The organism is Streptomyces xylophagus (genome assembly GCF_000716435.1).
Classification (GTDB): domain Bacteria; phylum Actinomycetota; class Actinomycetes; order Streptomycetales; family Streptomycetaceae; genus Streptomyces; species Streptomyces xylophagus.
This window is the reverse complement of the sequence record NZ_JNWO01000011.1, coordinates 112060-226792: the sequence shown is the minus strand read 5'-3', so window position 1 is coordinate 226792 and position 114733 is coordinate 112060. Positions and strand designations below refer to the sequence as shown.

Annotated in this window: 105 protein-coding genes and 3 tRNA genes (2 of these 108 running past the window's edge); 61 read left to right on the top strand and 47 right to left on the bottom strand. The window is 68.4% G+C overall.

Annotated elements, in window-relative coordinates:
- The 4 genes from cydD to hisC form a co-directional block, all read right to left on the bottom strand.
- On the bottom strand, nt 1-742 hold the beginning of the coding sequence (gene cydD / locus OO70_RS25840) for a thiol reductant ABC exporter subunit CydD (RefSeq protein WP_043676158.1). 2762 nt of this gene lie to the left of the window's left edge; only the first 742 of its 3504 coding nucleotides appear in the window; the start codon lies at nt 740-742; the stop codon falls past the left edge of the window.
- Nucleotides 743-824: 82 nt separating this feature from the next.
- The gene (gene cydB, locus OO70_RS25835) at nt 825-1829 is read right to left on the bottom strand and encodes a cytochrome d ubiquinol oxidase subunit II (protein WP_043676156.1); all 1005 of its coding nucleotides are present in this window, start codon (nt 1827-1829) and stop codon (nt 825-827) included.
- Nucleotides 1830-1849: 20 nt separating this feature from the next.
- Complete coding sequence (locus tag OO70_RS25830; protein WP_043676153.1) at nt 1850-3358, bottom strand: cytochrome ubiquinol oxidase subunit I; 1509 nt, start codon at nt 3356-3358, stop codon at nt 1850-1852.
- Between the two features lie 258 nt (nt 3359-3616).
- Nucleotides 3617-4696: a histidinol-phosphate transaminase gene (gene hisC, locus OO70_RS25825; protein WP_043676150.1), complete on the bottom strand. Its 1080-nt coding sequence runs from the start codon at nt 4694-4696 to the stop codon at nt 3617-3619.
- 431 nt (nt 4697-5127) lie between these two features.
- Here hisC and OO70_RS25820 point away from each other — a divergent pair, with 431 nt between their 5' ends.
- From OO70_RS25820 to OO70_RS25810, 3 genes are all read left to right on the top strand, one after another.
- Entirely contained in the window at nt 5128-6240 is a 1113-nt protein-coding gene (locus tag OO70_RS25820) for a LacI family DNA-binding transcriptional regulator (RefSeq protein WP_078651551.1), read from the top strand.
- Between the two features lie 578 nt (nt 6241-6818).
- Complete coding sequence (locus tag OO70_RS25815; protein ID WP_106971763.1) at nt 6819-7934, top strand: metallophosphoesterase; 1116 nt, start codon at nt 6819-6821, stop codon at nt 7932-7934.
- A gap of 192 nt (nt 7935-8126) precedes the next feature.
- Entirely contained in the window at nt 8127-8987 is an 861-nt protein-coding gene (locus tag OO70_RS25810; protein WP_043676141.1) for a membrane protein, read from the top strand.
- A gap of 48 nt (nt 8988-9035) precedes the next feature.
- Here OO70_RS25810 and OO70_RS25805 read toward each other — a convergent pair whose 3' ends face one another.
- Nucleotides 9036-9440: a winged helix-turn-helix transcriptional regulator gene (locus tag OO70_RS25805; RefSeq protein ID WP_043676138.1), complete on the bottom strand. Its 405-nt coding sequence runs from the start codon at nt 9438-9440 to the stop codon at nt 9036-9038.
- A 100-nt stretch (nt 9441-9540) separates the two neighbouring features.
- Between OO70_RS25805 and OO70_RS25800 the strand changes: the two genes are divergently transcribed.
- Both OO70_RS25800 and OO70_RS25795 read left to right on the top strand, forming a co-directional pair.
- Nucleotides 9541-10479 carry an NADP-dependent oxidoreductase gene (locus OO70_RS25800; protein WP_043676130.1) on the top strand — a complete coding sequence of 313 codons (939 nt, stop codon included), beginning with the start codon at nt 9541-9543 and terminating at the stop codon, nt 10477-10479.
- A gap of 171 nt (nt 10480-10650) precedes the next feature.
- Nucleotides 10651-11886 carry a serine hydrolase domain-containing protein gene (locus tag OO70_RS25795; protein WP_043676128.1) on the top strand — a complete coding sequence of 412 codons (1236 nt, stop codon included), beginning with the start codon at nt 10651-10653 and terminating at the stop codon, nt 11884-11886.
- Between the two features lie 23 nt (nt 11887-11909).
- On the opposite strand, the gene thiC is transcribed toward OO70_RS25795, so the two are convergent.
- Nucleotides 11910-13748: a phosphomethylpyrimidine synthase ThiC gene (gene thiC / locus OO70_RS25790; RefSeq protein ID WP_043676126.1), complete on the bottom strand. Its 1839-nt coding sequence runs from the start codon at nt 13746-13748 to the stop codon at nt 11910-11912.
- 253 nt (nt 13749-14001) lie between these two features.
- Between thiC and OO70_RS25785 the strand changes: the two genes are divergently transcribed.
- Nucleotides 14002-15486 carry a YibE/F family protein gene (locus OO70_RS25785; protein WP_043676124.1) on the top strand — a complete coding sequence of 495 codons (1485 nt, stop codon included), beginning with the start codon at nt 14002-14004 and terminating at the stop codon, nt 15484-15486.
- A 77-nt stretch (nt 15487-15563) separates the two neighbouring features.
- Here the strand turns inward: OO70_RS25785 and OO70_RS25780 are convergent, their stop codons facing one another.
- The 4 genes from OO70_RS25780 to OO70_RS25765 form a co-directional block, all read right to left on the bottom strand.
- Nucleotides 15564-16001 (bottom strand): SsgA family sporulation/cell division regulator, encoded by a 438-nt coding sequence (locus OO70_RS25780; RefSeq protein WP_043676122.1) that lies wholly within the window; start codon nt 15999-16001, stop codon nt 15564-15566.
- 99 nt (nt 16002-16100) lie between these two features.
- Entirely contained in the window at nt 16101-17006 is a 906-nt protein-coding gene (locus OO70_RS25775) for an IclR family transcriptional regulator (protein ID WP_199827398.1), read from the bottom strand.
- A 198-nt stretch (nt 17007-17204) separates the two neighbouring features.
- Nucleotides 17205-17417: a DUF5326 family protein gene (locus tag OO70_RS25770; RefSeq protein WP_043676116.1), complete on the bottom strand. Its 213-nt coding sequence runs from the start codon at nt 17415-17417 to the stop codon at nt 17205-17207.
- A 213-nt stretch (nt 17418-17630) separates the two neighbouring features.
- Nucleotides 17631-17948, bottom strand: coding sequence for a cupin domain-containing protein (locus OO70_RS25765; RefSeq protein WP_019073397.1), 318 nt, complete (start codon nt 17946-17948; stop codon nt 17631-17633).
- A gap of 48 nt (nt 17949-17996) precedes the next feature.
- On the opposite strand from OO70_RS25765, the gene OO70_RS25760 reads away from it, so the two are divergent.
- The 5 genes from OO70_RS25760 to OO70_RS25740 all read left to right on the top strand — a co-directional run bounded on the left by OO70_RS25760 (nt 17997) and on the right by OO70_RS25740 (nt 21743).
- Nucleotides 17997-18374: a phage holin family protein gene (locus tag OO70_RS25760; RefSeq protein ID WP_043676112.1), complete on the top strand. Its 378-nt coding sequence runs from the start codon at nt 17997-17999 to the stop codon at nt 18372-18374.
- Between the two features lie 7 nt (nt 18375-18381).
- The gene (locus OO70_RS25755) at nt 18382-18873 is read left to right on the top strand and encodes a low molecular weight protein-tyrosine-phosphatase (RefSeq protein ID WP_043676110.1); all 492 of its coding nucleotides are present in this window, start codon (nt 18382-18384) and stop codon (nt 18871-18873) included.
- A complete protein-coding gene (locus OO70_RS25750; RefSeq protein WP_043676107.1) occupies nt 18870-20015 on the top strand; it encodes a cystathionine gamma-lyase in 1146 nt (381 codons plus the stop codon). Before OO70_RS25755 ends, OO70_RS25750 begins: the two co-directional genes overlap by 4 nt.
- Nucleotides 20016-20243: 228 nt before the next feature.
- Nucleotides 20244-21149, top strand: a complete 906-nt coding sequence (locus OO70_RS25745; protein ID WP_043676104.1) for a LysR family transcriptional regulator — start codon at nt 20244-20246, stop codon at nt 21147-21149.
- A gap of 111 nt (nt 21150-21260) precedes the next feature.
- Complete coding sequence (locus OO70_RS25740) at nt 21261-21743, top strand: NUDIX domain-containing protein (RefSeq protein WP_043676101.1); 483 nt, start codon at nt 21261-21263, stop codon at nt 21741-21743.
- Between the two features lie 16 nt (nt 21744-21759).
- On the opposite strand, the gene OO70_RS25735 is transcribed toward OO70_RS25740, so the two are convergent.
- Nucleotides 21760-23373, bottom strand: a complete 1614-nt coding sequence (locus OO70_RS25735) for a globin domain-containing protein (RefSeq protein ID WP_078651550.1) — start codon at nt 23371-23373, stop codon at nt 21760-21762.
- Nucleotides 23374-23657: 284 nt separating this feature from the next.
- Nucleotides 23658-24293: an HAD family hydrolase gene (locus tag OO70_RS25730; protein WP_043676098.1), complete on the bottom strand. Its 636-nt coding sequence runs from the start codon at nt 24291-24293 to the stop codon at nt 23658-23660.
- A 195-nt stretch (nt 24294-24488) separates the two neighbouring features.
- Here OO70_RS25730 and OO70_RS25725 point away from each other — a divergent pair, with 195 nt between their 5' ends.
- A complete protein-coding gene (locus OO70_RS25725; protein ID WP_043676095.1) occupies nt 24489-25355 on the top strand; it encodes a GNAT family N-acetyltransferase in 867 nt (288 codons plus the stop codon).
- A gap of 70 nt (nt 25356-25425) precedes the next feature.
- Here the strand turns inward: OO70_RS25725 and OO70_RS25720 are convergent, their stop codons facing one another.
- Nucleotides 25426-25848, bottom strand: coding sequence for a GlcG/HbpS family heme-binding protein (locus tag OO70_RS25720; RefSeq protein WP_043676092.1), 423 nt, complete (start codon nt 25846-25848; stop codon nt 25426-25428).
- 118 nt (nt 25849-25966) lie between these two features.
- Nucleotides 25967-27175, bottom strand: coding sequence for an MFS transporter (locus OO70_RS25715; RefSeq protein WP_043676091.1), 1209 nt, complete (start codon nt 27173-27175; stop codon nt 25967-25969).
- A gap of 141 nt (nt 27176-27316) precedes the next feature.
- Here OO70_RS25715 and OO70_RS25710 point away from each other — a divergent pair, with 141 nt between their 5' ends.
- On the top strand, nt 27317-27775 hold the full coding sequence (locus OO70_RS25710) for a MarR family winged helix-turn-helix transcriptional regulator (RefSeq protein WP_043676089.1): 459 nt from the start codon (nt 27317-27319) through the stop codon (nt 27773-27775).
- Between the two features lie 40 nt (nt 27776-27815).
- Nucleotides 27816-28268, top strand: a complete 453-nt coding sequence (locus OO70_RS25705; protein ID WP_043676085.1) for a GNAT family N-acetyltransferase — start codon at nt 27816-27818, stop codon at nt 28266-28268.
- A 94-nt stretch (nt 28269-28362) separates the two neighbouring features.
- Here OO70_RS25705 and OO70_RS25700 read toward each other — a convergent pair whose 3' ends face one another.
- The gene (locus OO70_RS25700; RefSeq protein ID WP_043676082.1) at nt 28363-29748 is read right to left on the bottom strand and encodes a serine hydrolase domain-containing protein; all 1386 of its coding nucleotides are present in this window, start codon (nt 29746-29748) and stop codon (nt 28363-28365) included.
- A gap of 85 nt (nt 29749-29833) precedes the next feature.
- Nucleotides 29834-31312, bottom strand: coding sequence for a replicative DNA helicase (gene dnaB, locus OO70_RS25695; RefSeq protein ID WP_043676076.1), 1479 nt, complete (start codon nt 31310-31312; stop codon nt 29834-29836).
- A gap of 460 nt (nt 31313-31772) precedes the next feature.
- Here dnaB and OO70_RS25690 point away from each other — a divergent pair, with 460 nt between their 5' ends.
- Complete coding sequence (locus OO70_RS25690) at nt 31773-33110, top strand: MATE family efflux transporter (protein WP_043676300.1); 1338 nt, start codon at nt 31773-31775, stop codon at nt 33108-33110.
- Nucleotides 33111-33276: 166 nt separating this feature from the next.
- Here OO70_RS25690 and rplI read toward each other — a convergent pair whose 3' ends face one another.
- The 4 genes from rplI to rpsF all read right to left on the bottom strand — a co-directional run bounded on the left by rplI (nt 33277) and on the right by rpsF (nt 35012).
- Nucleotides 33277-33723 (bottom strand): 50S ribosomal protein L9, encoded by a 447-nt coding sequence (gene rplI / locus OO70_RS25685; protein ID WP_043676073.1) that lies wholly within the window; start codon nt 33721-33723, stop codon nt 33277-33279.
- A gap of 18 nt (nt 33724-33741) precedes the next feature.
- On the bottom strand, nt 33742-33978 hold the full coding sequence (gene rpsR, locus OO70_RS25680) for a 30S ribosomal protein S18 (RefSeq protein WP_006381652.1): 237 nt from the start codon (nt 33976-33978) through the stop codon (nt 33742-33744).
- Between the two features lie 57 nt (nt 33979-34035).
- Nucleotides 34036-34644: a single-stranded DNA-binding protein gene (locus OO70_RS25675; protein ID WP_043676071.1), complete on the bottom strand. Its 609-nt coding sequence runs from the start codon at nt 34642-34644 to the stop codon at nt 34036-34038.
- Between the two features lie 77 nt (nt 34645-34721).
- On the bottom strand, nt 34722-35012 hold the full coding sequence (gene rpsF / locus OO70_RS25670; RefSeq protein WP_006604399.1) for a 30S ribosomal protein S6: 291 nt from the start codon (nt 35010-35012) through the stop codon (nt 34722-34724).
- 276 nt (nt 35013-35288) lie between these two features.
- On the opposite strand from rpsF, the gene OO70_RS25665 reads away from it, so the two are divergent.
- The 3 genes from OO70_RS25665 (at nt 35289) to OO70_RS25655 (ending at nt 38019) form a co-directional block, all read left to right on the top strand.
- Nucleotides 35289-35603 (top strand): hypothetical protein, encoded by a 315-nt coding sequence (locus OO70_RS25665; RefSeq protein WP_019055130.1) that lies wholly within the window; start codon nt 35289-35291, stop codon nt 35601-35603.
- Nucleotides 35604-35782: 179 nt separating this feature from the next.
- Entirely contained in the window at nt 35783-36904 is a 1122-nt protein-coding gene (locus OO70_RS25660; protein WP_043676066.1) for a lipid II:glycine glycyltransferase FemX, read from the top strand.
- An 83-nt stretch (nt 36905-36987) separates the two neighbouring features.
- Nucleotides 36988-38019 (top strand): alanine racemase, encoded by a 1032-nt coding sequence (locus tag OO70_RS25655; protein ID WP_043676063.1) that lies wholly within the window; start codon nt 36988-36990, stop codon nt 38017-38019.
- Nucleotides 38020-38100: 81 nt separating this feature from the next.
- On the opposite strand, the gene OO70_RS25650 is transcribed toward OO70_RS25655, so the two are convergent.
- From OO70_RS25650 to OO70_RS25640, 3 genes are all read right to left on the bottom strand, one after another.
- Nucleotides 38101-39600, bottom strand: coding sequence for a glycosyltransferase family 87 protein (locus tag OO70_RS25650; protein WP_043676060.1), 1500 nt, complete (start codon nt 39598-39600; stop codon nt 38101-38103).
- Between the two features lie 350 nt (nt 39601-39950).
- A complete protein-coding gene (locus OO70_RS25645; RefSeq protein WP_158711514.1) occupies nt 39951-40385 on the bottom strand; it encodes a hypothetical protein in 435 nt (144 codons plus the stop codon).
- A gap of 384 nt (nt 40386-40769) precedes the next feature.
- Nucleotides 40770-43016: a transglycosylase domain-containing protein gene (locus OO70_RS25640; protein ID WP_043676058.1), complete on the bottom strand. Its 2247-nt coding sequence runs from the start codon at nt 43014-43016 to the stop codon at nt 40770-40772.
- Between the two features lie 744 nt (nt 43017-43760).
- On the opposite strand from OO70_RS25640, the gene OO70_RS25635 reads away from it, so the two are divergent.
- From OO70_RS25635 to OO70_RS25620, 4 genes are all read left to right on the top strand, one after another.
- Nucleotides 43761-44447 (top strand): PadR family transcriptional regulator, encoded by a 687-nt coding sequence (locus tag OO70_RS25635; protein WP_033285749.1) that lies wholly within the window; start codon nt 43761-43763, stop codon nt 44445-44447.
- A gap of 44 nt (nt 44448-44491) precedes the next feature.
- Entirely contained in the window at nt 44492-45574 is a 1083-nt protein-coding gene (locus tag OO70_RS25630; RefSeq protein ID WP_019055136.1) for an inositol-3-phosphate synthase, read from the top strand.
- 78 nt (nt 45575-45652) lie between these two features.
- Nucleotides 45653-46930, top strand: a complete 1278-nt coding sequence (locus OO70_RS25625) for an MFS transporter (RefSeq protein ID WP_043676054.1) — start codon at nt 45653-45655, stop codon at nt 46928-46930.
- 119 nt (nt 46931-47049) lie between these two features.
- On the top strand, nt 47050-47625 hold the full coding sequence (locus OO70_RS25620) for an LppU/SCO3897 family protein (protein WP_043676051.1): 576 nt from the start codon (nt 47050-47052) through the stop codon (nt 47623-47625).
- Between the two features lie 96 nt (nt 47626-47721).
- On the opposite strand, the gene OO70_RS25615 is transcribed toward OO70_RS25620, so the two are convergent.
- Nucleotides 47722-49164, bottom strand: a complete 1443-nt coding sequence (locus OO70_RS25615) for a CCA tRNA nucleotidyltransferase (protein ID WP_043676048.1) — start codon at nt 49162-49164, stop codon at nt 47722-47724.
- Nucleotides 49165-49421: 257 nt separating this feature from the next.
- Between OO70_RS25615 and OO70_RS25610 the strand changes: the two genes are divergently transcribed.
- The 7 genes from OO70_RS25610 to trxA all read left to right on the top strand — a co-directional run bounded on the left by OO70_RS25610 (nt 49422) and on the right by trxA (nt 59178).
- The gene (locus tag OO70_RS25610; RefSeq protein ID WP_043676044.1) at nt 49422-51824 is read left to right on the top strand and encodes a DUF6049 family protein; all 2403 of its coding nucleotides are present in this window, start codon (nt 49422-49424) and stop codon (nt 51822-51824) included.
- Nucleotides 51825-51870: 46 nt separating this feature from the next.
- Nucleotides 51871-54129: a murein biosynthesis integral membrane protein MurJ gene (murJ, locus tag OO70_RS25605; protein ID WP_043676041.1), complete on the top strand. Its 2259-nt coding sequence runs from the start codon at nt 51871-51873 to the stop codon at nt 54127-54129.
- A gap of 118 nt (nt 54130-54247) precedes the next feature.
- The gene (locus tag OO70_RS25600; RefSeq protein ID WP_043676038.1) at nt 54248-55963 is read left to right on the top strand and encodes a protein kinase family protein; all 1716 of its coding nucleotides are present in this window, start codon (nt 54248-54250) and stop codon (nt 55961-55963) included.
- A 27-nt stretch (nt 55964-55990) separates the two neighbouring features.
- Nucleotides 55991-56716 (top strand): RNA polymerase sigma factor SigM, encoded by a 726-nt coding sequence (gene sigM / locus OO70_RS25595; protein ID WP_043676036.1) that lies wholly within the window; start codon nt 55991-55993, stop codon nt 56714-56716.
- Nucleotides 56713-57663 carry an anti-sigma factor family protein gene (locus tag OO70_RS25590; protein WP_043676034.1) on the top strand — a complete coding sequence of 317 codons (951 nt, stop codon included), beginning with the start codon at nt 56713-56715 and terminating at the stop codon, nt 57661-57663. The genes sigM and OO70_RS25590 overlap by 4 nt, the downstream gene beginning before the upstream one ends.
- Before the next feature lie 171 nt (nt 57664-57834).
- Entirely contained in the window at nt 57835-58803 is a 969-nt protein-coding gene (gene trxB / locus OO70_RS25585) for a thioredoxin-disulfide reductase (RefSeq protein ID WP_043676033.1), read from the top strand.
- A 42-nt stretch (nt 58804-58845) separates the two neighbouring features.
- Nucleotides 58846-59178 carry a thioredoxin gene (gene trxA, locus OO70_RS25580; RefSeq protein ID WP_043676030.1) on the top strand — a complete coding sequence of 111 codons (333 nt, stop codon included), beginning with the start codon at nt 58846-58848 and terminating at the stop codon, nt 59176-59178.
- A gap of 64 nt (nt 59179-59242) precedes the next feature.
- Here trxA and OO70_RS25575 read toward each other — a convergent pair whose 3' ends face one another.
- The 9 genes from OO70_RS25575 to rpmH all read right to left on the bottom strand — a co-directional run bounded on the left by OO70_RS25575 (nt 59243) and on the right by rpmH (nt 66264).
- A complete protein-coding gene (locus tag OO70_RS25575) occupies nt 59243-59860 on the bottom strand; it encodes a GNAT family N-acetyltransferase (protein ID WP_043676028.1) in 618 nt (205 codons plus the stop codon).
- Nucleotides 59861-60186: 326 nt separating this feature from the next.
- On the bottom strand, nt 60187-61290 hold the full coding sequence (locus OO70_RS25570) for a ParB/RepB/Spo0J family partition protein (RefSeq protein ID WP_043676025.1): 1104 nt from the start codon (nt 61288-61290) through the stop codon (nt 60187-60189).
- On the bottom strand, nt 61287-62360 hold the full coding sequence (locus tag OO70_RS25565) for a ParA family protein (RefSeq protein ID WP_078651555.1): 1074 nt from the start codon (nt 62358-62360) through the stop codon (nt 61287-61289). The genes OO70_RS25570 and OO70_RS25565 overlap by 4 nt, the downstream gene beginning before the upstream one ends.
- Before the next feature lie 342 nt (nt 62361-62702).
- Nucleotides 62703-63419: a 16S rRNA (guanine(527)-N(7))-methyltransferase RsmG gene (gene rsmG / locus OO70_RS25560; protein ID WP_043676022.1), complete on the bottom strand. Its 717-nt coding sequence runs from the start codon at nt 63417-63419 to the stop codon at nt 62703-62705.
- A 136-nt stretch (nt 63420-63555) separates the two neighbouring features.
- A complete protein-coding gene (locus OO70_RS25555; RefSeq protein ID WP_019055151.1) occupies nt 63556-64068 on the bottom strand; it encodes a Jag family protein in 513 nt (170 codons plus the stop codon).
- Nucleotides 64069-64084: 16 nt separating this feature from the next.
- Nucleotides 64085-65380 carry a membrane protein insertase YidC gene (gene yidC, locus OO70_RS25550; RefSeq protein WP_043676021.1) on the bottom strand — a complete coding sequence of 432 codons (1296 nt, stop codon included), beginning with the start codon at nt 65378-65380 and terminating at the stop codon, nt 64085-64087.
- 3 nt (nt 65381-65383) lie between these two features.
- Nucleotides 65384-65737 (bottom strand): membrane protein insertion efficiency factor YidD, encoded by a 354-nt coding sequence (yidD, locus tag OO70_RS25545; protein ID WP_043676018.1) that lies wholly within the window; start codon nt 65735-65737, stop codon nt 65384-65386.
- Complete coding sequence (gene rnpA, locus OO70_RS52685) at nt 65734-66105, bottom strand: ribonuclease P protein component (RefSeq protein WP_078532680.1); 372 nt, start codon at nt 66103-66105, stop codon at nt 65734-65736. The genes yidD and rnpA overlap by 4 nt, the downstream gene beginning before the upstream one ends.
- Nucleotides 66106-66126: 21 nt before the next feature.
- Entirely contained in the window at nt 66127-66264 is a 138-nt protein-coding gene (gene rpmH, locus OO70_RS25535; RefSeq protein WP_006381191.1) for a 50S ribosomal protein L34, read from the bottom strand.
- A gap of 399 nt (nt 66265-66663) precedes the next feature.
- Here rpmH and dnaA point away from each other — a divergent pair, with 399 nt between their 5' ends.
- From dnaA to OO70_RS25485, 10 genes are all read left to right on the top strand, one after another.
- A complete protein-coding gene (gene dnaA, locus OO70_RS25530) occupies nt 66664-68616 on the top strand; it encodes a chromosomal replication initiator protein DnaA (RefSeq protein ID WP_078651549.1) in 1953 nt (650 codons plus the stop codon).
- Nucleotides 68617-69702: 1086 nt separating this feature from the next.
- Nucleotides 69703-70833, top strand: a complete 1131-nt coding sequence (gene dnaN / locus OO70_RS25525) for a DNA polymerase III subunit beta (RefSeq protein ID WP_043676006.1) — start codon at nt 69703-69705, stop codon at nt 70831-70833.
- A gap of 149 nt (nt 70834-70982) precedes the next feature.
- Nucleotides 70983-71858, top strand: coding sequence for a phosphogluconate dehydrogenase (NAD(+)-dependent, decarboxylating) (gnd, locus tag OO70_RS25520; protein WP_043676004.1), 876 nt, complete (start codon nt 70983-70985; stop codon nt 71856-71858).
- A gap of 79 nt (nt 71859-71937) precedes the next feature.
- Nucleotides 71938-73059, top strand: coding sequence for a DNA replication/repair protein RecF (gene recF, locus OO70_RS25515; protein ID WP_043676002.1), 1122 nt, complete (start codon nt 71938-71940; stop codon nt 73057-73059).
- On the top strand, nt 73056-73592 hold the full coding sequence (locus tag OO70_RS25510) for a DUF721 domain-containing protein (RefSeq protein WP_043675999.1): 537 nt from the start codon (nt 73056-73058) through the stop codon (nt 73590-73592). The genes recF and OO70_RS25510 overlap by 4 nt, the downstream gene beginning before the upstream one ends.
- A gap of 353 nt (nt 73593-73945) precedes the next feature.
- The gene (gene gyrB / locus OO70_RS25505) at nt 73946-76006 is read left to right on the top strand and encodes a DNA topoisomerase (ATP-hydrolyzing) subunit B (protein ID WP_199827397.1); all 2061 of its coding nucleotides are present in this window, start codon (nt 73946-73948) and stop codon (nt 76004-76006) included.
- 42 nt (nt 76007-76048) lie between these two features.
- Entirely contained in the window at nt 76049-78640 is a 2592-nt protein-coding gene (gene gyrA, locus OO70_RS25500) for a DNA gyrase subunit A (protein ID WP_043675992.1), read from the top strand.
- Between the two features lie 18 nt (nt 78641-78658).
- Nucleotides 78659-79453: a DUF3566 domain-containing protein gene (locus OO70_RS25495; RefSeq protein WP_043675988.1), complete on the top strand. Its 795-nt coding sequence runs from the start codon at nt 78659-78661 to the stop codon at nt 79451-79453.
- A 123-nt stretch (nt 79454-79576) separates the two neighbouring features.
- Nucleotides 79577-79653 (top strand) — tRNA-Ile (locus tag OO70_RS25490).
- Between the two features lie 61 nt (nt 79654-79714).
- The gene (locus OO70_RS25485; protein ID WP_043675985.1) at nt 79715-80125 is read left to right on the top strand and encodes a hypothetical protein; all 411 of its coding nucleotides are present in this window, start codon (nt 79715-79717) and stop codon (nt 80123-80125) included.
- A 131-nt stretch (nt 80126-80256) separates the two neighbouring features.
- On the opposite strand, the gene OO70_RS25480 is transcribed toward OO70_RS25485, so the two are convergent.
- Nucleotides 80257-80595 (bottom strand): DUF6344 domain-containing protein, encoded by a 339-nt coding sequence (locus tag OO70_RS25480; protein ID WP_043675982.1) that lies wholly within the window; start codon nt 80593-80595, stop codon nt 80257-80259.
- 337 nt (nt 80596-80932) lie between these two features.
- On the opposite strand from OO70_RS25480, the gene OO70_RS56140 reads away from it, so the two are divergent.
- Nucleotides 80933-81061 carry a DLW-39 family protein gene (locus OO70_RS56140; RefSeq protein ID WP_003999697.1) on the top strand — a complete coding sequence of 43 codons (129 nt, stop codon included), beginning with the start codon at nt 80933-80935 and terminating at the stop codon, nt 81059-81061.
- 151 nt (nt 81062-81212) lie between these two features.
- Nucleotides 81213-82580 (top strand): hypothetical protein, encoded by a 1368-nt coding sequence (locus tag OO70_RS25475; protein WP_051741595.1) that lies wholly within the window; start codon nt 81213-81215, stop codon nt 82578-82580.
- A gap of 19 nt (nt 82581-82599) precedes the next feature.
- On the opposite strand, the gene OO70_RS25470 is transcribed toward OO70_RS25475, so the two are convergent.
- Complete coding sequence (locus tag OO70_RS25470; protein WP_043675980.1) at nt 82600-83940, bottom strand: serine/threonine-protein kinase; 1341 nt, start codon at nt 83938-83940, stop codon at nt 82600-82602.
- A 191-nt stretch (nt 83941-84131) separates the two neighbouring features.
- Nucleotides 84132-84680, bottom strand: a complete 549-nt coding sequence (locus tag OO70_RS25465) for a helix-turn-helix domain-containing protein (RefSeq protein ID WP_019073558.1) — start codon at nt 84678-84680, stop codon at nt 84132-84134.
- Nucleotides 84681-84860: 180 nt separating this feature from the next.
- On the opposite strand from OO70_RS25465, the gene OO70_RS25460 reads away from it, so the two are divergent.
- A tRNA-Ala gene (locus OO70_RS25460) sits at nt 84861-84933 on the top strand.
- A 399-nt stretch (nt 84934-85332) separates the two neighbouring features.
- On the opposite strand, the gene OO70_RS25455 is transcribed toward OO70_RS25460, so the two are convergent.
- Nucleotides 85333-86052 (bottom strand): DUF5324 family protein, encoded by a 720-nt coding sequence (locus tag OO70_RS25455; RefSeq protein ID WP_043675976.1) that lies wholly within the window; start codon nt 86050-86052, stop codon nt 85333-85335.
- Nucleotides 86053-86369: 317 nt separating this feature from the next.
- On the opposite strand from OO70_RS25455, the gene OO70_RS25450 reads away from it, so the two are divergent.
- Nucleotides 86370-86897 carry a peptidylprolyl isomerase gene (locus OO70_RS25450; protein ID WP_043675973.1) on the top strand — a complete coding sequence of 176 codons (528 nt, stop codon included), beginning with the start codon at nt 86370-86372 and terminating at the stop codon, nt 86895-86897.
- Between the two features lie 97 nt (nt 86898-86994).
- Complete coding sequence (locus OO70_RS25445) at nt 86995-87906, top strand: rhomboid family intramembrane serine protease (protein ID WP_043675970.1); 912 nt, start codon at nt 86995-86997, stop codon at nt 87904-87906.
- A gap of 270 nt (nt 87907-88176) precedes the next feature.
- Here OO70_RS25445 and crgA read toward each other — a convergent pair whose 3' ends face one another.
- Nucleotides 88177-88431, bottom strand: coding sequence for a cell division protein CrgA (crgA, locus tag OO70_RS25440; protein WP_043675969.1), 255 nt, complete (start codon nt 88429-88431; stop codon nt 88177-88179).
- Between the two features lie 142 nt (nt 88432-88573).
- Between crgA and OO70_RS25435 the strand changes: the two genes are divergently transcribed.
- From OO70_RS25435 to OO70_RS25405, 7 genes are all read left to right on the top strand, one after another.
- Nucleotides 88574-89353, top strand: a complete 780-nt coding sequence (locus OO70_RS25435) for a DUF881 domain-containing protein (protein WP_078651547.1) — start codon at nt 88574-88576, stop codon at nt 89351-89353.
- A 21-nt stretch (nt 89354-89374) separates the two neighbouring features.
- A complete protein-coding gene (locus OO70_RS25430) occupies nt 89375-90058 on the top strand; it encodes a class E sortase (protein ID WP_043675963.1) in 684 nt (227 codons plus the stop codon).
- Between the two features lie 16 nt (nt 90059-90074).
- Nucleotides 90075-90272, top strand: coding sequence for a hypothetical protein (locus OO70_RS25425; protein ID WP_199827405.1), 198 nt, complete (start codon nt 90075-90077; stop codon nt 90270-90272).
- Nucleotides 90269-90907: an aminodeoxychorismate/anthranilate synthase component II gene (locus tag OO70_RS25420; RefSeq protein ID WP_043675957.1), complete on the top strand. Its 639-nt coding sequence runs from the start codon at nt 90269-90271 to the stop codon at nt 90905-90907. Before OO70_RS25425 ends, OO70_RS25420 begins: the two co-directional genes overlap by 4 nt.
- Nucleotides 90904-91977: a class E sortase gene (locus OO70_RS25415; protein ID WP_043675954.1), complete on the top strand. Its 1074-nt coding sequence runs from the start codon at nt 90904-90906 to the stop codon at nt 91975-91977. Before OO70_RS25420 ends, OO70_RS25415 begins: the two co-directional genes overlap by 4 nt.
- A 6-nt stretch (nt 91978-91983) precedes the next feature.
- Nucleotides 91984-92745 carry a class E sortase gene (locus OO70_RS25410; protein WP_199827396.1) on the top strand — a complete coding sequence of 254 codons (762 nt, stop codon included), beginning with the start codon at nt 91984-91986 and terminating at the stop codon, nt 92743-92745.
- Nucleotides 92746-93048: 303 nt separating this feature from the next.
- Nucleotides 93049-93357: a hypothetical protein gene (locus OO70_RS25405; protein ID WP_043675951.1), complete on the top strand. Its 309-nt coding sequence runs from the start codon at nt 93049-93051 to the stop codon at nt 93355-93357.
- A 180-nt stretch (nt 93358-93537) separates the two neighbouring features.
- Here the strand turns inward: OO70_RS25405 and pknB are convergent, their stop codons facing one another.
- The 6 genes from pknB to OO70_RS25375 all read right to left on the bottom strand — a co-directional run bounded on the left by pknB (nt 93538) and on the right by OO70_RS25375 (nt 101678).
- Complete coding sequence (gene pknB, locus OO70_RS25400) at nt 93538-95535, bottom strand: Stk1 family PASTA domain-containing Ser/Thr kinase (RefSeq protein ID WP_043675948.1); 1998 nt, start codon at nt 95533-95535, stop codon at nt 93538-93540.
- Between the two features lie 170 nt (nt 95536-95705).
- Complete coding sequence (locus tag OO70_RS25395; RefSeq protein ID WP_043675945.1) at nt 95706-97184, bottom strand: peptidoglycan D,D-transpeptidase FtsI family protein; 1479 nt, start codon at nt 97182-97184, stop codon at nt 95706-95708.
- Nucleotides 97181-98605 (bottom strand): FtsW/RodA/SpoVE family cell cycle protein, encoded by a 1425-nt coding sequence (locus OO70_RS25390; RefSeq protein WP_043675941.1) that lies wholly within the window; start codon nt 98603-98605, stop codon nt 97181-97183. Before OO70_RS25390 ends, OO70_RS25395 begins: the two co-directional genes overlap by 4 nt.
- Before the next feature lie 30 nt (nt 98606-98635).
- Nucleotides 98636-100198, bottom strand: a complete 1563-nt coding sequence (locus OO70_RS25385) for a Stp1/IreP family PP2C-type Ser/Thr phosphatase (RefSeq protein WP_199827402.1) — start codon at nt 100196-100198, stop codon at nt 98636-98638.
- A gap of 99 nt (nt 100199-100297) precedes the next feature.
- Nucleotides 100298-100819, bottom strand: a complete 522-nt coding sequence (locus OO70_RS25380) for an FHA domain-containing protein FhaB/FipA (protein ID WP_043675935.1) — start codon at nt 100817-100819, stop codon at nt 100298-100300.
- Nucleotides 100820-100829: 10 nt separating this feature from the next.
- Nucleotides 100830-101678 carry an FhaA domain-containing protein gene (locus OO70_RS25375; protein ID WP_043675932.1) on the bottom strand — a complete coding sequence of 283 codons (849 nt, stop codon included), beginning with the start codon at nt 101676-101678 and terminating at the stop codon, nt 100830-100832.
- A 446-nt stretch (nt 101679-102124) separates the two neighbouring features.
- Here OO70_RS25375 and OO70_RS25370 point away from each other — a divergent pair.
- Nucleotides 102125-102208, top strand: a tRNA-Leu gene (locus OO70_RS25370).
- 90 nt (nt 102209-102298) lie between these two features.
- Here OO70_RS25370 and OO70_RS25365 read toward each other — a convergent pair.
- Nucleotides 102299-102952: an FMN-dependent NADH-azoreductase gene (locus tag OO70_RS25365; protein WP_043675929.1), complete on the bottom strand. Its 654-nt coding sequence runs from the start codon at nt 102950-102952 to the stop codon at nt 102299-102301.
- Between the two features lie 149 nt (nt 102953-103101).
- On the opposite strand from OO70_RS25365, the gene OO70_RS25360 reads away from it, so the two are divergent.
- The 4 genes from OO70_RS25360 to OO70_RS25345 all read left to right on the top strand — a co-directional run bounded on the left by OO70_RS25360 (nt 103102) and on the right by OO70_RS25345 (nt 106663).
- Nucleotides 103102-103464, top strand: coding sequence for a winged helix-turn-helix transcriptional regulator (locus OO70_RS25360; RefSeq protein ID WP_043675926.1), 363 nt, complete (start codon nt 103102-103104; stop codon nt 103462-103464).
- Between the two features lie 163 nt (nt 103465-103627).
- Nucleotides 103628-105037, top strand: a complete 1410-nt coding sequence (locus OO70_RS25355; protein WP_043675924.1) for a DUF2252 domain-containing protein — start codon at nt 103628-103630, stop codon at nt 105035-105037.
- 328 nt (nt 105038-105365) lie between these two features.
- The gene (locus OO70_RS25350) at nt 105366-106319 is read left to right on the top strand and encodes a J domain-containing protein (protein ID WP_043675921.1); all 954 of its coding nucleotides are present in this window, start codon (nt 105366-105368) and stop codon (nt 106317-106319) included.
- A gap of 14 nt (nt 106320-106333) precedes the next feature.
- Complete coding sequence (locus OO70_RS25345) at nt 106334-106663, top strand: rhodanese-like domain-containing protein (RefSeq protein WP_043675918.1); 330 nt, start codon at nt 106334-106336, stop codon at nt 106661-106663.
- A gap of 28 nt (nt 106664-106691) precedes the next feature.
- Here OO70_RS25345 and OO70_RS25340 read toward each other — a convergent pair whose 3' ends face one another.
- A complete protein-coding gene (locus OO70_RS25340; protein ID WP_043676289.1) occupies nt 106692-107825 on the bottom strand; it encodes an acyl-CoA dehydrogenase family protein in 1134 nt (377 codons plus the stop codon).
- 303 nt (nt 107826-108128) lie between these two features.
- On the opposite strand from OO70_RS25340, the gene OO70_RS25335 reads away from it, so the two are divergent.
- The 3 genes from OO70_RS25335 to OO70_RS25325 are packed head-to-tail and all read left to right on the top strand — an operon-like array spanning nt 108129 to nt 110889.
- Nucleotides 108129-108920 (top strand): DUF5819 family protein, encoded by a 792-nt coding sequence (locus OO70_RS25335; RefSeq protein ID WP_043675915.1) that lies wholly within the window; start codon nt 108129-108131, stop codon nt 108918-108920.
- Complete coding sequence (locus OO70_RS25330) at nt 108917-110140, top strand: HTTM domain-containing protein (protein WP_043675912.1); 1224 nt, start codon at nt 108917-108919, stop codon at nt 110138-110140. Before OO70_RS25335 ends, OO70_RS25330 begins: the two co-directional genes overlap by 4 nt.
- Nucleotides 110137-110889 (top strand): TrmH family RNA methyltransferase, encoded by a 753-nt coding sequence (locus tag OO70_RS25325; RefSeq protein WP_043675909.1) that lies wholly within the window; start codon nt 110137-110139, stop codon nt 110887-110889. Before OO70_RS25330 ends, OO70_RS25325 begins: the two co-directional genes overlap by 4 nt.
- A 70-nt stretch (nt 110890-110959) precedes the next feature.
- Here OO70_RS25325 and paaN read toward each other — a convergent pair whose 3' ends face one another.
- Complete coding sequence (paaN, locus tag OO70_RS25320; protein WP_043675906.1) at nt 110960-112651, bottom strand: phenylacetic acid degradation protein PaaN; 1692 nt, start codon at nt 112649-112651, stop codon at nt 110960-110962.
- 172 nt (nt 112652-112823) lie between these two features.
- Here paaN and OO70_RS25315 point away from each other — a divergent pair, with 172 nt between their 5' ends.
- Complete coding sequence (locus OO70_RS25315; protein WP_043675903.1) at nt 112824-114338, top strand: 3-hydroxyacyl-CoA dehydrogenase; 1515 nt, start codon at nt 112824-112826, stop codon at nt 114336-114338.
- Nucleotides 114335-114733, top strand: partial view of a TetR/AcrR family transcriptional regulator gene (locus OO70_RS25310; protein WP_043675900.1) — the 5' portion only. Its footprint extends 195 nt past the window's final position; the window shows 399 of its 594 coding nt (coding positions 1-399); it begins with the start codon at nt 114335-114337; its stop codon lies off the right edge, out of view. The genes OO70_RS25315 and OO70_RS25310 overlap by 4 nt, the downstream gene beginning before the upstream one ends.

Sequence of the window (114733 nt, the reverse complement as noted above, 5' to 3'; positions counted from 1 at the left end):
AGGAGACGAAGGCGATCCGCAGCGTCCGCATGGTCGCCTGCCGGTACTCGCCGGTGATGCGCCGGATCGAGTCGGCCTGCGCCTTGGCCCGCCCGAACACCTTCAGGGTGGGCAGCCCCGCAACCACGTCCAGGAAGTGCCCCGAGAGTCGGGAGAGGAGCTGCCACTGTCGGTCCATCCGGGACTGCGTGGCCCAGCCGATCATCACCATGAAGAGCGGGATGAGCGGCAGCGTGCCGACGATGATCGCCGCCGAGACCCAGTCCTCGGTGACGATCCGCGCCAGCACCGCGACCGGGACGACGATCGCGAGCCCCAACTGCGGGAGATAGCGCGAGAAGTAGTCGTCGAGGGCGTCGACGCCACGCGTGGCGAGGGCGACCAGCGAACCGGTCCGCTGCCCGCTCAGCCAGCCGGGGCCCAGCTCCACGGAACGCTCCAGCAGCCGTCGCCGTAGCTCCGACTTCACGGCGGCGCTGGCGCGATGGGCGGCGAGTTCGGTGAGCCAGTTGACCAGAGCGCGGCCTACGGCGACTGACACCAACAGCAGCAGGGGAGTGCGGAGTTCGGTGACCGACATGTGGTGCTGGAAGGCGCCGACCACCACTTCGGCGATGAGCATCGCCTGCGCGATGACCAGCCCCGCACCGACGACGCCGAGTCCGACGACGGCCACGAGGAAGAGGCGGGTGGCCCGTGCGTACCGGAGGAGACGTGGGTCGATTGGTTTCACGTGAAACATGCCCTTCGGTCCGGGGAGGGTGTTTCACGTGAAACATCACCGCGCGAGATGCGGGACACGTGAGACACCCTCCCCTTCGGACTCAGTGCGCGGCTTCGGCGATGTGCTGCGTACCGATCCGCTTGCGGAACACCCAGTACGTCCAGCTCTGGTAGAGCAGAACGATCGGCGTGGCGATCCCCGCACACCAGGTCATGATCTTCAGGGTGTACGGGCTCGACGAGGCGTTGGTGACCGTCAGGCTCCAGTCCGGGTTGAGTGAGGACGGCATGACGTTCGGGAAGAGCGCCAGGAAGAGCATCGCGACGGCCGCCACGATGGTGACGCCGGAGAACGCGAACGACCAGCCCTCACGGCCGACTTGAATCGCCACCAGCGCCGCGACGAGCGCGACGACGGCCACGATCATCGCGACCAGACTCTTGCCGTCACCGCTGTCGACCTGGGTCCAGATCAGGAAAGCGAGCGCCAACAGGGCGGTGAGGACACCGACTTGAAGGGCCAGCTTCCGTGCCCGCACTCGGATGTCCCCGACGGTCTTGAGTGCCGTGAACACCGCGCCGTGGAAGGTGAAGAGGGTCAGCGTGACCAGGCCGCCGAGGATCGCGTACGGGTTGAGGAGGTCCCAGAAGGTGCCGGCGTACTCGAAGTTCTTGTCGATCTTCACGCCCCGGACGATGTTGCCGAAGGCCACGCCCCACAGGAATGCGGGGAGCAGCGAGGTCCAGAAGATCGCCGTCTCCCAGTTGCGCTGCCAGTTCTCCTCGGGCCGCTTCGCCCGGTACTCGAAGGCGACGCCCCGGACGATCAGGCAGACCAGGATGATCAGCAGGGCGAGGTAGAAGCCGGAGAAGAGGGTGGCGTACCACTCGGGGAAGGCGGCGAAGGTCGCGCCGCCGGCCGAGAGGAGCCAGACTTCGTTGCCGTCCCAGACCGGGCCGATCGTGTTGATCAGGACCCGCTTCTCGGTGCGGTCGCGGGCAAGCAGTTTGGTGAGGATGCCGACCCCGAAGTCGAAGCCCTCCAGGAAGAAGTAGCCGGTCCACAGGACGGCGATGAGGACGAACCAGACGTCGTGCAGTTCCATGACTGTGCAGCTCCCTCGGCCTAGTAGGAAAAGGCCATCGGCTTGTCGGCGTCCTGGGAGTCGCCGCCGATCTTCGTGGGCGGGTTGAGGTCGGCCTCGGTGAGTTCGGGCGGACCGGCCTTGACGTACTTCGCGAGCAGCTTGACCTCGATGACGGCCAGGACGGCGTAGAGCGAGGTGAAGACGATCATCGAGGTGAGGACCTCGCCCTGGGAGACGCTGGGGGAGACCGCGTCGCGGGTCTGGAAGAGGCCGTAGACGACCCAGGGCTGGCGGCCCATCTCGGTGAAGATCCAGCCCCAGGAGTTGGCGATGAGGGGGAAGCCGAGGGTCCAGATCGACACGAGCCAGTAGAGCTTGGTGAGTTTCGGGCCGAGGGTCTTGTTCTTGAAGAGGACCACGTTCGGCACTTCGTCGTCACCGACCCGCAGATGCGGGGCGAGCATGAACTTCTTACGGGTCAGCCAGAGTCCGGCCAGGCCGATCGCGAAGGACGCCATGCCGAAGCCGATCATCCAGCGGAACGCCCAGAAGGTGACGGGGATGATGGGCCGGTAGTCGCCGGGACCGTACTTCTCCTGCTCGGCCTTGTTGGTGTCGTTGATGCCGGGGACGTAGGAGCTGAAGTCGTCGTCGGCGAGGAACGACAGTATCCCGGGGATGGACAGCTCGACGCTGTTGTGGCCCTTGCTGACGTCGCCGTAGGCGAAGATCGAGAAGGGCGCGGAGTTCTGGCCGTCCCACAGAGCCTCGGCGGCTGCCATCTTCATCGGCTGCTGCTTGAACATGACCTTGCCGAGGGTGTCACCGCTGACGGCGGTGAGCAGACCGGCGATGGCGACGGTGACCAGGCCCAGCCGCAGCGAGCTCTTCATCACCGCGATGTGCTTCTTGCGGAACAGGTGGAAGGCCGCGATGCCGACCATGAACGCGCCGCCGGTCAGGAAGGACGCGGAGAGCGTGTGGAAGGCCTGCGCGAGCGCGGTGTTCTGGGTCAGCACGTGCCAGAAGTCGGTGAGTTCGGCACGCCCCTTGGCCTTGTTGATCCGGTAGCCGACGGGGTGCTGCATCCAGGAGTTGGCCGCGAGGATGAAGTACGCCGACAGGATCGTGCCGATCGAGACCATCCAGATGCAGGCCAGGTGGATCCGCTTGGGCAGCTTGTCCCAGCCGAAGATCCACAGCCCGATGAAGGTGGACTCGAAGAAGAACGCGATCAGCGCCTCGAAGGCGAGCGGGGCACCGAAGATGTCACCGACGAACCGTGAGTAGGCGGACCAGTTCATGCCGAACTGGAACTCCTGCACGATGCCCGTGACGACGCCCATGGCGATGTTGATCAGGAAGAGCTTGCCCCAGAACTTGGTGGCCCTGAGGTACTTCTCCTTCTCCGTGCGCACCCACGCGGTCTGCAGCCCGGCCGTGAGGGCGGCGAGCGAGATCGTCAGGGGGACGAAGAGGAAGTGGTAGACGGTAGTGATACCGAACTGCCATCGCGCCAGTGTCTCCGGCGCCAGAGCCATTTGCACGTCGTCAGTCTCCTTATGTCGCCGTGGTCACAGCGGCAGTTTGCCCCTTATGCCCCATGCATTACGGGACGAACAGGGACACGCTTGTGAACGCGTTCACATTCACAAGCTATTATGACGTACCGATTTTCGACATCCGAAGGGGGGTCCCATTACGAAGGGGGGCCACCATATGGCAACCCCCCTGACGTCACTCGTTACGAACGACCTCGACCGACCTCGACCGACGACCCCGGCGGGCAACCCCGCCGGCGACCGCTACAGCTCCTTGCGGAACCCCTCCGCCACCTTCAGGAAGATGTCGTTGGCCTCGGTCTCCCCGACCGTGATCCGCACACCCTCGCCCGCGAACGGCCGTACCACCACACCGTGCTGCTCGCACACCGCCGCGAAGTCGACCGTACGCTCCCCCAGCCGCAGCCACACGAAGTTGGCCTGGGTCTCCGGGACCGTCCAGCCCTGGGCGCGCAGCGTGTCGACCACGCGGGTGCGCTCGCTCACCAACGAGCCGACCCGGCCCAGCAGTTCGTCCTCGGCGCGCAGCGAGGCGATCGCCGCGTCCTGCGCGAGCTGGCTCACCCCGAACGGCACGGCGGTCTTGCGCAGCGCCGCCGCCACCGGCTCATGGGCGATCGCGAAACCGACCCGCAGCCCAGCGAGGCCGTATGCCTTGGAGAAGGTCCGCAGGACGCAGACGTTCGGCCGGTCGCGGTAGAGCTGGACGCCGTCCGGCACCTCCATGTCCCGGATGAACTCCCGGTACGCCTCGTCCAGTACGACCAGCACATCGCCCGGCACCCGGTCCAGGAAGCGCTCCAGCTCGGCCCGCCGTACGACCGTGCCGGTCGGGTTGTTGGGGTTGCAGACGAAGATCAGCCGGGTCCGGTCGGTGATGGCGTCCGCCATCGCGTCCAGGTCGTGCACATCGCCCGGGGTCAGCGGCACCTGCACCGGAGTGGCACCGCTGATCCGCGTGATGATCGGGTAAGCCTCGAAGGACCGCCAGGCGTAGATGACCTCGTCGCCGGGACCGCTGGTCGCCTGGATCAGCTGCTGGGCGACGCCGACCGAGCCGGTGCCGGTGGCCAGGTGGGAGAGCGAGACGCCGAACCGTTCCGCCAGCTCGTTCATCAGACCGGTGCACGCCATGTCCGGGTACCGGTTGAAGGACGCGGCGGCCGCGGTCACGCTCTCCAGCACGCCGGGCAGCGGCGGGTACGGGTTCTCGTTGGAGGACAGCTTGTAGGCCACCGGACCGTCCGCCGAGGCAGGCTTGCCCGGCTTGTAGGTGGGGATACCCTCCAGCTCGGCGCGCAGCTTCGGGCTCGTCTCGCTCACCGCAGTCCTCCTTGTGACCACCACCGGCTTTCAATACTGCTCACCTTATGAGGATTCGGCGCCGGCGCGCACAGGTCCCGTCCGCGTGAGCAATCGCCGGCGCCGGCTGGAACGAACCCCATCTGCCACATCCGCATCAGGGGCAACACCGTACGAAGGCGCACGAACCGGGGGCGCGCTGTACATATATCTATGCGCCGGTAGCTCACGCCGTGGCGCGCATCCCTCGTGCAGGTGAGTTGAGACCTCTTCGAAACATGGGGGACTTGGCAGGCCCATGCGCGCCGACAAGTCACGTAATGCCATTGCATCGTTTAACTGACTTTGTTTCTAAGGTAGTTGACCCCTTATGACCATGCAGAAACGTGCCTGTCAACGCGTGCATATGCGTCCGCACTACCCCACCGCATGAGCCCTACTATCGGCTCGCCATGACAGCAGCAGGGAAGCACCAGGTGAGCCGCGCGGAAACCTCTCGTCGAGGAAGCCGGCCGGGCCGGGCGGGAATCAGAGACGTGGCCGCCGCGGCCGGAGTCTCCATCACGACCGTCTCCGACGCCCTCAACGGCAAGGGCCGGCTCCCGGACGCCACCCGACGCCATGTCCGAGAAGTGGCCGACCGGCTGGGCTACCGGCCCTCCGCGGCGGCCCGAACCCTCCGTACCGGCAAGTCGGGCCTCATCGGCCTGACCGTGACGACGTACGGGGATGAACCTTTCACCTTCACCGAGTTCGCGTACTTCGCCGAGATGGCGCGCGCCGCCACCTCGGCCGCGCTCGCCCGCGGCTACGCCCTCGTGATCCTCCCGGCGACCTCGCGCCACGACGTGTGGTCGAACGTCGCCCTGGACGGGACCGTCGTCATCGACCCGTCCGACCACGACCCGGTGGTCAGCGAGCTCGTCCGGCAGGGTTTACCAGTCGTCTCCGACGGCCGCCCGGCCGGCTCGCTGCCGGTGACCGCCTGGGTCGACAACGACCACGAGGCCGCCGTCCTCGGCATCCTCGACCACCTGGCCGACGCCGGCGCCCGCCGGATCGGCCTTCTCACGGGCACCACGACCGACACCTACACACACCTGTCGACCACCGCATACCTGCGTTGGTGCGAGCGGGTGGGCCAGGATCCGGTGTACGAGGCCTATCCGGCGCACGATCCGTGCGCGGGCGCCGTCGCCGCGGACCGACTGCTCGCCCGCCCCGACCGGCCCGACGCGGTCTACGGCCTGTTCGACCCCAACGGCACGGATCTGCTGGCCGCCGCGCGCCGTTACGGGCTGCGCGTGCCGGAGGACCTGCTGCTCGTGTGCTGCAGCGAGTCCACGGTGTACGCCAACACCGAGCCGCCCATCACCACGCTCTCCCTGAAACCGCGCCGCATCGGCACGGCGGTGGTCCAGCTCCTCATCGACGCCATCGAGGGCGTCGATTCGGACCAGCCGATCGAGCAGGTGATACCGACGGAACTGATCGTGCGGACGTCGTCCCAGCGGCGTCCGCCACGGACCACGGTCAGTCCGCCTCGGTCGCCCGAGGGGAAGTAGGGGGTCGGGCCGGGGGACTTCGGGGGCGTGCCTGTCTCCGGGGACCGTCGGGGGCCTGTCTGTCTCCGAGGCCTGTCGGGGTGTGCGTTGCAGTCGGCGGTCGGCACCTGGGTCGGTCCGGACCCGGTGCCGGGCAGGGCGGTCCCCGAGGCGCCCGCGGCGAGCCGACCGGTGCCGGGACTCCCACCCGGCACCGGGTCCGGCACGCGGTGGGTGCCGGTCGCGCGGTGGGTACCGGCGCCGAGTGGGCGACCGGCACCGGCAGACGCCCCGGAGACAGGCAGGCCACCCGCACGGGTGCCGGCCGGGCAACCCGCACCCGTGCCCGGATCCGCACCGACCAAGCAACTCCCACCGGCGAAATCCAGCCGCGTACACGGCGGGAACCGACCGCCGTCAAGCGGAGGGCGACCGGTCGAAGCCCGGCCCAATCGGGGCGAAAGCCGCGGTGAAGCGGGGTCCCGCCCTGATTCACCACCCCTGGGTCATCACATGGCGCGATCCGCATTCCTATGATGGGCCCACGACACCGCGGGCCGCTGCGACCAGGCAGTCCGACGCGGTGCAGCTGCGGCGCGATGGTGGAGGGGTCGATGACTCAGGGGGCCGGTCAGGGACCCGAGGCGGAGCGGACGGCGACGTTGCGCGACTTCCGGGTACCGGCGTATGTCCACGAGACCGGTCCGTACGCCGACAGCGCGCAGCTCGCAGAGGGCGTACGACCTGATGAGGAGGCCTTTGACGAGGCCTTCGACGAGGTCTATCCGGAGGGCTACACACCCACGCAGCGCGATCTGCCGGTCATCAATCGGGGTGACACGGTTCAGGTCGCGGTGGACCCGGCGTCGGTGGCCGCCCTGCAGCAGACGGAGGGCCCCGGTCCGCTGTTCGTCGTAGGAGACGTGCACGGCTACCTCGACGAACTGGTGGCCGCACTGCGGGAGAAGGGCCTGATCGACGCCGCGGGCAGCTGGTGCGCGGGCACCGCCCGGCTCTGGTTCCTCGGCGACTTCACGGACCGCGGACCCGACGGCATCGGCGTCATCGACCTGGTGATGCGCCTGTCCGCCGAGGCCGCCGCGGCCGGCGGCTACTGCAAGGCCCTCATGGGCAACCACGAACTGCTCCTGCTCGGCGCCAAGCGGTTCGGCGACACCCCCGTCAACTCCGGCGCGGGCACGGCCACTTTCCAGGCGGCCTGGCTGCTCAACGGCGGCCAGAAGACCGACATGGACCGACTCCAGGACGTCCACCTGCAGTGGATGGCCCGGCTGGACGCCATGGAGCAGGTCGACGGCCACCTCCTCGTGCACTCCGACACCACCGCCTACCTCGACTACGGCGACTCGATCGAGGCCGTCAACGACAACGTCCGCGAGACCCTCACCCGCAACGACGCGGACGAGGTGTGGGACGTGTTCCGCAAGTTCACCAAGCGCTTCTCCTTCCGCGACGAGGGCGGCGCCGAACATGTCCGCTCATTGCTCGACATGTACGGCGGCACCCGGATCGTGCACGGCCACAGCCCGATTCCCTATCTCCTGGGCGACGTCGGCTCCGAGGACGGCGAGGACACCGCCACTCCCGTGGTCGAGGGACCGCACGTCTACGCCGAAGGACTGGCCATCGCGATGGACGGCGGAGTGACCATGGCCGGAAAACTGCTGGTCCAGCAACTGCCGCTGGATATCTGAGCGTTATTCGGGCAGACGTCCCCCTCGGAGGACCGGCGGACGACAGCGCTGGCCAGGGGCCAATTTCTGGAAACCCCCTGTCACCGTGTGCCGTCGCCGCTCTACCATCGGCTTATCCGTAGCAGGCTCCCCTCCGTTTCTGCCCGACGGCTCGTTGGCATGCGAGCCCCAAGCCCTACGGAGCATCGGGGGATGCACATGAACAGCGTTCCGCAGCACCTGCACAGCGAGGACCGCCAGGAGTACGAGCGGATCCTCGATGAGGCGCTGCGCTCCGCCCCTACCCGCCCGGAACTGGCCGCTGTCGGTAAGCGGCTCAACCCCGAACAGCTGCGCACCATGGCGCTGAACGCCACCGCACTCATCACGGCGGCCGCGGCGACCGAGTACCAGCACTACGTGAAGGTCCGCGAGGAACTGCGCCGTCCGGCGTCGTCCACCCCGTCGTCCGTCAGCGACACCGGCTCCACGGAGCCGGACGCCGTGGGCGCGATGGGGCTCGCCACCACCCTGGGGGAGGCTGCCGAGGGTGCGGGTGCCGTCGCCGTCGCCGCCGTCCTCACCCCCGTCCTCGCCGGCACGGCCGCGGCGATCTTCCTGCTCGTGGGCTACATCCTCAAGATGCTCACCCCCGAACCGGCGTTCGCCCAGACCATGCTCACCGCCGGCTGGGTGTTCGGCGCCATGACCGCCGCGGCGATCCTCGTCGCCATCGTCGGGCTGCTGCTCACCGCCCTGCGCAACAGGCCCTCGCTCGACACCGGCCCCTACGGCGAGTCGGGCGGCGAAGTGGCCCGCGCCAGGGAGGCCTGGCACGACGCCCTCCTGGAACGCGGCATCCTGCCGTTCCTCCAGGAGGCGCTCGCGACTCCTGGAGCGGCACCAATGCGCCGTACGACACCCCCGGGCCCGAGTCGCATGCCGCACCTCGGCTACGACCGCCCCGGCTTCTCCAGCCCGGACGACGGCCCGGAGCCGGGTCACCGCCCGAGCTTCTCCAGCCCGGACTTCTCCAGCCCGGACTTCGGAGGGCCCGAGCACGCGCCGGAATAGCCCCTCGGCTTGCGCCCCCACCCAGGGGAGCGCAAGCCGAACACCCGGTCACAGGGGCCGCCGAGCGCTGCGCTCGTCGAACTCCTCCCGTGCTGCCTGAACGGCGGTGACACTCGCCTGCGCCCAGGCGGTGATGCCCCGCACCAACCCGCCCACTTCCTGGCCCAGTTCGGTCAGCAGGTACTCCACGCAGGGCGGCACGGTCGGATACACCGTGCGCATCACCAGCCCCTCGCGCTCCAGCGCTCGCAGGGTCTGCGTCAGCACCTTCGCCGTCACACCGTCCAGCCTTCGCCGCAGCTCGGCGAAGCGCATGGGCCTGCCGTCCTCCAGAGCCACCAGCACCAGCATGGTCCACTTGCCGGCGATCAGCTCCAGCACGGCACGGGTGGGGCAGTCGCGCAGGAAGACGTCCACGCCACCGTGTTTCCTCAGGTCGAAGCCGGTATCCATGAGGAACCTCGATATCGGACAAGTGCCTTCTTCCGCAGGGTTGTCGACCGGCCGACCATGGAACGCACCACGCACCACGCCCTGTTGACGAGGAGTCCGGATGTCCGCCCGCATGCATGCCATCGTCCAGTCCGTGTTCGGCGGCCCCGAGGTGCTCACCTACGTCGAGACCGATGTGCCCGAACCCGGCCCCGGAGAGGTGCTCCTGCGCGTCGTCGGCGCCGGGGTCAACCCGGGCGACACGGTGCTCCGGTCCGGCCGGGTGCCGGAGCTGGTCGCCCTGCCGTGGACGCCGGGCAACGACGTGTCCGGCGTCGTCGAGCGGATCGGCGAGGGCGTGACACGGTTCGTGCCGGGGGACGAGGTGTACGGCATGCTTCCCGTCGGCCGGCGCGGCGCGTACGCCGAGTTCACCGTCGCACCGGCCGACGCGCTGACGCCCGCGCCCAAGAACCTCGACCTCGTGCACGCCGGGGCCGTACCCCTGGTCGCCGTCACCGCCTGGCAGGCGCTGGCTGTACTCGCGCGGGTCCGGCCCGGCGACCGCGTGCTGATCCACGCGGCGGCGGGCGGCGTCGGCCACGTCGCCGTCCAACTCGCCAAGGAACTCGGGGCGTACGTCATCGGCACCGCCCGCACGGCCCACCACGCCTTCCTGCGCGGGCTGGGCGCCGACGAGCTGGTCGACCACACCACCACCGACTTCCGGACCGCCGTGGCCCCGGTGGACGCGGTCCTGGACCTGGTCGGCGGCTCCTACGGCCCGCGGTCCCTCGATGTGCTCCGGCCGGACGGCCTGCTCATCGGCGCCTCGATCGACCCGGGCACAGACGAGCAACAGGCCGCCGCCCGTGGCCTTCGGTACACCTGGGTCACGGCCGAGCCCTCCGGCGCGCTGCTGAAGCAGATCACCGAACGCATCGAGGCAGGTCGGCTACGGGTCTCCGTCCAGCACACCTACCCACTGTCCGAAGCGGCCGAGGCCCACCGCACCATCGAGGCCAGGCGCACCACCGGCAAGATCGTCCTCGTGCCGTGACCGACTCGGCCCGCTCGTTCCCCACCGGGGCCCGACGGGGACGAACCCGAAGTTCGCAGGGGGGATACGTCCACCCCTCACTCGGTGGACAGCCCCATCCTCTCCCGCGCTCCGATCCTGTTGGCTGGTGATCGTCACCGATCGGGACCAGGAGCAACGGGGGATTCGGACATGCAGATGCCGTCGACGAGGAAGACCGGCGCCGCCGTACTGGCAGCGGCGTTGCTGGCACTGGCCTCACCCATGGCCGCGACCGCCACGACCGGACACCCGGCACCGAACCACCCCTCCCACGTGTACGACGAGGCCATGCTCCAGCGCGACCTGGCAGCCGTACGGAAGGCCGGAGGCGGCGAGGTGAACGTGCTGGCCAGGGTCGACGGCCCGAACGGCGCTCCCCTCATGGCCCGCATCGGCACCCGGACCGCCGACTCCTCGGACCCGATCCCCTGGAACGCGCACTTCCGCGTGGCCAGCACGACGAAGACGTTCGTGGCGACCGTCGTCATCCAACTCGTGGCGGAGCAGCGGCTCTCGCTCGACGACACCGTCGAGCACTGGCTGCCGGGAGTCGTGGCGGGCCACGGCAACGACGGCAGCCGCATCACCGTCCGCGACCTCCTCCGCCAGACCAGCGGCCTGTACGACTACATCGACGACCCGGAGATCCAGGATCTCCTGATCAACCACTTCGACGAGAACCGCTACGCCACCACCCCGACCGCCGACCTGGTCGCGGTGGCGATGAAGCACCGGCCGCTGTTCGTGCCACAGCCGGGCGGAGCCACCCGGTGGGCGTACTCCAACACCAACTACCTGCTGGCCGGAATGATCGCCGAGAAGGCCGGCGGCGCGAGCTGGCAGGACCTGGTCGCGCACCGGGTGATCGCGAAACTGGGACTGCGGAACACCTCCATCCCCGGGCTCGACCCGTATCTGCCCGACCCGCACGTGAACGCGTATCTGACGACCCCCGACGGCAAGCGTCTCGACGTCACCGAGCACAGCCTGCAACACACCGCCGACTCCGGCGTGGTGAGCACCACCGCCGACCTGAACACCTTCTTCCGTGCCCTGGCCGACGGCCGGCTGCTCCCCGCCGCGCAGTGGCGCGAGATGCGGCAGACCGTGGAACGGACCGACGACCCGGAGGACGTGACCGAGATGCCCGAGGGCACCTACGGCCTCGGCCTGCGCAGGATCCCGCTCTCCTGCGGCGGTTTCTACTACACCCACGAGGGCGACGGAGTGGGCGTCAACACCCGCCCAGCGGTGAGCGCGGACGGCAGGCGCGCGGTGACCGTGTCCATCACGACCACCACCGCGCCCCCGGACCTGGCCGCCCTCAACCGTGCGACGGGCACCCTCGTCGACCACGCCCTGTGCGAGAAACCCGCCAAGAACTGACCGAAGGGCCGGGCCGGTCGCCGTCAGTCGGCGATCGGCAGGTACACCCGGTTGCCCGCCGCGGCGAACTCCTTCGACTTCTGCGCCATGCCCTCCTCGACCTCCGCCTTGGTGCCGCCGTGCTCACGGCGGATGTCGTGGGAGATCTTCATCGAGCAGAACTTCGGCCCGCACATGGAGCAGAAATGCGCCGTCTTGGCCGGCTCCGCCGGAAGCGTCTCGTCGTGGAACTCCCGTGCCGTGTCCGGGTCGAGGGCCAGGTTGAACTGGTCCTCCCAGCGGAATTCGAAACGGGCGTCGGACAGCGCGTCGTCCCACTCCTGTGCACCTGGGTGCCCCTTGGCGAGGTCGGCTGCATGGGCGGCGATCTTGTAGGTGATGACGCCGGTCTTGACGTCGTCACGATTGGGCAGGCCCAAGTGCTCCTTGGGCGTGACGTAGCAGAGCATGGCCGTGCCCCACCAGGCGATCATCGCGGCACCGATGCCGGAAGTGATGTGGTCGTACGCAGGCGCGACGTCCGTCGTCAGCGGGCCGAGCGTATAGAACGGAGCTTCATCACAGATCTCCTGCTGAAGGTCGATGTTCTCCTTGATCTTGTGCATCGGGACATGTCCCGGGCCCTCGATCATGGTCTGTACGTTGAAACGCTTCGCGATCGTGTTGAGTTCCCCGAGCGTCCTCAACTCGGCGAACTGCGCCTCGTCGTTGGCGTCCGCGATCGACCCGGGGCGCAGACCGTCGCCCAGCGAGTACGTAACGTCGTAGGCGGCGAGGATTTCGCAGAGTTCCTCGAAGTTCTCGTAGAGGAACGATTCCTTGTGGTGTGCCAGGCACCAGGCCGCCATGATCGAGCCGCCGCGCGAGACGATGCCGGTCTTGCGGTTCGCCGTCAGCGGTACGAACGGCAGCCGCACGCCCGCGTGGACGGTCATGTAGTCCACGCCCTGTTCGGCCTGTTCGACGACCGTGTCCTTGTAGATCTCCCAGGTCAGCTCCTCGGCGCGGCCGTCGACCTTTTCGAGCGCCTGGTAGAGCGGCACCGTGCCGATGGGGACGGGGGAGTTGCGCAGCACCCACTCGCGGGTGGTGTGGATGTTGCGGCCGGTGGACAGGTCCATGACCGTGTCGGCGCCCCAGCGGGTCGCCCAGGTCATCTTCTCGACCTCCTCCTCGATGGAGGAAGTGACCGCCGAATTGCCGATGTTGGCGTTGACCTTCACCAGGAACCGCTTGCCGATGATCATCGGCTCGATCTCGGGGTGATTGACGTTGGCCGGCAGCACCGCGCGCCCGGCCGCGATCTCCTTGCGGACCACCTCGGGCGAAACGTTCTCCCGTACGGCCACGAACTCCATCTCGGGCGTGACCTCGCCCCGTCGCGCGTAGGCGAGTTGCGTGACCGGCACGCCGTCGCGTCCGCGCCGCGGCTGACGCGGCCGTCCGGGGAAGACCGCGTCGAGGTTGCGCAGTCCACCGCGCGGTGAGGTGTGCTTGATCCCGTCGTCCTCGGGGCGGACGGGCCGGCCCGCGTACTCCTCGGTGTCGCCGCGGGCGATGATCCAGTTCTCCCGGAGCGGAGCCAACCCCCTGCGGACGTCGGTGTCGACGAGCGGATCGGTGTACGGACCGGAGGTGTCGTACAGGGTCACCGACTCCCCGTTGGTGAGGTGCACCTGACGGACCGGCACCCGCAGATCGGGGCGCGAGCCCTCGACGTACCCCTTGTGCCAGCCGATGGACCGCTCGGCCTCCGTCGGCTTTCCGGCCGCCGAGGACTGCTCGGCCCGCGCGAACTCTTCGCCCGGAATGGGCTGTTCGTCCTGGCTGAAGGCAGACGTGTGTGCGTCCTTGTTGGTCATGAGACCTACTCCCTACGCCGGCATTACCCGGTAACAGGTTCGGCGGTCGACGCAGCGGCTTCCGTCAGCCGATGTTTCATGTGAAACATCACTCGATTCAGGTGACGTTTCCCGTGAAACATCGCAGAGACGAAGGTCAGCGCCCTCTCAGCCCGGTGCTCCGAGCTCCCGCGTGTGCAAAGGTGCCTCCACGCTAGCGTCATATGTGGCGCGGTGAACAGTGGGCCTCCGGCGTTCTTGCGATGATCGGGCGGTGACCACGACGCAGCAGCCCCCGTACCCACCGACCGGGCCGCCCCATGGCCACGACCACGGCCACGGTTCCGGGGACGACCATGGTTCCGGATCGGGTTCCGGGGACGACCACGGCTCCAGCGGGGACGGCGGGCACGGTTCCGGTGCGGGCGGTGGACACGGTCACTCGCACAGTCACGGCCCGGCCGCCCCCGTCTCCCGTCACCTCCGGAAGGTCATCGCGGCGATCCTGATCCCGTTCACCGTGGCGGTCGTCGTCGGCATGGTGGTGCTGTGGCCCGGCGGCGCCCCGTCGCACAAGCGCACCGGAGTCGGCTTCGACCGGCAGACGCAGCAGGCGACGGTCACCAAGGTCGTCAGCGTGAGCTGCGCGTCGGTGAACGCCTCGGGCGAGAGCGCGACCGGGGACACCTCCACCGCCGAGGGCTCCTCCGCACAGCAGGAGGCGGGCGGCACCTGCAAGAAGGCCACGGTCACGGTCGGCACCGGCAAGGACAAGGGCCGTACGTTCACGGAGATCGTGCAGCCCGACCAGTCACGGCAGTTGCATCAGGGCGAGAAGGTCGTGGTCGCGTACGAACCCTCCGCGCCCAGGGATCTGCAGTACTCGGTCACCGATGTGAACCGCAAGTTCCCGATGGCGCTGCTCGCCGGCATCTTCGCGCTGGCCGTCGTGGTGGTGGGCCGGCTGCGCGGCGTCATGGCACTGATCGCTCTCGCCATCAGCTTCATGATCCTGAACTTCTTCATCCTGCCGGCGATCCTGCACGGCTCGAACCCGCTGATCGTGGCGGTGGTCGGATCGAGCGCCATCATGCTGATCGCCCTCTACATGTGCCACGGACTGTCGGCCCGTACGTCCGTGGCGGTCCTCGGCACGCTGATGTCGCTGGTGCTGATCGGCGTCCTGGGTTCGGTGTTCATCGGCTGGGCCGCGCTCACCGGCAACACGGACGACAACACGGGCCTGATCCACGGGCTGTACCCGTCGATCGACATGAGCGGTCTGCTGCTCGCCGGCGTCATCATCGGTTCGCTGGGCGTGCTCGACGATGTGACGGTCACGCAGACATCGGCGGTCTGGGAGCTGCACGAGGCGAACCCGTCGATGGGCTGGCGCGGGCTGTACCGCGCCGGCATCCGTATCGGCCGCGACCACATCGCGTCCGTCGTCAACACGCTCGTCCTCGCCTACGCGGGCGCCGCCCTGCCGCTGCTGCTGCTTTTCTCCATCGCGCAGAGCAGCGTCGGGGCGGTCGCCAACAGCGAGTTGGTCGCCGAGGAGATCGTGCGCACGCTGGTGGGCTCGATCGGCCTGGTCGCGTCGGTACCGGTCACCACGGCCCTCGCCGCCCTGGTCGTCTCGGCGGACCGGCCGGGACGCGAGAAGGCTCCGGCGGGAGCCCCGGCGGCGGCTACGGCGGCGCCGGGTGCCAAGTCCGCCCCGGCACGCGGCGGGAAGGGCCGGCGCCGCAAGCACTGAGAACGGCAAGAACCGCCCCACAGAGCCGAGCAGAAGCGTTACGCCAGCTATCCCGCCCACACCACCGTGACAGCGCGTCAGCCGGCGCTCTGCTCCTCCGCGAGGATGCGGTCCAACGCCTCGTCGAGGTGGGCGTCGAAGTCTGCGAGAGCACGCTCCTGACCGAGCGGAACCAGCCGGTCGGTGCGGTCGAGGAACGCCACGAGCGGTGCCGCGCCGGTGCGGAACAGTGCGTGGTCGCCGCCCACCTGAAGCCGGATCAGCACCTCACCCAGCGTCTCGGGATCGGCGGGCGCGATGTGCACATCACCTTCCCCGCACGGCCTGCCCACCCCGTCGATCAGCAGCTCCCGGCCGAAGGTCCAGGTCACCGGGGCATCGCCCGGCAGATGGAAGGTCAGCCGCACGGCGTACGGATCGCATGTCGCGTAGCCCAGTTCGACCGGGATACGGAAGGAGAGCTCCTCGGAGACGAGGAAGCTCATCATGACCTCTGCCTGTACGGACTCGCGCATCGCCTATCCCGTCAATTGCCGCCGACTGGCTGGGAATGATCCCCGTGACACTGAAGGAATATTGCTGAACGTACACGTTAGATCACAAGGAGTAAGTTTTCAGATACTGATAGAGAGCGCGAGCGACCCCAGAAGCCTGCCGACCTCGGTCTGCAGCTGCCGGGCCGCGGCCGGCAGCCGATCGGCCTGATGCGCGGGCAGGGAGATGGCCATCGTGGCGGCCGTGGTGCCGAGCGTGATCGGAATCGCCGCGCAGACCGTCCCCAGCGCGTACTCCTGACGCTCCACCACCAGCTCCATCCGCCGCATCCCGTCCAGGCGCCGCAGCAGGGAGTGGCCGTCCCGCACGGTGTACGGGGTGAGGGACCGCACCGGATACCGGTCGAGGTGGTCGCGCCGGGTCTCCTCGTCCAGCTGAGCCAGCAGACACTGGCCGATCGCGTGCGCGTGCCCCGTCTCACGGAAGTCGGCCCACTCCTCGACCGCCGGATTGCCGGGGGTGTCGGAGACGCACATGACCTCGATCTCGCCGTCGCGGTACATCGCGTAGTAGACCGGTACGCCGATGGAATCGCGCCAGGCCGCCAGTGCGTCGGCGATCGTGCTGCGACGTTTCTCCTGCGCTCCGCTGCTGCTCAGCCGCTCGGCCGCTTCACCGAGGAAGAACAGCCCTTTGTCGCGGCGCAGATAGCCCTCGTGCACGAGGGTGCGCAGCAGGTGGTACGCCGTGGGGAGCGCGAGGCCGGTCTCGCGGGCCAGTTGTTTGGCGGGGGCTCCGTACTCGTGCCCGGCGACGGACTCCAGCAGTCGCATCGCCCGCTGGACGGAGCCGATGAGCGTGGCGGACTGGTGTTGGTGAGGGGCTGTCGCGGAACGCTGTTGCGGCGGGGCCGCCGCCGGGCGCGGCTGCGGTGCCGTGGCCTTCAGGGGGCGTGGCTGAGGGGGCGGGACGGGCTGAGCAGGGGGTGCGTGTGGTTCTACGGGTGCGGTGTCAACCGTGGCCAAGGGTCACTTCCGGAGCGCGAGGGGGCAGCCCGTGCGGGGAACACGGGGAGGGGGTGCGCCGCCCGCGGGGTTCGTCCCCGCGTCGAATTCCGGACTTTAACCGCCCGCCACCGCTCGCAGACGGCCTGTCCGGAAAACTTCCCCCGCCCGAGGGAACCGGTGATTCCTGTTACCGATCACCGGTTGCCCAGCAGGACCTCACCAGTCGCCGCGTGAGGAGGAACTCGACGTGAACTTCCGTACGACGTAGATCAGTCCGCCGACCAGCGCCACGAAGACCAGCAGCTTGAAGAGCAGTCCGATGACAATGCCCACGACGGTCGCTATCAGCCCGCCGAACACGACCAGGGCGATGACCGGCACCGCGACCCACTTCACCCACCACGGCAGTCCACCGAAGATCTCTCGCATTGCCCTCGTCCTTTGCCTCTCCGCCCGTCGCTCGTACCGGGTCCTGTCGGTGTCCGGCACTCGTGTGCCGGATCTCTGATGTTCTGCACTCGATGCTAGGGCGGGCGAAGGCCGAACGGGGGCCTCGCATCCCTTGTCCTCCCCTGACCGTTCCCCTAGGGAACCCTGAGACGCGGGTCAGGCTTCGGGTGGAGAGCCGGGCTTCCGGCAGGATCAGGCCTCCGGCGGCGAGAACACCACCAGCACCCGCAGGTCCTCGCTGATGTGATGGAACTTGTGGGCCACCCCGGCCGGCACGTAGACCACGCTGCCGCGCGCCACCTGGGTGGTCTCCATGCCGACGGTGATCGCGGCGCGTCCGCTCACGACGAAGTACACCTCGTCCTGGTTGTGCGGCTGCTGCCGGTCGTGGTCGCCCGCGTCGAGCGCGTACAGACCGACCGACATGTTCTTCTCGCGCAGGAACTGCAGGTATGCGCCGTCGTTGGCGGCACGCTCCGCCTCCAGTTCATCCAACCGGAATGCCTTCATCGCCCTCGTCCACGCTCGGAGTCGATCTCTTCTGTCACGATCAGACACATGAAGAATTTCCTAGTCAAGACGATCGCCAACGCGGGTGCCCTGGCGGTCGCCGTATGGCTCATCGACAAGATCACCCTGACCGGCGACAGCACCTTCAAGAAGGTCTGGACCCTGCTCCTCGTCGCCGTGGTCTTCGGCCTGGTGAACTTCCTCGTGAAGCCGATCGTCAAGGTGCTGACCTTCCCGCTGTTCATCCTGACGCTCGGTCTGATCACCCTGGTGGTCAACGCGCTGATGCTGATGCTCACCTCGTGGCTGGCCGACAGGTTCGACCTGAGTTTCCACGTCGACGGCTTCTGGACGGCCGTCCTGGGCGGCCTGATCATCTCGGTCGTCTCCTGGGCGCTCAACGTCGTCCTGCCCGACGGGGACTGAGCACGCCATGACCTACCGCGTCAGCTTCGTCTGCACCGGCAACATCTGCCGCTCCCCGATGGCCGAATCGGTCTTCCGCGCGCGGGTGGAGGAGGCCGGCCTCGACGGCCTGGTCGAGGTCGACAGCGCGGGCACGGGCGGCTGGCACGAGGGCGACGGCGCCGACCCGCGCGCCGTCGCCGTCCTGGCGGAGCACGGATACGGCGGCGACCATGTCGCCCGCCAGTTCCAGGCCTCCTGGTTCCCCCGCCTGGACCTCGTCATCGCCCTCGACTCCGGCCACCGCAGCGCACTGCGCCGCCTCGCCCCGACCGAGCAGGACGCCCGGAAGGTCCACCTGCTCCGCTCCTACGACCCCGCCGCCGACGGCGACCTCGATGTACCGGACCCGTACTACGGGGGCCTGGACGGCTTCGAGGAGTGCCTTGAGATGGTGGAGGCGGCGAGCACGGGCCTGCTCGCCGCGGTGCGTGAGGAAGTGGAGGGACGAGCGGTATGAGTGATTCCGCTGCAGACAAGGGTGTGGGAGACGGCACACGCGCGGTGCGGGCCGGGTTGCCCGAGCCGGTCAAGCACGAACCGACCCTGCCCGGGCCGGTGTTCGCCGCGCACTTCCACCTCCCGGGCGAGGTGACGGGCCCGTACGCCTACGGCCGTGACGAGAACCCGACCTGGACCCATCTGGAGCGCGCCATCGGCGAGTTGGAGGCGCCCGGACAGGCTGGCGTCGAAACGCTCGTGTTCGCCTCCGGCATGGCCGCCATCTCCTCGGTGCTCTTCTCCCAGCTGCGCGCCGGCGACGCGGTCGTCCTGCCCGACGACGGCTACCAGGTACTGCCGCTGGTGCGCGCGCAGTTGGAGGCGTACGGCATCGAAGTGCGCACCGCGCCGACCGCCGGGGACGCCCAGCTCGACCTCCTCGACGGCGCGAAGCTGCTGTGGATCGAGACCCCGTCGAACCCCGGGCTCGACGTGTGTGACGTACGACGGCTCGCCGAGGCGGCACACGCGCGTGGCGCCCTCGTGGCCGTCGACAACACCCTCGCCACGCCCCTGGGACAGCGCCCGCTGGAACTCGGCGCCGACTTCTCCGTGGCGAGCGGTACCAAGCAGCTCACCGGGCACGGGGACGTCCTCCTCGGCTACGTCGCCGGAACCGACGCCACCGCCATGGCCGCCGTACGCCGGTGGCGCAAGATCGTCGGCGCGATTCCCGGGCCCATGGAGGCCTGGCTCGCGCACCGCTCGATCGCCACGCTCCAGCTGCGTGTCGACCGGCAGAACGCCACCGCGCGGACCCTCGCCGAGGCCCTGCGCGGCCGGGCCGAGGTGACCGGGCTGCGTTATCCGGGGCTGCCCGACGACCCGTCGCACAAGATCGCGTCGCAGCAGATGCGGCGCTACGGGTGTGTGGTTTCGTTCACGCTGCCCACGCGCACGCGTGCCGAGCGTTTTCTCGACGCCCTGCGGCTCGTGGACGACGCGACGAGTTTCGGCGGGGTGCGGTCCACCGCCGAACGGCGTGGGCGCTGGGGAGGTGACGCGGTGCCGGAGGGCTTCGTTCGCTTCTCGGTCGGTGCCGAGGATCCGGAGGACCTGGTGGCCGATGTGCTGCGTGCGCTGGACGAGTCGGCTCGGTGACCGGTTTACGTACCGCCGGTCGGTGTCCTGGTACGCACAACGGACGGTCCGAGCCTCCCCCCTCGTGGCTCGGACCGTCCCCGGTTCTGCGCGCGAAGAACCGCACGAACGAGGCTAGTTGACTCTGTGTCAGTGTCCAATCACAGTAGCGACAGCGACCTATCGACTTATTTATAGTTGGGCCCTGCCCGGGGCCGGAGGACGGGTGGGGAAAGGAGAGTGCGTGCCATGGATCTGGCCTTGCTGCGCACCTTCGTGACCGTGCACCGGGCCGGCTCCTTCACCCGCGCCGCAGCCCTGCTCGGTCTCTCCCAGCCGGCGGTGACGTCCCAGATCCGCACCCTGGAACGGCAGTTGGGCCGCCCTCTGTTCCTGCGCCAGGCCCGTGGAGTCACCCCCACCACCATGGGCGACGAACTCGCGCACAAGGCCGCACCGCATCTCGACGCCCTCGTGGAGATAGCCGAGACGGGTCCCGACAACGACTCCTCGCTGCGCACCCTGCATCTTGCCGGGCCCCCCGAGTTCACCGCCGAGCGGGCGCTGCCCGCGCTCACGGAGCTGACCGGCGAGGACGGCCAGGGCTTCGCGCTGCGCGCGTCCTTCGGGAACGCCGAGGAGACCCTGGAGGGGCTGGCGGCCGGACATCATGATCTGGCCATCAGCACGGCCCGTCCGCGAGGCGCTCTGCTCACCGCGACAACGCTCTGCGACGAGGAGCACGTCCTTGTCGCCGCCCCGCACTGGGCCGCGCAGATCGGCTCCGCGAAGCTCGGCCCCAAGGACGCGCCCGCCCTGGACGACCTCCCCGTGGTCGAGGTCCACGAGTCGCTGCCCTTCGTCTCCCGGTACTGGGCCTCGGTCTTCGATGCCCGTCCGGCCACCCCGGGCACCGTCATCGTGCCGGACCTGCGTGCAGTCCTCGCCTGCGCGGTCGCGGGCGCAGGGCTCGCGGTACTGCCCCGCTATCTGTGCGCCCTCGCGCTGGAACGCGGCGAGGTCGTCCCGCTCCACGAACCCGCGGTACCGCCGCTGCGGACGTATTTCCTGGTGGTGCGGACCGGCACTCTTGCAATGCCGCACATCGCCCGGGCCCACGAGTGGCTCCAACGGGCGGCCACCGACTGGAGCTGACCAGGCACTTTGCGGCCGTTCTGCGGCAAGCCCGCCGAACGTCACGCTCTGAACCGTCAAGGTCACGTTTCGCGATGTTTCACGTGGAACCAGCCGGGCCACATTTCTCCCATGACCGTCCGACCCGTGGTCAAGCGCACCGCACGCGCCATTCTCCTCGACGGCGACGCCCTGATCCTCATCAAGCGCACCAAGCCCGGTGTGGATCCCTACTGGGTCACGCCCGGTGGCGGGGTCGAACCCGGGGACACAACCGTCGTCGACGCCCTGCACCGGGAGGTGTACGAGGAACTCGGCGCCAAGATCACCGACGTGGTGCCCTGCTTCGTGGACACCGTCGAGCACATCGGCGCGAACGCGGCCACGACCGGTGTGAAGGTGCAGCACTTCTTCGTCTGCCACCTGGAGTCCATGGACCCGGCGCTACGCCACGGCCCCGAGGTGGACGAGCCCCTCGGCGAGTACGAGATCGTACGAGTGCCCTTCACCCGAGTCGGCATCGCGTCCGTCCATCTCGTGCCCCTGTCCCTACGGCACTACCTGGACGGCAACATCGAAGGGGTCCGCGCGATGCACGCTCCCGACCTCGGCTGACGCCTCCGGCACCGGGTCAGTCCCCGGCGGCCACCAACTCCTCGACCGAGTCGTGCCGTATGCGCGCCGGCGGGATGCCGACGTCCCTCAGGGCATGGACACCGCTGCGGATCATTCCGGGCGGGCCCGAGACATAGGCGTCGTACCCGCTCCACGGCCCGTACGTCCTTATGGCGTCCGGGAGTTGGAGACGCGCCCGCTCGTCGACGATCGGCCGGACCTCGAGCCACGGGTGCGACTGCTGGAGCCGGAGCATCGTGTCGATGTCATAGAGGTCGTGGTCGGTGCGGGCGCCGTAGAACACCTCCACCGGTCGCCGTTCGCCGTGCTCGGCGACATCCTCGACGAGCGCCTTGATCGGCGCTATGCCGGTGCCTCCGCCGAGGCAGAGCAAGCCGCTGTCGGTGGTGTGGTCCACGGTCATCGAGCCGGCCGGCGGGCCGAGCCGGATGACGTCGCCGGGTCGGGCGCGGTGCACCAGGGCGTTCGAGACCCAGCCCGCCGGGACGGCCTTCACGTGGAAGGTCAGCAGTCCGTCCGAGCGGGGCGCGGAGGCCAGGGAGTAGTGCCGCCAGATCCGCGGCCACCAGGGCGTCTCCAGGCTCGTGTACTGCCCTGCGAGGAAGGGGTAGGGCTGGTCCGGGCGGACGGTGACGACGGCGACGTCCCGGGTTCGGAGATCGTGGGTGACGACCTCCGCGTGCCACCAGGCCGGAGCACGCAGTTCGTCCGCGGCAGCCGCGTCGATCATGACCTGCGAGATCGTCGTGTACGCCCGGACCCAGGCCGCCTCCGTCTCCACGTCCCAGACGGCGGTGGCGTACTTGTTCAGGGCGCCGATGAGGCACTCGCCGACGGCCGGATAGTGCTCGGCCCGGGTGCCGTACTTGCGGTGCCCACGGCCGAGGTTCCGCAGATACGCGACGAGGACCTCGGTGTTGTCGATGTGTTCGGCCGCGGTGAGCAGCGCCTTGAGCAACCGGTCCCGCTGGGTGTCCATCGCCGCCGGGAACAGCGACCGCAGCTCGGGGTGGCGCACGAAGAGCAGCGCGTAGAAGTACGAGGTGACCTTGTCGGCCACGGGCGCTACTTCGGCCATGGTCCGGCGGACGAGTACGGCATCCGGGGAGGCCTTCTCGGTGGCGGGACTTGAAGTTCGCTGGGCGGGCACGCGCACAGTGGCCGGGGTGGCCTCGGCGGCGGGCCGTGGGGGCGCGGTCGGCACGGGGGCGGTCGGTGCGAGGGCGGGAGACAGGGCCTGGGCAGGGGTGAAGGGCTGCGGGGCGGTGAAGGGCTGTGAGGCGGTCTCGGCCGACGGTATTCGCTCCTGGTCGGCCGCTACGCCCTGCCGAGCAGCGGACCCGGCCGGTTCCGGCCCGGCACCGTCACCGCTCGGAGCCGACTGTGCCGAACTCTCCACGGGCGGACGCTCCTTGCTCCCCGCCGCACCCCTGCGCATCGGACGCAGCACGGCCGGCCGCCGTCCCCCTGTCGTCTCACGCTCTTCGCCCGGAGGCACTTCCGGCTGCTTGCGCGGAGTGAACCAGCCGCTTCCGCCGCCGCCCCCGGACGTGCCGTTGTCGGCCGACGGGGTGGTCGGAGCGTCCATGGTGTGCCTCGCCTCGAACATCTTTCGGTCGGTCGGCGTGCTTCCTCAGCCGGAAGCTGCCTGCTTTCCGCGTGGACGGCTTGCTTCTCCCCGTTCGGTCAAGCGGCCAATACAGCCATATCCAACCCACATTCCCACTGCGTACGGACAAGTAAGGCGAGAGTGTGACATTGCCCGCAGTACTCCCACGCGGCGTCCCGCTCCGGACAGGAACCGGAGTCGACCATACCGGCCCGCGCTCCGGGCACAAGTCCCGCCTTGCTCCCCCGCGAACAAGGGGAGGGGCGAACCCTCAGTTCCCTCAACTACCGGGCGCCGCGCACCAATTCGTAGGCGTCCCACAGATCCCGCCCCGCATAGGAGTGGGTCGCAAGGCCGGACAGATGCTGATCGGCATTGACCGCGACGGAGACAGGCACGGCACCGAACAGATCCTTGTCCGACATCGAGTCCCCATAGGCGACGCAGTCGGCCCTCGTCACCCCGAACTCCTCGCACAATCGATCCGCGATCACCACCTTGGCCGCGGCACTGAGGACTCCGGTCAGGTCCATGGAAGGCTCGGTGAAAGGCACGGCGGGAAAAAGCGATCCATGTGCCGCGTGCGCGCCCCAGCCCGTGAGCCGTTCCACAAAGAAAGAGGGCGAGAGCGATACGACGGCGCAGTATTCGCCGGCACTTCTGATCTCGGCCCAGACCTCACGGATGCGCGCCAGCCAAGGGGCCCCTTCGAAGGCCGCCGTCACATGCGCCTCGGTGAGATCCGCCCACAGCGTGTAGACACGGGTCGCATACTCCGGCGGTCCGATCAGCCCGGCCGAGATCTCCTGCTCGAGCTCCACCGTCTCGGTCTCCAGACCGAGTTGACGTGAGATCTCCAGGGGCGCGCTGGTTCCGTGCAGCAAAGTGCCGTCGAGGTCGAAGAGATGAAGTCTCGCCATGAGCAACGAGGTTAGTGGGACACCCTGTGGCACCTTCCGCGAGCCTGCCGGATGATCGCCGTTCGCCGGTGTTTCACGTGAAACATCCGGCTTCTGTGGGTGTGTTGTGCAGCCGACCATGACATGGCCAAAAGCACGTACGTCTCACCGGAAACAGGTGGACGCCGACAACGCCCGTCCGACAGCCTGACCTGCGTGCCGACTCCTTCCCTCGCCGCTCTGCCCATCCGCCGGCTGACGCTCCGCGATCGCATCGCCTGTGCCGACTTGTCCGAGGACCGGGGGTGGCCACGCGAGGAACACAAGTGGGGCTTCCTCCTCAGCGCGGGAAAGGGCTACGGTATCGACGACCCCGAGGGCGGCCTTGTCGCGGCATGCGTCATCACGGAGTACGGCCCCCAGGACCGCCCTGATCTGGTAGCCATCGGCATGGTCCTGGTCGCCGAGCGGCATGCCCGCCAGGGCGCGGGACGGCGGCTGATGCGCCACCTGGTCTCGGCGATGGGCACCACACCGCTGACCCTGCACGCGACCCCGAACGGCCGTCCCCTCTACGAAGAACTCGGCTTCAAGGTCATCGGTCGGGCCGAGACCCTGCGCGGCCACTTCACACCTGCCGGACCTGACTCCCGGATCGCTACCCGTGCGGCCACAGCCGAGGACCTCACCGGCATCCTGCGCCTCGACGAGGCGGTGTTCGGCACCGATCGCACACCTCTCATCGCACGACTGCCCGCCTTCGCCGACCAGTTGAGGGTGGCGGAGGAGAACGGCCGGATCATCGGCTACGCGGCCGCCTGGCCCAACATGGACACCCAGGTCGTGGGCCCACTGATCGCACAGGACTCGGAGACGGCGAAGGCTCTCCTCGCCTCACTCGCTGCCCGCACCGACCGTCGGCTGCGCACCGACATCGACGTACGCCACGAAGACCTACTGTCCTGGGCGAAGGAACGCGGACTCGTTTCCTCCTCCTCCAACGCCGTGATGACGTACGGCATCGCGGAGTTGCCCGGCGACTGGACGCGGCGGTTCGCCCCACTGACGGTCGCGGCAGGCTGACAGCTCCCAGATACGGCGAACGCCGGCTCCCGACTTCCTCGGGAACCGGCGTTTCCATCATCGCCAAGCGTCAGACGAGTGCCTCTACGGCGGCCTGCGCGAAGCCGTGGTCCTGCGTCGGTGCGCCGCCACCGACACCAATCGCTCCGATCAGGCGGCCGTCACGGTGCACGGGGATGCCGCCGGCGATGAACAGCAGCGGCCGGTCGAGCGCCGTGGGCAGGGTGTGGAAGAGGCCTCCGGGCTGGACGGCCTCGACGAGGTCGGCGGTGGCCGCGTTCAGCTGAAGCGCGGTGTACGCCTTGCGGGTGCTGGTCTCCCCGGAGATCAGCACGGCCTGGTCGTCCCGCCGGAAGGCGAGCAGATGACCGCCCGCGTCCAGCACGGTGATGCTGACCGTGACCCCGGCGGCCTCCGCGGCACGGCGGGCATGGGTGACGAGCGCTTCGGCGTCCTGGATGGTCAGCGGGGCTACGGCAGTGGTGGTGCTCATCAGGGTTTCTCCTTGCGGGTGTTGCTGTTTCTGATGTCGGTCGGTCGGATGGCCGGGGGGTGCGGGAAGGTACGGGGACGGCCCTGGCCCCGCGTCTCCCCGCCGTGGCCCGGCGGGATCAGTGGTGGACGGCGGTCCGCTGCCGGCTCGGCGTGCCGCCCGCCACGACCGCGCCGTGGGCGCTGCTGCGGCGTTCCAGGGCTGCCGAGAGGATCGCGAGGACCAGAGCGGCCGCGGCGAGGACGGCGCCGACCCAGTTGGGGGCGGTGTAGCCGAAGCCGGCCGCGATGACGATGCCGCCGAGCCAGGCGGACAGCGCGTTACCGAGGTTGAAGGCGCCGATGTTCACGGCCGAGGCCAGCGTCGGGGCGCCGTGCGCCTGGTCGAGGACCCGCTTCTGCAGCGGCGGCACGGTGGCGAAGCCCAGGGCGCCGATGAGGGCGATGGTGACGGCCGCCGCGATCTTGTTGTGCGCGGTGACCGTGAAGAGGGCGAGCACGACGGCCAGGCCGCCCAGCGAGACGTAGAGCATGGGCATCAGGGCGCGGTCGGCGAACTTGCCGCCGACGAGGTTGCCGCCGACCATGCCGAGGCCGAAGAGGACGAGCAGCCAGGTGACGGAGCCGTCGGCGAAGCCGGCGACGTGGGTCATCATCGGCGCGATGTAGGTGATGGCCGCGAAGACGCCACCGAAGCCGAGGACGGTCATCGCCATGGCGAGCAGGACCTGAGTGTTCTTGAAGGCGGCCAGTTCGTGCCGCAGCTGTACGCCTTCCGGCTTGGGAAGGTCGGGTACGAGCTTGGCGATGCCGGCCAGGCCGATGACGCCGAGGCCCGCGACGATGGCGAAGGTGACGCGCCAGCCGATGGACTGTCCGACGAGGGTGCCCAGCGGGACGCCGACGACGTTGGCGACGGTCAGCCCGGTGAACATCATCGCGATGGCTCCAGCCTTCTTGTCCGGGGCCACGAGTTCCGCCGCGACGACCGAGCCGATGCCGAAGAAGGCGCCGTGGGCGAGCGAGGCGACCACACGGCCGATCAGCATCACCGAGAAGCTGGGGGCGACGGCGGAGAGCAGGTTGCCGACGATGAACAGGCCCATCAGCAGCATCAGCATCCGCTTGCGGGAGACCTTGGTGCCGAGCACGGTCATCAGCGGGGCGCCGATCACCACCCCCAGCGCGTAGCCGGTGACCAGCAGTCCCGCGGTGGGGATGGAGACCCCGAAGTCTCCCGCGACCTGGGGCAGCAAGCCCATGATCACGAACTCGGTCGTGCCGATTCCGAAGGCCCCGATCGCGAGGGCCAGAAGCGCGAGAGGCATGTGGAGGTACCCTTCCCAGAAGATTGCAGGAGCGCTTTGCGTGCGTTCACAATAGTTGCAGACGCGGGCTATATGCAAGCGCGGACTATTTCACCTGTGCTCTATCCTGGGTTCAGCCGCTCCGGGACGGAGGAAACGCCAATGACAGCGACGGACCCCGCACTCACCGCCCTTGCCCAGGGCTGGTGCGCCCTCTCCCTGCTCCACGGGAGGATCGAGGCGCACATCGAGCGGGCCCTGCAGGCCAAGCACGACCTGAGCATGCGTGAGTACTCCCTGCTCGATGTGCTCAGCCGACAGCACGACGGTGAGGGGGGCCATCTGCAGATGCGGCAGGTCGCCGACGCGGTCGTCCTCAGCCAGAGCGCCACCACCCGGCTGGTCACCCGGCTCGAGGACCGCGGTCTGCTCGCGCGGTACCTGTGCCCGACCGACCGGCGGGGCATCTACACGAACGTCTCCGAGGCAGGCCTCAAGCTGCTCGAGGAGGCCCGCCCGACCAACGACACCGCACTGCGCGAGGCACTCGACGCAGCGGCCGTGAACCCGGAACTGGCGCCACTGGTCCGGGTCGTGGAGTCGATGAACGTGCCCGCATAGGCCCGCCCCCGCACCGCACGCCTCTGCCTAAGGTGTGGCCATGGGAGATCTTGAAATACGAACCGCCGCCACCGAAGACGTCCCCGCCATCGTCGGCATGCTCGCCGACGATCCGCTGGGCTCCCAGCGCGAGTCACCGGACGACCTGGCGCCCTACCTGGCCGCGCTGGAACGTCTGACCGCAGATCCGAACCAGCACCTGGTCGTCGCCGTGCGCGAGGGCCGCGTCGTCGGCACCCTCCAGCTCACGGTCATCCCCGGGCTGTCCCGCAGGGGCGCCACCCGCTCGATCGTCGAGGCCGTCCGCATCCACGCGGACGAGCGAGGCAGCGGCCTGGGGACGCAGCTCATCGAGTGGGCGATCGCCGAGTCACGCCGCCAGGACTGCCGGCTGATCCAGCTCACCTCCGACGTCACACGCACCGACGCCCACCGGTTCTACGAGCGGCTCGGTTTCACCGCCTCGCACGTGGGTTTCAAGCTTCCCCTCTGAGAAGAACTCTCCACCGCGCGAGACCGACGCATCATGCCCACAGCGGGAGGGGTCGTGTTTCACGTGAAACATGCCCACTCCCCGACTGCGGCGGCTAGCGAATCCCCCGCCACCCCTCCGGGTCCACCCCACCCGGCACAGAAACGCTCTCCTCGTACGGCTGACGCGTGAAGACGAACGATCCGAGGTCCAGGTGACTCACCGGCCCATCCGGGCGCCGTACGGGCCGTAGAAGCTCTCCTGCGTAGTACCCCTCCAGCCCGGTCCAGGTGCCGTCACCGTTGGCCCGGAAGCGCGAACGGCGTCCGCTGCCGGCCAACGGCTCCAGCGAGGCCCCTCCGTCGGCCGTCAGCCGCAGGGCGAAACCATGCGTCCCCCAGTACCACTGCCCCGCCAACTCCAGTACGGCGGCGTCGACTTCGGGCATCGGTCGCCAGGGCGCCGGAATCCTCGGCTCGGCCTCGGCGACGATACGGACGAGATCGGCGGCCACCGATGCCAGCAGCGGTCCGGAGGTGCAGTTGGCCAGCACCACCGCCGAGACGTCTTCCGCCAGGCTGATGGTGAGGTTCGCCAGGAAGCCGGGCAGCGATCCGGAATGACCGACGAGCAGCCGTCCGTCGCGGCGCTGGACCTGCAGGCCGAGACCGTATGCGGAGCCGTCCATGACGTCGGCTGCCTCCGCCGGTGCCGCCGGGGTCCGCATCTCCCGCACGGACTCCGCACTCAGGACCCGGTCGTCTCCATGAGCCAGAAAGACGGCGAACCGCGCCAAGTCGCCGGTGGTGGACCAGAGTTGACCGGCCGGCGCCATACGGCCGAGGTCCTCGACGGGTTCCGGCAACAGCGCGTCGGCCCACGGATGCACCGCCCAGCCACCCGCGTGCGGCGCCCGAGGCTGAGCACTCGTGCGGTCGAGGCCCAGAGGTTCGAGCACTTCCCGCCGAAGTACGTCCTCCCACGGGGCACCCCGGAGTTCCTCGACGAGCGCGCCCAACACGGTGTAGCCGGGGTTCGAATAGTGGAACCGGCGGCCGACCGGATGCAGCAGGGGTTGCTCACCCAGCACATCGCGGAGCTCGGGACGCAGGGAACCCGGTGTCCGCTCCCACCAGGGCGCGGGCGACTCGGCCGCCAACCCGCCTGTGTGCGCGAGGAGTTCGGCGATGGTGGCCTCCCCCGCACCGGTGCCGGGCAGATACTTCTCCAGTGGGTCACCGAGGTCGAGGACGCCCTCGTCACGCAGCCGCAGCACCAGGACGGCGGTGAACGTCTTGGTGATGGAGCCGATCCGGTACTGCACGTTCTCGTCCGGCCCGTGCCCGTCCACCGAGGTCCGCGAACCGTGCCACACGGCTCGGCCGTCCCGCACCACCGTCGCGACCAACGACGGTGCCCTCCCCTCGGCCTGGGCCACGGCGATCCGATGCAACAGCGCCCTGCGTGTACCGGGAAGCAAGTCGTCCTGGGATGTCGTCATGCCCCCAGTCCATCCGGCGGGGCGGCCGTACGTCGAGCACATTTCTCGGGACACGGCACCGGGTCTGCCGCCTACAGCCGCCCGGTCAGGTCTGTGCCATGTCCACGAAGCGCGAGTAGTGGCCCTGGAAGGCGACGGTGATCGTCGCCGTCGGGCCGTTACGGTGCTTGCCCACGATGATGTCCGCCTCGCCCGCGCGGGGCGACTCCTTCTCGTAGGCGTCCTCGCGGTGCAGCAGGATGACCATGTCGGCGTCCTGCTCGATGGAGCCGGACTCACGCAGGTCGGACACCATCGGCTTCTTGTCCGTGCGCTGCTCGGGACCACGGTTCAGCTGCGAGAGCGCGATCACGGGGACCTCCAGCTCCTTGGCCAGGAGCTTGAGGTTTCGGGACATGTCCGAGACCTCCTGTTGACGGCTCTCGGAGCGCTTGGAGCCACCGGCCTGCATCAGCTGCAGATAGTCGATGATCACCAGCTTGATGTCGCTGCGCTGTTTGAGCCGGCGGCATTTCGCGCGGATCTCCATCATCGACAGGTTCGGGGAGTCGTCGATGTAGAGCGGCGCGGACGACACCTCGGGCATCCGGCGCGCCAGGCGGGTCCAGTCCTCGTCGGTCATGGTGCCGGAGCGCATGTGGTGCAGGGCGACGCGGGCCTCGGCGGACAGCAGACGCATCGCGATCTCGTTGCGGCCCATTTCGAGGGAGAAGATGACGCTCGGCAGGTTGTGCTTGATCGACGCGGCGCGGGCGAAGTCCAGCGCGAGCGTGGACTTACCCATGGCGGGGCGGGCGGCGATGACGATCATCTGGCCGGGGTGCAGACCGTTGGTGAGCGAGTCGAGGTCCGTGAACCCTGTGGGCACACCGGTCATCTCGCCGCTGCGTGAGCCGATCGCCTCGATCTCGTCGAGCGCGCCTTCCATGATGTCGCCGAGCGGAAGGTAGTCCTCGCTGGTCCGCTGCTCGGTGACCGCGTAGATCTCGGCCTGGGCCCGGTTGACGATCTCGTCGACGTCGTCGTCGGCCGCGTATCCCATCTGCGTGATGCGCGTGCCGGCCTCGACCAGGCGGCGCAGGACGGCCCGCTCGTGGACGATCTCCGCGTAGTACTCCGCGTTCGCCGCCGTCGGCACGGTCTGGACGAGGGTGTGCAGATACGATGCGCCGCCGACCTTGTTGATCTCACCGCGTTTGGTGAGTTCGGCGGCGATGGTGATCGGGTCGGCCGGCTCACCCTTGGCGTAGATGTCGAGGATCGCCTGGTAGATCGTCTCGTGCGCGGGCTTGTAGAAGTCGTGGCCCTTGAGGACCTCGACGACATCGGCGATCGCGTCCTTGGACAGGAGCATGCCGCCGAGCACGGACTGCTCGGCATCGAGATCCTGCGGCGGCACGCGCTCGAAGGCCGAACCCGCGCCTTCCCACTCGCCGCCCTCCCTGCCGCGGTCGTGCTGTTCGTCGCGGCCCCGGCCTCCGTCACCGCGCCGCCGGGAAGCGGGCAGACGATCACTTGGACCGCTGTCGGCCCACGGGTCGTCCAAGGGCTCGGAAATACTCAACCGAGCCACCTCCTCCCGTCCGCCGAGCGGACCTCGCCGTGCCCCTTATTTCTACGGCACGGCACTGACAAATGAGACGCCCAACTCCGGTACGGGCGCGTCGGTTTTGTGATGTTTCTCAGTCCGACTGACGGGGCGGGTTCCGGTCCACCGTAGGCCCGCGGGCACCGTCAGCCAATCTGGTTATCCACAGGCCATGTGGACGACGGCCCGGATGCTGTGGAGAACCCGGCAAAACCTGTGCACGACCCGGTGGACAGCCCTGTGAACAAGACCTCGCCACTTTGATCACGACCTATCTGACCTGCACCTTCACCATCCACCGGCTGTGCAGAAGAAAAACTTTCCCGGTCGGACCAAGATCGCTTCGAACAGTGCGCGAGAGGACACGACGCGAGAGCAGAGGTAAGGGTCACTGAACAATTGCATCTCTTACCTGTGGACGATTAGATTAGTGCTCATGACACAGGCTCCCGCGGCCACGAGGGCCACCCGACGACAGCACGACCGAGAGATCGTCATGCTGGCCGTCCCGGCCTTCGGCGCACTCGTCGCCGAGCCCCTCTTCGTCATGGCCGACAGCGCGATCATCGGCCATCTCGGCACAGCACAACTCGCCGGACTCGGAGTGGCGTCCGCCCTCCTGACGACAGCCGTGAGCGTCTTCGTCTTCCTCGCCTACGCCACCACTGCGGCCGTCGCCCGACGTGTCGGCGCGGGCGACCTCCAGGCAGCCATCCGCCAGGGTATGGACGGCATCTGGCTCGCCCTGCTGATCGGCGCCACCGTCATAGCCGTCGTCCTTCCCTCAGCCGCCGCCCTGGTGGGCCTCTTCGGTACCTCGGACACCGCGGCCCCCTACGCGACGACCTATCTGCGGATCTCCTCCCTCGGCATCCCGGCCATGCTGATAGTCCTCGCCGCCACCGGAGTCCTCCGCGGACTGCAGAACACAAAGACACCGTTGTACGTAGCCGTCTCAGGCTTCGTCGCCAACGCCGCCCTCAACGTCGGCCTGGTCTACGGCGCCGACCTGGGCATCGCCGGCTCCGCCTGGGGCACCGTCATCGCCCAGTGGGGCATGGCTGCCGTCTATCTTGTCGTGGTCGTCCGCGGAGCCCGCCGACACGGCGCCTCCCTCAGCCCCGACGCCGCAGGGATCAAAGCCTCGGCGCAGGCCGGCGTGCCTCTGCTCGTACGCACGCTTTCCCTGAGAGCGATCCTCCTGATCGCCACGGCCGTCGCGGCCCGTCTCGGGGATGCCGACATCGCCGCGCACCAGATCATCCTGTCCCTGTGGTCCCTGCTGGCATTCGCGCTCGACGCCATCGCGATCGCGGGCCAGGCGATCATCGGTCGCTACCTCGGTGCGAACGATCCCCAGGGCGCCCGAGCCGCATGCCGGCGCATGGTGCAGTGGGGTATCGCCGTCGGGGTGGTCCTCGGCCTCCTGGTGATCCTGGCCCGCCCCCTCTTCCTCCCCCTGTTCACCAGCGACCCCACCGTCAAGGACACCGCCCTGCCCGCCTTGATCATGGTGGCGCTCTCACAGCCGATCTGCGGTGTCGTCTTCGTCCTGGACGGAGTGCTGATGGGCGCGGGAGACGGGCCGTATCTCGCAGGAGCGATGGTGGTGACCCTGGCGGTCTTCGCCCCGGCGGCCCTGCTCGTCCCGGCCCTCGGCGGTGGCCTGACCGCTCTCTGGGGAGCGATGACCCTGATGATGGCGGTGCGCATGCTGACCCTCCTGGTGCGCTCCCGCTCGGGCCGCTGGATTGTCACCGGCGCGACCCGCTGACCGTTTCACGTGAAACACCGCACGCTGTCATGTTTCACGTGAAACATGAGCGCCGTAGCGCCGTCCCGAACTCAACACGCGAGCCGTATCCCGCAGCCCCGCACACAGCAGAGGGGCCGCACCCCAACGGGTGCGGCCCCTCTCTCAGCTATGCCGAGCGCAGCGGTCAGGCCGCGATGACCTCGATGTTGACCTTGGCGGCAACCTCGGGGTGCAGACGCACGGACGTCTCGTGGGCGCCCAGGGTCTTGATCGGGGCAGACAGCTCGATACGACGCTTGTCGACCTCGGGGCCACCGGAAGCCTTGATCGCCGAAGCGATGTCGGCCGGGGTGACGGAGCCGAAGAGACGACCGGCGTCGCCGGAGCGGACGGCCAGACGAACCTTGACACCCTCGAGCTGGGCCTTCACAGAGTTGGCCTGCTCGATGGTCTGAATCTCGTGGATCTTGCGAGCACGACGGATCTGCTCGACGTCCTTCTCGCCACCCTTGGTCCAGCGGATAGCGAAATTCCGCGGGATCAGGTAGTTGCGAGCGTAACCGTCCTTGACGTCGACGACGTCGCCCGCGGCACCGAGGCCGGAGACCTCGTGGGTGAGGATGATCTTCATTGGTCGGTCACCCTTCCCTTATCGCGCGGTGGAGGTGTAGGGCAGCAGCGCCATCTCACGGCTGTTCTTCACGGCCGTGGCGACGTCACGCTGGTGCTGAGTGCAGTTGCCGGTCACCCGGCGGGCACGGATCTTGCCGCGGTCGGAAATGAACTTCCGCAGCATGTTCGTGTCCTTGTAGTCCACGTACTGGACCTTGTCCTTGCAGAATGCGCAGACCTTCTTCTTCGGCTTGCGCACAGGCGGCTTCGCCATGGTGTATCTCCTGTGTGATCAAGAAGTGTGGGTACGACCCACCCTCGGCCCGAAGGCCTAGAAGGGGGGTTCGTCCGAGTAGCCGCCGCCACCGCCACCGCTGGCGCCGCCGGAGTTTCCACCCCAGCCGCCACCGCCGCCGCCCTGGTTGCCACCGGCGGGAGCGCTGGTGGCCCAAGGGTCGTCGGCGGGAGCGCCGCCGGCCGGCTGACCGCCGCCGGAGTTTCCACCCCAGCCGCCGCCACCCTGGCCACCGCCACCACCGCCGCCGAAACCGCCGCCCTGGCCACCGCGAGCGCCACCGGCGGTCTTGGTGACCTTGGCCGTGGCACTGCGCAGGCTGGCGCCGACTTCCTCGACGTCCAGTTCGTAGACCGTGCGCTTGACGCCCTCACGGTCCTCGTAGGACCGCTGCTTCAGCCGGCCCTGCACGATGACGCGCATGCCTCGCTGGAGCGATTCGGCGACGTTCTCCGCCGCCTGACGCCAGACCGAGCAGGTGAGGAAGAGGCTTTCGCCGTCCTTCCACTCGTTCGTCTGGCGGTCGAAGGTGCGGGGAGTGGACGCGACACGGAACTTCGCGACCGCCGCACCGGAAGGGGTGAAGCGCAGCTCGGGGTCGTCGACAAGATTGCCGACGACCGTGATGACGGTCTCGCCTGCCATGGGGGAACCTCTCGGCGGGTTTGCTGCTGGCTGCTTGGTGCTGCTACTCGAATCCCGAGATCAGCTGAGCAGGATGCTCAGTGGGTCTCGGGGCGGAGGACCTTGGTCCGGAGGACCGACTCGTTCAGGTTCATCTGGCGGTCGAGCTCCTTGACGACCGCAGGCTCGGCCTGCAGGTCGATGACCGAGTAGATGCCCTCGGGCTTCTTCTTGATCTCGTACGAGAGACGACGACGGCCCCAGGTGTCGACCTTCTCGACCTTTCCGTTGCCCTCACGGACGACGGAGAGGAAGTTCTCGATCAGGGGGGAGACAGCGCGCTCCTCCAGATCGGGGTCGAGGATGACCATCACCTCGTAGTGACGCATGTGGAACCCACCTCCTTTGGACTCAGCGGCCACGGTCGATCCGTGGCAGGAGGGTTGTGATGCGTAAGCAACAGTGTGTGCCAGTAAAACAGCCGCCACTGACATCGGGTGCCCCTTGAGGGGATTCCGAGTCGTGGCATGGGCAGACACCAGTGCAGAGGGTACAGAGTACCCGCAGACCGGCTTCCGGTTGAAATCCGGTGGCGGAGAGCGTCAATCTGTACACATCGGGTGTGTCCGGCGCGACGATGCGCCGCCTTCCGCAGGAGGTGCCACATGGCACAGGCATTGCGACCCAACACCGCCGGTTCTCTTTTCGCCACAGACGGCAAGCCCCACCCGCTCCAGGACACGCTGCTCGCGGTGACCCTGGTGCTCGGGCTGACCGCGTTCATCACGGGGTTCTTCCACAGCCTGCATCTGCTCAGCTCTTGGGCCGGCCTGGTGGGCATCCTCACCGGCGCCTACGGGCAGTGGATCTCCGAGACGACGAGGGAGCGCTTCGGCCTGATCCTGGGTCTCGGTGCCGCGGGTGTCGGATTCTTCCTCGGCATGGCGCACGGCGGCCTGTTCGGCGGCGTCATCAACTGACGCGCCGGACTCCGTAGTCCGAACTCCGCGTAAAACAACACGGAACGCCTTGGCGGCCCACAGGCCGAGGCGAAGGTTGCATACGCCCAGTCGGGGCGCTCGCGAGGCGCAGTAGGCTTCGGCGCGAGAGCCGGAGCCCCTGTACCCATGGGGACACACCAGCCCGAGGAGCGCCCCGAATGAGCCTGACCCTGAGGACCATCAGCCGTGAGCAGCATCTGGCATTCATCCAGAGCCTGCCCTCGGCGAGCCACATGCAGGTCCCGGCATGGGCTGATGTGAAGGCGGAGTGGCGCTCCGAGAGCCTCGGCTGGTTCGACGAGAAGAACGGCGAGCTCGTCGGCGTGGGTCTGGTCCTCTACCGGCAACTCCCGAAGATCAAGCGCTACTTGGCCTATCTGCCCGAGGGTCCGGTCATCAACTGGTTCGCGCCGAATCTGGACGACTGGATCCAGCCGATGCTGGCCCACCTCAAGCACCAGGGCGCCTTCTCGGTGAAGATGGGCCCGCCGGTCATCATCCGGCGCTGGGAGGCCACCTCCATCAAGGCGGGCATCCAGAACCCGGACGTGAAGCGACTGCGCGACATCGAGGCCGACTTCATCGAACCGCGCGCCTTCGAGGTGGCCGACAAACTGCGCCGCATGGGTTGGCAGCAGGGCGAGGACGGCGGTGCCGGCTTCGGCGACGTCCAGCCCCGCTACGTCTACCAGGTGCCGCTGGCGAACCGCTCCCTCGAAGAGGTCCACAAGAACTTCAACCAGCTGTGGCGCCGCAACATCAAGAAGGCCGAGAAGGCCGGTGTCGAGGTCGTCCAGGGCGGTTACCAGGACCTCGAGGAATGGCAGCGGCTGTACGAGATCACGGCGGTGCGCGACCACTTCCGGCCCCGCCCGCTGTCGTACTTCCAGCGCATGTGGACGGCCCTCAACACCGAGGACCCCAACCGGATGCGGCTGTACTTCGCCCGGCACAACGGGGTGAACTTGTCGGCGGCGACGATGCTCGTGGTCGGCGGGCACGTCTGGTACTCCTACGGCGCCTCCGACAACATCGGCCGTGACGTCCGGCCCTCGAACGCGATGCAGTGGCGCATGCTGCGCGACGCCTACGCGCTCGGCGCCACCGTCTACGACCTGCGCGGCATCTCCGACTCGCTGGACGAGACCGACCATCTCTTCGGTCTGATCCAGTTCAAGGTGGGCACCGGCGGCCAGGCCGCCGAGTACCTCGGTGAGTGGGACTTCCCGCTGAACAAGCTGCTCCACAAGGCGCTCGACATCTACATGTCGCGCCGCTGACCGCACGGTCCTCGCTTCGATACCGTCGATCGCTCCCACACCTCCGTTACACCGCAGCCACCCGAAAGGTTCCAGGTCCGGCCATGGCGCTCACGCTCTACGTCGACACCGCGCGCTGGCGGGCGCATCACAAGCACGTCGCCGAGCAGTTCCCCGGGCTCGTCCCTGTCTGCAAGGGCAACGGCTACGGCTTCGGGCACGAGCGGCTGGCGGAGGAGGCGACGCGTCTGGGCGCGGACGTCCTCGCCGTCGGCACGACGTACGAGGCCGCCCGGATCAAGGACTGGTTCGGCGGTGACCTGCTGGTGCTGACGCCGTACCGCCGCGGCGAGGAGCCCGTTCCGCTGCCGGACCGGGTGATCCGCTCGGTGTCGTCCATCGACGGTGTGTACGGCCTCGTGGGCGCCCGTGTGGTCATCGAGGTGATGTCCTCGATGAAGCGGCACGGCGTCAGCGAGCAGGAACTGCCGCAGTTGCACTCCGCCATAGAGAACGTCCGCCTGGAGGGCTTCGCCATCCACCTCCCGCTGGACCGTACCGACGGCTCGGACGCCGTCGAGGAGGTCATCGGCTGGATGGACCGGCTGCGCGCCGCCCGGCTGCCGTTGCACACGATGTTCGTCAGCCACCTCAAGGCCGAGGAACTCGCCCGGCTGCAGCAGCAGTTCCCGCAGACCCGCTTCCGCGCCCGTATCGGCACCCGGCTGTGGCTGGGGGACCACGAGGCCACCGAGTACCGCGGGGCGGTCCTGGACGTCACCCGGGTCTCCAAGGGCGACCGCTTCGGCTACCGGCAGCAGAAGGCGGCCTCGGACGGCTATCTGGTGGTCGTGGCGGGCGGTACGTCGCACGGGGTGGGCCTGGAGGCCCCCAAGGCGCTGCACGGCGTCATGCCGCGCGCCAAGGGCGTCGCCCGCGCCGGCCTCGCCACGGTCAACCGGAATCTCTCTCCGTTCGTCTGGGACGGCAAGCAGCGCTGGTTCGCCGAGCCCCCGCACATGCAGGTCTCGATCCTGTTCGTGCCGGCGGAAGCGGCCGAGCCGAAGGTCGGCGAGGAGCTGGTGGCCCATCTGCGGCACACCACCACGCAGTTCGACCGCATCGTGGACCGCTGAGCACCTCCGGAACAGCTGAAAGGCCGTACACGGACCCTTCCGTGTACGGCCTTTCACGTGGTCTTTCCACGCCCTGTTCGCTCAGAGCGAACGGTCCGCCGGTCCCTCGCTGCCCCACTCCACCTGCGGTCCGTCGAAGGGAGCCGCGTGCCGCCCCGGGCGGGCGGCGGCCCCGAACACGTACACGTCCTCCGCCCGGTCGAGCACCCCGCCCGAGGGGTCGTCGTCGCCCGCCAGGCGCACCACGTCCCGCTCCGGCATGAGGATGTCCCGCACGATCACGGCGCACAGGTAGAGCGTGCCCAGCAGGTGCAGGCCGATGGCCCAGTGGTAGCCGTCGGTCGGCAGGCCCTTGTGGGCGTCTCCGCTGGTCGTGTACGCGAGGTACATCCAGATCCCCAGGAAGTACGCCACCTCGCACGCCTGCCAGATCAGGAAGTCCCGCCACTTCGGCCGAGCCAGCACGGCCAGGGGGACCAGCCACAGCACGTACTGCGGCGAGTAGACCTTGTTGGTCACGATGAACGCCGCGACGATCAGGAAGACCAGTTGGGCGAAGCGCGGCCGGCGCGGAGCGGTCATCGTGAGCGCCGCGATACCTCCGCAGCACAGCAGCATCAGCAGTGTGGCGAACGTGTTGACGGTGTCGGTGCTGAGCGGGTCGCTCGAGTTCTGGGCCAGGATCAGCCAGAACGACCCGAAGTCGACGCCCCGTTCCTGGCTGAACGTGTAGAACTTCGACCAACCGTCGAAGGCGAAGAGCATCACCGGCAGGTTCACCGCCAGCCAGGCGACGACGGTTCCGCCGAGCGCCTTCCCGAAGTCCCGCCACTTGCCCGCGCGCCAGCACAGCAGGAACAAGGCGCCGAGCAGGAAGACGGGATACAGCTTGGCGGCCGTGGCAAGGCCCAACAGGACGCCGAACGCGAGGGAACGGCCCCGAGACCACATCAGCATCGCCGCGGCCGTCAGAGCGACCGCCAGCAGGTCCCAGTTGATGGTGGCGGTCAGCGCGAAGGCGGGCGCCAGGGCGACCAGCAGGCCGTCCCAGGGGCGGCGGGCGTGCGTACGGCTGACGCAGACGACGATGATGGCCGCGCACACCATCAGCATCCCGGCGTTGACCATCCAGTACCACTGTTCCTGGTGCTGGATGCTGCCGCTGCCCGGCGTGAGCCAGGCGGCCACCTCCATGAACACACCGGTCAGCACCGGGTATTCGAGGTACTGCATGTCGCCGGGGAGCTTGTCGAAGTACGGCACGAGTCCGTCGGCGAAGCCGCGCCCCTGATAGAGGTGCGGGATGTCCGAGTAGCACGCGTGCGTGTACTGCGAGCTGGCACCGAAGAACCAACCGCTGTTGTAGCAGGGCGCCTTCTGGACCAGCCCGAGGGCGAAGATGCCGATCGCCACCAGCGCGACGACCCGTACGGGAGTCCACCAGGATGTCCCGAGGAGAGCGCGTCGGCCGATGGGGCCACCGATCAGTTCACTACCGGCGGCGGCGACCTCGTCGTCCCTGGTCGGCCGTACCGGATCCGGCTCGTGCACGCTCGTGGGCGTCAGTTCTGCACTGGGCATGGGGGACATCCTGCCGTACGCACCTAGGTGTACGCCGAGGGCGGCCGAATACGGCTCCCGCTGTTCGCCGTCATCCAGCTGGACAGCACCGCCCGCCGACCGCACCTGAAGCAATCATGGCCACCCAGACCGCGATCACCGAGGGCATCGACCAGACCAGCGGACGCATTCGGCGAGGCGAGATCCTTTACCAGACCGCCTGCCCACGTCGCACGGCCGTCGAACGCCACTTCATACAGGCCCAGGCACACCAAGGCTCTCGCCATCAGCTACGACAAACGGGCCCGCCACTGCCAATCTCGGGTGCCGGAAATAACGAAACTCAATTACTTCCGGCACCCCAGGTCGGCTCAGCTCTCGTCGGAGCGGAGCCAGTCGGTGCAGGTGGAACCCACAAGGTTATCACCCTCATAGACCCCGATCTGAACCCCAATGTCATAGATGCCCTGGGAATAGCTGGCCGTGCTGTTCCAGACCTTTTCTGTTCCGTTGCCGTCGTAGTTCGAGTGCCACGGCCACGTGATCAACGCACCGCCCTCATTCTTGCCGACTACCCGAATTTGCACATGGTGGCCATCCGCCTTGGTGTCGGTCAGAGCCAGAATGAGCGGAAGGTCCGTGACGCCGCTGCCCCAACCATTGACCGTCATGGCCCCCGACGCACCAGTGACCGAGCACAGCATGGTGTACGACGCCGCCGAGGCGGGAGTGGCCGACAGTACGACTGTCGTCGCGGCCCCTGCCAAGGCCAAAGAGAGCATCTTCCGTCCGTTTTTCATGCCCATGACATCCCCCATTCCCCAGAGGAGCGCATCAAGCTCTCACGCTCCAACATTTTTCCGACCAAGCTATCCGTAGGCCAGGTCACACAGATTCCATTTAATACACACAGAATCCACAGGGCAACCCTCCAGAACGTTCCGATAAGTGATGATCACCACACATCGAAACGGGTTAACGCCAATAGCCAACCCAGAACCTCATAAATGCCGTAAGGGCGGCAGAAACCTGGAAGAGGAACGAGACCGACCAGGTCGCCAGTCGCGCCCCCCTTCTCACGGCAAGAAGTTTTTGCCGGACGCAACTAGGTGTACGCCGAGGGCCGCCGCACCTGGTGGATGCGACGGCCCATGTTCCACGTGAAACACCCTTCACGGGCGATATGACGGCTAACCGGCTGCACCTCCGAAGATGCCCCCATTGTCATTGCCTCTAGTGCTGCCGGCGGTTTCCGTAGCAGTGGCCGAAACCGTTGGCGAGGACGTCGTACCTCCGTCGGTGCCACCGTCGTCGCTGCACTGGAAACTGAACTGGCAGGAATCGGTCGGCGAAGGTGTCGCGCTCGGCGTCTCGCTGGGCGTTGCGCTCGGGGTATCGCTGGGTGTCTCGCTCGGCGTCACTATGGCCGACGGAGTGGGAGACGGAGCGCCGTCTTCGTTAGACACCTTGTCGATCTTGGTCGCGTCCGGGAAGCCCGGGTCGGACTTGCCCTTCAGGGCGGACTCCATGTACTCGGTCCAGATCGACGTCGGGATGTCACCACCGTGGATGGAGGCAACCCCTGCCGTGCCGTTCATGGAGAGCAGCTCGGCGTCCTTGGGGTTCTCCCTGAACATCGCGATCGACGTCGAGAGCTGCTGGGTGTAACCGACGAACCAGGCCGACTTGTTGCTGTCGGTGGTACCGGTCTTGCCTGCCGCTGCACGGCCCAGAGCCTTCGCGTTCTCCGCCGTACCGTTCTGGATGACGTTCTCCAGAGTGTCCGTGACGTTGTTCGCCACGTTCTCAGGCATCGCCTGCTTGACCGTCGGCTTGGTGAAGCCAGACACCGCCTCTCCATCGTGCTTGATGGAGGTCACCGAGTACGGATCCGCCTGCTTGCCCGAGGCGGCGAACGTCGCGTAGGCATCGGCCATCCGGATCGCGCTGGGCGTGGCGGTACCGATGGCGAACGACGGGTTCAGACCTTGCTTCATGGTCTGGCTCAGAATGCCGGAAGCCTGAGCAACATCGCGTACGCGCGTGAGTCCCACATCCATCCCCAGCTGCACGAACGGCGTGTTGATGGACTGCTCCATCGCCTTGCGCAGGGAGATGTAACCCCAGGCGTGATCGCTCTCGTTGTTCTGGTAAAAGATCGAGCCGTCCTTGTTCAGGACGTTCGAGCCGTCCTGGTTTCTGACCTTGAGATGGTCGTCGCCGTTGTACTTGCTGAGCGGCGAGATACCGACGCCGTCGGTCTTGTACGTGCCATACTCCATGGCCGCGGCGAGCACGAACGGCTTCCAGGTCGAACCCACGGGGACACCCGAGGTGTCGGCGTTGTTGGTGAAGTGGCCGTTCTCGTAGCCGTCGCCGCCGTAAAGGGCGACGATCGCTCCGTCGTTGGGCACCACCGACGCCGCGCCGAACTGGACGTACTTGTCCAGGCTGCGCTTCTTCGGGTCGATGCGATCCTTCTGGATCTTCTTCACGGCCGCGCTCAGTTCGTTGACCTTGTCCTTCTGGAAGGTCGTGTAGATCTGGTAGCCGCCTTGGTCGAACTCGGTCTGCGAGATGTTCGAATGGTTCAGGACGTACTTCTTGGCCGTGTCCACCAGGTAGCTGATCTGGCCGGTCATGCCCTTGGTCGCCTTGAGCCCCTGGGGCATGGGGTACTTCTTGATGGCCGTCTGGTACTCGGCGTCCGTGATGTGCTTGTCGTTGTGCATCTGCTCGAGGATCCAGCTCCAACGAGCCTCGGAGCGCTTGCGGTTGGCAGCGGCAGTCGCCGCAGGATCGATGTTCGTGGCGCCGATCGGGTCGTAGTACGTCGGACCCTTCAACAGGGCCGCCAGGAAGGCGCACTGGCTCGGCGTCAGCTTGACCGCGTCCACTCCGTAGTAGGTCTGCGCGGCGGCCTGTATGCCGTAGGCGCCGCGGCCGTAGTACGAGGTGTTCAGGTAGCCCTGCAGGACCTGCTGCTTGCTGAGCTGCGTGCCCACCTTGATGGAGATGAACATCTCCTTGAACTTACGGGTGACCGTCTGTTCCTGGCTCAGGTAGGTGTTCTTGACGAACTGCTGGGTGATCGTCGAACCACCCTGTGTCTGGCCGCCCTTGGCCATGTTGGCCAGGGCCCGGGCGATACCCATGGGGTCGACGCCGGAGTCCGTGTAGAAGCTCTTGTTCTCGGCCGAGATCACCGACCACTGCATGGCCTTGGGGATCTGGTCGATGGTGATGTTCTGACGGTTCGCCCCGGTGCCCGTGGCGACCATCTGGTCACCGTTGGACCAGTAGTAGACGTTGTTCTGCGACTTGGCCGCGGTGTTCTCGCTGGGGATGCCGACCATCGCGTAGCCGACACCGACGGCGGCCACGAGGCTGCCGAAGAAGAACAGACACAGGCCGGAGACAAGTTTCCAGGAGGGCATCCAGCGGCGCCATCCGTACTTGTCGAAGCGCGGATAGTCGATGAACCGCTTCTTGCCGGGGGCGGGAGCGCGTCCTCTGCCCCGACCGGGTCCGTTGGGACCGCCCGGACCACGACCGGCCGGCTCGGGCCCTCTGCGACGGCCGCCGCCTCTCTGGGCGGCCCGACGGGCTTCGGCACGACTGCCGTACTGGCGCTGCTCATCACCCCCCGAATCAGCGGGGTTCGACCCATACAAATCGGAGGGAGACCCGGTGGTGGCGCCTCGCGGTGCCGCGCGGCGGCCGGAGGTCGGTCCGGGCTGGCCGCGTCGGTCCGCGGCACGTCCGCCTCCCTGCGGCTGCGGCGGTTTGCGACGGTGCTCGCTCATCGAACGATTACTCCTCGGGCAGGCGCATCCGTGCGCGCCTGGAAACGGCGGCTGGTTTCCGGTCCCCCCGAAGTACGGATGTGGTCGGTTCTGCATTCACCCGTACCGCACCGGGGCAGATGACGCCCCCACGCGTCACTTGGTTCCCGGTGGTGTGCATGCCGCACAGACTACGCACCGTCAAAACCTGCTTAGCCCCGAAGTTCACCCCAAATCAGGCAACTTGATTCCAACGAATCAGTGATGTGACGGCGGTCACCATCTCCCCACTTGTCGCATCCGGAAGGCCGTTCTATCGTCTGGATGTATCGAGTCGATACATCAGCTCGGCATAAAGGCCGTCACGGCGGGACCACGGACAGGAAGGAGGCGACGATGAGCCGACGTTCCGGCATCCTCGAGTTCGCCATCCTCGGTCTGCTCCGCGAATCCCCGATGCACGGCTACGAGCTGCGCAAACGACTCAACACGTCACTGGGTGTGTTCCGTGCGTTCAGCTACGGGACGCTTTACCCCTGCCTCAAGACGCTGGTCGCCAACGGCTGGTTGATCGAGGAGACGGGGAACACCCCCGAGGACGCCCTTACCGCCACCCTCGCGGGACGTCGCGCCAAGATCGTCTACCGGTTGACGGCGGAAGGTAAGGAGCACTTCGAGGAGCTGCTCTCGCAGACGGGGCCCGACGCGTACGAGGACGAACATTTCGCCGCTCGTTTCGCCTTCTTCGGGCAGACGTCACGCGACGTACGCATGCGCGTACTGGAGGGTCGCCGCAGCCGGCTGGAGGAGCGTCTCGACAAGATGCGTACCTCCTTGGCGCGGACCCGGGAGCGCCTCGACGACTACACGCTTGAGCTGCAGCGCCACGGAATGGAGTCCGTGGAGCGCGAAGTGCGCTGGCTGAACGAGCTCATCGAGAGCGAGCGAGCCGGACGGGACCTGAAGGGTCCCGCCTCCGGAGGCTCCGCTCAGCAGGACAGCACATCTGGGGAGTCGGGCGGCCTGCCCCGGCTCGGGGGCGCCACCCCCGGGCCGGATCCGTCCGACGAAACCACCACATGAGGTCCAGTCAGGGCCTCACCTCGCACACACAGGGAGCAACCGGAATGGGTTCGGTTCGCGTAGCCATCGTCGGCGTGGGCAACTGCGCCGCCTCACTGGTACAGGGCGTCGAGTACTACAAGGACGCCGATCCGGCGGCCAAGGTGCCCGGTCTGATGCACGTCCAGTTCGGCGAGTACCACGTCGGTGACGTCGAGTTCGTCGCCGCGTTCGACGTCGACGCGAAGAAGGTCGGCCTCGACCTCTCCGACGCCATCGGTGCCAGTGAGAACAACACCATCAAGATCTGCGACGTCCCGAACAAGGGCGTCACGGTCCAGCGCGGTCACACCCTCGACGGCCTGGGCAAGTACTACCGCATGACGATCGAGGAGTCCGACGAGACTCCGGTCGACGTGGTCCAGATCCTCAAGGACAAGCAGGTCGACGTCCTGATCTGCTACCTGCCCGTCGGTTCCGAGGACGCGGCGAAGTTCTACGCCCAGTGCGCCATCGACGCCAAGGTCGCCTTCGTCAACGCCCTCCCGGTCTTCATCGCCGGCACCAAGGAGTGGGCGGACAAGTTCACCGAGGCCGGTGTCCCGATCGTCGGCGACGACATCAAGTCGCAGGTCGGCGCGACCATCACGCACCGTGTGATGGCGAAGCTGTTCGAGGACCGCGGTGTCCGTCTCGAGCGCACGATGCAGCTCAATGTCGGCGGCAACATGGACTTCAAGAACATGTTGGAGCGCGACCGCCTCGAGTCCAAGAAGATCTCGAAGACGCAGGCCGTCACCTCGCAGATCCCGGACCGCGATCTGGGCGAGAAGAACGTCCACATCGGCCCGTCGGACTACGTCCAGTGGCTCGACGACCGCAAGTGGGCGTACGTCCGCCTCGAGGGCCGTGCCTTCGGTGACGTCCCGCTGAACCTGGAGTACAAGCTCGAGGTCTGGGACTCCCCGAACTCCGCGGGTGTCATCATCGACGCCCTGCGCGCCGCGAAGATCGCCAAGGACCGCGGCATCGGCGGCCCGATCCTCTCCGCGTCGAGCTACTTCATGAAGTCCCCGCCGGTCCAGTACTTCGACGACGAGGCGTACGCCAACGTCGAGAAGTTCATCAAGGGCGAGGTCGAGCGCTAGGACCCGCCACCGGTTCGGTCGTCGAGGGTCCCTGAGGCATTCCGCCCGGGGACCTTCCTCGTATGTGAGGCTGTGCCCATGGCCGTCGTCCGTGACCTGCGCATCCTCCTGCGCTTCCAGGGCTTCCGGCGCCTGCTCGCCGTACGACTGCTCTCCCAGGGCGCGGACGGCGTCTACCAGGTCGCACTCGCCGCCTACGTCGTCTTCTCCCCGGAGAAACAGACCTCGGCCGGCGCGATCGCCTCCGCGATGGCGGTACTCCTCCTCCCGTACTCCCTCATCGGCCCCTTCGCCGGCGTCCTCCTGGACCGCTGGCGCCGCCGCCAGGTCTTCCTCTACGGCAACCTGCTGCGCGCCCTGCTGGCCGCGCTGACGGCCGTCCTGATGGTGAGTCACGTCCCGGACTGGCTCTTCTACGTCTCCGCGCTGTGCGTCACCGCCGTCAACCGCTTCGTCCTCGCCGGCCTGTCCGCCGCACTGCCTCGCGTGGTCGACGACGAACGCCTGGTCGTCGCCAACTCCCTTTCCCCCACGGCCGGAACGCTGGCCGCGACCCTGGGCGGCGGCCTCGCCTTCCTCGTACGGCTGCTGGTCGCGGACACCGACGCCGCCGTGGTGCTGCTGGGAGCCGCCCTGTACCTGTGTGCGGCCCTCACCTCGTTGCGCATGGCCCCCGAACTCCTCGGCCCCGACCACGCGTTGCCCCCACCCCGACTGGCCACGGCCCTCGCCGGCACCGCCCGGGACCTGACCGCAGCCGTACGGCATCTCGCCGCACCGCAACGCCGCGAGGCGGTCTGGGCTCTCGGCGCGATGACGCTGATGCGGTTCTGCTACGGCGCCCTGACCGTCCTGCTGTTGATGCTCTGCCGGTACGCCCTGTCGTCGACCCCGGACGACGGACTGCGCCTGCTGGGGCTGGCGTTGGGAGTCTCCGGCGCCGGCTTCTTCGTGGCGGCCGTGCTGACGCCCTGGGCCGCGGGACGGCTCGGCCCCGGCCGCTGGATCGCCGTGTGCGCCGCGGGCGCCGCGGTCCTGGAACCGGCACTCGGCCTCCCCTTCGCCACCGCCCCGATGATGGCGGCGGCCTTCGTCCTGGGCCTGACCACCCAGGGCGCGAAGATCGCCACGGACACGATCGTGCAGTTCTCGGTCGACGACGGCTTCCGCGGCCGGATCTTCTCCGTCTACGACGTGCTGTTCAACGTCGCTTTCGTCGGCGCGGCCGCGATGGCCGCACTGATGCTTCCCCCTGACGGCCGCTCCGTGGTGCTGGTGATCACGGTGGCCGTCGTCTACGGAACAGTTGCTGCGACTATGGCCCACTTTGAGCGCCGGAAAGTGTCACATCACTGACACGGAGTCGCTCTGGCTCACAGCGGTGTCAGTGGGGGCCGGTAGCTTACGTGCGTCTTACTTCGCACCATGTCGCGTGTCCTACCGCGTCATGCGCCCAAGTTCCAGGGGGACCCCAAGTGACTACTCCGCCGCCTCAGAGCCCAAACCCATACGCGCAGGGCCAGCAGCCCTACGGCCAGCCGCAGACGCAGGCTCCCTACCCGCCGCAGGCACAGGCTCAGCAGGCGCCTTACCCGCCTCAGCCCCAGGCTCCGTACCCGCCCCAGGGCGGCTACCCGCAGCAGCCCGGTCAGCCCGGTTTCCCGCCCCAGGGCGCGGCTCCGTACCCTCCGGTCCCGCCGCAGCCGAAGCGCAAGTTCAGCTTCAAGATGATCCGGCTCGCCGTCGTCATCGTGATCGCAGCCGGTGCGGCCATCTTCAGCTACATATCGAGCCAGGACGACGCCGACACCGCCAAGGTCGGCGACTGCATGCACCGCGGCAGCACCAGCGACACCAACCCGGACCTTGAGGTCGTGAAGTGCAGCGACTCGAAGGCCCAGTACGTGGTGCTGGCCAAGATCAGCGGCAAGTACGCCGAGGCGGAGGCCGACGCCAAGTGCTCGGCGGCCGCCAAGGACTTCCAGTACTCGTACACCGAGAGCGGCGACGGCAGTAACTTCCTGCTCTGCCTGAAGGACTACTCGAAGTAAGGCAGATGTGGCGAGGGGCGATGTTTCACGTGAAACATCGCCCCTGATGCTGTCCGGGGTCATGTTTCACGTGAAACATGACCCCGTTCCGCGACCTCAGCTCTCCGAGGCCCACCACTCCTTGAGTGCGGCCACGGCCGCGTCATGCTCCATCGGCCCGTTCTCCAGCCGCAGTTCCAGCAGGAACTTGTACGCCCGGCCGATCGCCGGTCCTGGCGTGATGCCCAGAATCTCCATGATCTGGTTGCCGTCGAGGTCCGGACGGATCGAGTCCAGCTCCTCCTGCTCCTGCAGCTGGGCGATGCGGTCTTCCAGGCCGTCATACGCACGGGACAGGGCGGTGGCCCTGCGCTTGTTCCGTGTAGTGCAGTCCGAGCGGGTCAGCTTGTGGAGGCGGTCGAGGAGCGGGCCGGCGTCACGGACGTACCGGCGGACGGCCGAGTCGGTCCACTCGCCGGTGCCGTAGCCGTGGAAGCGCAGGTGGAGTTCGACGAGACGTGAGACGTCCTTCACGAGGTCGTTCGAGTACTTGAGCTCCAGCATGCGCTTCTTGGTCATCTTCGCGCCGACCACCTCGTGGTGGTGGAAGGAGACCCGGCCGTCCTTCTCGAAGCGGCGGGTGCGCGGCTTGCCGATGTCGTGCAGCAGTGCGGCCAGACGGAGGGTGAGGTCGGGACCGTTCTCCTCCAGTTCCATCGCCTGCTCCAGAACGATCAGCGTGTGTTCGTAGACGTCCTTGTGCCGGTGGTGCTCGTCGCTCTCCAGACGGAGGGCGGGAAGCTCGGGCAGAACGTGGTCGGCGAGTCCGGTGTCGACCAACAGGGTCAGTCCCTTGCGTGGGTTCGCGGAGAGGATCAGCTTGTTCAGCTCGTCCCGCACCCGCTCGGCCGAGACGATCTCGATCCGCCCGGACATCTCCGTCATCGCCGTGACGACCTCGGGAGCGACCTCGAAGTCGAGCTGCGCGGCGAACCGTGCCGCCCGCATCATCCGCAGGGGATCGTCCGAGAAGGACGCCTCAGGGGTGCCCGGGGTCCTCAGCACACGGGCCGCGAGGTCGTCGAGGCCGCCGTGCGGGTCGATGAACTCCTTCTCCGGGAGCGCGACAGCCATCGCATTCACGGTGAAGTCACGCCGGACGAGATCCTCCTCGATCGAGTCGCCGTACGACACCTCGGGCTTGCGCGAGGTCCGGTCGTACGCCTCCGAGCGGTACGTGGTCACCTCGATCAGGTAGCCGTCCTTCTGCGCGCCCACCGTGCCGAAGGCGATCCCGACCTCCCACACGGCGTCCGCCCACGGGCGGACGATCTTCAGTACGTCCTCGGGCCGCGCGTCCGTCGTGAAGTCCAGGTCATTGCCGAGCCGGGCGAGCAACGCGTCCCGGACCGAGCCGCCGACCAGGGCGAGGGAGAACCCGGCCTCCTGGAAACGGCGGGCGAGGTCGTCGGCGACGGGAGCCACCCGCAGCAGTTCACTCACCGCGCGGTGCTGCACCTGGCTCAGGGCACTGGGGTTGTCTTCGTTGGCGTTCGGCACAACAGAAAAGGGTACGTGGCCCGGGCCACCGCGAGCGCCTCCATTAAATACGCACGGACACGTACGCCGATACCAGCGCAAACACTGCCCTTGTGACGTACAGGAGTTCTCCCCTTTATACGCGCACATACAGGACGGTCCGGTGCTGTTCTCCGATCTTGTGGAGCAGTCCGCGGCACTTCCCCTCAGCGCGCATCGTTACCATGCGTGGACGCACATTGCGACGACCACTGACGATGACGAGGACGGGCGAGCGCGTGGCCGAGGCGGCAGACTTCCAGGGGACGAGTCCCTCACCTGCCCGCCGGTGGCTGCGGCGCACCGGCGCACTGCTCGCCGGGGCGCCTCTGCTGGCCGGCCTCCTCCAGCTGTCCGCCGCCGCGCCCGCGGGTGCGGTCGAGCAGACGTCCGCGCAGGCCGCCTCCGGCTCGCAGACGGTGTCGGTCTCCGTGGACACCTTCAGCCCTAGCATCCCCACGGACGGGGACACGCTGACCATCTCCGGGACGGTGACGAACAACGGCAAGCAGGCGGTCACCGGCGCCCACGTGGGCCTGCGCCTGGGACAGGTACTGAGCACCCGTTCGGCGATCGACACCGTCGCCAAGCGCACCGACTACGTCCAGGGCGTCGACGGCTCAGAGATCGGCGACAAGTACACCGAGAAGTTCGCCAAGCTCACTCCGGGCGTCGCCGAGCCCTTCACACTCTCCGTACCGGTCGACAAGCTGGACCTCGGCGACGACGGCGTCTATCCGCTCGGTGTCTCGCTCTCCGGCCAGACCTCCGCGCAGCCGTGGGAGCAGGTGCTGGGCATCCAGCGGACGTTCCTGCCGTGGCAGCCCGACGAGGCGGACACGAAGACGAAGACGACGTATCTCTGGCCGCTCGTCTCCGGCGTCCACATGACGGCGCAGACGGGTTCCAACGAGCAGCAGACGCCGGTCTTCCTCAACGACGACCTCGCCAAGGAGATCGCCCCGGGCGGTCGGCTCGACCAGATGCTGTCGCTGGGCAAGGATCTCGACGTCACCTGGGTGATCGACCCGGACCTGCTGGCCTCGGTGGACGCGATGACCCGTAGCTACAAGATCCAGGGAGACGGCGACACCACGACGACGGGCACCCACCAGGCGGTCGCCAAGGCGTGGCTGGCCGAGCTGCAGTCGGCGGTGGCGGACAAGGAGGTCGTCGCCCTCCCGTTCGCCGACCCCGACCTGGCGTCCCTCGCCCACAACGGCACCAGCGTCACCGGCTCCCTGAGTCACCTCAAGGACGCCACGGACGTCGCCGCGACCACTGTGGAGACGGTGCTCCACGTGACGCCGACCACGGACTTCGCGTGGCCGGTGAGCGGTGCGGTGGACCCGTCGATCATCAAGGTCGCCACCTCGGCCGGCGCCGACAAGGTGATCGCCCGCAGCGACAGCCTCCAGGAGACCGGCGGTCTGCCGTACACGCCCTCCGCGGCCCGCCCCATCGGCGGCGGCACGACGGCGGTGGTCGCGGACGCACGGCTCTCCACGGCGTTCGAGGGGGACCTGGCGAAGGCTGGCGCCGCCACGCTCGCCGAGCAGAAGTTCCTCGCCCAGAGCCTGACGCTCGACCTGCAGTCGGACAAGCAGCGCAGCATCGTCGTCGCCCCGCAGCGGATGCCCACCGCGAGCCAGGCCCAGACGATGGCCGAGGCGCTGACGACCCTCCAGGGCAGCACGTGGTTCGAGTCGCAGGATCTCGCCGCGGCGGCCAAGGCCAAGCCGGACCCGGGCGCCACCACGAAGGTCCCGTCGTCGTCCGCGTACCCCTCCTCGCTGCGCAAGCAGGAACTGCCGAAGTCGGCCTTCGAGGAAATCGCGAGCACTCAGGACAAGCTCGACAACTTCCGGGTGATCCTCAGCGACGAGTCCCGGGTGGTGACCCCCTTCGGGCGGGCCATCAACCGCGAGATGTCCACGTCGTGGCGCGGCCGGGCAGGCGAGGCGGAGAACTTCCGCCAGAGCGTGCTGGATTACCTCGAAGACCTCACCAACCAGGTCAAACTGATCGACAAGTCCGAGACCAAGCTCTCGGGCCGCAGCGCCACGATCCCCGTGACCGTGCAGAACAACCTGGTGCAGGGCGTCAACCACCTGGTCCTGCGTCTCACCTCGACGAGCCCGACGCGACTCAAGATCGGCGGCAAGGCCTACTGGGAGCAGCCGGTCACGGTCAACGGCGGCCACAGCCAGTCGGTGAAGTTCACCACGTCCGCCAACGCCAACGGCAAGGTGGAAGTGCTCGCCCAGCTCTACACGGAGGACGGCCAGGAGTACGGGCAGGCCGTCCGATTCGACGTGAAGGTCACCGAGGTCACCGCCACGGTGATGCTGGTCATCGGCGGCGGCGTCCTGCTGCTCGTCCTCGCCGGCTTCCGGATGTACACCCACCGCAAGCGCGCCGTCGCCCGCCAGGCCGAGCAGGAGGGTCCCGACGGGCCCGACGACGGAGCGGCCGAAGAACCCGACGGCCCGGAGAACCCGGCGGGCCCCCAGGACCGTCTCAAGGAGGAGTCCGGCACTCCGTCCCGGGCAGACGACCCGGAGCACCCGAGTGACCCGACACCGGACACCGCACCGGAAAGCGCCGACCCGTCCGGCACGGGTGAGAGAGTGGACCGTTGAGCGATGTCGTGGCCGGTGGGCCCGGGGACGATGAGGTGGGGTAACCATGAACGCGCCGTACGACGGTGACCGCGGTCAGGGCGCGGGCAGCTCGGGCTACCCCGAGGGTCCGCCGCCCGAACACGCGCAGGTGCCGCCGCAGCCCCCCGCGGACATGTACCTCCAGGACGCCTACGACCAGGACCCCTACCGGGCACAGGATCTCTCCGCCCAGGACCCGGTCGCCGAGGCGCTCTACGACCGCGCCGCGCACCCTCCGCCGCCTCCGGGCACGTACCAGCCGCAGCCCCCGCTCTACGCACAGCCGCCCCAGTCCCCGTACGCTCCCGACCCCCGTGTGTGGGCGCAGACCCCGGCGCCTGAACCGGAGGGACCGACCCAGTACCTGCCGTACGGCGACGACGCCCGGACGACCCAGTTCGTGGGCGTCGACGACCTGGTGACCGGAGCCGGCGAGGAGCACCACGAGCCGGACGCCTTCGCTCACCTCTTCCGGGACCAGGGCCAGGGCGGCGGCCGTTCGCCGATGGAGTCCCCGGCGGTCCCCGGCCCGTCCCCGGCACCGCCCTCGGGTCAGGCACCCACCGCACCGTTCCCGGCACCGATGTCCGACGCCACGATGCAGCTCACCCCGACGGCGCCGGCGCCCGCGGCGGCTCCCGCTTCGGCGAAGGGCGGTCGGGCCACAGGGCTGTTGAAGTCGAGTGCCGTGATGGCGGCGGGCACGATGGTCTCCCGCCTGACGGGCTTCGTCCGCTCCGCGCTGATCGTCTCGGCACTGGGCCTCGGCCTGCTCGGTGACTCTTTCCAGGTCGCCTACCAGTTGCCGACCATGATCTACATCCTGACTGTCGGCGGTGGCCTCAACTCGGTCTTTGTGCCCCAGTTGGTGCGCGCCATGAAAGACGACGAGGACGGAGGCGAGGCCTTCGCCAACCGCCTGCTGACCCTTGTCGTGGTGGCCCTCGGTGGCCTCACCGTCCTCGCGATGTTCGCGGCGCCACTCCTGGTGCGCATGCTCTCGACATCGGTCGCCAACGACCCCGCCGCGAGCGAAGTCGCCGTCACCTTCACCCGCTACTTCCTGCCCTCGATCTTCTTCATGGGCATCCACGTGGTGATGGGCCAGATCCTCAACGCCCGCGGCAGGTTCGGCGCGATGATGTGGACCCCGGTCCTGAACAACATCGTCATCATCGTGACGCTGGGCATGTTCATCTGGGTCTATGGCACCGCCGGCACCTCGGGCATGACCGCCGGGAACATTCCGCCGGAGGGCCAACGACTCCTGGGAATCGGCGTTCTCCTCGGGCTCGTCGTGCAGTCCCTGGCGATGATCCCGTATCTGCGGGAGACGGGATTCCGGCTACGACTGCGTTTCGACTGGAAGGGCCACGGCCTCGGCAAAGCCGCGATGCTCGCCAAGTGGACAGTCCTCTTCGTCCTCGCCAACCAAGCGGGCGCCATGGTTGTCACGCAGTTGTCCACCGCCTCCGGCAAGGACTCCGGCGTCTTGGGCACCGGCTTTGCCGCCTACGCCAACGCCCAGCTCATCTGGGGTCTGCCGCAGGCCATCATCACCGTCTCCTTGATGGCCGCCCTGTTGCCTCGTATCTCGCGCTCGGCCGCCGAGGGCGACGGCGGAGCCGTCCGCGACGACATCTCCCAGGGACTGCGTACGACCGCCGTCGCCATCGTGCCCATCGCCTTCGGGCTCCTCGCCCTGGGTATCCCGATGTGCACCCTGATCTTCGGCTCCTCGGGCACCAGTTCAGCCACGAACATGGGCTTCATGCTGATGGCCTTCGCCCTCGGCCTGATCCCGTACTCGGTGCAATACGTCGTCCTGCGTGCCTTCTACGCCTACGAGGACACCCGGACGCCCTTCTACAACACCGTCATCGTGGCCGCGGTCAACGCGGGCGCCTCGGCGGTCTGCTACTTCGTGCTCCCGGCCCGCTGGGCCGTGGTCGGCATGGCCGCCTCGTACGGCCTCGCGTACGCGATCGGTGTCGGCGTCGCCTGGAACCGGCTGCGCAAGCGGCTGGACGGCGACCTGGACGGCGCTCGCGTACTGCGGACGTACGCTCGGCTCGGTATCGCCTCCGTACCGGCCGCACTGCTCAGTGGTGCGGTCGTCTACGGGATCGGACATACGCTCGGCCAGGGGGTCGTCGGCTCGTTCGCGGCGCTTCTGGTGGGCGGTGCTGTACTGCTCGGAATCTTCTACGTCGCCGCCCGGCGCATGCGCATCGAGGAGCTCAACTCCCTCGTCGGCATGGTGCGCGGGCGCTTGGGGCGCTGAGGCGGGGGCACACGCACAACCATCGTCCGCCGCTGTGTGTCGTGCATAGCGGCAGACTGTGGGCACAATTGGTTTCGGCGTCGGACAGCGTGCAACGGATGGGGAGGCAGGAGCGACGGTGGCGGAACGGAGCACGGCTGCCGTCGACGTGGCAGACAACAGCGGCGACGAGCCGCTGACCGCCAAGGCGGACCAGTCCACGGCCGACGGGGTGGCCCAGAACCCGGAGCGGGACACGGAGAGCGACAAGGCACAGGGGAGCGGCGGGATCGAGGGAACCGAGAAGGCCTCACCTCCCGAACTGCACAGCGGTCACAAGCTCGCCAGACGGTATCGCCTCGAAGAGTGCGTCACCCGTCTGGACGGCTTCAGCAGTTGGCGTGCGGTGGACGAGAAACTCCGTCGTGCGGTCGGCGTCCACATCCTGCCCGCGGACCATGCGCGGGCCCGTTCCGTGCTGGCCGCGGCCCGTTCCTCGGCGCTGCTGGGTGATCCCCGCTTCGTCCAGGTCCTGGACGCCGTGGAGGAGAACGACCTCGTCTACGTCGTGCACGAATGGCTGCCCGACGCCACGGAACTGACGGCGCTTCTGGCCCCCGGCCCGCTGGAGGTGCACGACGCCTACCAGATGGTCAGTCAGATCGCCTCTGCCATGGCAGCAGCGCACCGCGAGGGCCTCGCCCATCTGCGCCTGAACCCGAACGCCGTGCTGCGCACCTCGTCCGGCCAGTGGCGCATCCGTGGTCTGGCCGTCAACGCCGCGCTGCGCGGCATCAGTTCGGACACCCCGCAGCGCACGGACACGGAGGCGATCGGCGCCCTGCTGTACGCGGCGCTCACCCAGCGCTGGCCGTACGAGAGCGACGCCTACGGCCTGTCCGGGCTGCCCAAGGGCGTCGGTCTCATCGCCCCCGACCAAGTGCGCGCCGGAGTCCACCGCGGTCTGTCGGAGCTCGCCATGCGCGCGCTCGCCAATGACGGTGCCACGGCCTCACGGCACGAAGCGGCGTGCACCACGCCGGAGGAGCTGGTGAAGGCGATCGGTGAGATGCCCCGCATCCGGCCGCCGGAGCCAACGTTCACCGCACCGCCCGAGTACCAGCGCACGACGTACCAACAGGGCACGTACGGCCGCCCCGCACCGCATCCCGGCGCCACGCGAGCCGTACCGACCCCGCCGGCCCCACTGCAGAGCCGCACCGGCAAGGCCCTCAAGTGGGCAGTGTCCGCGCTGCTGATCGCCGCGCTGGGCCTGGGCAGTTGGCAGCTCGCGGACGCGCTCATGGACCAGGGCAACAAGTCCGACGACACGAAGCAGACGCAGACGACGGACGGGAACGACAAGAGCGGCGACAAGACCAAGCCGGTCAAGACGCTCGCGATCCAGGGTGCCCAGGAGTTCGTGGCGAAGGGCGACGCCCAGCATCCGAACGACGTCGACAAGACGTACGACGGCAACGCGTCGACGTACTGGCGGACCTCCAGCTTCATAGGGGGCCCGGTGCTCGCGCCGTACAAGCCGGGCGTGGGCATCGTCTACGACCTCGGTTCGGCCCAGGACGTCTCCACGGCGACCATAGGGCTCTACTACAGCGGCGATCACACGACGGTGAAGCTCTACGCGGCCGACTCGTTGTCGCCCTCCTCGCTGGACTCGATGACGCAGATCGGCAGCGTCACCACGACGGGGACCAGTGCGACGGTGAAGGTCACCAAGCACGTGAAGAGCCGGTACGTTCTTGTCTGGCTCACCGCTCTGCCGCATGCGGCCGGCGACCAGTACAGCGACGCCGGCTACAAGCAGGCCATCACCGACGTGAAGTTCACGGGCTGACGTCTCACCGGAGGGGGAGGGGGTCCGATGGCGGAAGGCGCCGGATACGACGGAACGAGCGATCAAGATCTGCTCGCCCGCCATGTCGAAGGCGACCCGGACGCCTTCGGTGAGCTCGTACGGCGCCACCGGGACCGGCTCTGGGCCGTGGCCCTCCGCACGCTGGGAGACCGCGAGGAGGCCGCTGACGCGGTCCAGGACGCCCTCGTCTCCGCCTACCGGGCCGCCCACACCTTCCGCGGCCAGTCGGCCGTCACGACCTGGCTGCACCGGATCACCGTGAACGCCTGCCTGGACCGCGCCCGCAAGGCCGCCTCCAGGAAGACCTCCCCGGTCGACGACACCGAACGCCTCGAACAACTCCTGGAACCGCACGAGTCGGCTGCCGCTCCCGCCGAACGCAACGACCTGAACCGCCAGCTGCTGGAAGCCCTGGGCACGCTCCCGCCCGACCAGCGCGCCGCCCTCGTCCTGGTGGACATGCAGGGCTACCCCGTCGCCGAGGCCGCCCGCATGCTCGATGTGCCGACCGGCACGGTCAAGAGCCGCTGCGCCCGCGGAAGAGCCAGACTGCTGCCGTTGCTCACGCATCTACGGCCGGAAAGAGCCGGTGACGGCAACGAACCGGGCGCAGGACGGAACCGGGCGCAGGGGGCATCCGTCCCACCGGCAGCGGGACCTCGGGACTCGGATCCCGAGGATGCAGGGCCGAGCGATTCAGCTGCTGTGAAGGGCGGAGGTGGGCGAGCGTGACATCCACGACAGACACGACCGGGCACCCGGACGTCGCGGAGATCTCCGACCTCACCGAGGGCCTTCTCCCGCCGTCCAGGACAGCGGAGGTACAACGGCATCTGGACGAGTGCGAACTCTGCGCGGACGTCCACGACTCGCTGGAGGAGATCCGGGAACTGCTGGGCGCCCTTCCAGGCCCACCACGTATGCCCGCCGAGATCGCGGGCCGTATCGACGCAGCCCTCGCCGCGGAGGCCCTGCTGGGTGCCACCGCCCCCGAGTCCCTGTCCACGTCGACGTTGGTGAGTGCGTCCCGGGTCACGTCGGGTGAGGACCACGAGGGCACCGAGGCGCATGTTTCACGTGAAACATCGTCTGCCGCGGACAGGCCGTCAGGACGTGCGCACGCGGCGACCGGCCCCGGACGCAAAGACCGGAATCGCGGCGGACGTCGCGGGAGGATCGTCCTGGGAGCCGTGTTCACCGCTGCCGTTCTGGGAGCCGGCTCTCTCTTCATCCAGTCGCTGGGCGACCACAAGTCGTCCGACGCGGCTCAGGGGAACCCGACCAGCTCCGCGGACTTGTTCTCCAAGGAGAAGCTGGAGAACCAGGTCACGGATCTTCTCTCCACCAAGACGGCCACGAGTCAGGGCATCGGCGGCGATTTGAATGCCGCATCCGAGCCCAGTGGCAGGGGGTCCTCCATCAAGACTCATGACACCATCAAGGTCGCACCTTCCGGCTCCGTCCCGGAATGCATCCGGCAGGGCATCAACCGCGGCAACACGGATGTCCTCGGTGCCAAGAAGGGCACTTACAACGGCACTGCCGCATATCTCGTGGTGCTGCCCGACGCTTCTGACGTCAGCCGGGTCACGGCCTACGTCGTCGACGCGGCCTGTGTGAGCCGGAAAACGTCCACCCCTGGCAAGGTCCTTCTGACGCGGTCATACGCGCGTTCCTGACCACGGACGTCTCATCTCCGGTCGGCGCGGTACTTCCCCACCATGTTGTGTCTCCGTGTGCGCGGACACAGCGGGAATGCGGGCCCCGTAGGATCCGTTGGGTGGGGTGGAGGCTCTGAAAGGGGCTCCCACCGGTCGTACTGACGCAGTCCAGAGACGAGGAACCAAGCCGTGAGCGACGTCCGAAACGTGATCATTATCGGCTCCGGGCCCGCCGGCTACACGGCGGCGCTCTACACCGCGCGCGCGTCGCTGAAGCCGCTGGTGTTCGAGGGCGCTGTCACCGCTGGTGGCGCGCTGATGAACACCACCGAGGTCGAGAACTTCCCGGGCTTCCAGGACGGCGTCATGGGCCCCGACCTCATGGACAACATGCGCGCCCAGGCCGAGCGCTTCGGTGCCGAGCTGATCCCGGACGACGTGGTCTCCGTCGACCTGACCGGTGAGATCAAGACCGTCACGGACACCTCGGGCACCGTGCACCAGGCGAAGGCCGTCATCGTCACCACCGGCTCGCAGCATCGCAAGCTGGGCCTGCCGAACGAGGACGCGCTCTCCGGCCGAGGGGTCTCCTGGTGTGCCACTTGTGACGGGTTCTTCTTCAAGGACCAGGACATCGCCGTCATCGGTGGTGGCGACACGGCGATGGAGGAGGCGACCTTCCTCTCCCGGTTCGCCAAGTCGGTGACGATCGTCCACCGCCGGGACAGCCTGCGTGCTTCCAAGGCGATGCAGGAGCGTGCTTTCGCCGACCCGAAGATCAAGTTCGTCTGGGACAGCGAGATCGCCGAGATCGAGGGCGACCCGAAGCTCGCCGGCCTCAAGCTGCGCAACCTGAAGACCGGGGAGCTGTCCGACCTCGCGGTGACGGGACTGTTCATCGCGATTGGCCACGACCCTCGCACGGAGCTCTTCAAGGGCCAGCTCGAGCTCGACGGGGAGGGCTACCTGAAGGTCGAGGCGCCCTCGACCCGGACCAACCTGACCGGTGTCTTCGGCGCCGGTGATGTCGTCGACCACACCTACCGCCAGGCGATCACCGCAGCCGGCACCGGCTGCTCCGCCGCTCTGGACGCCGAGCGTTTCCTCGCCGCCCTCGCGGACGAGGAGAAGGCAGAGCCCGCGAAGACCACCGTCTGACCCCCATCCGCCCCACCGCACGAACAAGTTAAGGAGCCCGCCGTGGCCGGCACTCTGAAGAATGTGACCGACGATTCCTTCGACGAGGACGTCCTCAAGAGCGACAAGCCCGTCCTGGTGGACTTCTGGGCCGCCTGGTGCGGTCCGTGCCGCCAGATCGCTCCGTCCCTCGAGGCCATCGCCGCCGAGTACGGCGACAAGATCGAGGTCGTCAAGCTCAACATCGACGAGAACCCGGGTACGGCCGCCAAGTACGGCGTCATGTCCATCCCGACCCTGAACGTCTACCAGGGTGGCGAGGTCGCCAAGACCATCGTCGGTGCGAAGCCGAAGGCCGCGATCGTTCGCGACCTCGAGGACTTCATCTCCGAGTGATGTTTCACGTGAAACACGAATGGGCCGACTCCCCGGAGTCGGCCCATTCGCTTTGAAAGCAGTCCTAGAGCGGTCGCAGCGCTGGTTCCTTCTGTACGGCCCCCAGCAACCGGTCGAGCGCCAGCTCCACGTCTTCCTTCCAGGAGAGCGTCGTACGCAGCTCCAGCCGCAGCCGTGGATAGGTGGGATGCAGCCGGACCGTCTTGAAGCCCACGGCGAGCAGATGGTCGGCGGGCAGGACGCAGGCGGCCTCTTTCGATCGGGCGTCGCCGAAGGCCTCGATCGCCTTGAAGCCCCGCCGCAGCAGATCCTTGGCAACTGTCTGGACCATGACCCGGCCCAGCCCCTGCCCCTGGTAGCCCGGCATGATGAAGGCCGTCATCAGCTGCACGGCGTCCGGCGAGACAGGGCTCGTGGGAAACGCCGTGGAGCGGGGGACGTACGCAGGCGGCGCGTAGAGGACGAAGCCCACCGGTACGTCATCGACGTAGACGACCCGTCCGCAGGAGCCCCAGTCCAGCAGGACGGAGGAGATCCAGGCTTCCTTCTCCAGTGAGGACGTGCCCGCCTTTACTGCGGCCTGCCCACTGACGGGGTCCAGCTCCCAGAAAACGCACGACCGACAGCGCTGGGGAATGTCCGGGAGGTTGTCCAGCGTGAGCGGTACGAGCCGACGCCCCATGAAGGCTGATCCTCGCTTTCTTCGCCCGCAGCGCCGCGGGCGGCAGTCAGAGCGCTGCGTTCCCTGAGCAGACTGCCGACGAACCCGCCGACCGCCCCCAGGCCCAGACCCGCGCTCACCAGTCCGGTGCGGCTCACCGTTCGCATGGCCCCCGCCTCCCCTAAGAGGTGCTGCCAGGTGGATGCGCCATACCCGAACGCATCGTATCCATGATGCGATTCCATCGATACCGACAGAAAGCAAAGAGCGGGCCGTGTTCCGGTACACACCGGACACGGCCCGCTCTGTGGTTCGGCCGTACAGAGCCCAAGCCGTCGCTGGACGGCTCAGGCCTCGTCCTCCGACTCGTCGTCCAGCAGACTCCGCTGCAGGACCGGGCCCTCGCCCGGAGCCAGCGAGCCGAGGATCCGCTCAAGGTCCTCCATCGAGGCGAACTCGACAGTGATCTTGCCCTTCTTCTGGCCCAGATCGACCTTCACCCGGGTCTCGAAGCGATCCGAGAGACGGGTGGCGAGGTCGCTCAGCGCCGGGGAGACCAGAGCGCCGGCCCGCGGCCCCTTGGAACGGTGAGCCGTCTGGGGCCGCGAACCCATGAGGGTCACGATCTCCTCGACAGCCCGCACCGAGAGGCCCTCGGCCACGATCCGGTGAGCCAGCCGGTCCTGCTCCTCCGAGTCGTCGACGGAGAGCAGCGCACGGGCGTGGCCGGCGGAGAGCACTCCGGCGGCGACCCGGCGCTGGACCGACGGCGAGAGCTTCAGCAGACGCAGGGTGTTGGAGACCTGCGGGCGGGAACGGCCGATGCGGTCCGCCAGCTGGTCGTGCGTGCAGTTGAAGTCCTTGAGCAACTGGTCGTAGGCGGCCGCCTCTTCGAGCGGGTTGAGCTGGGCGCGGTGCAGGTTCTCCAGGAGGGCGTCCAGGAGAAGCTTCTCGTCGTCCGTGGCCCGCACGATCGCCGGGATCGCATCGAGCCCCGCCTCACGGCAGGCCCGCCAGCGCCGCTCGCCCATGATGAGCTCGTAGCTCGTCGGGCCGATCTGCCGTACGACGACGGGCTGGAGGAGGCCGACCTCCTTGATGGAGGTGACGAGCTCCTGGAGCGCGTCCTCGTCGAACACCTCACGCGGCTGGCGCGAGTTCGGCGTGATGTCGTCGAGGGGCAACTCGGCGAAGAAGGCACCGACGGGAGGTGCCGGCGTCTCCGGAGCGCCGTACGTCGACGAGTTCTCTGTTTCATAGGAGACCGGCGGCAGCGTGGTGACCTTTGCCGCGGCCACCCCTCGGTCGCCGGTGATGACCGGAACAGCCGTGGGGGACGCGGAAGCAGCGCCGCCCCCCAATACGGCCGGAGCCGCTGTCTTCTCCCCGGTCGGGGCTGCGGGGATCAGTGCGCCGAGCCCACGGCCCAAACCCCTCCGTCGCTCGCTCACTGGATGCCCTCCACCATGCTCTGGTCGCTCTGAGCGCCGATGTGCGCATGCGGTGCGTCGTAGCTGACGCCCACACCCTTCAGTGCGATTTCCCTTGCCGCTTCAAAGTAGGAGAGGGCACCGCTCGATCCGGGATCGTAGGTCAGTACCGTCTGCCCATAGCTCGGCGCCTCGGAGATACGGACCGAGCGGGGAATGCTCGTCCGCAGCACCTCGTCACCGAAGTGACTGCGCACCTCGTCCGCGACCTGGGACGCGAGACGCGTCCGGCCGTCGTACATGGTGAGCAGGATGGTCGACACATGCAGGTTGGGGTTGAGGTGCCCCCGCACCAGGTCGACGTTGCGGAGCAACTGCCCGAGGCCCTCCAGCGCGTAGTACTCGCACTGGATCGGGATGAGGACCTCCGCACCGGCGACCAACGCATTGACCGTCAGCAGGCCGAGTGAGGGCGGACAGTCGATGAGGATGTAGTCCAGCGGCTGCTCATAGGCCTGAATCGCCCGCTGCAGTCTGCTCTCTCGTGCCACCAGAGACACGAGCTCGATCTCTGCACCGGCCAGATCGATGGTGGCGGGGGCACAGAAGAGACCTTCGACATCAAGAACCGGCTGCACGACCTCGGAGAGAGGCCTGCTGTCGACCAACACGTCATAGATAGAAGGAACTTCCGCGTGGTGGTCAATCCCCAGTGCCGTGGACGCGTTGCCCTGTGGGTCGAGGTCGACCACCAGAACACGGGCACCGTGCAGTGCCAGCGAAGCGGCAAGATTGACGGTCGTCGTCGTCTTGCCCACCCCACCCTTCTGGTTGGCAACGACCATGATTCGGGTCTGCTCGGGACGCGGCAGGCCTTCGCCGGCACGACCTAGGGCTTCGACCGCCAGTTGGGCAGCACGACCGATGGGAGTGTCGTCCATAGGGGGCAGTGTTTCACGTGAAACATCCTCCCCCATCGACTCGGTACGGGGACCGGGGACCGGATCGGTCATCGGTCCCGCGATGTTGGCGTCGGACCGCAAGGATTCACTCTCCTCGACTTCAGGCTCGCAATGAACAGAGCCTCCCATGTCTTCAGGGTCGTGAACCAGTGAGGCCTGTTGTTCTGTGGAGAATTCCACCTCTGTGGACAACTCCGTGCCCTCTCCGAGTGATCCGAGAGGCTTCCGGTCGCGGGGGGCGGCCGCGGCGCGGCCGCGACTGATGATGCCGTGCAGCAGTGAGCGACGTTTCACGTGAAACACGATGCACAGCAGCAGAGGCCGAACTGTCGCGACACTCCGGCATGTATAGGTTTGGCAGCTTGTGTGGAGTAAGTTTCGTCGTCAGGACGGATCAGCGACGCACCTCATGTACTGAGACCGACGCACCTCATGTGCCGAGACCGACCCGCCTCAAGCACTGAGACATCCTCAACGACGCCGACGGGTACGCCCCGTGCGAGCCGCCTTTGCCCGCTTCGCCGCGAAGCGAACCCCGCCGGGGCTCTCTCCGACCTCGACACGAACCACCGTGGACAGCGGATCGACAATGCCTTCGCCCACTTGCAGGATGGACGTCTCCACGGCTCCGAGCTTGCTGAGCACGGTCGCCGCGCTCTTGAGCTCCTCCTCCGCCGTGTCCCCCTTGAGCGCCAGCATTTCGCCGTACGGGCGCAGCAGCGGGATGCCCCAGGTGGCCAGTCGCTCCAGCGGAGCCACGGCCCGTGCCGTCACCACATGGACCGGCTGCAGCTTGCCCATGACCTCCTCGGCACGCCCCCGTACGACGGTGACGTGGTCGAGGCCCAGGAGTTCGACGACCTCGGTGAGGAAGTTCGTGCGGCGGAGCAGCGGTTCGAGCAGGGTGATCTTGATGTCCTCGCGGACGAGGGCCAGGGGAATGCCGGGGAGGCCGGCGCCTGAGCCGACGTCGCACACCGTCACTCCGTCCGGCACGACCTCCGAGAGCACCGCACAGTTCAGGATGTGCCGTTCCCACAGGCGGGGCACCTCACGTGGGCCGATGAGACCGCGCTGCACACCCGCGTCGGCGAGCAGCTCCGCGTATCGGACCGCGTCATCGAAGCGATCGCCGAACACCTCGCGCGCCTGCTCGGGCGCGGGGGGAAGCTCCGCTGCCTCCGTCACGGGGAACCGTCCTTCCGTACCGCAAAAGCGCATTGGGCGCTGATCACCAGGACCACCAGAACTACAGGACTATCAGGCTGACAAAGTTCGGCCCCGTCTGCTCAACAGACGGGGCCGGTGGAACCGTAGGGACCGATCAGGCGGGAAGCACGACGACGAAGCGCTGCGGCTCCTCGCCCTCCGACTCGCTGCGCAGTCCCGCGGCCTTGACGGCGTCGTGCACGACCTTGCGCTCGAACGGGGTCATCGGGTTCAGCTTCACCGGCTCGCCGGTGTTCTTCACGTCGGCCGCGGCCTTGGCACCCAGCTCCGAGAGCTCGGTGCGCTTCTTGGCGCGGTAGCCCGCGATGTCCAGCATCAGCCGGCTGCGGTCCCCGGTCTCCCGGTGCACGGCCAGGCGGGTGAGCTCCTGAAGTGCCTCCAGCACCTCACCGTCACGGCCGACGAGCTTCTGGAGGTCACGGCCGCTGCTGTCGCTGATGATCGAGACAGCGGCGCGGTCGGCCTCGACATCCATGTCGATGTCGCCGTCGAGATCGGCGATGTCCAGCAGACCCTCGAGATAGTCCGCCGCGATCTCGCCCTCCTGCTCCAGGCGGGACAGGGTGTCTGCACCCTCGGCAGCGGCGGAGGTGGTGCCTTCCGTCACGGGATGGACTCCTTCTTTACTTCTTGGACGGGGACTTGGGCCGCTGCGGACCCTTGCGCTGTCCGGACTGGGCCTTGCTGCGGGTACCGCCGGCGGGCTTGGGGGCGGCCTTCTTCGCAGCAGCGGCGGGTTTGGCGTCCTCTGGCTCGTCCGACTTGGTCAGCGAGGTCTTCGGCTCGGCGTCGTCGACCGCGTTCTCGGCACCGTCGTCGGCCGCCTTCGCGGCGGCGGACTGGCGCTGGGCCTTGGTCTGCCGCTTGGGCTGCTGACGCCTGGGAGCGGCCGGGGTCGGCGTACCGTCCTCGGTCTCCACAGCCGTGCTCTCGCCCTTCACCACAGTGCCGTCCGGCTGGGCCACGAGGCCCACCTTCGTGAGGCTGTTGATGAACTTGCGCTCGAACTCGTTGCGGTCGCGGCCCTTGGAGACGATCGCCTTGACGATGGCCTTCTCACCCCGGCTGCGGGTCTTCTCGTGGTGCGTGACGTGCTTGGTCAGGCGCTCCAGGTAAGCGGCCTGGGCCTTGGAACCCGGGGTCGGGTTGTTGTGGATGACGTACATCTGCTGGCCCATGGTCCACACGTTGGTGGTCAGCCAGTAGACGAGGACACCGACGGGGAAGTTGATGCCGAAGATGGCGAACATGACCGGGAAGACGTACATCAGCATCTTCTGCTGCTGCATGAACGGTGTCTTCACCGTGGTGTCGACGTTCTTCGTCATCAGCTGGCGCTGCGTGTAGAACTGCGACGCCGACATCATCACGATCATGATCGCGGTGACGACCCGGACGTCGGTCAGCGTGGCACCGAGCGCCGCGACCTTGCTGCTGCCGTCCGTGAACTTCGCGGCCAGCGGGGCACCGAAGATGTGCGCATTACGCGCGCTGGCCAGCAGCGAGTCGTTGATGACGCCGATCGTCTTGCCCGTAGCGATGCCGTTGAGCACGTGGTACAGGGCGAAGAAGAACGGGGACTGCGCCAGGATGGGAAGGCACGAGGAGAGCGGGTTGGTACCCGACTCCTTGTACAGCTTCATCATCTCTTCGGACTGACGCTGCTTGTCGTTCTTGTAGCGTTCCTGGATCTTCTTCATCTCGGGCTGCAAGGTCTGCATGGCCCGGGTCGCCTTGATCTGCTTCACGAAGAGCGGGATCAGGCAGATGCGGATCAGGATCACCAGGGACACGATGGACAGGCCCCAGGCCCAGCCCGTGTCGGGACCGAAGACCTTCCCGTACACCGAGTGGAACTGGACGATGACCCAGGAAACGGGTGTCGTGATGAAGCTGAAAAGACTGGCAATCGTGTCCACTAATCATGCTCCTTGGGCATGGGACGGTGTCTCTGCGGCCGGGCTCGAAGGACTCAGCCCTTCCGTGGCCGTTTCGGCGGCGGAGGCCCCGCCCTTGCGTGCGCGCCATGCGCCCCGCAACATCTCGTGCCACCGCGGACGCTTGCGCGGTGGGACATGGTCCACACCCCCCAGCGACCACGGATTGCAGCGCAGGATGCGCCAGGCCGTGAGCGCGGTGCCCTTGATCGCGCCGTGCCGGTCTATGGCCGTATAGCCGTAGTGGGAGCACGACGGGTAGTACTTGCAGACCGGCCCGAGCAAAGGACTGATCGTCCACTGGTACAGCTTGATCAGCGCCAGTAGCGGGTACTTCATCGCGCGCCCCCTCCCAGCAGCCGCTGAACGGCGGCATCCAGGTCTTGGGCCAGCTGTGCATGGTCGGCGTCGCCCGCTCCGGGCAGCGCTCGTACGACTACCAGGCTACCGGGGGGAAACAGGGCGACTCGCTCGCGCATCAGATGGCGAAGTCTGCGCTTCACCTTGTTGCGCACCACGGCGCCGCCCACTGCCTTGCTGACGACGAAACCCGCACGCGTCGGGGGAGCGCTCTCCCCTGGCGCGTGCGGGTCCGTGGCACCGCTACGAAAGTGGACGACGAGAAGCGGGCGGCCGGCCCGGCGACCCCGTCGTACCGCGGTCGCGAAGTCTTCGCGCCGCCTCAGCCGATGCTCGGTAGGCAGCACGACGTCATGACCTGATCGGGATCAGGCGGACAGGCTGGCGCGACCCTTGCCACGACGGTTCGCGAGAATCGCGCGACCGGCACGGGTACGCATCCGCAGGCGGAAGCCGTGGGTCTTGGCACGACGACGGTTGTTCGGCTGGAAGGTGCGCTTGCTCACGAGGGGGCTCCAGAAATAAATCGGTGGTGGCGGGTGCCGTCCTGGCTGTCACCGTGCGCCCACGAGTAGCTCGCAGTTACGCCCGAGTGCACCGCTTCCCGATCACCTCGAAGCGATCTGTGCCCATCGGAGGCAGGCGGCAGCAGCCATCGACAACTCGACCTGGTCACGGTACGCGGGGCTACGCCATCCGGTCAAACCAGCGGTCACGAGGAGACACTATCCACAGGCTGGGGACAACAACTTGAACCGCACCCGTCGCCCTGACTACCGTGGCTGGACTCCGATTCGTTCCTTTGTCCCCCGCCCCAACACCTTTTTCCCGAGCGTCCCACCCGATTTACATCCCGTCCCGTCCGCGAACCACACGTTCGTGGGACCCGTGAGAGAGCGTGCCCTGTGGCTGACGTACCTGCCGATCTTGCCGCAGTGTGGCCACGAGTGCTGGAGCAACTTCTCGGTGAGGGGCGTGGGCAGGGTGTCGAGACCAAGGACGAGCACTGGATCCGGCGCTGCCAACCCCTGGCACTCGTCGCCGACACCGCCTTGCTCGCCGTACCGAACGAATTTGCGAAGGGTGTGCTCGAAGGCCGCCTCGCCCCGATCGTCAGCGAGACGCTGAGCCGCGAGTGCGGCCGGCCGATCCGTATCGCGATCACCGTCGACGACTCCGCCGGCGAGCCCCCCGGCCCGCCGGCACCCCCCGCCCAGCCCCAGCGCCGCTACGAGGAACCCGAGCAGAGCCGGGACCCTTACGAGGGCTACGGCCGCCATCGCGCCGAGCCGCTCCCCGGCGGCCCCGGCGACCAGCTGCCCACCGCCCGCCCCGCCTATCCGTCGGAGTACCAGCGCCCCGAGCCGGGCGCCTGGCCGCGGCCGTCGCAGGACGACTACGGCTGGCAGCAGCAACGGCTCGGTTTCCCGGACCGCGACCCTTACGCTTCGCCGTCGCAGGATCAGTACGGATCGCCGTCCCAGGATCAGTACGGGTCACCGTCCCAGGATCAGTACGGGTCACCGGCGAAGGACCAGTACGGGCCGCCCCAGGACTCGTACCAGCCGCAGCAGGACCAGTACGCACCGCCGGCGCAGGAGTACCGCCCGCAGCCGATGGAGCGTCCGTCGTACGAGCAGCAGCGCGCGGAGTACGAGCAGTCGCGGGCCGAGTACGAGAAGTCCCGCGAGCAGTACAACCAGCGCGACGCGCGACGCGATCTGTCCGACTCGCACTCCAACTCCGGCCATGTGCACCGCGGTGGTCCGGGGTCGCCCGGGCCGCTGGGCTCGAAGCCCGCGCCGGCCGCCGGCCCGGGTGAGCCGACCGCGCGACTGAACCCGAAGTACCTCTTCGACACGTTCGTCATCGGCGCGTCCAACCGGTTCGCGCACGCGGCCGCGGTCGCCGTCGCCGAGGCGCCCGCGAAGGCGTACAACCCCCTTTTCATCTACGGGGAGTCGGGGCTCGGCAAGACGCACCTGCTGCACGCGATCGGGCACTACGCGCGGAGCCTGTACCCCGGCACGCGCGTGCGGTACGTGAGCTCGGAGGAGTTCACCAACGAGTTCATCAACTCGATCCGCGACGGCAAGGGCGACAGCTTCCGCAAGCGGTACCGCGAGATGGACATCCTTCTCGTCGACGACATCCAGTTCCTCGCGGACAAGGAGTCGACGCAGGAGGAGTTCTTCCACACGTTCAACACGCTCCACAACGCGAACAAGCAGATCGTGCTCTCCAGCGACCGGCCGCCCAAGCAGCTGGTCACGCTGGAGGACCGGCTGCGGAACCGTTTCGAGTGGGGACTGATCACCGACGTCCAGCCGCCCGAGCTGGAGACGCGCATCGCCATCCTTCGTAAGAAGGCGGTGCAGGAGCAGCTCAACGCCCCGCCGGAGGTGCTGGAGTTCATCGCCTCCCGCATCTCGCGCAACATCCGCGAGCTGGAGGGGGCGCTGATCCGGGTGACGGCGTTCGCGTCGCTCAACCGGCAGCCGGTCGACCTCGGTCTCACCGAGATCGTCCTCAAGGACCTCATCCCGGGCGGCGAGGACTCGACCCCGGAGATCACCGCGACGGCGATCATGGGAGCGACCGCCGACTACTTCGGCATCACGGTCGAGGACCTGTGCGGCAGTTCGCGCGGCCGCCAGCTGGTCACGGCCCGGCAGATCGCCATGTACGTGTGCCGCGAACTGACCGACCTCTCCCTGCCGAAGATCGGCGCACAGTTCGGCGGCCGCGACCACACCACGGTCATGCACGCCGACCGCAAGATCCGCGCCCTGATGGCCGAGCGCCGCTCGATCTACAACCAGGTCACCGAACTGACCAACCGCATCAAGAACGGCTGACAACAGCGGAGTTACGACACCGAGGGCGCCCCGGGAGAGATCCCGGGGCGCCCTTCGGCATGCCGGGAGGCACCCCAAGGCGATCGGGTAGTCACGCGGAGGCGATCCGGCAGGCGCGCGCGGCAGAAACCGTGGATCTCCAGTGGCCATCCGGCAGGCACGCGAAGGCGATCCGCGAGCCGTCGGAGTCGATCCTGCGGGCGACTTGAGGGGGTTTCGGGACCGTCCAAAGACGATTCAAGAGGCTTCCGGAGCCGATCCGGGACGCGTCCGCCGCCGATCCAAACCTGTGCGTCCACCACCCGCTGTTCGAATACCTGCCGAGTTACGGCCGCCCTCCACAGATTCGGCGACTTTCTTCCGTCCACATCCTGGGGACTGCGAAGTTGTCCAGATCGTGTCCACAGGCGCCGCGGGTGAGAGACGATCAGACCAGGTCAAGTGGTTGTGGATTCGTGGATGAAAGATCTCCACAGGCTGTGGACAAAACCGTGATCCACAGGCTGGGGACGAAGTTGTCCACCGACAACCCACAGGCTGGGGCCAGTTGTCCCCAGCGATCACCAGCTTCTCCACATCGCTGTCCACTGTTCGGCAACGCAACGCGCCACCTCACCGTGTCGAGTGAAAGGCGTCACACGAAGGTGCCGGGTTGGGCTGTGGGAAAGGTGGGTAAAGCTGGGGACGGCGCTGGGGAGAAGTGGCCCTCGGCTGTGCATGGGGTGTGCAGAACTTTCCGTTCTCCACAGAAACCCGAGGTTGTCCACCGGCGTCGCCCACAGGGTCGGTGGACAAAATTCCCGCCCTGAGCTGCGAAAACGCGGTTATCCACGGTATCCACAGCCCCTACTACTACTAGCAACTAGAGAGAGCTGGGAAACCGTTTCGAAGCGGGGCCTGTGCACAACTCTCGCTTCGTCGCCCGACAGCCGCTCGTCACGACTTGACCCCGAGAGGCACCTACTGTCAGTGCCGTGCGTCAGACTGTTCCCCGATGTCCTTCCCCTCACAGGGACCGACGACACCGAGACAGACGACGAAGCCAGGCAGGCCGAGAAGCGCCGGCAACAGCAGGAGGCGGCAACAGTGAAGATCCGGGTGGAACGCGACGTACTCGCGGAGGCAGTGGCCTGGGCGGCACGCAGCCTCCCGGCCCGTCCGCCGGCGCCGGTCCTCGCCGGCCTCCTGCTGAAGTCCGAGGAGGGGCAGCTGAGCCTGTCCAGCTTCGACTACGAGGTCTCCGCGCGCGTGTCGGTCGACGCGGAGGTCGAGGAGGAGGGCACGGTCCTCGTCTCCGGCCGACTGCTGGCCGACATCTGCCGCGCTCTCCCCAACCGGCCGGTGGAGATTTCCACAGACGGTGTACGGGCGACGGTGGTCTGCGGCTCGTCCCGCTTCACCCTGCACACACTGCCTGTGGAGGAGTACCCGGCGCTGCCGCAGATGCCGGGCGCGACCGGCACCGTCCCCGGTGAGGTGTTCGCCTCGGCGGCCGCCCAGGTGGCCATCGCCGCCGGTCGTGACGACACGCTGCCCGTCCTCACCGGTGTGCGCATCGAGATCGAGGGCGACACGGTGACGCTGGCGTCCACCGACCGCTACCGCTTCGCGGTCCGTGAGTTCCTGTGGAAGCCGGAGGACCCGGAGGCGTCCGCGGTCGCCCTGGTGCCCGCCAAGACGCTCCTGGACACCGCCAAGGCCCTCACGAGCGGCGACAGCGTGATCCTGGCCCTGTCCGGCTCGGGCGCGGGCGAGGGGCTCATCGGCTTCGAGGGCGCCGGTCGCCGTACGACGACCCGCCTCCTGGAGGGCGACCTCCCGAAGTACCGCTCGCTGTTCCCGACGGAGTTCAACTCCATCGCCGTGATCGAGACCGCCCCCTTCGTGGAGGCCGTCAAGCGCGTGGCCCTGGTCGCCGAGCGCAACACGCCGGTGCGGCTGAGCTTCGAGCAGGGCGTGCTCATCCTGGAGGCTGGTTCCAGCGACGACGCACAGGCTGTGGAGCGGGTCGACGCAAACCTTGAGGGCGACGACGTGTCGATCGCCTTCAACCCGACGTTCCTGCTGGACGGCCTGAGCGCGATCGACTCCCCGGTGGCCCAGCTGTCCTTCACGACCTCCACCAAGCCCGCGCTGCTCAGCGGCAAGCCCGCCCTGGACGCCGAGGCGGACGAGGCCTACAAGTACCTGATCATGCCGGTCCGCCTCAGCGGCTGATCCGTACCGACGAGAACACCGCAGGTCGGGGCATACGGCTCGGTACTTCTGAGCGCGTATGCCCACAGGTGTGCATGAGCGTCCGGGTCTAGGCTCGGACACAGGTACGCAAGTGCCCTCATGCCACGTCGCACCCTAAGGAACAACTGATGGAGCTCGGTCTCGTCGGCCTCGGCAAGATGGGCGGCAACATGCGCGAGCGCATCCGCCGCGCAGGCCACACCGTCATCGGATACGACCGCAACCCGGACCTCGCCGATGTCCACAGCCTGGGAGAGCTTGTGGGCAAGCTCAAGGGCCCGCGGGTCGTGTGGGTGATGGTCCCGGCCGGCGCCCCGACCCAGGCGACCGTCGACGAACTGGCCGAGCTCCTGGAGCCCGGCGACGTCGTCGTGGACGGCGGCAACTCCCGCTGGACGGACGACGAGAAGCACGCCGAGGAGCTGGGCGCCAAGGGCATCGGCTTCGTCGACGCGGGCGTCTCAGGCGGCGTCTGGGGCCTCCAGAACGGCTACGCCCTGATGGTCGGCGGCGACGCCGAGCACATCGCCAAGGTCCAGCCCGTCTTCGACGCCCTCAAGCCCGAGGGCGAGTTCGGCTTCGTGCACGCCGGCAAGGTGGGCGCTGGCCACTTCTCGAAGATGGTCCACAACGGCATCGAGTACGCGATGATGCAGGCCTATGCCGAGGGCTGGGAGCTGCTGGAGAAGGTCGACTCGGTGACGGACGTCCGCGAGGTCTTCCGCTCCTGGCAGGAGGGCACGGTCATCCGTTCCTGGCTGCTCGACCTGGCCGTCAACGCCCTGGACGGCGACGAGCACCTGGACAAGCTCAAGGGCTACGCGGAGGACTCCGGCGAGGGCCGGTGGACCGTCGAGGCGGCCATCGACAACGCCGTGCCGCTGCCCGCGATCACGGCCTCCCTCTTCGCGCGGTTCGCGTCGCGCCAGGAGGACTCTCCGCAGATGAAGATGATCGCGGCGCTGCGCAACCAGTTCGGCGGCCACGCGGTCGAGACGAAGTAATCCACAGAGATGAAGTAATCCACAGATCCACAGGCCGCGGTCCGTGGATCCACAACCTGGGGGAGGTCGGTGGACGACCATGCACGTCACGCATCTGTCGCTGGCCGACTTCCGCTCGTACGCCGGGGTCGACGTCCCGCTCGACCCCGGCGTCACCGCGTTCGTCGGTCCGAACGGGCAGGGCAAGACGAACCTCGTCGAGGCGATCGGCTATCTCGCCACCCTGGGCAGTCACCGTGTCTCCTCCGATGCCCCGCTGGTCCGTGTGGGCGCCGACCGCGCGATCATCCGGGCCCAGGTCAGGCAGGGCGAGCGGCAGCAGCTGGTCGAGCTTGAGCTGAACCCCGGCCGCGCCAACCGCGCCCGCATCAACCGGTCCTCGCAGGTCAGACCCCGTGACGTGCTGGGCATCGTACGAACCGTGCTGTTCGCGCCCGAGGATCTCGCCCTGGTGAAGGGCGACCCCGGGGAGCGGCGGCGTTTTCTCGACGAGCTGATCACCGCGCGGTCCCCGCGTATGGCCGGGGTCCGTTCCGACTACGAGCGGGTGCTCAAGCAGCGCAACACCCTGCTGAAGTCGGCCGCGTTGGCACGGCGGCACGGTGGGCGCTCGATGGACCTGTCCACGCTCGACGTGTGGGATCAGCATCTCGCGCGCGTGGGGGCCGAGTTGCTCGCCCAGCGGCTCGATCTGATCGCCGCGCTGCAGCCCCTCGCCGACAAGGCGTACGAGCAACTGGCGCCCGGCGGTGGCCCGGTGGCCCTGGAGTACAAGCCGTCGGCTCCGGGTGAGGCACACACGCGTGAGGACCTCTACGAGCAGTTGATGGCGGCGATCGCGGAGGCGCGCAAGCAGGAGATCGAGCGGGGCGTCACCCTCGTAGGACCCCATCGGGACGATGTGGTTCTCAAACTCGGTCAGATGCCTGCCAAGGGGTACGCCTCGCACGGGGAGTCCTGGTCGTACGCGCTGGCCTTGCGGCTCGCGTCGTACGACCTGCTTCGGGCCGAGGGCAATGAGCCGGTGCTCGTGCTCGACGACGTGTTCGCGGAGCTGGACACGCGCCGTCGGGAGCGGCTGGCCGAGCTGGTCGCGCCCGGTGAGCAGGTGCTGGTGACGGCCGCGGTCGACGACGACGTGCCGCACGTACTCGCGGGGACGCGGTACAGCGTGGCGGACGGGGCGGTGGAGCGCGTATGAGCACTCAGGAAGAACCCGCGCCCAAGAAGGCCGCCGAGCCCTCCGGCGTCGACCTCGCGCGCGTGGCGTTGCGCGCCGCGAAGGAACAGGCACGCGCGCGTGGGGACGCGGCGCAGCAGAAGAAGCAGGCGCGGCGCGGCGGCCTGCGCTCCGGCGCGCGCGCCGACGGCCGCGACCCGATGGCCCTCGGTGCCGCGATCAACCGGCTGCTCACCGAGCGCGGCTGGGAGACGCCGGCCGCGGTGGGCGGTGTGATGGGCCGCTGGCCGCAGATCGTCGGCGAGAACCTGGCCAAGCACTGCGTTCCGGAGCGGTACGACGAGGACGAGCGGGTACTGGTCGTGCAGTGCGACTCCACGGCCTGGGCGACCCAGCTGCGCCATCTCACGCCCACCCTGGTGGCCCGTCTCAACGAGGACCTGGGACACGGCACGGTGCGGATGATCAAGGTGCTCAACCCCGGCGGACCGCCCCGGCGCTACGGTCCCCTGCGCGCTCCCGGCAGCACGGGTCCCGGCGACACCTATGGGTGACTGACATCACAGCGCGGGCTCCGGCGGGTGAACGGACGCGGTTGCGAATACCGACCTGACCCCGGAGTAGCAAAGGGTTGACACCCGGAAGCGCTGAGTGCCTCCGTGAGCCTCTTTGAGCCCCGTTCCGCATATGGGGAGTCGGGAGAGACCGGTTGAGGGCGGCACATGAGGACTCAGGTACCGGCAAACCCCCATCCATGTCGGCGCTACCGGTAGACTGGAAGCAATCCCGCCCCACTTGTGGGACACACACCGAGCAACGCTGACTAAGGCTTACCAACGCAACACGCCGCAGCCGCACCGGCCACCCGCCGGGAGCCTGGCTTGTGCTGTGCCAGAAAGGGCGCTTCGTGGCCGATTCCGGCAACCCCAACGAGAACATCCCGTCCACCGACGCCGGCGCCAACGGCGGGGCTCACACCTCGAACGGCGAGGTCACCGCCTCGTACGACGCCAGCGCCATCACCGTCCTCGAGGGTCTGGACGCGGTCCGCAAGCGACCCGGTATGTACATCGGCTCGACCGGCGAGCGCGGCCTGCACCACCTCGTGCAGGAGGTCGTCGACAACTCCGTCGACGAGGCGCTGGCCGGCCACGCGGACACGATCGACGTCACGATCCTCCACGACGGCGGCGTACGCGTCATCGACAACGGCCGCGGCATCCCGGTGGGCATCGTCCCGTCCGAGGGCAAGCCCGCGGTCGAGGTCGTACTGACCGTGCTGCACGCGGGCGGCAAGTTCGGCGGCGGCGGCTACGCGGTCTCCGGCGGTCTGCACGGCGTGGGCGTCTCCGTCGTGAACGCGCTGTCCAGCAAGGTCGCCGTCGAGGTCAGGACCGACGGCTACCGCTGGACGCAGGACTACAAGCTGGGCGTCCCCACGGCCCCGCTCGCGCAGCACGAGGCCACGTCCGAGACCGGCACCACGGTCACCTTCTGGGCCGACCCGGACATCTTCGAGACCACCGAGTACTCCTTCGAGACGCTGTCGCGGCGCTTCCAGGAGATGGCGTTCCTCAACAAGGGTTTGACGATCAAACTCACTGACGAGCGCGAGCTGGCGAAGGCCACGGCCGGTGCCGACGAGGCGGGTGCGGACGAGAAGGACGAGGTCAAGACCGTCACGTACCACTACGAGGGCGGCATCGTCGACTACGTGACGTACCTCAACTCCCGCAAGGGAGACGTGGTGCACCCCACCGTCATCGACCTGGAAGCGGAGGACAAGGAGAAGAGCCTGTCCCTCGAGGTCGCGATGCAGTGGAACAGCGGTTACACCGAGGGTGTGTACTCCTTCGCCAACATCATCCACACGCATGAGGGCGGCACGCACGAAGAGGGCTTCCGGGCCGCGCTGACGTCACTGATCAACAAGTACGCGCGCGACAAGAAGCTGCTCCGCGAGAAGGACGACAACCTCACGGGTGACGACATTCGCGAGGGTCTCACCGCGATCATCTCGGTGAAGCTGGCCGAGCCCCAGTTCGAGGGCCAGACCAAGACCAAGCTCGGCAACACCGAGGCGAAGACCTTCGTACAGAAGGCGGTCTACGAGCACCTCAACGACTGGCTGGACCGCAACCCGAACGAAGCCTCGGACATCATCCGCAAGGGCATCCAGGCGGCCACCGCGCGCGTGGCGGCCCGCAAGGCCCGCGACCTCACCCGTCGCAAGGGCCTCCTGGAGACCGCGTCCCTGCCGGGCAAGCTGTCCGACTGCCAGTCGAACGACCCCACCAAGTGCGAGATCTTCATCGTCGAGGGTGACTCCGCCGGCGGCTCGGCCAAGTCCGGCCGGAACCCGCAGTACCAGGCGATCCTCCCGATCCGGGGAAAGATCCTCAACGTCGAGAAGGCCAGGATCGACAAGATCCTGCAGAACCAGGAGATCCAGGCACTGATCTCCGCCTTCGGCACCGGAGTCCACGAGGACTTCGACATCGCCAGGCTGCGCTATCACAAGATCATCCTGATGGCGGACGCCGACGTCGACGGACAGCACATCAGCACCCTGCTGCTGACCTTCCTGTTCCGCTTCATGCGGCCGCTGGTCGAGGCCGGGCACGTGTTCCTGTCGCGTCCCCCGCTGTACAAGATCAAGTGGGGCCGTGACGACTTCGAGTACGCGTACTCGGACCGCGAGCGCGACGCCCTGATCGAGCTGGGACGGCAGAACGGCAAGCGCATCAAGGAAGACTCGATCCAGCGCTTCAAGGGTCTCGGCGAGATGAACGCCGAGGAGCTGCGCATCACCACGATGGACCAGGAGCACCGCGTCCTCGGCCAGGTCACCCTGGACGACGCCGCGCAGGCCGACGACCTGTTCTCGGTCCTCATGGGCGAGGACGTCGAGGCGCGCCGCCAGTTCATCCAGCGCAACGCCAAGGACGTCCGCTTCCTCGACATCTGAGTCGGTCTCAGCTGACCGCATCAGGAAGGATCTTCACCAGCAATGGCCGACGAGAACACTCCCAGCACGCCTGAAGAGGGCGTCATCGCCCAGCGCGTCGAGCCCGTCGGGCTCGAGACGGAGATGCAGCGCTCGTACCTCGACTACGCGATGTCCGTCATCGTGTCGCGAGCCCTGCCCGACGTCCGCGACGGCCTCAAGCCCGTCCACCGCCGCGTCCTGTACGCCATGTACGACGGCGGCTACCGGCCCGAGAAGGGCTTCTACAAGTGCGCCCGCGTCGTCGGCGACGTTATGGGCAACTACCACCCGCACGGCGACTCCTCGATCTACGACGCGCTGGTCCGCCTCGCGCAGCCGTGGTCGATGCGGATGCCGCTGGTGGACTCCAACGGCAACTTCGGCTCTCCGGGCAACGACCCCGCCGCCGCCATGCGCTACACCGAGTGCAAGCTGGCGCCGCTGTCCATGGAGATGGTCCGTGACATCGACGAGGAGACCGTCGACTTCACGGACAACTACGACGGCCGCTCCCAGGAGCCGACCGTCCTGCCGGCCCGCTTCCCGAACCTGCTCATCAACGGCTCGGCGGGCATCGCGGTCGGCATGGCCACCAACATCCCGCCGCACAACCTCCGTGAGGTCGCGGCGGGCGCCCAGTGGTGCCTGGAGAACCCGGAAGTGAGTCACGAGGAGCTGCTCGACGCGCTGATCGAGCGCATCAAGGGCCCCGACTTCCCGACCGGCGCGCTCGTCGTCGGCCGCAAGGGCATCGAAGAGGCGTACCGCACCGGGCGCGGCTCGATCACCATGCGCGCGGTCGTCGAGGTCGAGGAGATTCAGAACCGCCAGTGCCTGGTGGTCACCGAACTCCCCTACCAGACCAACCCCGACAACCTCGCGCAGAAGATCGCCGACCTGGTGAAGGACGGCAAGGTCGGCGGCATCGCGGACGTCCGCGACGAGACCTCGTCCCGTACCGGCCAGCGCCTCGTCATCGTCCTCAAGAGGGACGCGGTCGCCAAGGTCGTACTGAACAACCTCTACAAGCACACGGATCTGCAGTCGAACTTCAGCGCCAACATGCTGGCCCTGGTCGACGGTGTGCCGCGGACGCTGTCCCTGGACGCGTTCATCCGGCACTGGGTGGCGCACCAGATCGAGGTCATCGTCCGGCGGACGAAGTTCCGGCTGCGCAAGGCCGAGGAGCGGGCGCACATCCTGCGCGGCCTCCTGAAGGCCCTGGACGCCATCGACGAGGTCATCGCGCTGATCCGGCGCAGCGACACCGTGGAGATCGCGCGCACGGGCCTGATGGCCCTCCTGGAGATCGACGAGATCCAGGCGAACGCCATCCTGGAGATGCAGCTGCGCCGACTGGCCGCCCTGGAGCGCCAGAAGATCGTCCAGGAGCACGACGAACTCCAGGCGAAGATCACCGAGTACAACGCGATCCTGGCCTCCCCGGTCCGCCAGCGCGGCATCGTCAGCGAGGAACTCGCCGCGATCGTCGAGAAGTTCGGCGACGACCGCAAGACGATGCTGGTGCCCTTCGACGGCGACATGTCCATCGAGGACCTCATCGCCGAAGAGGACATCGTCGTCACCATCTCGCGCGGCGGCTACGTCAAGCGCACCAAGGCCGACGACTACCGCTCCCAGAAGCGCGGCGGCAAGGGCGTACGCGGCACGAAGCTCAAGGAAGACGACATCGTCGACCACTTCTTCGTGTCGACCACGCACCACTGGCTGCTGTTCTTCACCAACAAGGGCCGCGTCTACCGCGCGAAGGCGTACGAACTCCCGGACGCCGGCCGGGACGCGCGCGGGCAGCACGTCGCGAACCTGCTCGCCTTCCAGCCGGACGAGGCGATCGCCGAGATCCTCGCGATCCGTGACTACGAAGCGGCGCCCTACCTGGTCCTCGCCACCAAGGGCGGCCTGGTCAAGAAGACGCCTCTGAAGGATTACGATTCGCCCCGTTCCGGTGGTGTCATCGCGATCAACCTCCGTGAGACGGAGGACGGTTCCGACGACGAACTGATCGGTGCCGAACTCGTCTCGTCGGAGGACGATCTGCTGCTGATCAGCAAGAAGGCACAGTCGATCAGGTTCACGGCGACGGACGACGCACTGCGCCCCATGGGGCGTGCGACCTCCGGTGTCAAGGGCATGAGTTTCCGCGAGGGCGACCAGCTTCTCTCGATGAATGTTGTTCGACCCGGTACGTTCGTGTTCACTGCCACAGACGGCGGGTACGCGAAGCGCACCGCCGTCGACGAGTACCGCGTCCAGGGTCGCGGCGGTCTGGGTATCAAGGCCGCCAAGATCGTCGAGGACCGCGGTTCTCTCGTCGGCGCGCTGGTGGTCGAGGAGACCGACGAGATCCTCGCCATCACGCTGTCCGGCGGTGTGATTCGTACGCGAGTCAACGAGGTCAGGGAGACGGGCCGTGACACCATGGGCGTCCAACTGATCAACCTGGGCAAGCGCGATGCCGTCGTCGGTATCGCTCGTAACGCCGAGGCGGGATCCGAGGCGGAGGAAGTCGTCGGCGACGAAGCCGTAGACGAGACCACCGAGGGTGTCGCGACCACCGGCACGGACGAGGGTGACGCACCCTCGGTCGAGTAGCACGAGGAGAGAGTCATCGTGAGCGGAGCCACGGGCGCCGGATCGACCGGTACGAACACGGACGGCGGCGGCCGTGGCTCCGCCGCGAACGCGACAGATCCGCACACGACCCAACTGCGTGCGATCGACGTGAAGAAGACGGACGCGCACTCGCCCGACACACATGGATCCCAGGGGGGAACTGTGACGGACACCCGAGGTCCGGGGACCCAGCAGCAGTCTGCTGGGGCGGGCCCGGCCGCGCCCGGCGCCAAGGCTCCGGCCCAGGGCCAGGCGCCGGCCCAGCCGGTCGCGCCGCCGCCCTCCCCGCTGCCGGGGGAGCGCCAGCCGCAGCAGGCGGCGGGGCCGTACCACCCGCCGCAGGCCTACCCCACGCAGGCGCCCGCCGCCGCCCAGAGCGGTGCCGTACGGCGTCCGCGCACGGGCGCGCGCACCGCGCCCCGCACCCGCAAGGCGCGGCTGCGGGTGGCCAAGGCCGACCCGTGGTCGGTGATGAAGGTCAGCTTCCTGCTCTCCATCGCGCTGGGGATCTGCACGGTCGTGGCGTCCGCGGTGCTGTGGATGGTCATGGACGCGATGGGGGTCTTCTCGACGGTCGGCGGCACGATCTCGGAGGCGACCGGCTCGAACGAGTCGAACGGCTTCGACCTGCAGTCGTTCCTGTCGCTCCCGCACGTCCTGACGTTCTCGGGGATCATCGCGGTCATCGACGTCGTCCTCGCCACGGCGCTCGCGACGCTCGCCGCGTTCATCTACAACCTCTCCGCCGGCTTCGTCGGCGGCATCGAGCTGACGCTCGCCGAGGACGAGTGAGAGTCGGGTGAACGGGGGTTGAAACCTCCCTGGGCGGTCCTGTGACTATCGATTTTGGGACTGCCCATGTCGTGCGCTAATCTTCAGGAGTCAGCGCGCGGGACATACTCCGCAGAGCGCGGCGGGGCTATAGCTCAGTTGGTTAGAGCGCATCCCTGATAAGGATGAGGCCACAGGTTCAAATCCTGTTAGCCCCACCAGCACGAAGACCCCCAACCGGTTGCGGTTGGGGGTCTTTGGCGTTTCCGGTGATACTCGCCCATGAGCAGAATCGCTGAGGTCATCGTGTTGGCCAGGGACGCGGAAGACATCATGAAACCGCTGATGCAGCGGGACGACAGCCGTGTGTGGACCGGTGAGTTCACCGATATCGGCCATGGCATGTTCGGCGGCTGGGCCATCGAGTTCGTGAGACGGAGCCGGTGGATCGGGCTGCTGGGGCACCTCGAGTCGCTGCCCTGGCCGTCGCCGCACACCGTTCAGGTGCTGATCCACGACGAGGAGGACGACTGCTTCGGCCTGTGGATGATGCACGACGGCAGGCTCGTGGAGATACCGCTGCCGCGCACGCGCCGGGACTTCTGGGTGAACCACTACACCGGTGAGGTCGATGCGGACTGTCCCGGAATTCTGGTCCGCACGGACGGGCCGGGCGCTGGGCCCGCGGAATGACGGGGCGCGGGCAGGCAAGGAGACCCTCGGCCACGACGGGCCGGGGGTCTCCGGGGTCTTCTCTGGAGCGTTGTACGCAAGTTCGCCGCTGTGTCAGAGAGGTCGGGGTGTGCAGTAGGTGAGGGGGCGCGTCAGCGCTGGAGCGGTACCGCCGGCTCGGCGGAGTCCATGGCTTCCATGGCCTCTACGGCCTCCGTCGCCTCGTCCGTGTCCGTCGGTGGGCGGTGGCGGCAGCTGGGGGACTTGCCGTGGGCCTCGGCGCGGATGCGTTGCTTCATCGTGGGGGGCAGGGACCTGGTGAAGGACCAGGGGGAGATCGCTGGTGTCGTCACCTGCGCGGCGGCGCTGCTCGTGCTCGGTGTCGCGGCGGCGGCCGTCGCGGTGATCGTGATGAGTCCGAGCGCCGTGCACAGCGCGAGGAAGGCGGTGACGAAGGCGTTCCACAACTTCATGACCTTGATCTGGGTCATGGCCCCTCACTTTCAGGTTGGGCGATTTGCGTACTTTCCTCATGATGTGTATGGGGGTCGCGAAGTGGTGGACCGACGCCCGCGGCGCGTCGATGTTCTGATGAACACCACTCGGATGGGTGCAAGTAGCCAGAAAACGGTGGAAGAAGGGTTAATCGGTGGCTAAGTGACCGTCCGTGGAGGTGTGATCACCCTCCGATCGGAGCGGCTGAGTCCGCATCTACTGCGCTGTCCCGGGCGGGAGTTGGCCCCGGACGCAGGTCACCGATCGGTCTCGGTCGGTGTGTATAGTCGGGCGACAGAGGTCCCCTACGTCAAGGAAAGACGAGGTCGCGCGGTGAAGAAGCTTCTCCTGGTCGCACTGGCCGCCATCGGCGGGCTCCTCGTGTACCGCCAGATCCAGGCGGATCGCGCCGAGCAGGATCTGTGGACGGAGGCGACCGACTCCGTGCCCACGGGTTCGTGAGTACCGAGATCCAGTTCTGAGCACGCCCCGGCCGCCTTGCGGTCGGGGCTTTGTGTTGCGCCCTCGCAGTCGTGCGGGTACGGCCCCACGACCCGGGAGTTTCGGACGCTCGAGGGGATTGCCCGGATGCCACGCGCGCGTGCGGGGCAGGATGGGCCACGTCCGGAGCAACGACGAGGGGTGGCGCGTGATGGGGCGGCGTACGGCGTGGTGGCGGACGCGGGCACAGGGCGGCCGTACGCCCGTTGCCGGGGCCGTACGACGCGTCGGTGTCGTCGCCGCCGTGCTGTGCGCGACGGCCGCCCTGACGGGCCAGCCCGCCTCGGCGGCCGGGTCACCAGGCGCCTACGGCTACGACAAGGGCGACCGGGCCGTCAACGGGGCGAGCGACACCGCCCATGCCGTACGTCTGGATCCCGGTGGGACGTACCGGAGTTCCCTCCCGAAGGGCGCCGCCCTCTACTACGGCCTCGATCTCGACGCCACGTCGGACGTCTACGTCTCCGTCACCGCCGTGCCTCCGGCGGGCACCACGGTCGCCGCCACCGACGGCATCAAGGTGTCGATGCGGAACGCCGCGGGCACCGGCTGCACATACCGGAGCGCCACCTTCGGCGCGGGCCAGAGCCCCCACCCCGTGGCCGCCTGGGCCGTACGGGAGGCGGGCAAGGCCCTGTGTAAGGGGGCCGGCAAGTACTACGTGCTCGTCGAGCGGGTCGACGCGTCGGGTTCCTCGCCGGACACCTGGGGTCTGGAACTCACCGCGGTGTCGGAACCCGCGCTGACCCGGGCCGGTACGACCAGCGTGCCCCAGGACTGGAACTCCGCGTCGCCCGAGGCCGTCACGGGGGAGGCCCGGCGCCGTGCGGGCGGCTCGGGGTTCGCCGGGGCGGTCGCCGTGGGGCAGGGCGTGTGGGAGGACGACGTCGAGCCCGGCGGGACCCTCTTCTACAAGGTGCCGGTCGACTGGGGCCAGCAGCTGTCCGTCACCGCCGAACTGGGCGCCACGAGCGGCGGCAGCGGCTATGCGACCGGTGCGCTGGACCTGTCGCTCTACAACCCCGTGCGTGGCTCCGTCGACGAGGCCGGCCTCGGTTACCAGGGCAGTGCGGAGTCGGCCGCGCTCGACCCGCTGCCGCCCGTCGAGTACCGCAACCGCTACTCCGTCGTCGACCACGAGAGCGGGATGCGCTTCGCCGGGTCGTACTACCTCGTCGTGCACCTCGCCGCGCAGCTGGCCGACAGCTTCGGCCAGGGGCCGTTCCCGGTGACGCTGCGCGTGCGCGTCGACGGCTCGGCGCACGCCGGTCCCGGGTACGCGGCGAGCTCCGAACCCCGGAACATCTTCGAGGTGACCACACAGGACCGTGCGGCGGCCGTGACAGGGACCGGCGGGGGAGGCGACACCGCGATGAAGGTGCTCGCGGTGGCCGGCATCGGCGGCGGCAGCGTGCTGCTGGCGACGCTCGGCGTGTGGACGGCGACGGCCCGGCGCCGGGCTTCGACCGCTGCGCCGTAGCGATCCCCGCGCGGCCGCGTCAGATCTGGGTCAGCGCCCAGAACCCCACGGCGTAGCAGGCCAGCGCGAGCAGCAGCATCGGTATCGCCACCCTCGAGGGCGGCCCCGGACGGCGCTTGGCGCGCCTGGCGCGGTGCTGTGCGACCGGCGGCGCGACCGGCGGAACCTGGGCGGTGTACGCGGCAGTTGGAGGCTGGGGGGAGGCCAGGACGCGCGTGACGTCGTACGGGGAGGAGGAGTACACGGGCTGGTCCGCCTGCTGCGGGGGCGGCAGAGGGAAGCTGCCGGTGTCCGACATCGGGGACGGTGGTGGCGGGGGCGGTCGCGAGACGATGCCCTGCCGTGGATCCACGGGTACGGAGTCCGTGCCGGGCCAGGACGAGCCGATGCCCTCGCCGCTCGCATCGCTGCCGGGGGCGTTCTCGGGCTCGGACGGCAGGCGAGCCGTCGTCGACCCCGTGTCCACCCCGGAAGCCCGCTGCAGCGGACCTTCGGGCGCGAACCCCGAAGGAAGCGGCCCCACTTGGTCGAAGATCTCGATCAACTCGTCGTCGGGGCCCGGCTCGGGCAGCAGCTCCGCGGCCGCCGCAAGCGCCTTGCGCGCCCCTGTGGCGGTACGGAAGCGAGCCTGTGGATCCGGCTGCAGCAGCATCGCCACGACCTGCCACAGCGGCTCGGGAATCCCCTTGGGCGCCGCCGGCGTCCCGTGCTCCGCGAAGTACTGCACGAGCGCCTTGGAATCCGGCTTGGCCCCCTCCAGCAGATACAGCGCCACCAGTCCTACGGCGAACAGGTCGGCGGGGAAGTCCGGTTCGGCGCCCATCATCTGCTCGGGCGCGAGGTAACCCGGCGTCCCCACCACGAGGTTGGTCTCCGTCAGGCGCGCCTCGCCGAGCCGCATCGCGATACCGAAGTCGGACAGGCGCAGGCGGGGACGGGCCGTGCCGGTGGCTTCGAGGAGCAGGTTCGCGGGCTTGATGTCACGGTGCACGACACCTTCCGCGTGCACCGCGGCGAGACCGGAGAGGAGCTGGTCGAGCAGCGTGCAGACGAACGCGGGGGGCAAGGGGCCGTAGTCCCCGATGAGATGGACGAGGGAGCCGCCCGTCACCAGGTCCATGGTGAACAGGACCTTGTCGTCGTCGGCGGCCCAGCTGGCCGGCGCGAGCACATAAGGGTGGTCGATCCGCAGCGCCTGTTCCCGTACGAAGCGCAGCAGGGAGTGCGCGTCGCTCTGCTGCAGGACCTTGGCGGCCACATAGCGGCGTCGGCGGTGGTCCCAGGCGCGCCACACCGCGCCGACCCCTCCGCGCCCGATCGGGTCGACCAGTTCGTACCGGCCGGCGAAGACCTCACCCATGGCTGTGCGTCGCTCCTCCCCCTTCGGCTACCCCCGTTGCTTCCCCCGAGACGAGCGATACGACTCCCCCCAGTCGTACTTCCTTGTGGCCGATCCGCACGTGCTTCCGGTGAGTGACACGACCCCCTCGTGCCTCTCGCCGGAAGCGTGCCCGGGCGGCGAACCCCCTGTCGGCGGCCGGGCCGTGGGGCTCAGCTCTGGTGGGACTGGTAGTGCGCGACCGCGTCGGAGGTGCGGCCGGCGCCGTACACCCGGAGGAACTCCGCCAGTTCGGGATGGGACGGGGCGAGGGTGTCCGCCGCGTCGATGATGTCGCCCGCGGCGGCCACCGAGCGCAGCAGCGACTGGATCTCGCGGACCACCCGCTTGACCGTGGGCGCTCCCGAACTGCTCGTCGTGGTCGTGGTGTTGCTGAGCACCGAGCCCCCCTGGGACTTCTTGATCTCGTCCATGCGCTCGGTCGCCTCGGCCGCGCTCACGCTGCCGTCCGCGACCTGTCCCGCCAGGTCCTGCAACAACTGCACCCGCTGGACCACCGCCGGATTGCCGATCTTCGCCCGCTGACCGCTCATCAGCTGGGACAACATCGGCGCGGACAGTCCCAACACCCCCGCGAGACGAGCCTGGTTGAGCCCCAGATCGTCGATGAGCTTACGGAAGAGCGCCCCCAAAGGCTCCCCGTACCAATTCCGCTGCAGCTCCCGCGCTCTGGCGGTGGCTTCCTGCTGTGCGGCGTCCATTGCGTCTCCCCATCGCTTCCCCAAAACCGCGGTTCGCTCTAGCGAACCACGACGAGCATCTTACGGAGAGTGGTCGTTCACCGGGAGCCCCATCTTTTTGCGAGATACCGGGGATGACCCGGTACGCTGGTCCCCGAAGCCCACCGGCGTGTGGTTCTGCCGGTCGGACGCTTCTCTAGCGGGGCCTTAGCTCAGTTGGTAGAGCGCTGTCTTTGCATGGCAGATGTCAGGGGTTCGACTCCCCTAGGCTCCACATCCCGCACCGGCCGGTCGCCCTCAGTGGCGTCCGGCCGGTCTTTGTATGTGCCCATGAGGTGACGTGCGTCACGTAAAAGGCGCATCTTATTTGCGATTGTTTGCGCAAACGGATATGCCGAGCGGAGTCCACGAGGGCGTCGCGTCGGCGGTCGGCGCGGTGTGGGGATGGTGTGCCCGAGTGTGCGGGCCGTGTGTGAGCTGGCTGAATACGGTCGCGTAACCAGGGGTGTGCGGTCCGTTAAGGGGGTCTGTGCGGTACTTGCCCGCTTGGGTCGTTGCAAACGTCATCGCAGGCAGCTTGCGTAAATCAAGGGTGTTCCACGTGAAACATCGCTGTGGGGCAGGAGACCCTCAAGTCTCCTGCCCCACAGCGATGTTGAAAGAGCGCTGGACGTCAGTGGTGCTCGTCGCGGTCCACGGACTGTACGGCGTCCGCGGCCTCGTCCTCGGCCTGCTTGGCCTGGACCTCGGGGTCGAGCACCGACTGGTCGCTGCCGTCCACCGAGGAGAGACGGCCCGTCTCGGGCACCTCGGTCGCGGCGGGCGGCTCGACCAGCCAGTCGGGGTTGGCCTGCTTGTCCCACCACTTCCAGGCGGCGAAAGCGCCGCCCGCCAGGATGCCCAGCACCGCCAGCCCCTTCGCGAGCCGGCCGGCCCTCGCCCGCCGCTCGTGCCTGCGGACCAGCTTCTGGATGTCCTTGGCCGACACCTGGCCGCGCAGCGCGGCGATCGCCGCCGCACCGCGCGCGGCGGCCTCGTCCTTGACCGGGCCTGCGGCGGCGACCGCCTGCTCGATCCTCGGCCGGGAGTACTCGGCGGCCTGCTGGGCGGCCCTGCGAGTACGGACGGCCGCCTCCTGGGCGGCCTGGTCGACCTTCGGCGGCACATGCGTACGGGCCTGCTCCAGGCGCGGGACGACATGGGCGTCGTACTGGACGCGGGCCTGGTCGGCGGCCAGCGACACCTTGGGCGCGAGCCGTACGCGGGCCTCGTGGGCGTAGTACGCGGCCCTGTCCTTGGCCGTGTCGGCGTAAGGCGCCACCACTTCCGCGGCGTGCAGCACGCTGTCCTTCGCCGATCCGGTCGCGGAGCGCACGCTGTCGATGCGGGTCACGGGTTCCTCCTCCTCGGTGGCGTACGGTTCTTCGTCTATCCACCCAATTACGGATCATGCCTGCCAGAGGGCTACGGGGCATGTGAGGGCGGGCATCCGGGTCACGATCACGTGCAATAACGGATGAATACGGGGGAACGGGAGCTTGTCGTCGACAATGCCACGGATCCCCGCTTCACGCCCCTGTCCCGGACCCACTCGGCCGGTTTTCTGCAAGCGAATCCTGTGGAAAAGCCCCCACAGGAGGCCGTCGGGCGACGCGGCCCGTCGAGCGTGCGAGGATCTGGGAGTCACAGGAAGACAACGGAAGGCAGATCGTGGCTGAGCAGCTTTACGCCACCCTGAAGACCAACCTTGGCGACATCGAAGTCCGGCTTCTGCCGAACCACGCGCCCAAGACGGTCCAGAACTTCGTCGAGCTCGCCAAGGGCGAGCGTGAGTGGACCAACCCCGAGACCGGTGTGAAGTCCACGGACAAGCTCTACGACGGCACGGTCTTCCACCGGGTGATCAGCGGTTTCATGATTCAGGGCGGAGACCCGCTGGGCAACGGCACCGGCGGCCCCGGCTACCAGTTCGAGGACGAGTTCCACCCTGACCTCCGCTTCGACAAGCCCTACCTGCTGGCCATGGCGAACGCCGGTCCGGGCACCAACGGCTCGCAGTTCTTCGTCACCGTCTCCCCGACGGCCTGGCTGACCCGCAAGCACACCATCTTCGGTGAGGTCACCGACGCGGCGAGCCAGAAGGTCGTGGACACCATCGCGACCACCAAGACCAACTCCCGCACCGACCGTCCGCTCCAGGACGTGGTCATCGAGTCGGTCGTCGTCGAGACCCGCTAGGGCCGATACCGGCTCTTACCGACGGGAACCAAACGCCCCGCTCATCCGTAAGGATGGGCGGGGCGGTGCATTGCGTACGAAGGATTGAGGGGACCCCATGGACCAGGCGCCAGGCAGCCCGCAGGGCCCGGAGGATCAGCGGCCCCAGGATGCCCAGACCCTGCCGGTCTGTTATCGCCACCCGGACCGCGAGACCGGCGTCCGCTGCACCCGCTGCGAGCGCCCGATCTGCCCCGAGTGCATGGTCAGCGCCTCGGTCGGCTTCCAGTGCCCGGAGTGCGTGCGCGACGGCTCCGGCACGGGGCACGCCCCGACGGCCGCCCAGCCCCGCACGATCGCAGGCGGCACGGTGGCGGCGGACCCGCGGCTCGCCACGAAGGTCCTGATCGGTCTCTGCGTCGCTTTCTATCTGCTCCAGCAGGTGCTGGGCGACAGCTTCACCGAGCGCCTCGAACTCCTCGGTCAGGCGTACGTCCCGCAGTTCGGCTCCGTCGAGGGCATCGCCGAAGGCCAGCCGTACCGGCTGCTGACCGCGATGTTCCTGCACGGCAGCGTGATCCACATCCTCTTCAACATGATGAGCCTGTGGTGGATCGGCGGTCCCCTGGAGGCGGCCCTCGGCCGCGCCCGCTACCTCGCGCTCTACTTCGTCTCGGGTCTCGCGGGCAGCGCGCTCACCTACCTGATCGCCGCCCCGAACCAGCCCTCGCTCGGCGCCTCCGGTGCCATCTTCGGGCTCTTCGGTGCGACCGCGGTGCTGATGCGCCGGCTCCGGTACGACATGCGGCCGGTCATCGCCCTGCTGGTGATCAACCTGATCTTCACCTTCGGCTGGGCCAACATCGCCTGGCAGGCCCATATCGGCGGCCTGGTCGCCGGTGTGATCACCGGGTACGCGATGGTGCACGCCCCGCGTGAGCGCCGTGCCCTGATCCAGTACGGCACCTGTGCGGTCGTACTGGTCGTCGTCGTGGTGTTGACGCTGATCAGGACGGCTCAGCTCAGCTGATATCAAACCGTTGTCCACAGTGCGTGGCGGATCTTGTGCATACCGTGCAGAACAGCTGCGCCCCCTGACACTGATCCGCGTTTGTGCAGGTCAGGCAGGGGGCGAACAGGCTTGCGGTTGCCGGTGTGTCAGTCACACCAGCGTCAACACTCAGTGGGTTATCCACAGATCGTCGTTCTTTTTCCCCAGGCCCGCTGTGGATACTTCTCTGGCCTGTGGATAACTCAGCGGAAAGTCGTGGGCAGAGCTGAGTTCACCGAGGTGTGGCCGCTACTTCCACTGCGTGGAGACGCCGAACCCCGCGGCGATGAAGCCGAAGCCCACCACGATGTTCCAGTTGTCCAGGCTGTCGATGGGCAGGGAGCCGTCGGTGACGTAGAAGACGACGATCCAGGCCAGGCCGAGGACGAACATGGCCAGCATGACCGGTGCGACCCAGGCACGGCTGTTCAACTTGATGGCGGTCGCCGCTTTCGCCGGCGGCGGCGTGTAGTCGGCCTTCTTGCGGATACGTGACTTCGGCACGAGGGTCTCTCCTGTCGATGCGCTGCGTGGCCGCGCAGGGAACTGGGGCGGGCTCCGGGGCAGCGTACAAGGGGACACTGAGTGCTCCCCCGGGCGTCCGTTAGCGTAGTGCTTCCGCGGCGCCGAAGGAGATAAGGGTACGTTGAGCAATTCTGCCGACTCCCCCGGGGCGGGTACCAGTCCCGCCCGTATCCGCCGTTTCCGTCCCGTACGGATTCTCACGGTGGCCGTCTTCGCCCTCGCGGGGCTCATCTTCTTCACCAGTTTCAACACGGCCAAGGGCACCAACATCCGCACGGACGCCTCCTTGCTGAAGCTGTCCGACCTCATCCAGACCCGCAGCCAGAAGAACGGCCGGCTGGAGGACGCCAACGGAGTCCTGCGCGACGAGGTCGACGCGCTCCGCAAGGAGGACGACACCAGCACCGGCGCCGACGACAAGAAGCTCACGGCACTGGAGCGGACCGCGGGCACGCAGCAGCTCAAGGGCAAGGCGCTCACCGTCACCCTCAACGACGCCCCGCCCAACGCCACCGCCAAGCTGCCCGGCTACCCCGAGCCGCAGCCCGACTACCTGGTCATCCACCAGCAGGACCTCCAGGCCGTGGTGAACGCCCTCTGGAAGGGCGGCGCCAAGGGCATCAAGGTCATGGACCAGCGGCTGATCGCGACCAGCGCCGTGCGCTGCGTGGGCAACACCCTGATCCTCCAGGGCCGGGTCTACTCACCGCCGTACAAGATCACGGCCGTGGGCGATCCGGAGAAGATGCATCAGGCGCTGGCGGCGTCCAAGGCGATCCAGAACTACATGGTCTACGTCGACGTCTACGGGCTGGGCTGGAAAGTGACCGACGACGGGACGGTGACTCTTCCCGGGTACTCGGGCACAGTGGATCTGCACTACGCGAAGCCAGTGGAGTAGGCGGCCGTACGGGAGTTGCCGGTGCGCGTGATCGTCAGGAGCGTCAGCGAACTCTGCATCACCGCAGGCACCTTGATCGTCCTCTTCGTGGTCTACGTCCTGTTCTGGACCGGCGTGAAGGCCGACCACACGATGAGCGACCAGATCCACCAGTTGCAGGACCAGTGGTCGCGGCAGACCGCGCACCCGAAGGCGTCCCCCTCGCCCACCGCACCGGCGAAACCGGCCGCGTACAAGGACGGCAGGCCTTTCGCGATCATGTACATCCCGCGGCTTGGTTTCACGTGGAACAAGCCGGTTCTTGAGGACACGGCCGTGAACACCCTCAAGAAGGGGCTCGGCCACTACGCCGGCACCGCGCAGCTCGGCCAGGTCGGGAACTTCGCGGTGGCCGGGCACCGGCGGACGTACGGCGACCCGTTCGTGGACTTTCCCCAGCTGCGCAAGGGTGACGCGGTGGTGCTGACGGACGGGACGACATGGTTCACGTATCGGATCGACAAAGGGCCTTACAAAACAGTGCCCACCGACATTGAGGTGATCGATCCTGTGCCACGTAAGTCCGGGTACAGGGCCTCGGGCCGCTATCTCACGCTGACCACGTGCGATCCGGAGTGGGGGCACAGCCACCGGCTGATCGTCTGGGCACATCTCGACTCCACACAGCCTGTGGAGGCCGGGAAACCAGCCGCGCTGCGCCGTTAGTCTGGTGGCGTACGGCGTGAGTCTGGTGCCGTGGCGCGACGGAAGGGACGGCATGTACGGCTGGATCTGGCGGCATCTGCCGGGCAACGCCTGGGTCAAGGCGCTGATTTCGCTCGTCCTTGCCCTGGCCGTGGTCTACATCCTCTTCCAGTACGTCTTCCCGTGGGCCGAACCGCTGCTGCCCTTCAACGATGTGACGGTGGACAACCAGTGAGTGCACGGATTCTCGTCGTCGACAACTACGACAGCTTCGTCTTCAACCTGGTCCAGTACCTGTACCAGCTGGGCGCCGAGTGCGAGGTGCTGCGCAACGACGAGGTGTCGACGGCACACGCCCAGGACGGCTTCGACGGCGTCCTCCTCTCGCCCGGCCCCGGCACCCCCGAGGAGGCAGGCGTCTGCATCGAGATGGTGCGGCACTGCGCCTCGACCGGGGTACCCGTCTTCGGCGTCTGCCTCGGCATGCAGTCGATGCAGGTGGCCTACGGCGGCGTCGTGGACCGCGCCCCCGAACTGCTGCACGGCAAGACCTCGCTCGTCGAGCACGAGGGCCGGGGCGTCTTCGCCGGACTGCCCTCGCCCTTCACGGCGACCCGCTACCACTCCCTGGCGGCCGAGCCGGCGACGGTCCCGGCCGAGCTGGAAGTCACCGCCCGGACGCACGACGGCATCATCATGGGCCTGCGCCACCGCGAACTGCCCGTCGAGGGCGTTCAGTTCCACCCGGAGTCGGTGCTCACCGAGCACGGGCACCGGATGCTGGCCAACTGGCTGGTGGAGTGCGGCGACCAGGGTGCCGTGGCGAGGTCGGCGGGGCTCGCCCCGGTGGTGGGTAGGGCCACGGCGTGACCGCGCTGCGCCCCGAGCGCGAGTCCGAGGCCTCGTACGGGGAGCAGCCGTACGGGGAGTCGGGCGGGTTCGAGGAGTGGTACGACGCGCAGGCCCAGGGCGCGTCCGGGGTGCCGTACGGTCCGATCGACGAAGAGACCATGGCGCTGCGGATACCGGAGCCGCCGCCGGTCCGGCGGGGTCACGGCCGGTCCATACCGGCCGCTGACGCCTCATCCGCCTCCTCCGCCACAGGAACCCCCTCCGGCGGCCGTGCGGCCCGCAGGAAGGCCGCCAAGGGCCGTCACGGGCGTCACGGGGGCACTGCCGCGGTCGAGGAGACCGCAGAGACCCCGGAATCGGGCGCCGGCCCGTCGGTTTCGCGCGTCGAGGCGCGGCGCCGGGCGCGGGCGAACAAGCCGGGTCCCGCGGTCGTCGCGAGCCGGGCGATCGGCGAGGTGTTCATCACCACCGGCGTCCTGATGCTGCTCTTCGTCACCTACCAGCTGTGGTGGACGAACGTACGGGCGCACGCGCAGGCCGGCAGTGAGGCGAGCCAGCTCCAGAACGACTGGGCGAGCGGGAAGCGCGCGCCCGGGGAGTTCTCGCCGGGGCAGGGCTTCGCCATCCTGCACATTCCCAAGCTGGACGTGGTGGCGCCGATCGCCGAGGGCGTCAGCAACAAGAAGGTGCTCGACAAGGGCATGGTCGGGCACTACAGCGAGGGTTCCCTGAAGACCGCGATGCCGGACGCGAAGACCGGCAACTTCGCGCTCGCCGCGCACCGCAACACCCACGGCGAACCGTTCCGGTACATCAACCAGCTCAAGCCCGGCGACGAGGTCGTCGTAGAGACCCAGACCACGTACTACGTCTACAAGATGACGAAGACGCTGCCCGTGACGGCGCCGAGCAACACCAGCGTCATCGACCCCATCCCCAAGGGCTCGGGTTTCACCAAGCCCGGCCGCTACATCACGCTGACGACCTGTACGCCGGAGTTCACCAGCAAGTACCGGCTGATCGTCTGGGGCAAGATGGTCGAGGAACGGCCGCGCAGCAAGGGCAAGCCGGATGCGCTCATCGAGTAGGGGCAGATGAACGTGGCAGCGACCACCGACGACACCGACGAGCAGACCGACACGCCCGCCTCCCCGCCGGACCGCCCTCGCGGCACGGGCCCGGTCGCGACGGCGGTCAGCGTCTTCGGTGAACTCCTCATCACGGCGGGCCTGATCCTCGGCCTGTTCGTCGTCTACTCCCTGTGGTGGACCAACGTCGTCGCCGACCGCACGGCCGACAAGCAGGGCGACAAGGTCCGCAACAACTGGTCCAAGGACAAGGACACCGGCCCCGGCGCCCTCGACACCAAGGACGGCATCGGCTTCCTGCACGTGCCCGCCATGAAGAACGGCGAGGTACTGGTCGAGAAGGGCACCGAGACGAGCGTCCTGAACGACGGCGTCGCCGGCTACTACACCGACCCGATCAAGGCCGCCCTCCCCACCACCGGCAAGACCGGCAACTTCACCCTCGCCGCCCACCGCGACGGCCACGGCGCCAAGTTCCACAACATCGACAAGCTCAAGAAGGGCGACCCGATCGTCTTCGAGACGAAGGACAAGTGGTACGTCTACAAGGTCTACGACATCCTTCCCGAGACCTCGAAGTACAACGTCAAGACCCTCGCCCAGATCCCCACGGAGTCCGGCAAGAAGAAGGCCGGCCACTACATCACGCTGACGACCTGCACGCCGGTGTACACGTCCCGGTACCGGTATGTGGTGTGGGGCGAGCTGGTGCGGGTGGACAAGGTGGATGGTGCGCGGACGCCGCCGAAGGAACTGGGCGAGGGCTGACCGGCGGGATCTCGAGCCGCACGCTCCTGGCCGGCGGTGACTGGCCCAAAATCGATCACCTGTGTGATTAATTACCTTTACTTGGTCAAGCCTATGGTTGATCATTGCGTTGATCAACAGGGGGGCTCCGGCCAGGTTGGGCCTGGGGTCACCGACAACCAAGGGGGCGTAAACAGTATGAGAAATCGCGCACGCGTAGTCACCGCCTTTGCCGCGGCGGCCGTGGTCACGGTCGCGTTCACCGGTCAGGCTTCTGCGGCGACGGAGACTGCCAGCTGCTCGACGACAGGGGCGCGAGGCAGCATGGGGGCTGACTACCCCTCGGGCGACCAGTGGATGTACGGCGAATTCAAGATCGCGCTGTCGGTCACCGACACGTCCGCAGACGGACATCACGTACGGGTCCGACTGCTGACCAAGGGCGTCGGGAGCAACGCGACCACGACGTGGAAGTGGCACTCGCTCACCTCGGGCGCGGGTGAGACCCTCACGCTCAGCACCACCGCGGGCAGCGACTACGGCATCTGGACCACTGGGGTCGAGGTGGCGCGCTTCGAGGGCGACACCAAGCTCAACTCCTGCACCGACTGGTCCAGGGCCCACACCATCTAGTCGGAGGCCGGGCGGGGCCGCGCTTGTCTGCGGCCCTTGACCGCGCCCTGTGCGGGCTGAACTCCGCGGAGTGGGACGTCCTCACTGGTGACGACACCAACGGACAGCCCCGAACCGGCTCCAACGACAAGTCCCGGTGCCCTCTCAGGGCACCGGGACTTGTCGTGTGTCCATTGCCGCTTATCCGGAGTTGCCGCCGAAGAAGCCGGTGCCTCCGTTGTTGTTCCCGCCGTTGTTGTTGCCGGTGCTCACGGTGGTGAGGGTGATCGTCGTGTTGCTCGGGTCGACCGTGTTCCCCGCGCCCGGGTCGATCCCGGTCACGATCGCGTTGTCGCCCTGATCGCTGCCGTCGGCGAACTGGATGTCGGTGAAGCCGTTCTGCTGCAGGATCTGCTTGGCGTTCTTCACCGTCTGGGCGACGACGTTCGGGACCTGGACCTGCGTCGACTTGCCGATCTGGATGTTGACCGTGGAGTTCTTGTCGACCTGGGTGTTGGCCTGCGGGTCGGTCGAGACGACCTTGCCGACGAGGTTGGAGTCGTCGGTGTCGACCTCGGTGCAGTTGCCGACGAGGTTGTTGGCGGTCATCTGCGCCTTGGCCTCGTCACAGGTCTTGCCGCTGACGTCCGGGACCGTGGACTTCGCCTGGGCCTTGGCGACGGTCAGGGTGATGACGGTGCCCTTCTCCACCTGGGCGCCCAGTTTCGGGTTCTGCTCCAGGACGGTACCTGGGTCCTCCCCGGAGACTTTCTCCTGCGTCTCCACCTTGAACTGGTACTTGTCGCCCTCCAGCGTCGACGTGGCGTCGTCGACGTTCTGGCCCACGACACTCGGTACGACGACCTTCGGGGCGCCGGTCGAGACGACGAGGTTTACCGTCGAGTCCTTCTTGACCGAGGTGGTGGGGGCCGGGTCCTGCGAGCAGATCTTGCCCTTGGTCTGGTTCTCACAGGTCTTCGACGTGAACGACAGCTTCAGGCCGATGTTGTCCGCCATGGTCTTGGAGGCGTCCTGGGTCTGTCCGACGAAGTTCGGCGTGCTGACGGTGTCGTTGGCCGCACCGTCCCCGCTGAACGCCCACTTGCCGATCAGGATCGCGCCCACCAGCACCAGTACCGCCGCCACGACCAGCAGGATCGTCGAGGTGTTCGACTTCTTCTTCTGCTGGCGGCGCCGGTCGGGGCGGTCGTCGTAGCCGAAGCCGCCGTCGTCCGGGTTCATGGGGGGCAGCATCGTCGTGGCGCCGGCGCCCGCATCGGAGCGCAGGGCCGTCGTCGGCTGGTCGTCGCCGTAGCCGCCGTAGCCGACCGAACCCATCGCCGCCGTCGCCGCGACCGGCTGGCCGTCGAGGCAGGCCTCGATGTCCATGCGCATCTCGTCGGCGGACTGGTAGCGGTAGTTGGGGTCCTTGACCAGGGCCCGCAGGACGATCGCGTCCATCTCGGGCGTGATCTCGGGGTCGAAGACGGACGGCGGCTGCGGCTCCTCCCGTACGTGCTGGTACGCGACCGCGACCGGGGAGTCGCCCACGAACGGCGGCCGTACGGTCAGGAGTTCGTAGAGGAGGCAGCCCGTCGAGTAGAGGTCCGAGCGGGCGTCGACCTGCTCGCCCTTCGCCTGCTCCGGGGAGAGGTACTGGGCGGTGCCGATCACCGCGGACGTCTGGGTCATCGTCATGCCGGAGTCGCCCATCGCGCGGGCGATGCCGAAGTCCATCACCTTGACCTGGCCGGTGCGCGTCAGCATGACGTTCGCCGGCTTGATGTCGCGGTGCACGATGCCGTTGCGGTGCGAGTACTCCAGGGCCTGGAGGATGCCGATGGTCATCTCCATGGACCGCTCCGGCAGCAGCTTGCGGCCGCTGTGGAGCAGTTCACGGAGGGTCGAACCGTCGACGTACTCCATGACGATGTACGGGATCGAGACCCCGTCGACGTAGTCCTCGCCCGTGTCGTAGACCGCGACGATCGCGGGATGGTTGAGCGAGGCGGCCGACTGGGCCTCCCGGCGGAACCGGGCCTGGAAGGAAGGGTCGCGCGCAAGGTCGACGCGCAGCGTCTTCACCGCCACCGTGCGGCCGAGGCGTGTGTCATGGGCGAGGTAGACCTCCGCCATGCCACCACGGCCGAGCACCTGGCCCAGCTCGTACCGGCCGCCGAGGCGACGCGGCTCTTCCATAGTTCCCTACCAGCCCTCTCCGTCGGTCCCGACCCGCACGGATGTGCGGTCGGAGGCTAGCCGTCCGGGCCTACCGTACCCGGCTGGCTCTGTGTGACCTGGCCAAGCCCGTCACCCGATACAGGACCGGTATCCCAACGTGCACCGATGTGAAGGGGACGTGATCGGGGTCACTTCTTGCTGTCGATGACCGCCTCCATCACGCTCTTCGCGATGGGGGCCGCGAGGCCGCCGCCGGAGATGTCGTCACGGTTGGCGCTGGAGTCCTCGATGACCACGGCCACGGCCACCGGCGAACTGCCGTCGGCGAGCTTGGCGTAGGAGAGGAACCAGGCGTACGGGTTCTCACTGTTGTCGACGCCGTGCTGGGCGGTACCGGTCTTGCCGCCGACGGTGGCACCGCTGATCTGCGCCTTCGTGCCGGTGCCCTTCTCGACGACCGTCTCCATCATCGACTGCAGGATCTGCGCGTTCTTCGACGACAGCGGCTGGCTGAGCTCCTGCGGCTCGGTCTGCGCGATGGTGTCGAGGTTCGACGACTGGAGCTTGTCGACCATGTACGGCTTCATCAGCTTGCCGTCGTTGGCGACCGCGGAGGCGACCATGGCCATCTGCAGGGGGGTCGCCGCGGTGTTGTACTGGCCGATCGAGGAGAGCGCGGTCTGCGACGAGTTCATGTTGTCGGAGAAGACCGAGGCGCTGGAGCGGACCGGCGTGAACTGCTCGGCGTCGAAGCCGAACTTCTTCGCCTCGGCCAGCATCTTGGCGTTGCCCAGGTCGGCGCCGATCTTGCCGAACACGCTGTTGCAGGAGACCCGCAGCGCCTCCCGCAGGGTCGCGTTCTTGCAGGGGATGTTGCCCTCGTTCTTCAGCTCGGTCGTGGTGCCCTTCATGATGTAGGGCAGCGGCGAGTCGGTCGCCGTGTCGGCCGACGAGTACAGGTTGTTCTCCAGGGCGGCGGACGCGGTGACCACCTTGAAGGTGGAGCCCGGCGGGTAGGTCTCGCGCAGCGCCCGGTTCAGCATCGGGTCGTCCGGGTCGTACTTCTTCTGGAGCTTCTGCCAGGCCTTGGAGTCCGTGGAGGTGGAGTTCCCGGCGAACGACGACGGGTCGTACGACGGGTAGGACGCCAGCGCCAGGATCTTGCCGGTGGACGGGTCGAGGGCGACGACCGCGCCCTTGCCGCCCTGCTTCTCCAGACCGCTCCACGCGGCCTTCTGCGCGGCCTCGTTGAGGGTGGTGACGACGTTGCCGCCCGACTTCTGCTTGCCGGTGATCATGTCGAGGGTGTTGCGGAAGAAGAGCCGGTCGTCGTTGCCGGTGAGGATGCCGTCCTCGAGGGACTCCAGCTGGTTGGCGCCGAAGGCCTGCGAGGCGAAGCCCGTGACCGGGGCCCACATGGGGCCGTCGGTGTAGGTGCGCTTGTACTTGAAGTCGCTGCTGGAGGTGTCCTTGGAGCCGGTCACCGACTTGCCGTCGACGATGATGTTTCCGCGGGGCTGGGCATAGCGCTCGATGGAGACACGACGGTTGAGCGCGTTCGTCTTCAGCGAATCCGCTTTGACGTACTGGAGCCAGTTGTCCCGGATGAGCAGGGAGAGGACGAGAAGTCCGCAGAAGAGCGCGATCCGGCGCAGGGGCTTGTTCACGGGCGGACCACCTGGGTCATCTCGGCGTCGGGGTTGGCAGCGGGGGCGGGTGCCGGTCTGCGCGCGGTGTCGCTGATGCGGATCAGGATGCCGATCAGCGCCCAGTTGGCGATGACGGAAGAGCCGCCGTAGGCCACGAACGGCATGGTCATACCGCTCAGCGGGATCAGGCCCATCACACCGCCTGCGACGACGAACACCTGGATGGCGAAAGCGCTGGACAGGCCGACCGCGAGGAGCTTGCCGAACGGGTCGCGGGCGGCGAGCGCGGTGCGCACACCCCGCTCGACGATCAGGCCGTACAACAGCAGGATCGCCATCACACCGGCCAGGCCGAGTTCCTCGCCGAAGGTGGCGAAGATGAAGTCGGAGTTGGCGGCGAAGCCGATGAGGTCCGAATTGCCCTGGCCGAGGCCGGTGCCGAGGGTGCCGCCGGAGCCGAACGACATCAGGGACTGCGCGATCTGGTCGCTCTGCGCCATGACCTTCGGGGAGAAGGGGTTCAGCCAGGCGTTGACGCGCTCTTGGACATGCGGTTCGAAGGAGGCGACGCCGACCGCGCCGGCACCGGACATCAGCAGACCGAAGACGATCCAGCTGGTGCGCTCGGTGGCGACGTACAGGACGACGACGAACATCCCGAAGAACAGCATCGAGGTCCCGAGGTCGGTCTCGAAGATCAGGATGAGCAGGCTCATCGCCCACACGGTGAGGATGGGGCCGAGGTCACGGCCGCGGGGCAGGTACAGCCCCATGAAACGACGGCTGGCCAGTGCGAGCGCGTCTCTCTTCACCATGAGGTAGCCGGAGAAGAAGATCGCGATGATGATCTTCGCGAACTCACCGGGCTGGATGGTGAACCCGCCGATGCTGATCCAGATCTTGGCGCCGTTGACGGCGGGGAAGAACACCGGCGCGACAAGCAGGACCAGTGAGACGACCATGGAGATGTAGGTGTAGCGCTGGAGGATGCGGTGGTCCTTCAGGAACACGATGATCACCGCGAAGAACGCGATGCCGAGCGCCGAGTACAACAGCTGTTTCGGCGCGTCCGGGCTGAACGCGCCGAACAGGCTCTTGGCGCGCTGCTGGAGTCTCGGCGACTGGTCCAGCCGCCAGATGACGACCAGTCCGAGCCCGTTCAGCAGCGTGGCGAGCGGCAGCAGCAGCGGATCCGCGTACCGGGCGAACTTCCGGACCACGAGATGGCCGACGCCGGCGAGCAGGCCGAGTCCGAGGCCGTAGCCCAGCAGACCGGACGGCACCGTGCCGTCGATCGCCAGGCCCACGTTGGCGTAGGCGAAGACCGGGATGACGACCGCGAACAGCAGGAGCGCCAACTCGGTGTTGCGTCTGCTCGGTGCGCCGATGGAGCCGATCGTGGACGTATGGTGCGCCGGCGTGTTCGTAGAACTGCTCATCGTGTGACGGGGCCTCTCACGGCTTGCCTATTACTTGCTGCACTGCGAGACGACCTGCTGCTCTTCCTCCGAGAGGCTGGGACCGGGGCTGGGAGTCGCAGACTTGGTCGGGGACGGGGACGTCGAAGTCGTGGTTGAAGGAGACGGCTTCGGCGTGGCCTTGGACGTGAGCGAGGTGCTGGTGGTTCCCGTGGTGCCGCCGGCCTGGCCCTGACCCGCCGTGGAGCCGGTCTTGCTCGAGGTCTCGCGCTCGGACTCCTTCTTGCACGCGGAGGCCTGCACCGCCAGGTCGTCGATCTTCTTCTGGGCGTCCTGGAGACCGCCCTCGGCGATCGTCGCCTTGACCTGCTTCTGCTGGTACGGCGGCAGGTACTTGAGTTCGATGTCGGGGTGGTCCTTCTCCACCTTCGACAGCGAGACCCAGGCGAGGTCCTGGCTGATGCCGCGGTACAGCGCGACGTGTTCGCCGTTGGCGCCGACGAAGTACTGCGTCTGCGTCCAGCGCCAGCCGCCGTAGAGGCCGCCGCCGATGACGGCGAGCGTGAGCACCGTGTAGAAGGATCTCTTCAGCCACTTGCGGCCCTTGGAGGGCTTCACGAAGTCGTCGTCGGTGTAGTCCCCGAAGCTGCCCGAGGGGACGTAGCCGGTGGTGTCGCCGGAGCCGGGCGGGCCGAACTCGCCGCCCCCGCCGCCCTGTCCGGGCACCTGGCGGCCGAGCCCGGAGGCGCGGCCTGCCGGGGTCTGCATGATGCCGTTGTCGTGCAGGTGGAGCTGGTTCTCGGCGACCGCGCCGACGATGACCGGGGTGTCCGACAGCTGCGCGGCGAGGGTGTCGCCGGTGTCGAGGTCCAGGACGTCGGCGATGATCACCGTGATGTTGTCGGGGCCGCCGCCGCGCAGGGCGAGCTGGATCAGCTCCTGCACGGTCTCCTGGGGGCCCTGGTAGCTGGCGAGGGTGTCCTCCATCGTCTGATGGGAGACGACTCCGGACAGCCCGTCGGAGCAGATCAAGTACCGGTCGCCGGCGCGGACTTCACGGATCGACAGGTCGGGTTCGACGTGGTCGCCGCTGCCGAGCGCGCGCATGAGGAGGGCGCGCTGCGGGTGGGTGGTGGCCTCTTCCTCGGTGATCCGGCCCTCGTCGACCAGCCGCTGCACCCAGGTGTGGTCCTGGGTGATCTGGGTGAGGACGCCGTCGCGCAGCAAGTAGGCGCGGGAGTCGCCGACATGGACGAGGCCGAGCCGCTGCCCGGTCCACAGCAGGGCGGTGAGCGTGGTGCCCATGCCCTCCAGCTGGGGGTCCTCCTCGACCATCATCCTCAGCTGGTCGTTGGCCCGCTGCACGGCGGTGCCGAGCGAGGTGAGGATGTCGGAGCCCGGCACGTCGTCGTCGAGCGAGACGATGGTGGAGATCACCTCGGAGGAGGCGACCTCACCGGCGGCCTGGCCGCCCATCCCGTCGGCGATCGCGAGGAGGCGGGGACCGGCGTAGCCGGAGTCCTCGTTGCCCTCGCGGATCATGCCTTTGTGCGATCCGGCGGCGAAGCGCAGTGACAGACTCATGCGCACCTCGCCCGTCGGCTCCGGGTACATCCGCACGGTGCCCACCCTCCGGTCGGGAGCGCGCCGGGGTCCGCCAGGCGGTCCGCCGCTGCGTGCTCGCTCCGCTCGCGCTGATTCATGACGTCTCTACTACTTCCGCAGCTCAATGACGGTCTTGCCGATGCGGATCGGCGCGCCCAGCGGAATCGGTGTGGGGGTCGTCAGCCGGGACCGGTCCAGGTACGTGCCGTTGGTGGATCCGAGGTCCTCGACGATCCACTGGCCGTCGCGGTCCGGGTAGATCCTGGCATGGCGGCTGGACGCGTAGTCGTCGTCCAGCACGATCGTCGAATCGTGCGCCCGGCCCAGGGTGATGGTCTGGCCCTGGAGCGCGACGGTGGTGCCGGTGAGGATTCCCTCGCTGACGACCAGTTTGGTGGGGGCGTTACGGCGCTGCCGGCCGCCCCCGCTCGGTTGCTGCTGGCGCTGCTGCGGAGGTGCCGCCTGGCGGGCGGCCTGCTGCTGCGGCCGTCCCGCGTCCCGTCGCGAGCCGCGCTGAGTGACACGCGTTCCGAACAGGTCGCTGCGGATGACCTGCACGGCCACGATCACGAACAGCCACAGTACGGCCAGGAAACCCAGCCGCATGACCGTGAGGGTCAGCTCTGACATTGCCCCCGCTTCACCCTTCGGCTTGCCGGTAAATGATGGTGGTGCTGCCCACGACGATCCGCGAGCCGTCGCGGAGCGTAGCGCGGGTGGTGTGCTGCCCGTCCACCACGATGCCGTTGGTGGACCCGAGATCCTGGATCGTCGAGGGCGTTCCGGTCCGGATCTCACAGTGCCGGCGGGATACGCCGGGGTCGTCGATCCGCACGTCGGCTTCGGTGCTGCGGCCCATCACCAACGTCGCGCGGGAGATCTGATGGCGGGCGCCGTTGATCTCCACCCAGTACCGCATCCGCACCCCGGCCGCCGGAGCGGCGGGCGCGGGCTGGAGGTACGGCGCCGAGCCGCGGCCGCCGGGCGGCGGTGCGGCCGGCATGGGCGGCGGGGCGCTCGCGGGGGCGGCGGCGGGCGGATAGCCGTAGCCGCCGGGCCGGCCCGCTGCCGGGGGTGCCGCCGGAGCGGGGGTCCCGGGAGCCTGCTGGTTGGTGGAGGAGGCGAGCGTACGGCTGCGCACCCGGTACAGACCGGTGTCGAGGTCGTCCGCCTTCTCCAGGTGGACCTTGATGGTCCCCATGAACGTGTAGCGCTGCTGCTTGGCGTAGTCGCGGACCATGCCCGCGAGTTCGTCGCCGAGCTGGCCGGAGTAGGGGCTGAGCCGCTCGAAGTCCGGCGTGCTCAGCTCCACGATGAAGTCGTTGGGTACGACGGTCCGGTCGCGGTTCCAGATCGTCGCGTTGTTGTCGCACTCCCGCTGGAGCGCGCCGGCGATCTCGACGGGCTGGACCTCGGACTTGAACACCTTGGCGAAGGTGCCGTTGACCAGACCTTCGAGGCGTTGCTCGAACTTCTTCAGGACTCCCATGGGGCACCTCCTCCGTCGTCGCCGCACTGGTTGTCGTGCCGACTGCTGTGCTGCCTGTCGTGCTGACTGCCTTGGTACTGCTTACTGATCGTATCCACGCGCCGGTAAATCGGCTGGTTCCCCCTTGTCGGCCCGGTCGAACTCCTTCTGCACTACTTCTGCCCAGGATCGTAGAGGGGGCCGCAGACAAGTGTCCCGCACCTGACTGTGGAGCTTCGCCGCCTCCTGGGGAGATGGCGGTTACCGGTACGAGGTTGATACGTGAACCGGCCCACGTTGATACGTAGCGGGGGGTGCGGGGTGTTCGGAGGGGGCTCCTGGGGGTCCCCGGGCCAGGTCACGGGGTGCGGATAAGGGATGTGATTCCACCCCGGGCACCGTGCTAATCTTCTGCATGTCGGAAGGCGCCAGCCCCCTAGGGGGAACAGCCCGAGGACACACCCAATGCGCGGGTGGCGGAATAGGCAGACGCGCTGGATTCAGGTTCCAGTGCCCGAAAGGGCGTGGGGGTTCAACTCCCCCCTCGCGCACAACAGAAGCCCCCCAGGTCTCGGACCTGGGGGGCTTCTTCGTGTGTGGTGCTCACCTCAGGTGAGGACAATCACAGGTCTGGGCCTGCCTCAGGCCGCGAGGCGCTCCGCCAGTTCCTTGGCCTTGGTCGCCGCGTCGCCGAGCGCGCGCTCGCGGGACGCCTCGTAGAGCGGGATCAGGTCGGACATCGCCGGGTTCTGCGGGGCCAGGGTCAGCTCCGGGACGATGAACTCGAGGTCCATGGCGAGGGCCTCGGCGAGGACCGCGCGCAGATAGTTCTGCACGTACTCGAAGCCCTCGCGCGGGGTGCCGGGTCCGTAGGCGCCGCCGCGGCTGGCGATCACGGTGACCGGGGTGCCCTTGATCTTCGAGTCCTCGGTGCCGGCGGTGCGCCCCATGAGGATCACGTTGTCCAGCCAGGCCTTCAGGGTCGACGGGATCGAGAAGTTGTACATCGGGGCGCCGATCAGCACCGCGTCCGCCTGCTCCAACTCCTCTATGAGCCGCACGCGCTCGGCGAACGCGGCCGCCTGCGCGGGGGTGTGCGCGGCCGGGTCGGCGAAGCCGGCGGTGTGGGCGTCGGCGGTGAGGTGCGGGACGGGGTTCGCGGAGAGGTCGCGGTGGATCACCGTGCCCTCCGGGTGCTGTTCCGCCCAGGACGTGAGGAAGGCGTCGGCCACGGCGCGGGAGGCGGAGGCGCCGGCGGGGAACACGGAGGAGTCGATGTGCAGAAGCGTGGCCATGGGGGTCTCCAAGAGGGGGTCGAGCGCGAGCAGGGCGCGGAAAGGTTCGCTGCGCCTGGATTAGTAGCTGAACTTTCGTACTCGACTATGAATAACACAGGTACTTACTTTTTTTCATCCCTACGAGGTGGGGCAGTACCCTGAAGCTCATGACGGTCGAGCAGGATCACGGCGCGGAGACGTGCAAGCAGGTCGACAAGGGCATCACCCGTGTCTTCCAGCTGTTCGGAAAGCGCTGGACCGGGCCGATCGTGGCCGTCCTGATGGGACAGCCCATGCACTTCTCCGACCTGCGCCGGGCGATCCCGGGCATCAGCGAGCGCATGCTCTCCGACCGGCTCACGGAACTCGGCGCCGCCGGGCTGCTCGTCCGCGAGGTCGACGAGGGGCCCCCGCTGCGGGTCTCGTACCGGCTGACGGACGCGGGCAAGGCCCTGGACCCGGCGCTGCGGGAACTCGGCGAGTGGGCCAAGGTGCATCTGCGCGAGGGGTGGCAGTCGGGCGGGTGTTAGCCCGAGGGCGGCGGGCTACGGCTTCGATCGCCATCGGTTTTCCACAGCTGCGGAGTTGTCCACAGGGCCTGACGCGTTTTCGCCACCGGCTGTACGGTCGTCGCGAGTTGATGTTCGAGCGAGCGCACGTGAGCGCGATGGGTGCACGGGGGAGGCGGTCGGTATGACCGAGGCCGGTATCGGTGTGGGGCGCAGGCTGCCCGGGGTGCGGGGCTTCGCCACGTGGCCCGTGGAGGGGTCGCCCAAGGAAGAGGGGAAGGCGCTGCGGGAGAGCGTCCCGCGCAGCGCGCACGCCGAATTCGACCTGGACGGCTCCCGCCCCGACGCGGTGACCGCGGTCGAGGAGTCCGGCCGCGGCCGCATCCCCGGGCTCACCCCGATACGGGTGGGCAGGATGGCGGCCACCCCCTTCGCGTTCCTGCGCGGTTCGGCGGGCCTCATGGCCTACGACCTCGCCCGCACCCCCATGACCCGGATCGGCGCCCAGATCTGCGGCGACGCCCACGCGGCCAACTTCGGCCTGTACGGCGACGCCCGCGGCGGTCTGGTCATCGACCTGAACGACTTCGACGAGACCGTGCACGGCCCCTGGGAGTGGGACCTCAAGCGGCTCGCCGCCTCGCTGGTCCTCGCGGGCCGGGAGGCCGGCGCCGACGAGGACACCTGCCGTACGGCGGCGCACGGCGCGGTGGGTTCCTACCGCCGCACCATGCGACTGCTGGCGAAGCTCCCGGTGCTGGACGCGTGGAACGCCATCGCGGACGAGGAGTTGGTCTCCCACGCCGACGCCCGTGACCTGCTCGGCACGCTGGAGCGGGTCTCCGAGAAGGCACGGGGCAACACGAGCGGGCGGTTCGCGGCCAGGTCGACCGAGCTCGCGGAGGACGGGGGGCGCCGCTTCGTCGACGCCTCGCCGGTGCTGCGCCGGATCCCGGACGAGGAGGCCGCGGCGGTGGCGGCGTCCCTGGAGGAGTATCTGGACACGCTCTCCGAGGACCGCCTCCCGCTGCTCGCCCGGCACACGGTGCACGACGTCGCCTTCCGCGTCGTCGGCACGGGCAGCGTGGGCACGCGGTCGTACGTCGTGCTGCTCCTGGACCATCGCGGCGAACCGCTCGTCCTCCAGGTGAAGGAGACCCGCCCCTCGGCGCTGGTGCCGCATCTGCTGAGTGCCGGGTTCGACGCGCCGCCCGTCGCGCACGAGGGGCGCCGGGTGGTGCTCGGGCAGAAGCGGATGCAGGTCGTCAGCGACATCCTGCTGGGCTGGACGACGGTCGACGGACTGCCGTTCCAGGTACGGCAGTTCCGCAACCGCAAGGGCAGCGTCGACCCGGCCGCCCTCGCCGCCGACCAGATCGACGACTACGGCCGGATGACCGGCGCCCTCCTGGCCCGCGCCCACGCCCACAGCGCCGACCCGCGCCTGGTCGCCGGGTACTGCGGCAAGAAGGGCGAACTGGACGAGGCGATAGCGACGTTCGCCGTCGCCTACGCCGACCGGACCGAGGCGGACCACGCGGAGTTGGTGGGGGCGGTGCGGGCGGGGCGGATCGCGGCGGAGATGGGGGTGTAGGCGGCCGGAGGTGTTTCTCCGGGGCCTTCCGGGCTTCCGGGGGCTTTTCCGGGCCCCCCGACCGGGGCCTCCGGTGAGGGGCTGCTGACGGACGCCGGGTGGGATCGTTCCGGCGGTGTCCGAGGGGCGCGGTGAGCCGGTGTCCGTGGGGTGCGGTGAGCCGGACTCAGAGGGGTGCGGTGAGTTGGTGTCCTTCGCGCACGCCAACGTCGGGTGCGGCCCTCTGCCGGGGGGAGAACCGCCCCGGTCGTGAGGTCACCCGTGTTCCGGAAGGCCCCGGTACCGGTGATGCCCCGTCGCCGGTCGGGCCGTGGCCTACGCTGGTCGGGTGACGACCCCGGAAGCTGAGCAGTCCCAGTCCGCGCCCGCCAGTGAACCGGCGCCGGAGCAGGCGGGTGCCGAGGTGCCGTCCGCCGGAGCCGAGGTGGACGGTGGTGCTGTCGGTGACGGCGGCGAGCCCGTCGCCCCCCGGCCCGAGGAGCGGCTGGACCGGGCGGTACGGGCCGCCGAGCAGGCGTTGATCGAGTACGAGATCGCGGTGGACACCTTCCGCATCGAGGTCGAGAACTTCTCCCGGCTGCACCACCAGAAACTCGGCCCGATGTACGCCCGGCTCGACGAGCTGGACGCCCGGATCGCCGAGGCCGTCGCCGCGCGCAGCGGTGACCCCGAGGACATCCGCAGGGCGGACGAGGCCCGGGCCCGGGTGATGCCGATGCCCGCGGTCGAGGAGCTGTTCCACGGCTGGATGGACGGCGACGGACTGTTCCCGGAGGCCGCCGCGATGCTCACGGACCAGCCGGTACGGCCCCCGCAGCGGGTGCGCCCCAGCGAGGAGGCCCGCAAGCTCTACCGCGAGCTGGCCCGCAAGGCCCACCCCGACCTGGCGCAGGACGACGACGAGCGCAAGCGGCGCGAGGAGTTCATCACCCGGGTCAACGCCGCCTACAGCCGCGGTGACGCGCCCCTGCTGCGCGAGCTGGCCGAGGAGTGGGCCGCGGGACCGGCCCCGGCGGAGCGTGGTCCGAGCCCCAGCGAGGAGCTGTACGCCCGCCTCGAATGGCTCGCCCAGCGCAAGGAACTCCTCACCCTCGTCGCCCGGGAGCTGGAGGAGGGCGCCATCGGCTCCATGCTCCGGATCGCCCCGGACGACCCCGACCGTCTCCTCGACGAGATCGCCGAGCAGTTGCTCGCCCAGGTCGCCGAGCGGGAGGCCGAGCTGGCGGCCCTGCTCGAGGAGCCCGACACGTCCGAAGGCCCGTCGGGTAGCGTCGAGGCATGAGTTTCGGAGCTGGTGTGCCCACGGTCGAGGTCGGAGACCTCAAGGACGGCGACTTCCTGCTGGACGTCCGCGAGGACGACGAGTGGCAGGCGGGTCATGCCACGGGGGCGCTGCACATCCCCATCAGTGAATTCGTGGCCCGGTACGGCGAGTTGACCGAGGCGGCGCCGCAGGACGGCCGGGTCCACGTGATCTGTCGCTCCGGCGGGCGTTCGGCGCAGGTCACGATGTACCTGGCCCAGCAGGGCATTGACGCCGTGAACGTCGACGGCGGCATGCAGGTGTGGGCCGCCGCGGGCCGACCCGTCGTCACGGACGAGGGCCAGCCGGGGTTCGTGCTGTAGCTGTAGCTGTAGCTGTGGTTGGCGGGATCTAGCCCAACGGGTGGGCCGCCAGCAGGTCCCCCAGCGCCTCCTCGTGTGCCGCCGCCGGGCCGAGCGACAGCTCCAGGTGCTTGGCCCAGGCGTGGTACCGGTGCAGGGGATATTCGGTGTCGGCGCCGAACCCGCCGTGCAGGTGCTGCGCGGTCTGCACGACCCGTCGTACCCCCTCCGCCGCCCAGATCTTGGCCACCGCCAGGTCCGCGGCGGCGGGCAGCGCGCCGGGTGCGCCCGAGGCGATCCGCCACGCGGCCTGCCACAGGGTGGCCTCCATCGCGCGCAGGTCGATGTAGCGGTCGGCGGCCTGTACGGCGACGGCCTGGAAGGTCGCGACGGGGAACCCGAACTGCTCGCGCCTGCCGGTGTATTCGCTGGTCATGCGCAGGACGGCGGTGCCGAGTCCGAGGGACAGCGCGCAGGTGCCGGCGGTCAGCAGGTCGCGCAGCCACTCCCAGGCGCCGTCGGCCTCGATGACGTCGATCACCGCGATCGGCACGGATTCCAGACGCAGTTCGGCGAGCCGCTCACCGGTGGTCGAGAGCTGCTCGGCGAGTACGACGCCGTCGCGGTCCGGGGCGACCAGCGCGAGGACGGTCCGGTCGGCGTCGGTGTGCGCCGGTACGACGACCAGGTCCGCGTTGTAGGCCCACGGCACCGCCGTCTGCACTCCGTCGAGCACCCACCGGTCACCGTCCCGCCGTGCCGTCACGGCGAGTTCGGCCGGGTCGTGCCCGGTGCGGCCGTGCGCGGCGACGGTCAGCACGAGGTCGCCGCGGCCGGCCCGGGTGAGCAGAGCGGACCTCAACTCCTTACTGCCGTAGGCCTGTACGGTCGCCGCGGCCGCGCTGCTCTCCAGGAGCGGGACCCTGGCCAGCACCTTCGCGGACTCCCGCAGCACCAGGCACAGGGCTATGGCGTCCAGGCCCGCGCCGCCGTACTCCTCGTCGAGCAGCAGGCTCAGCAGGTCCGCCTCGGCGAGCCTGGTCCACAGGGCCCGGTCGAAGTCGTCGGCGACGGCGCCCGTGGTGTCCGCCGGGCTGGGCACGCCGTCCGGCGCGACATCGGCGAACACCCCCGCCGCCGCCTCGGCCGCCGCCTGCTGCTCCTCGCTGAAGGTGAAGTCCACGGTCACTTCCCTCTCGCACGACCTGATCCGGCAGAGATCTGACGGGGCGTCAAGATAGAACAGGTTCTAGAAGAAGGGAACGGTCGATCGGTCGCTCCCTGTCTGTTGATCGTTGGGTTCATTCCGTTTCATGGTGATCTGCACCGAGGCGGGACGTCAACGGCTGTGGATAACCTGCGGACAGTCGTTGTGGACACCATGCGTGGCTGTGAGCCACGGGACTGTGCTCGGGGCCCGCGCCTGAGTACCGTTCCGTGCGATGCGGGCGGCCGGAAGTCGGACGGGAATCGGAGACAGGGCGGAATGGACGCGAACGACGGACGCTCGAACGCCCCCGAGGGGCCGCACGTGCCCGCCCAGCAGCCACCGCACCCCCCTCCGCCCGAGCCGCAGGCGCCTCCGCAGCCGTCGTACGACCCCGCGGACGCCCCCGCACACCCCGACGCCCGTCTCGGAGTCGCCGCGCTGTCCCTGCGCTACCAGGTCGGTGCCGCGCTGGCGGTCGCGGTCGTCGCGGTCGCCGCGCTCGTCCATCTCGGGATGGTGTTCCTGCACGTCGCGCCGTCGAACACGGTGACGAAGCAGCACGGCAAGGCGATCGACGAGTGGATCTACCCGGAGTTCGAGCAGAACTGGAAGCTGTTCGCGCCGAACCCCTTGCAGCAGAACATCGAGGTCCAGGTGCGCGCCGATGTCCGTACCGCGGACGGCACGACCCGTACGACCGGCTGGTACGACCTGTCGGCCGAGGACGGCGCGGCCATCGACGGCAATCTCCTGCCGAGCCACACCGAGCAGAACGAACTGCGCCGGGCCTGGGACTTCCTCACCGCCACGCACGACGCCGAGAACCGCCCCGTGGGCCTGCGCGGCACGCTCGCGGAGACGTATCTGCGGCGCATCGTCGTGCTGCGCCTGGGCCGGGACGACGCGGCCGGGCCCGGCGGCGCGGTCCAGCGCGTCCAGGTCCGCTCCCGCACCACCAACGTGCCCCCGCCCGAGTGGAGTGACGAGCAGGTGTCGACCACCCCCGAGTACCGCCTGCTGCCCTGGTGGCCGGTCCCGGCGGACGAGGCCGCGGGAGGCGTCCGGTGAACGGTTTCGCCCTGTCGGTGTCGCGCGGCATAGCCCGTGTCACCGAGTCGGCCCTCGGCCCCTACCAGAGCGCCGTGATCCGCATCGGCTTCGCCGGCACCTGGCTGCTGTTCCTGCTCCGCGAACTGCCCCACCGCCAGGAGCTCTACGGCCCCGACGGACCGTGGAGCTGGGACCTCGCGCGCCAACTGATCGCGGACAACGGCGCGTTCACCGCCCTGATGTGGTCGGACGGGCAGTTCTGGTTCGAGACGGTGTACGCGCTGGCCGTGCTGGCGAGCGTCCTGCTCCTGCTGGGCTGGCGCACCCGCACCATGTCGGTGCTGTTCATGGTCGGTGTCCTCTCGCTGCAGAACCGCAGCGTCTTCATGGGCGACGGCGGCGACAACGTCCTGCACCTGATGTCCCTGTACCTGGTGTTTACCCGCTGCGGCCGGGTCTGGTCCCTCGACGCACGCCGGGCCGCGCGCACACGGGAGGCACGCGCGCGCGGGGAGCGGATTCCCGACCGGGTCGGGCCCGTCCTGTGGGTCGTCCTCGGTGCGGTGCTGGTCGCGGTGACCGCGGCCGGCCGGTTCGACAGCGACTGGTTTGTGCCCGCGCTCCTGTGGGGCGTCTGGCTGGCGCAGGCCCTGTGGTGGGTCATCGGGCGGTACGCGAAGTCGTACGAGCCCCGGGTACTGCTCGACGTCGTCGCGAACGTGATCCACAACGGCGCCCTGTTCGTGATCGCGAGCGAGGCCTGTCTGATCTACGCGACGGCCGGCTGGTACAAGATCCAGGGTTCCCGCTGGCAGGACGGCACCGCCGTCTACTACCCGCTCCACCTCGACTACTTCTCACCCTGGCCCGCCCTCGCCGACCTGCTGGCCGGCAACGGCACGATGGTGATGCTCGTCACCTACGGGACCGTGATCGTGCAGGTCGCCTTCCCGTTCACGCTCTTCAACCGGCGCGTCAAGAACGTCCTGCTGGCCGCGATGATGACCGAGCACGCCGTGATCGCGGTCCTCCTGGGGCTGCCGTTCTTCTCCCTGGCGATGATCGCGACGGACTCCGTCTTCCTGCCGACGTCGTTCCTGCGGAGGCTGGGCGGATGGGTGGCACGCGCGTGTGGACGGTTGTTCGCGCGGGGTGGCCGTACGGTGCCGGAGGGGGACCCGGGGGAGCCACGCGCCCCGGAGAACCCCGAGCCCAGCCACGTAGGCTTCACGGCATGACCGACCCCGCCGCAGCCGTCTGGCACCGGCTCGCCGACACCTCCGTGCTGCTCGACGGCTTCCACGCCCTCAAGCACGCGCTGCGCTTCGGGGCCGAGGTCCCGGTCGCGGTCACCACGGACCGGGGGGCGGCCCTCGCCCTCGCAGCCGACCTCGCCCCCGACGTACGGGACACCCTGGACGCGCTGCTGACGGAGGTCCCGGAGGACACGTACCGCTCCTTCGTGCCGCGCCCCCACCCGACAGGGGTGGCCGCCCTGGCGGTACGCCCCGCGCGCGAGGCCAACCTCCAGAAGCTCGCGCACACGCCCCGCACCACACCCGTCGTGGTCCTCGACAACCCGCGCAACCTGGGCAACGCGGGCGCCGTGATCCGCCTCGCCGCCGGTTTCGGGGCGACCGGCGTGGTCACCACCGGAACACTCGACCCCTGGCACCCGACGGTCGTGCGCGCGGGGGCGGGCTTGCACTACGCGACCGCGGTGGAGCGCCTGACGGTCGACGAACTGCCGCCCGGCCCGGTGTTCGCCCTCGACCCGGAGGGCGATGACATCCGGGCCCTGAAGCTCCCGGACGACGCCGTCCTGGCCTTCGGTTCGGAGCGCAGCGGCCTGTCGCCCGAACTACGCACCCGTACGGACCACTTGGTGTCCCTGCCGATGCGCCCCCAGGTCTCCAGCTACAACCTGGCGACGAGCGTGGCGATGACCCTGTACCACTGGAGCACGTCCACTGCAGCGCCCCTTTAGGGGCGCGGGGAACTGCGCGATCAGCCACAACGAACCGCCACTCGCGCAGCCACCGAAACCACCCGAGTTCTTAGGCGTCCCGACGAACCTCAACAACCCGGAACCGGTTCGCGACAAACGCCCCATCACACAACGCCGCGTTGGCCGCCGGGTTCCCCCCAGACCCGTGGAAGTCCGAGAACGCGGCGGTCTGGTTCACGAACACCCCACCGGTCAGGTTCAGCGACAACTGGGCGGCCTCCTCAAGGCAGACCTCCTCAACCGCAGCCTCGACCCCGGCGTCAGTCGTGTATGCCCCCACAGTCATCGCCCCCTTCTGCCGCACCGTCCGCCGCAACAACTCCACCGCATCCCCGACGGAGTCGACCGCGACGGCGAAGGAAACGGGCCCGAAGCACTCGCTCATGTACGCGGCCTCGTCATCCGGCTTCGCCCCGTCCAGCTTCACGATGACCGGCGTGCAGACGACCGCGTTCGGGAACTCCGGGTTGGTGATCTCCCGTGAGGCGAGGGCGACTTCACCCAGCCCGGCAGCCGCCTCCAGGCGGGCCTTCACGTCCGGGTTGACGATCGCGCCGAGCAGCCCGTTCGCGCGCGCGTCGTCGCCCAGGAGACCGTCCACGGAGCGTGCGAGATCGGCGACGACCTCGTCGTAGGACTTGGGGCCCTGGTCGGTGGAGATGCCGTCGCGGGGGATCAGCAGGTTCTGCGGGGTGGTGCACATCTGGCCGCTGTACAGGGACAGGGAGAACGCCAGGTTGGACAGCATCCCCTTGTAGTCGTCGGTCGACTCGACGACGACCGTGTTGACGCCGGCCTTCTCCGTGTAGACCTGTGCCTGGCGGGCGTTGGTCTCCAGCCAGTCGCCGAAGCCGGTCGAGCCCGTGTAGTCGATGATCCGGATCTCGGGGCGGGTGGCGAGCGTCTTGGCGATGCCCTCACCGGGACGCTCGGCGGCCAGTGCCACGAGGTTCGGGTCGAAGCCGGCCTCGGTGAGGACCTCGCGCGCGATCTGCACGGTGAGCGCGAGCGGCAGCACCGCGCGCGGGTGGGGCTTCACCAGGACCGCGTTGCCGGTGGCGAGGGAGGCGAACAGGCCCGGATAGCCGTTCCACGTCGGGAAGGTGTTGCAGCCGATGACCAGGGCGGTCCCGCGCGGCACCGGCGTGAACTCCTTGTTCATCACGAGCGGGTCGCGCTTGCCCTGCGGCTTGGTCCACTCCGCGACGGCGGGCGTGCGGACCTGCTCCGCGTACGCGTACGCCACCGCTTCCAGACCGCGGTCCTGGGCGTGCGGGCCGCCCGCCTGGAACGCCATCATGAAGGCCTGGCCACTGGTGTGCATGACCGCGTGCGCGAACTCGTGCGTCCGGTCGCTGATCCGCTTGAGGATCTCGATGGAGACCACGGCCCGCGTCTCCGCGCCCGCGTCCCGCCACGCCCGCTGCCCGGCACGCATGGCCGGCAGCAGGACGTCGAGGTCCGCGTGCGGGTACGTCACGCCCAACTCGACGCCGTAGGGCGAGACTTCGCCGCCCACCCAGTCGTCCGTGCCGGGCTGGCCCAGGTCGAGGCGGGTGCCCAGGAGGGCGTCGAAGGCGGCCTTGCCCGCCGCCGCGTCCAGGCTGCCGTGCTCGCCGTAGGCCTTCGGGTGTTCGGGGTGGGGGGACCAGTACGCGCGCGTGCGGATCGCTTCGAGCGCCTGGTCGAGTGTCGGCCGGTGCCGGGCGATCAGCTCGTGCGCGGTCGGTTCGGCGGCCATGCGGGACCAACTCCTCGTTTCAAGAACTCGTCTGCGAGCTCATGACCTGGGCAGGAACAGGGAAAGGATCAGGGGCGGAAACAGGCGGTCAGAGTTAGAGTAACCGAACGATCGGTCGGGACAAGGGGGTCCGCCGCATCTGTGGAAAACCCCGTGCGGGAGGATCGCGCACATGACAGCACTCGACCTCAGCAGCCCCGTTGCCGTCGTCGGCACCGGCACCATGGGTCAGGGCATCGCCCAGGTCGCGCTGACCGCGGGCCATGTCGTACGGCTGTACGACGCCGTCCCGGGGCGGGCCCGGGAAGCGACCGACGCGATCGGCGCCCGGCTCGACCGGCTCGTCGAGAAGGACCGGCTCACCGCCGCCGACCGGGACGCCGCGCGCGCCCGTCTGCTGCCCGCCGAGGCTCTGACCGACCTCGCGGACTGCACTCTCGTCGTCGAGGCCGTCCTGGAGCGGCTGGACGTCAAACAGCAGCTGATGCGCGACCTGGAGGACATCGTCGGCGAGGACTGTCTGCTCGCCACCAACACCTCGTCCCTGTCGGTGACGGCCATCGGCGGCGCCCTGCGCAACCCCGGCCGCTTCGTCGGCCTGCACTTCTTCAACCCGGCACCCCTGATGCCGCTCGTCGAGGTCGTCTCCGGGTTCGCCACCGACGTCACGTCGGCCACGCGCGCGTACGAGATGTCCCGCGCCTGGGGCAAGACCCCGGTCGCCTGCGCCGACACCCCCGGCTTCATCGTCAACCGCATCGCCCGGCCCTTCTACGCCGAGGCCTTCGCGGTCTATGAGGCACAGGCCGCCGACCCGGCCACCATCGACGCCGTCCTGCGGGAGTCCGGCGGCTTCAAGATGGGCGCATTCGAACTGACCGACCTCATCGGGCAGGACGTCAACGAGTCCGTCACGCACTCCGTGTGGCAGGCCTTCTTCCAGGACGTGCGCTTCACGCCCTCGCTGGCCCAGCGCCGCCTGGTCGAGTCGGGCCGCCTCGGCCGCAAGACCGGACACGGCTGGTACGACCACGGGGACGACGCCGAGCAGCCCGAGCCGCACACCGCGGAACCCGCCCAGGCGCCCGCCTACGTCGTCGTGGAGGGCGACCTGGGCCCCGCCGCCGACATGGTCGCGCTGATCCGCGAGGCGGGCATCGTCGTCCGCGAGGAGGAAGAGGACCACGGCACCCGGATGGTGCTGCCCGGCGGCGGCCAGCTGGCGCTCGCCGACGGACAGACCTCCGTCGAGTTCCGGGACGTCGTCTACTTCGACCTGGCCCTCGACTACCGCAGGGCCGGCCGTATCGCCCTGTCCGCCTCCCAGGACACCGCCTCACAGACCCTCACCGAGGCGATCGGCCTCTTCCAGGCGCTCGGCAAGAACGTCAGCGTCGTGGGGGACGCCCCCGGGATGATCGTCGCCCGCACGGTGGCCCGGATCGTCGACCTGGCGCACGACGCCGTCGCCAAGGGCGTCGCCACCGAGGAGGACATCGACACCGCGATGCGCCTGGGTGTCAACTACCCTCTGGGTCCGTTCGAATGGAGCCGCAAGCTCGGCCGCAGCTGGGCCTACGACCTCCTGGACGACCTGCACCTGCGTGAACCGTCGGGACGGTACGCGCCGTCCCTCGCGCTCTACCGCCACGCGTATGCCACCGAGAAGCGGGAGGGCACCCCATGACCACCGCCAAGCGCGACACGTACACCCCGGAGACCCTGCTCTCCGTCGCCGTCCAGGTCTTCATCGAGCGCGGCTACGACGGCACCTCCATGGAGCACCTCGCCAAGGCGGCCGGTATCTCCAAGTCGTCGATCTACCACCACGTCACCGGCAAGGAGGAGCTGCTGCGCCGCGCCGTCAGCCGGGCCCTGGACGGTCTCTTCGGGATCCTCGACGAGGAGCACGCACGCGTGGGGCGCGCTGTGGAGCGGCTCGAGTACGTCGTGCGGCGGATGGTCGAGGTGCTGACCTCCGAGCTGCCGTACGTGACGCTGCTGCTGCGGGTGCGCGGCAACACCGACGCCGAGCGGTGGGCCCTGGAGCGGCGCCGCGACTTCGACCACCGGGTGGCCGAC

Bases quoted from the DNA above. Each gene is read 5' to 3' on its own strand.
- OO70_RS25625 (WP_043676054.1), top strand. From the start codon at position 45,653: ATGGCCGTCGTCCGTGACCTGCGCATCCTCCTGCGCTTCCAGGGCTTC.
- OO70_RS25335 (WP_043675915.1), top strand. From the start codon at position 108,129: ATGGACGCGAACGACGGACGCTCGAACGCCCCCGAGGGGCCGCACGTG.
- OO70_RS25805 (WP_043676138.1), bottom strand. From the start codon at position 9,440: ATGGATACCGGCTTCGACCTGAGGAAACACGGTGGCGTGGACGTCTTC.
- OO70_RS25655 (WP_043676063.1), top strand. From the start codon at position 36,988: ATGGCGCTCACGCTCTACGTCGACACCGCGCGCTGGCGGGCGCATCAC.
- OO70_RS25770 (WP_043676116.1), bottom strand. From the start codon at position 17,417: ATGCGAGAGATCTTCGGTGGACTGCCGTGGTGGGTGAAGTGGGTCGCG.
- OO70_RS25765 (WP_019073397.1), bottom strand. From the start codon at position 17,948: ATGAAGGCATTCCGGTTGGATGAACTGGAGGCGGAGCGTGCCGCCAAC.
- OO70_RS25410 (WP_199827396.1), top strand. From the start codon at position 91,984: ATGAACGTGGCAGCGACCACCGACGACACCGACGAGCAGACCGACACG.
- OO70_RS25630 (WP_019055136.1), top strand. From the start codon at position 44,492: ATGGGTTCGGTTCGCGTAGCCATCGTCGGCGTGGGCAACTGCGCCGCC.
- OO70_RS25735 (WP_078651550.1), bottom strand. From the start codon at position 23,373: ATGTTCGAGGCGAGGCACACCATGGACGCTCCGACCACCCCGTCGGCC.
- rpsF (WP_006604399.1), bottom strand. From the start codon at position 35,012: ATGCGTCACTACGAGGTGATGGTCATCCTCGACCCCGATCTGGAGGAG.
- recF (WP_043676002.1), top strand. From the start codon at position 71,938: ATGCACGTCACGCATCTGTCGCTGGCCGACTTCCGCTCGTACGCCGGG.
- OO70_RS25635 (WP_033285749.1), top strand. From the start codon at position 43,761: ATGAGCCGACGTTCCGGCATCCTCGAGTTCGCCATCCTCGGTCTGCTC.
- pknB (WP_043675948.1), bottom strand. From the start codon at position 95,535: ATGGAAGAGCCGCGTCGCCTCGGCGGCCGGTACGAGCTGGGCCAGGTG.
- OO70_RS25485 (WP_043675985.1), top strand. From the start codon at position 79,715: ATGAGCAGAATCGCTGAGGTCATCGTGTTGGCCAGGGACGCGGAAGAC.
- sigM (WP_043676036.1), top strand. From the start codon at position 55,991: ATGGCGGAAGGCGCCGGATACGACGGAACGAGCGATCAAGATCTGCTC.
- OO70_RS25810 (WP_043676141.1), top strand. From the start codon at position 8,127: ATGCACATGAACAGCGTTCCGCAGCACCTGCACAGCGAGGACCGCCAG.
- cydB (WP_043676156.1), bottom strand. From the start codon at position 1,829: ATGGAACTGCACGACGTCTGGTTCGTCCTCATCGCCGTCCTGTGGACC.
- OO70_RS25405 (WP_043675951.1), top strand. From the start codon at position 93,049: ATGGGGGCTGACTACCCCTCGGGCGACCAGTGGATGTACGGCGAATTC.
- OO70_RS25755 (WP_043676110.1), top strand. From the start codon at position 18,382: ATGACCTACCGCGTCAGCTTCGTCTGCACCGGCAACATCTGCCGCTCC.
- OO70_RS25645 (WP_158711514.1), bottom strand. From the start codon at position 40,385: ATGGGCATGAAAAACGGACGGAAGATGCTCTCTTTGGCCTTGGCAGGG.
- OO70_RS25700 (WP_043676082.1), bottom strand. From the start codon at position 29,748: ATGACGACATCCCAGGACGACTTGCTTCCCGGTACACGCAGGGCGCTG.
- OO70_RS25375 (WP_043675932.1), bottom strand. From the start codon at position 101,678: ATGGGAGTCCTGAAGAAGTTCGAGCAACGCCTCGAAGGTCTGGTCAAC.
- OO70_RS25465 (WP_019073558.1), bottom strand. From the start codon at position 84,680: ATGGACGCCGCACAGCAGGAAGCCACCGCCAGAGCGCGGGAGCTGCAG.
- OO70_RS25745 (WP_043676104.1), top strand. From the start codon at position 20,244: ATGGATCTGGCCTTGCTGCGCACCTTCGTGACCGTGCACCGGGCCGGC.
- yidD (WP_043676018.1), bottom strand. From the start codon at position 65,737: ATGAAGTACCCGCTACTGGCGCTGATCAAGCTGTACCAGTGGACGATC.
- OO70_RS25780 (WP_043676122.1), bottom strand. From the start codon at position 16,001: ATGCGCGAGTCCGTACAGGCAGAGGTCATGATGAGCTTCCTCGTCTCC.
- OO70_RS25390 (WP_043675941.1), bottom strand. From the start codon at position 98,605: ATGAGCAGTTCTACGAACACGCCGGCGCACCATACGTCCACGATCGGC.
- OO70_RS25795 (WP_043676128.1), top strand. From the start codon at position 10,651: ATGCAGATGCCGTCGACGAGGAAGACCGGCGCCGCCGTACTGGCAGCG.
- OO70_RS25470 (WP_043675980.1), bottom strand. From the start codon at position 83,940: ATGGGTGAGGTCTTCGCCGGCCGGTACGAACTGGTCGACCCGATCGGG.
- OO70_RS25730 (WP_043676098.1), bottom strand. From the start codon at position 24,293: ATGGCGAGACTTCATCTCTTCGACCTCGACGGCACTTTGCTGCACGGA.
- rplI (WP_043676073.1), bottom strand. From the start codon at position 33,723: ATGAAGATCATCCTCACCCACGAGGTCTCCGGCCTCGGTGCCGCGGGC.
- OO70_RS25710 (WP_043676089.1), top strand. From the start codon at position 27,317: ATGACAGCGACGGACCCCGCACTCACCGCCCTTGCCCAGGGCTGGTGC.
- thiC (WP_043676126.1), bottom strand. From the start codon at position 13,748: ATGACCAACAAGGACGCACACACGTCTGCCTTCAGCCAGGACGAACAG.
- OO70_RS25360 (WP_043675926.1), top strand. From the start codon at position 103,102: ATGACGGTCGAGCAGGATCACGGCGCGGAGACGTGCAAGCAGGTCGAC.
- OO70_RS25640 (WP_043676058.1), bottom strand. From the start codon at position 43,016: ATGCCCTCCTGGAAACTTGTCTCCGGCCTGTGTCTGTTCTTCTTCGGC.
- gnd (WP_043676004.1), top strand. From the start codon at position 70,983: ATGGAGCTCGGTCTCGTCGGCCTCGGCAAGATGGGCGGCAACATGCGC.
- OO70_RS25355 (WP_043675924.1), top strand. From the start codon at position 103,628: ATGACCGAGGCCGGTATCGGTGTGGGGCGCAGGCTGCCCGGGGTGCGG.
- paaN (WP_043675906.1), bottom strand. From the start codon at position 112,651: ATGGCCGCCGAACCGACCGCGCACGAGCTGATCGCCCGGCACCGGCCG.
- rpsR (WP_006381652.1), bottom strand. From the start codon at position 33,978: ATGGCGAAGCCGCCTGTGCGCAAGCCGAAGAAGAAGGTCTGCGCATTC.
- OO70_RS25315 (WP_043675903.1), top strand. From the start codon at position 112,824: ATGACAGCACTCGACCTCAGCAGCCCCGTTGCCGTCGTCGGCACCGGC.
- OO70_RS25740 (WP_043676101.1), top strand. From the start codon at position 21,261: ATGACCGTCCGACCCGTGGTCAAGCGCACCGCACGCGCCATTCTCCTC.
- OO70_RS25510 (WP_043675999.1), top strand. From the start codon at position 73,056: ATGAGCACTCAGGAAGAACCCGCGCCCAAGAAGGCCGCCGAGCCCTCC.
- murJ (WP_043676041.1), top strand. From the start codon at position 51,871: ATGAACGCGCCGTACGACGGTGACCGCGGTCAGGGCGCGGGCAGCTCG.
- OO70_RS25650 (WP_043676060.1), bottom strand. From the start codon at position 39,600: ATGCCCAGTGCAGAACTGACGCCCACGAGCGTGCACGAGCCGGATCCG.
- OO70_RS25660 (WP_043676066.1), top strand. From the start codon at position 35,783: ATGAGCCTGACCCTGAGGACCATCAGCCGTGAGCAGCATCTGGCATTC.
- OO70_RS25325 (WP_043675909.1), top strand. From the start codon at position 110,137: ATGACCGACCCCGCCGCAGCCGTCTGGCACCGGCTCGCCGACACCTCC.
- OO70_RS25800 (WP_043676130.1), top strand. From the start codon at position 9,541: ATGTCCGCCCGCATGCATGCCATCGTCCAGTCCGTGTTCGGCGGCCCC.
- OO70_RS25815 (WP_106971763.1), top strand. From the start codon at position 6,819: ATGGTGGAGGGGTCGATGACTCAGGGGGCCGGTCAGGGACCCGAGGCG.
- OO70_RS25475 (WP_051741595.1), top strand. From the start codon at position 81,213: ATGGGCCACGTCCGGAGCAACGACGAGGGGTGGCGCGTGATGGGGCGG.
- OO70_RS25385 (WP_199827402.1), bottom strand. From the start codon at position 100,198: ATGTACCCGGAGCCGACGGGCGAGGTGCGCATGAGTCTGTCACTGCGC.
- gyrA (WP_043675992.1), top strand. From the start codon at position 76,049: ATGGCCGACGAGAACACTCCCAGCACGCCTGAAGAGGGCGTCATCGCC.
- OO70_RS25705 (WP_043676085.1), top strand. From the start codon at position 27,816: ATGGGAGATCTTGAAATACGAACCGCCGCCACCGAAGACGTCCCCGCC.
- OO70_RS25715 (WP_043676091.1), bottom strand. From the start codon at position 27,175: ATGCCTCTCGCGCTTCTGGCCCTCGCGATCGGGGCCTTCGGAATCGGC.
- OO70_RS25565 (WP_078651555.1), bottom strand. From the start codon at position 62,360: ATGGGAGGCTCTGTTCATTGCGAGCCTGAAGTCGAGGAGAGTGAATCC.
- OO70_RS25675 (WP_043676071.1), bottom strand. From the start codon at position 34,644: ATGGCAGGCGAGACCGTCATCACGGTCGTCGGCAATCTTGTCGACGAC.
- OO70_RS25665 (WP_019055130.1), top strand. From the start codon at position 35,289: ATGGCACAGGCATTGCGACCCAACACCGCCGGTTCTCTTTTCGCCACA.
- OO70_RS25480 (WP_043675982.1), bottom strand. From the start codon at position 80,595: ATGACCCAGATCAAGGTCATGAAGTTGTGGAACGCCTTCGTCACCGCC.
- OO70_RS25750 (WP_043676107.1), top strand. From the start codon at position 18,870: ATGAGTGATTCCGCTGCAGACAAGGGTGTGGGAGACGGCACACGCGCG.
- OO70_RS25690 (WP_043676300.1), top strand. From the start codon at position 31,773: ATGACACAGGCTCCCGCGGCCACGAGGGCCACCCGACGACAGCACGAC.
- OO70_RS25365 (WP_043675929.1), bottom strand. From the start codon at position 102,952: ATGGCCACGCTTCTGCACATCGACTCCTCCGTGTTCCCCGCCGGCGCC.
- OO70_RS25445 (WP_043675970.1), top strand. From the start codon at position 86,995: ATGGACCAGGCGCCAGGCAGCCCGCAGGGCCCGGAGGATCAGCGGCCC.
- OO70_RS25380 (WP_043675935.1), bottom strand. From the start codon at position 100,819: ATGTCAGAGCTGACCCTCACGGTCATGCGGCTGGGTTTCCTGGCCGTA.
- OO70_RS25820 (WP_078651551.1), top strand. From the start codon at position 5,128: ATGACAGCAGCAGGGAAGCACCAGGTGAGCCGCGCGGAAACCTCTCGT.
- OO70_RS25720 (WP_043676092.1), bottom strand. From the start codon at position 25,848: ATGAGCACCACCACTGCCGTAGCCCCGCTGACCATCCAGGACGCCGAA.
- OO70_RS25760 (WP_043676112.1), top strand. From the start codon at position 17,997: ATGAAGAATTTCCTAGTCAAGACGATCGCCAACGCGGGTGCCCTGGCG.
- OO70_RS25575 (WP_043676028.1), bottom strand. From the start codon at position 59,860: ATGGGGCGTCGGCTCGTACCGCTCACGCTGGACAACCTCCCGGACATT.